At 62.6% G+C, this 112,540-nt stretch carries 109 protein-coding genes, 2 tRNA genes and 1 riboswitch (2 of these 112 running past the window's edge); of the genes, 49 read left to right on the top strand and 62 right to left on the bottom strand.

Features of this window, described 5'->3' with window-relative positions; all coding sequences use genetic code 11:
• From JHX88_RS09770 to JHX88_RS09755, 4 genes are all read right to left on the bottom strand, one after another.
• Positions 1-464, bottom strand: partial view of an ABC transporter ATP-binding protein gene (locus JHX88_RS09770; protein WP_076524287.1) — the 5' end (the start) only. Its footprint begins 541 nt before the window's first position; 464 of the gene's 1,005 nt are visible here — the first part of the coding sequence; its start codon is at positions 462-464; its stop codon lies off the left edge, out of view.
• An 11-nt stretch (positions 465-475) separates the two neighbouring features.
• Positions 476-1,366 (bottom strand): ABC transporter permease, encoded by an 891-nt coding sequence (locus JHX88_RS09765; RefSeq protein WP_076524289.1) that lies wholly within the window; start codon positions 1,364-1,366, stop codon positions 476-478.
• 1 nt (position 1,367) lies between these two features.
• Positions 1,368-2,285 carry an ABC transporter permease gene (locus JHX88_RS09760; protein WP_076524291.1) on the bottom strand — a complete coding sequence of 306 codons (918 nt, stop codon included), beginning with the start codon at positions 2,283-2,285 and terminating at the stop codon, positions 1,368-1,370.
• Positions 2,286-2,385: 100 nt separating this feature from the next.
• The gene (locus JHX88_RS09755; RefSeq protein WP_272848263.1) at positions 2,386-3,891 is read right to left on the bottom strand and encodes an ABC transporter substrate-binding protein; all 1,506 of its coding nucleotides are present in this window, start codon (positions 3,889-3,891) and stop codon (positions 2,386-2,388) included.
• Positions 3,892-4,031: 140 nt separating this feature from the next.
• Between JHX88_RS09755 and JHX88_RS09750 the strand changes: the two genes are divergently transcribed.
• Positions 4,032-4,817 carry an IclR family transcriptional regulator gene (locus JHX88_RS09750; RefSeq protein WP_076524295.1) on the top strand — a complete coding sequence of 262 codons (786 nt, stop codon included), beginning with the start codon at positions 4,032-4,034 and terminating at the stop codon, positions 4,815-4,817.
• A 43-nt stretch (positions 4,818-4,860) separates the two neighbouring features.
• Here JHX88_RS09750 and JHX88_RS09745 read toward each other — a convergent pair whose 3' ends face one another.
• The 3 genes from JHX88_RS09745 to JHX88_RS09735 are packed head-to-tail and all read right to left on the bottom strand — an operon-like array spanning position 4,861 to position 7,102.
• Positions 4,861-5,499, bottom strand: a complete 639-nt coding sequence (locus JHX88_RS09745) for a uracil-DNA glycosylase (protein WP_076524297.1) — start codon at positions 5,497-5,499, stop codon at positions 4,861-4,863.
• Entirely contained in the window at positions 5,496-6,515 is a 1,020-nt protein-coding gene (trpD, locus tag JHX88_RS09740) for an anthranilate phosphoribosyltransferase (RefSeq protein WP_076524299.1), read from the bottom strand. The genes JHX88_RS09745 and trpD overlap by 4 nt, the downstream gene beginning before the upstream one ends.
• Positions 6,512-7,102 carry an anthranilate synthase component II gene (locus tag JHX88_RS09735; RefSeq protein WP_076524301.1) on the bottom strand — a complete coding sequence of 197 codons (591 nt, stop codon included), beginning with the start codon at positions 7,100-7,102 and terminating at the stop codon, positions 6,512-6,514. Before JHX88_RS09735 ends, trpD begins: the two co-directional genes overlap by 4 nt.
• Positions 7,103-7,206: 104 nt before the next feature.
• Here JHX88_RS09735 and JHX88_RS09730 point away from each other — a divergent pair, with 104 nt between their 5' ends.
• From JHX88_RS09730 to trpE, 4 genes are all read left to right on the top strand, one after another.
• Positions 7,207-8,184 (top strand): hypothetical protein, encoded by a 978-nt coding sequence (locus JHX88_RS09730; protein WP_076524303.1) that lies wholly within the window; start codon positions 7,207-7,209, stop codon positions 8,182-8,184.
• A gap of 1 nt (position 8,185) precedes the next feature.
• On the top strand, positions 8,186-9,361 hold the full coding sequence (locus JHX88_RS09725) for an aminotransferase (protein WP_076524305.1): 1,176 nt from the start codon (positions 8,186-8,188) through the stop codon (positions 9,359-9,361).
• Positions 9,362-9,426: 65 nt separating this feature from the next.
• On the top strand, positions 9,427-11,388 hold the full coding sequence (locus JHX88_RS09720; RefSeq protein WP_076524307.1) for a peptidylprolyl isomerase: 1,962 nt from the start codon (positions 9,427-9,429) through the stop codon (positions 11,386-11,388).
• Entirely contained in the window at positions 11,388-12,893 is a 1,506-nt protein-coding gene (gene trpE / locus JHX88_RS09715; protein ID WP_076524309.1) for an anthranilate synthase component I, read from the top strand. Before JHX88_RS09720 ends, trpE begins: the two co-directional genes overlap by 1 nt.
• Positions 12,894-12,972: 79 nt before the next feature.
• On the opposite strand, the gene JHX88_RS09710 is transcribed toward trpE, so the two are convergent.
• The 8 genes from JHX88_RS09710 to JHX88_RS09675 all read right to left on the bottom strand — a co-directional run bounded on the left by JHX88_RS09710 (position 12,973) and on the right by JHX88_RS09675 (position 20,197).
• Complete coding sequence (locus JHX88_RS09710; RefSeq protein ID WP_076524311.1) at positions 12,973-13,680, bottom strand: PRC-barrel domain-containing protein; 708 nt, start codon at positions 13,678-13,680, stop codon at positions 12,973-12,975.
• 296 nt (positions 13,681-13,976) lie between these two features.
• Positions 13,977-14,462 (bottom strand): xanthine phosphoribosyltransferase, encoded by a 486-nt coding sequence (gene gpt, locus JHX88_RS09705; protein WP_076524313.1) that lies wholly within the window; start codon positions 14,460-14,462, stop codon positions 13,977-13,979.
• 128 nt (positions 14,463-14,590) lie between these two features.
• Positions 14,591-15,625, bottom strand: a complete 1,035-nt coding sequence (locus JHX88_RS09700) for an AbrB family transcriptional regulator (RefSeq protein WP_076524314.1) — start codon at positions 15,623-15,625, stop codon at positions 14,591-14,593.
• A complete protein-coding gene (locus JHX88_RS09695) occupies positions 15,612-15,911 on the bottom strand; it encodes a DUF4387 family protein (RefSeq protein WP_076524315.1) in 300 nt (99 codons plus the stop codon). The genes JHX88_RS09700 and JHX88_RS09695 overlap by 14 nt, the downstream gene beginning before the upstream one ends.
• Positions 15,908-17,269 (bottom strand): acyclic terpene utilization AtuA family protein, encoded by a 1,362-nt coding sequence (locus JHX88_RS09690; RefSeq protein WP_076524317.1) that lies wholly within the window; start codon positions 17,267-17,269, stop codon positions 15,908-15,910. The genes JHX88_RS09695 and JHX88_RS09690 overlap by 4 nt, the downstream gene beginning before the upstream one ends.
• A 1-nt stretch (position 17,270) precedes the next feature.
• Positions 17,271-18,794 carry a tripartite tricarboxylate transporter permease gene (locus tag JHX88_RS09685; protein ID WP_076524319.1) on the bottom strand — a complete coding sequence of 508 codons (1,524 nt, stop codon included), beginning with the start codon at positions 18,792-18,794 and terminating at the stop codon, positions 17,271-17,273.
• A gap of 3 nt (positions 18,795-18,797) precedes the next feature.
• On the bottom strand, positions 18,798-19,241 hold the full coding sequence (locus tag JHX88_RS09680) for a tripartite tricarboxylate transporter TctB family protein (RefSeq protein ID WP_076524321.1): 444 nt from the start codon (positions 19,239-19,241) through the stop codon (positions 18,798-18,800).
• Positions 19,238-20,197, bottom strand: a complete 960-nt coding sequence (locus JHX88_RS09675) for a Bug family tripartite tricarboxylate transporter substrate binding protein (protein WP_076524323.1) — start codon at positions 20,195-20,197, stop codon at positions 19,238-19,240. Before JHX88_RS09675 ends, JHX88_RS09680 begins: the two co-directional genes overlap by 4 nt.
• 112 nt (positions 20,198-20,309) lie before the next feature.
• Here JHX88_RS09675 and JHX88_RS09670 point away from each other — a divergent pair, with 112 nt between their 5' ends.
• The 5 genes from JHX88_RS09670 (at position 20,310) to JHX88_RS09650 (ending at position 25,385) form a co-directional block, all read left to right on the top strand.
• Entirely contained in the window at positions 20,310-20,978 is a 669-nt protein-coding gene (locus JHX88_RS09670) for a response regulator transcription factor (RefSeq protein WP_076524325.1), read from the top strand.
• Positions 20,975-22,381 carry a sensor histidine kinase gene (locus JHX88_RS09665; protein ID WP_076524327.1) on the top strand — a complete coding sequence of 469 codons (1,407 nt, stop codon included), beginning with the start codon at positions 20,975-20,977 and terminating at the stop codon, positions 22,379-22,381. Before JHX88_RS09670 ends, JHX88_RS09665 begins: the two co-directional genes overlap by 4 nt.
• Positions 22,333-23,370: an ABC transporter substrate-binding protein gene (locus tag JHX88_RS09660; protein ID WP_076524329.1), complete on the top strand. Its 1,038-nt coding sequence runs from the start codon at positions 22,333-22,335 to the stop codon at positions 23,368-23,370. The genes JHX88_RS09665 and JHX88_RS09660 overlap by 49 nt, the downstream gene beginning before the upstream one ends.
• A 100-nt stretch (positions 23,371-23,470) precedes the next feature.
• Positions 23,471-23,601, top strand: a riboswitch (FMN riboswitch).
• 76 nt (positions 23,602-23,677) lie between these two features.
• Positions 23,678-24,154, top strand: coding sequence for a 6,7-dimethyl-8-ribityllumazine synthase (locus JHX88_RS09655; RefSeq protein ID WP_076524331.1), 477 nt, complete (start codon positions 23,678-23,680; stop codon positions 24,152-24,154).
• A gap of 58 nt (positions 24,155-24,212) precedes the next feature.
• Positions 24,213-25,385: an iron-containing alcohol dehydrogenase gene (locus JHX88_RS09650; RefSeq protein ID WP_272848235.1), complete on the top strand. Its 1,173-nt coding sequence runs from the start codon at positions 24,213-24,215 to the stop codon at positions 25,383-25,385.
• A 31-nt stretch (positions 25,386-25,416) separates the two neighbouring features.
• On the opposite strand, the gene JHX88_RS09645 is transcribed toward JHX88_RS09650, so the two are convergent.
• The 7 genes from JHX88_RS09645 to metZ form a co-directional block, all read right to left on the bottom strand.
• Positions 25,417-25,863 (bottom strand): RcnB family protein, encoded by a 447-nt coding sequence (locus JHX88_RS09645; protein WP_272848234.1) that lies wholly within the window; start codon positions 25,861-25,863, stop codon positions 25,417-25,419.
• Between the two features lie 111 nt (positions 25,864-25,974).
• Complete coding sequence (locus JHX88_RS09640) at positions 25,975-26,283, bottom strand: hypothetical protein (RefSeq protein WP_076524336.1); 309 nt, start codon at positions 26,281-26,283, stop codon at positions 25,975-25,977.
• A gap of 109 nt (positions 26,284-26,392) precedes the next feature.
• Positions 26,393-27,262 (bottom strand): 3-hydroxyisobutyrate dehydrogenase, encoded by an 870-nt coding sequence (mmsB, locus tag JHX88_RS09635; RefSeq protein ID WP_076524339.1) that lies wholly within the window; start codon positions 27,260-27,262, stop codon positions 26,393-26,395.
• A complete protein-coding gene (locus JHX88_RS09630) occupies positions 27,259-28,266 on the bottom strand; it encodes an enoyl-CoA hydratase/isomerase family protein (RefSeq protein WP_076524341.1) in 1,008 nt (335 codons plus the stop codon). The genes mmsB and JHX88_RS09630 overlap by 4 nt, the downstream gene beginning before the upstream one ends.
• 4 nt (positions 28,267-28,270) lie before the next feature.
• Positions 28,271-29,416, bottom strand: coding sequence for an acyl-CoA dehydrogenase family protein (locus tag JHX88_RS09625; RefSeq protein ID WP_076524343.1), 1,146 nt, complete (start codon positions 29,414-29,416; stop codon positions 28,271-28,273).
• A gap of 165 nt (positions 29,417-29,581) precedes the next feature.
• Entirely contained in the window at positions 29,582-30,544 is a 963-nt protein-coding gene (gene folE2 / locus JHX88_RS09620; protein ID WP_076524345.1) for a GTP cyclohydrolase FolE2, read from the bottom strand.
• Positions 30,545-30,660: 116 nt separating this feature from the next.
• A complete protein-coding gene (metZ, locus tag JHX88_RS09615; RefSeq protein WP_076524347.1) occupies positions 30,661-31,848 on the bottom strand; it encodes an O-succinylhomoserine sulfhydrylase in 1,188 nt (395 codons plus the stop codon).
• Positions 31,849-32,098: 250 nt separating this feature from the next.
• Between metZ and JHX88_RS09610 the strand changes: the two genes are divergently transcribed.
• Entirely contained in the window at positions 32,099-32,338 is a 240-nt protein-coding gene (locus JHX88_RS09610; RefSeq protein WP_076524349.1) for a hypothetical protein, read from the top strand.
• Between the two features lie 47 nt (positions 32,339-32,385).
• Here JHX88_RS09610 and JHX88_RS09605 read toward each other — a convergent pair whose 3' ends face one another.
• The 5 genes from JHX88_RS09605 to JHX88_RS09585 form a co-directional block, all read right to left on the bottom strand.
• A complete protein-coding gene (locus JHX88_RS09605) occupies positions 32,386-32,856 on the bottom strand; it encodes a CinA family protein (protein WP_076524351.1) in 471 nt (156 codons plus the stop codon).
• Positions 32,853-33,344 (bottom strand): phosphatidylglycerophosphatase A family protein, encoded by a 492-nt coding sequence (locus JHX88_RS09600; RefSeq protein ID WP_076524353.1) that lies wholly within the window; start codon positions 33,342-33,344, stop codon positions 32,853-32,855. The genes JHX88_RS09605 and JHX88_RS09600 overlap by 4 nt, the downstream gene beginning before the upstream one ends.
• A 3-nt stretch (positions 33,345-33,347) precedes the next feature.
• The gene (locus JHX88_RS09595) at positions 33,348-34,493 is read right to left on the bottom strand and encodes a bifunctional 2-C-methyl-D-erythritol 4-phosphate cytidylyltransferase/2-C-methyl-D-erythritol 2,4-cyclodiphosphate synthase (RefSeq protein WP_076524355.1); all 1,146 of its coding nucleotides are present in this window, start codon (positions 34,491-34,493) and stop codon (positions 33,348-33,350) included.
• Positions 34,490-36,670: a phosphoribosylformylglycinamidine synthase subunit PurL gene (gene purL, locus JHX88_RS09590; RefSeq protein ID WP_076524357.1), complete on the bottom strand. Its 2,181-nt coding sequence runs from the start codon at positions 36,668-36,670 to the stop codon at positions 34,490-34,492. The genes JHX88_RS09595 and purL overlap by 4 nt, the downstream gene beginning before the upstream one ends.
• Positions 36,671-37,111: 441 nt before the next feature.
• Entirely contained in the window at positions 37,112-38,017 is a 906-nt protein-coding gene (locus JHX88_RS09585) for a LysR family transcriptional regulator (RefSeq protein WP_076524359.1), read from the bottom strand.
• 161 nt (positions 38,018-38,178) lie between these two features.
• Between JHX88_RS09585 and JHX88_RS09580 the strand changes: the two genes are divergently transcribed.
• The 8 genes from JHX88_RS09580 (at position 38,179) to JHX88_RS09545 (ending at position 47,549) form a co-directional block, all read left to right on the top strand.
• A complete protein-coding gene (locus JHX88_RS09580; protein ID WP_076524361.1) occupies positions 38,179-41,568 on the top strand; it encodes an indolepyruvate ferredoxin oxidoreductase family protein in 3,390 nt (1,129 codons plus the stop codon).
• 108 nt (positions 41,569-41,676) lie between these two features.
• Entirely contained in the window at positions 41,677-42,489 is an 813-nt protein-coding gene (locus JHX88_RS09575) for a glutamate racemase (RefSeq protein WP_076524363.1), read from the top strand.
• 18 nt (positions 42,490-42,507) lie between these two features.
• Positions 42,508-42,957, top strand: coding sequence for a cytochrome c maturation protein CcmE (gene ccmE, locus JHX88_RS09570; RefSeq protein ID WP_076524555.1), 450 nt, complete (start codon positions 42,508-42,510; stop codon positions 42,955-42,957).
• 119 nt (positions 42,958-43,076) lie between these two features.
• Positions 43,077-43,688 (top strand): holin-associated N-acetylmuramidase, encoded by a 612-nt coding sequence (locus tag JHX88_RS09565; protein ID WP_076524365.1) that lies wholly within the window; start codon positions 43,077-43,079, stop codon positions 43,686-43,688.
• Positions 43,679-44,200 carry a holin family protein gene (locus tag JHX88_RS09560; protein WP_076524367.1) on the top strand — a complete coding sequence of 174 codons (522 nt, stop codon included), beginning with the start codon at positions 43,679-43,681 and terminating at the stop codon, positions 44,198-44,200. Before JHX88_RS09565 ends, JHX88_RS09560 begins: the two co-directional genes overlap by 10 nt.
• Before the next feature lie 92 nt (positions 44,201-44,292).
• Complete coding sequence (locus JHX88_RS09555) at positions 44,293-46,257, top strand: heme lyase CcmF/NrfE family subunit (RefSeq protein WP_076524369.1); 1,965 nt, start codon at positions 44,293-44,295, stop codon at positions 46,255-46,257.
• Entirely contained in the window at positions 46,254-46,712 is a 459-nt protein-coding gene (locus JHX88_RS09550) for a cytochrome c-type biogenesis protein (RefSeq protein ID WP_076524371.1), read from the top strand. Before JHX88_RS09555 ends, JHX88_RS09550 begins: the two co-directional genes overlap by 4 nt.
• 66 nt (positions 46,713-46,778) lie before the next feature.
• Positions 46,779-47,549: an enoyl-CoA hydratase-related protein gene (locus JHX88_RS09545; protein ID WP_076524373.1), complete on the top strand. Its 771-nt coding sequence runs from the start codon at positions 46,779-46,781 to the stop codon at positions 47,547-47,549.
• 156 nt (positions 47,550-47,705) lie between these two features.
• On the opposite strand, the gene JHX88_RS09540 is transcribed toward JHX88_RS09545, so the two are convergent.
• Both JHX88_RS09540 and JHX88_RS09535 read right to left on the bottom strand, forming a co-directional pair.
• Entirely contained in the window at positions 47,706-48,401 is a 696-nt protein-coding gene (locus tag JHX88_RS09540; protein WP_076524375.1) for an NUDIX hydrolase, read from the bottom strand.
• Complete coding sequence (locus tag JHX88_RS09535) at positions 48,398-48,811, bottom strand: DUF983 domain-containing protein (protein WP_076524377.1); 414 nt, start codon at positions 48,809-48,811, stop codon at positions 48,398-48,400. The genes JHX88_RS09540 and JHX88_RS09535 overlap by 4 nt, the downstream gene beginning before the upstream one ends.
• Positions 48,812-49,021: 210 nt before the next feature.
• Between JHX88_RS09535 and JHX88_RS09530 the strand changes: the two genes are divergently transcribed.
• The 5 genes from JHX88_RS09530 (at position 49,022) to dacB (ending at position 53,129) form a co-directional block, all read left to right on the top strand.
• A complete protein-coding gene (locus JHX88_RS09530; RefSeq protein WP_076524379.1) occupies positions 49,022-49,312 on the top strand; it encodes a DUF3572 domain-containing protein in 291 nt (96 codons plus the stop codon).
• 78 nt (positions 49,313-49,390) lie between these two features.
• Entirely contained in the window at positions 49,391-49,951 is a 561-nt protein-coding gene (locus JHX88_RS09525; protein WP_076524381.1) for a heme NO-binding domain-containing protein, read from the top strand.
• Positions 49,948-51,015 carry a GGDEF domain-containing protein gene (locus tag JHX88_RS09520; protein ID WP_076524383.1) on the top strand — a complete coding sequence of 356 codons (1,068 nt, stop codon included), beginning with the start codon at positions 49,948-49,950 and terminating at the stop codon, positions 51,013-51,015. The genes JHX88_RS09525 and JHX88_RS09520 overlap by 4 nt, the downstream gene beginning before the upstream one ends.
• 72 nt (positions 51,016-51,087) lie before the next feature.
• Positions 51,088-51,711, top strand: a complete 624-nt coding sequence (locus tag JHX88_RS09515) for a nicotinate-nucleotide adenylyltransferase (protein ID WP_076524385.1) — start codon at positions 51,088-51,090, stop codon at positions 51,709-51,711.
• Positions 51,708-53,129 (top strand): D-alanyl-D-alanine carboxypeptidase/D-alanyl-D-alanine endopeptidase, encoded by a 1,422-nt coding sequence (gene dacB / locus JHX88_RS09510; protein ID WP_272848233.1) that lies wholly within the window; start codon positions 51,708-51,710, stop codon positions 53,127-53,129. The genes JHX88_RS09515 and dacB overlap by 4 nt, the downstream gene beginning before the upstream one ends.
• A 207-nt stretch (positions 53,130-53,336) precedes the next feature.
• Here dacB and JHX88_RS09505 read toward each other — a convergent pair whose 3' ends face one another.
• Both JHX88_RS09505 and JHX88_RS09500 read right to left on the bottom strand, forming a co-directional pair.
• Entirely contained in the window at positions 53,337-54,518 is a 1,182-nt protein-coding gene (locus tag JHX88_RS09505) for a vWA domain-containing protein (protein WP_076524387.1), read from the bottom strand.
• On the bottom strand, positions 54,518-54,682 hold the full coding sequence (locus JHX88_RS09500; protein ID WP_176011414.1) for a hypothetical protein: 165 nt from the start codon (positions 54,680-54,682) through the stop codon (positions 54,518-54,520). The genes JHX88_RS09505 and JHX88_RS09500 overlap by 1 nt, the downstream gene beginning before the upstream one ends.
• 108 nt (positions 54,683-54,790) lie before the next feature.
• Here JHX88_RS09500 and putA point away from each other — a divergent pair, with 108 nt between their 5' ends.
• Together putA and JHX88_RS09490 are read left to right on the top strand one after the other, a co-directional pair.
• Positions 54,791-58,234, top strand: coding sequence for a bifunctional proline dehydrogenase/L-glutamate gamma-semialdehyde dehydrogenase PutA (gene putA / locus JHX88_RS09495; protein WP_076524389.1), 3,444 nt, complete (start codon positions 54,791-54,793; stop codon positions 58,232-58,234).
• Positions 58,235-58,357: 123 nt separating this feature from the next.
• A complete protein-coding gene (locus JHX88_RS09490; protein ID WP_076524391.1) occupies positions 58,358-59,974 on the top strand; it encodes a GMC family oxidoreductase in 1,617 nt (538 codons plus the stop codon).
• A 273-nt stretch (positions 59,975-60,247) separates the two neighbouring features.
• On the opposite strand, the gene JHX88_RS09485 is transcribed toward JHX88_RS09490, so the two are convergent.
• Entirely contained in the window at positions 60,248-61,561 is a 1,314-nt protein-coding gene (locus tag JHX88_RS09485; RefSeq protein ID WP_076524560.1) for a GH1 family beta-glucosidase, read from the bottom strand.
• Between the two features lie 134 nt (positions 61,562-61,695).
• Here JHX88_RS09485 and JHX88_RS09480 point away from each other — a divergent pair, with 134 nt between their 5' ends.
• Together JHX88_RS09480 and JHX88_RS09475 are read left to right on the top strand one after the other, a co-directional pair.
• A complete protein-coding gene (locus tag JHX88_RS09480; RefSeq protein WP_076524393.1) occupies positions 61,696-62,868 on the top strand; it encodes an E22 family MetX-like putative esterase in 1,173 nt (390 codons plus the stop codon).
• A gap of 76 nt (positions 62,869-62,944) precedes the next feature.
• Complete coding sequence (locus JHX88_RS09475) at positions 62,945-63,304, top strand: YigZ family protein (protein WP_076524395.1); 360 nt, start codon at positions 62,945-62,947, stop codon at positions 63,302-63,304.
• Here JHX88_RS09475 and JHX88_RS09470 read toward each other — a convergent pair.
• The 3 genes from JHX88_RS09470 to JHX88_RS09460 all read right to left on the bottom strand — a co-directional run bounded on the left by JHX88_RS09470 (position 63,301) and on the right by JHX88_RS09460 (position 65,537).
• Positions 63,301-63,858 (bottom strand): thioredoxin family protein, encoded by a 558-nt coding sequence (locus tag JHX88_RS09470; RefSeq protein WP_076524397.1) that lies wholly within the window; start codon positions 63,856-63,858, stop codon positions 63,301-63,303. The two genes, JHX88_RS09475 and JHX88_RS09470, sit on opposite strands and share 4 nt — an antisense overlap.
• An 11-nt stretch (positions 63,859-63,869) precedes the next feature.
• On the bottom strand, positions 63,870-64,607 hold the full coding sequence (locus JHX88_RS09465; protein ID WP_076524399.1) for a cytochrome c biogenesis CcdA family protein: 738 nt from the start codon (positions 64,605-64,607) through the stop codon (positions 63,870-63,872).
• 255 nt (positions 64,608-64,862) lie between these two features.
• On the bottom strand, positions 64,863-65,537 hold the full coding sequence (locus JHX88_RS09460) for a DUF2270 domain-containing protein (RefSeq protein ID WP_076524401.1): 675 nt from the start codon (positions 65,535-65,537) through the stop codon (positions 64,863-64,865).
• Positions 65,538-65,751: 214 nt separating this feature from the next.
• Between JHX88_RS09460 and JHX88_RS09455 the strand changes: the two genes are divergently transcribed.
• Complete coding sequence (locus tag JHX88_RS09455) at positions 65,752-66,510, top strand: SDR family oxidoreductase (RefSeq protein WP_076524403.1); 759 nt, start codon at positions 65,752-65,754, stop codon at positions 66,508-66,510.
• Between the two features lie 43 nt (positions 66,511-66,553).
• On the opposite strand, the gene JHX88_RS09450 is transcribed toward JHX88_RS09455, so the two are convergent.
• Complete coding sequence (locus tag JHX88_RS09450; RefSeq protein WP_076524405.1) at positions 66,554-67,126, bottom strand: thymidine kinase; 573 nt, start codon at positions 67,124-67,126, stop codon at positions 66,554-66,556.
• A 178-nt stretch (positions 67,127-67,304) separates the two neighbouring features.
• Between JHX88_RS09450 and JHX88_RS09445 the strand changes: the two genes are divergently transcribed.
• Positions 67,305-68,501 (top strand): multidrug effflux MFS transporter, encoded by a 1,197-nt coding sequence (locus JHX88_RS09445; RefSeq protein WP_076524407.1) that lies wholly within the window; start codon positions 67,305-67,307, stop codon positions 68,499-68,501.
• 191 nt (positions 68,502-68,692) lie between these two features.
• Here the strand turns inward: JHX88_RS09445 and gndA are convergent, their stop codons facing one another.
• The 3 genes from gndA to JHX88_RS09430 are packed head-to-tail and all read right to left on the bottom strand — an operon-like array spanning position 68,693 to position 71,524.
• Positions 68,693-70,087 carry an NADP-dependent phosphogluconate dehydrogenase gene (gndA, locus tag JHX88_RS09440; protein ID WP_076524563.1) on the bottom strand — a complete coding sequence of 465 codons (1,395 nt, stop codon included), beginning with the start codon at positions 70,085-70,087 and terminating at the stop codon, positions 68,693-68,695.
• 56 nt (positions 70,088-70,143) lie between these two features.
• Positions 70,144-70,788, bottom strand: coding sequence for a GntR family transcriptional regulator (locus JHX88_RS09435; protein ID WP_076524409.1), 645 nt, complete (start codon positions 70,786-70,788; stop codon positions 70,144-70,146).
• A 31-nt stretch (positions 70,789-70,819) separates the two neighbouring features.
• Entirely contained in the window at positions 70,820-71,524 is a 705-nt protein-coding gene (locus tag JHX88_RS09430) for a M48 family metallopeptidase (RefSeq protein WP_076524411.1), read from the bottom strand.
• A gap of 86 nt (positions 71,525-71,610) precedes the next feature.
• Between JHX88_RS09430 and JHX88_RS09425 the strand changes: the two genes are divergently transcribed.
• The 3 genes from JHX88_RS09425 (at position 71,611) to JHX88_RS09415 (ending at position 72,664) form a co-directional block, all read left to right on the top strand.
• Positions 71,611-71,931, top strand: a complete 321-nt coding sequence (locus tag JHX88_RS09425; protein ID WP_076524413.1) for a TIGR02300 family protein — start codon at positions 71,611-71,613, stop codon at positions 71,929-71,931.
• 68 nt (positions 71,932-71,999) lie between these two features.
• Positions 72,000-72,392 carry a DoxX family protein gene (locus JHX88_RS09420; protein ID WP_076524415.1) on the top strand — a complete coding sequence of 131 codons (393 nt, stop codon included), beginning with the start codon at positions 72,000-72,002 and terminating at the stop codon, positions 72,390-72,392.
• Positions 72,393-72,588: 196 nt separating this feature from the next.
• Positions 72,589-72,664: transfer RNA gene (locus JHX88_RS09415), tRNA-Ala, on the top strand.
• A 70-nt stretch (positions 72,665-72,734) separates the two neighbouring features.
• Here the strand turns inward: JHX88_RS09415 and JHX88_RS09410 are convergent.
• The 5 genes from JHX88_RS09410 to JHX88_RS09390 form a co-directional block, all read right to left on the bottom strand.
• On the bottom strand, positions 72,735-74,240 hold the full coding sequence (locus JHX88_RS09410) for a SpoVR family protein (protein WP_076524417.1): 1,506 nt from the start codon (positions 74,238-74,240) through the stop codon (positions 72,735-72,737).
• Entirely contained in the window at positions 74,233-75,549 is a 1,317-nt protein-coding gene (locus tag JHX88_RS09405) for a YeaH/YhbH family protein (protein WP_076524419.1), read from the bottom strand. Before JHX88_RS09405 ends, JHX88_RS09410 begins: the two co-directional genes overlap by 8 nt.
• An 11-nt stretch (positions 75,550-75,560) precedes the next feature.
• The gene (locus JHX88_RS09400) at positions 75,561-77,495 is read right to left on the bottom strand and encodes a PrkA family serine protein kinase (protein ID WP_076524421.1); all 1,935 of its coding nucleotides are present in this window, start codon (positions 77,493-77,495) and stop codon (positions 75,561-75,563) included.
• Between the two features lie 447 nt (positions 77,496-77,942).
• Entirely contained in the window at positions 77,943-78,257 is a 315-nt protein-coding gene (locus JHX88_RS09395; protein WP_076524423.1) for a hypothetical protein, read from the bottom strand.
• A 351-nt stretch (positions 78,258-78,608) separates the two neighbouring features.
• Positions 78,609-78,685, bottom strand: a tRNA-Ile gene (locus tag JHX88_RS09390).
• Between the two features lie 107 nt (positions 78,686-78,792).
• Here JHX88_RS09390 and purM point away from each other — a divergent pair.
• Together purM and purN are read left to right on the top strand one after the other, a co-directional pair.
• The gene (purM, locus tag JHX88_RS09385) at positions 78,793-79,833 is read left to right on the top strand and encodes a phosphoribosylformylglycinamidine cyclo-ligase (protein WP_076524565.1); all 1,041 of its coding nucleotides are present in this window, start codon (positions 78,793-78,795) and stop codon (positions 79,831-79,833) included.
• Positions 79,830-80,417: a phosphoribosylglycinamide formyltransferase gene (gene purN / locus JHX88_RS09380; protein WP_076524425.1), complete on the top strand. Its 588-nt coding sequence runs from the start codon at positions 79,830-79,832 to the stop codon at positions 80,415-80,417. The genes purM and purN overlap by 4 nt, the downstream gene beginning before the upstream one ends.
• Before the next feature lie 215 nt (positions 80,418-80,632).
• Here purN and JHX88_RS09375 read toward each other — a convergent pair whose 3' ends face one another.
• Positions 80,633-80,980: a GFA family protein gene (locus JHX88_RS09375; RefSeq protein WP_076524567.1), complete on the bottom strand. Its 348-nt coding sequence runs from the start codon at positions 80,978-80,980 to the stop codon at positions 80,633-80,635.
• Between the two features lie 83 nt (positions 80,981-81,063).
• Positions 81,064-81,666, bottom strand: coding sequence for a thiamine phosphate synthase (locus JHX88_RS09370; protein ID WP_076524427.1), 603 nt, complete (start codon positions 81,664-81,666; stop codon positions 81,064-81,066).
• A gap of 233 nt (positions 81,667-81,899) precedes the next feature.
• Between JHX88_RS09370 and JHX88_RS09365 the strand changes: the two genes are divergently transcribed.
• From JHX88_RS09365 to JHX88_RS09355, 3 genes are read left to right on the top strand one after another with little or no spacing between them, the layout of a single operon-like run.
• Positions 81,900-82,628 carry an RNA methyltransferase gene (locus JHX88_RS09365; RefSeq protein WP_076524569.1) on the top strand — a complete coding sequence of 243 codons (729 nt, stop codon included), beginning with the start codon at positions 81,900-81,902 and terminating at the stop codon, positions 82,626-82,628.
• A 40-nt stretch (positions 82,629-82,668) separates the two neighbouring features.
• Entirely contained in the window at positions 82,669-83,814 is a 1,146-nt protein-coding gene (gene ctaA / locus JHX88_RS09360) for a heme A synthase (protein WP_076524429.1), read from the top strand.
• Complete coding sequence (locus JHX88_RS09355; protein ID WP_076524432.1) at positions 83,811-85,283, top strand: carboxypeptidase M32; 1,473 nt, start codon at positions 83,811-83,813, stop codon at positions 85,281-85,283. The genes ctaA and JHX88_RS09355 overlap by 4 nt, the downstream gene beginning before the upstream one ends.
• 116 nt (positions 85,284-85,399) lie before the next feature.
• Here the strand turns inward: JHX88_RS09355 and JHX88_RS09350 are convergent, their stop codons facing one another.
• The 8 genes from JHX88_RS09350 to JHX88_RS09315 form a co-directional block, all read right to left on the bottom strand.
• Complete coding sequence (locus JHX88_RS09350) at positions 85,400-87,409, bottom strand: calcium-binding protein (protein WP_076524434.1); 2,010 nt, start codon at positions 87,407-87,409, stop codon at positions 85,400-85,402.
• A gap of 229 nt (positions 87,410-87,638) precedes the next feature.
• Positions 87,639-88,478: an alpha/beta fold hydrolase gene (locus tag JHX88_RS09345; RefSeq protein WP_076524436.1), complete on the bottom strand. Its 840-nt coding sequence runs from the start codon at positions 88,476-88,478 to the stop codon at positions 87,639-87,641.
• The gene (locus JHX88_RS09340; RefSeq protein WP_076524438.1) at positions 88,478-89,125 is read right to left on the bottom strand and encodes a haloacid dehalogenase type II; all 648 of its coding nucleotides are present in this window, start codon (positions 89,123-89,125) and stop codon (positions 88,478-88,480) included. Before JHX88_RS09340 ends, JHX88_RS09345 begins: the two co-directional genes overlap by 1 nt.
• Positions 89,122-89,910, bottom strand: coding sequence for an enoyl-ACP reductase FabI (locus tag JHX88_RS09335; protein WP_076524440.1), 789 nt, complete (start codon positions 89,908-89,910; stop codon positions 89,122-89,124). The genes JHX88_RS09340 and JHX88_RS09335 overlap by 4 nt, the downstream gene beginning before the upstream one ends.
• Before the next feature lie 28 nt (positions 89,911-89,938).
• Positions 89,939-91,168, bottom strand: coding sequence for a beta-ketoacyl-ACP synthase I (gene fabB, locus JHX88_RS09330; RefSeq protein ID WP_076524442.1), 1,230 nt, complete (start codon positions 91,166-91,168; stop codon positions 89,939-89,941).
• A gap of 22 nt (positions 91,169-91,190) precedes the next feature.
• A complete protein-coding gene (fabA, locus tag JHX88_RS09325) occupies positions 91,191-91,700 on the bottom strand; it encodes a bifunctional 3-hydroxydecanoyl-ACP dehydratase/trans-2-decenoyl-ACP isomerase (RefSeq protein ID WP_076524444.1) in 510 nt (169 codons plus the stop codon).
• 142 nt (positions 91,701-91,842) lie between these two features.
• Positions 91,843-92,715 carry a glycosyltransferase family 2 protein gene (locus tag JHX88_RS09320; RefSeq protein WP_076524446.1) on the bottom strand — a complete coding sequence of 291 codons (873 nt, stop codon included), beginning with the start codon at positions 92,713-92,715 and terminating at the stop codon, positions 91,843-91,845.
• Positions 92,716-92,727: 12 nt separating this feature from the next.
• Complete coding sequence (locus JHX88_RS09315; protein WP_141225785.1) at positions 92,728-93,462, bottom strand: hypothetical protein; 735 nt, start codon at positions 93,460-93,462, stop codon at positions 92,728-92,730.
• Positions 93,463-93,736: 274 nt separating this feature from the next.
• Here JHX88_RS09315 and infC point away from each other — a divergent pair, with 274 nt between their 5' ends.
• The 3 genes from infC to JHX88_RS09300 all read left to right on the top strand — a co-directional run bounded on the left by infC (position 93,737) and on the right by JHX88_RS09300 (position 95,794).
• The gene (gene infC, locus JHX88_RS09310; RefSeq protein WP_272848231.1) at positions 93,737-94,207 is read left to right on the top strand and encodes a translation initiation factor IF-3; all 471 of its coding nucleotides are present in this window, start codon (positions 93,737-93,739) and stop codon (positions 94,205-94,207) included.
• A 73-nt stretch (positions 94,208-94,280) separates the two neighbouring features.
• Positions 94,281-94,751, top strand: a complete 471-nt coding sequence (dut, locus tag JHX88_RS09305; RefSeq protein ID WP_076524450.1) for a dUTP diphosphatase — start codon at positions 94,281-94,283, stop codon at positions 94,749-94,751.
• On the top strand, positions 94,751-95,794 hold the full coding sequence (locus tag JHX88_RS09300; protein ID WP_076524452.1) for a HesA/MoeB/ThiF family protein: 1,044 nt from the start codon (positions 94,751-94,753) through the stop codon (positions 95,792-95,794). The genes dut and JHX88_RS09300 overlap by 1 nt, the downstream gene beginning before the upstream one ends.
• Here JHX88_RS09300 and JHX88_RS09295 read toward each other — a convergent pair.
• Both JHX88_RS09295 and JHX88_RS09290 read right to left on the bottom strand, forming a co-directional pair.
• Entirely contained in the window at positions 95,785-96,135 is a 351-nt protein-coding gene (locus JHX88_RS09295) for an antibiotic biosynthesis monooxygenase family protein (RefSeq protein WP_076524454.1), read from the bottom strand. The two genes, JHX88_RS09300 and JHX88_RS09295, sit on opposite strands and share 10 nt — an antisense overlap.
• On the bottom strand, positions 96,132-96,455 hold the full coding sequence (locus JHX88_RS09290) for an NIPSNAP family protein (protein WP_076524456.1): 324 nt from the start codon (positions 96,453-96,455) through the stop codon (positions 96,132-96,134). Before JHX88_RS09290 ends, JHX88_RS09295 begins: the two co-directional genes overlap by 4 nt.
• A 78-nt stretch (positions 96,456-96,533) precedes the next feature.
• Between JHX88_RS09290 and JHX88_RS09285 the strand changes: the two genes are divergently transcribed.
• Genes JHX88_RS09285 through JHX88_RS09275 form a run of 3 tightly spaced genes read left to right on the top strand, consistent with a single transcriptional unit; the run spans position 96,534 to position 99,663 of the window.
• Entirely contained in the window at positions 96,534-97,238 is a 705-nt protein-coding gene (locus JHX88_RS09285) for an ArsR/SmtB family transcription factor (RefSeq protein ID WP_076524458.1), read from the top strand.
• Positions 97,239-97,265: 27 nt separating this feature from the next.
• Positions 97,266-99,290, top strand: a complete 2,025-nt coding sequence (locus JHX88_RS09280; protein ID WP_076524460.1) for a M3 family metallopeptidase — start codon at positions 97,266-97,268, stop codon at positions 99,288-99,290.
• 22 nt (positions 99,291-99,312) lie between these two features.
• The gene (locus tag JHX88_RS09275; protein WP_076524462.1) at positions 99,313-99,663 is read left to right on the top strand and encodes a hypothetical protein; all 351 of its coding nucleotides are present in this window, start codon (positions 99,313-99,315) and stop codon (positions 99,661-99,663) included.
• 340 nt (positions 99,664-100,003) lie between these two features.
• On the opposite strand, the gene sigJ is transcribed toward JHX88_RS09275, so the two are convergent.
• The 3 genes from sigJ to JHX88_RS09260 all read right to left on the bottom strand — a co-directional run bounded on the left by sigJ (position 100,004) and on the right by JHX88_RS09260 (position 102,060).
• Positions 100,004-100,897, bottom strand: a complete 894-nt coding sequence (gene sigJ, locus JHX88_RS09270) for an RNA polymerase sigma factor SigJ (protein ID WP_076524464.1) — start codon at positions 100,895-100,897, stop codon at positions 100,004-100,006.
• Positions 100,887-101,351, bottom strand: a complete 465-nt coding sequence (locus JHX88_RS09265; protein ID WP_272848230.1) for a carboxymuconolactone decarboxylase family protein — start codon at positions 101,349-101,351, stop codon at positions 100,887-100,889. Before JHX88_RS09265 ends, sigJ begins: the two co-directional genes overlap by 11 nt.
• A 91-nt stretch (positions 101,352-101,442) precedes the next feature.
• A complete protein-coding gene (locus JHX88_RS09260) occupies positions 101,443-102,060 on the bottom strand; it encodes an SH3 domain-containing protein (protein WP_419182364.1) in 618 nt (205 codons plus the stop codon).
• 204 nt (positions 102,061-102,264) lie between these two features.
• Between JHX88_RS09260 and JHX88_RS09255 the strand changes: the two genes are divergently transcribed.
• The 3 genes from JHX88_RS09255 to JHX88_RS09245 all read left to right on the top strand — a co-directional run bounded on the left by JHX88_RS09255 (position 102,265) and on the right by JHX88_RS09245 (position 106,102).
• Entirely contained in the window at positions 102,265-103,272 is a 1,008-nt protein-coding gene (locus JHX88_RS09255; protein WP_076524465.1) for a 2-hydroxyacid dehydrogenase, read from the top strand.
• 21 nt (positions 103,273-103,293) lie between these two features.
• Positions 103,294-104,478 carry an MFS transporter gene (locus JHX88_RS09250; protein WP_076524467.1) on the top strand — a complete coding sequence of 395 codons (1,185 nt, stop codon included), beginning with the start codon at positions 103,294-103,296 and terminating at the stop codon, positions 104,476-104,478.
• 436 nt (positions 104,479-104,914) lie between these two features.
• Positions 104,915-106,102 (top strand): Hint domain-containing protein, encoded by a 1,188-nt coding sequence (locus JHX88_RS09245; protein ID WP_272848229.1) that lies wholly within the window; start codon positions 104,915-104,917, stop codon positions 106,100-106,102.
• Between the two features lie 118 nt (positions 106,103-106,220).
• Here the strand turns inward: JHX88_RS09245 and panB are convergent, their stop codons facing one another.
• Together panB and panC are read right to left on the bottom strand one after the other, a co-directional pair.
• Entirely contained in the window at positions 106,221-107,030 is an 810-nt protein-coding gene (gene panB / locus JHX88_RS09240) for a 3-methyl-2-oxobutanoate hydroxymethyltransferase (RefSeq protein WP_076524469.1), read from the bottom strand.
• 10 nt (positions 107,031-107,040) lie between these two features.
• Positions 107,041-107,898 (bottom strand): pantoate--beta-alanine ligase, encoded by an 858-nt coding sequence (gene panC, locus JHX88_RS09235; RefSeq protein ID WP_076524471.1) that lies wholly within the window; start codon positions 107,896-107,898, stop codon positions 107,041-107,043.
• Between the two features lie 174 nt (positions 107,899-108,072).
• On the opposite strand from panC, the gene JHX88_RS09230 reads away from it, so the two are divergent.
• Positions 108,073-110,574, top strand: a complete 2,502-nt coding sequence (locus JHX88_RS09230) for a GcvT family protein (RefSeq protein WP_076524473.1) — start codon at positions 108,073-108,075, stop codon at positions 110,572-110,574.
• 91 nt (positions 110,575-110,665) lie between these two features.
• Here JHX88_RS09230 and JHX88_RS09225 read toward each other — a convergent pair whose 3' ends face one another.
• Complete coding sequence (locus JHX88_RS09225; protein WP_076524475.1) at positions 110,666-111,277, bottom strand: TetR/AcrR family transcriptional regulator; 612 nt, start codon at positions 111,275-111,277, stop codon at positions 110,666-110,668.
• Between the two features lie 119 nt (positions 111,278-111,396).
• On the opposite strand from JHX88_RS09225, the gene JHX88_RS09220 reads away from it, so the two are divergent.
• On the top strand, positions 111,397-112,540 hold the 5' portion of the coding sequence (locus JHX88_RS09220; protein WP_272848228.1) for an efflux RND transporter periplasmic adaptor subunit. Its footprint extends 53 nt past the window's final position; the window shows 1,144 of its 1,197 coding nt (coding positions 1-1,144); it begins with the start codon at positions 111,397-111,399; its stop codon lies off the right edge, out of view.

Below are 112,540 nucleotides of genomic sequence, written 5' to 3'. Positions count from 1 at the left end.
TGCGGGAACTGCGACAGGCGGCTTTCGGCGGCGGTGATGCCGACCTTTTCCAGCAGCTCGACCGCGCGGGCACGGGCCTGCGCGCGGCTGACCTTGCGATGCAGCAGCAGCGTTTCGGCCAGTTGGTCGCCGATGGTATAGGCCGGGTTGAGCGAGGTCATCGGCTCCTGGAAGATCATCGACATCCGCGCGCCCCGCAGATGCCGCAACTGCTTGCGCGAGGCTTTCAGAAGATCGGTGCCGTCGAAATCCATCCGGGTGGCGCTGCGCTGGATCTTGGTGCCCAGAAGGCTCATCAATGCCAGCGAGGTCAGCGATTTGCCCGAGCCGGATTCCCCCACGATGCACAGCGTCTCGCCACGGTTCAGATCGAAATCGATCCCCCGGACGGCGTGCAGCATGCCGCCCGCGGTCGGGATTTCCAGCGTCAGGCCGCGGACGGATAGGATGGGGTCTTCGGTCATGTCTCGTCCCCTCAATTGCGGTTCTCGGGCGCGGTCACGTCGCGCAGCCCGTCGCCCATCAGGTTGATTGCCAGCACCAGCACGAAGAGCACCGCACCGGGGATCAGCACCAGCCATGGCTCGAACAGCATCATGTTCTTGCCCTCGGACACCATCAGCCCCCAGCTTGGGTTCGGCGGCTGCACCCCGAGGCCGAGGAAGGATAGCGCCGCTTCCAGCAGGATCGCATGGGCCATTTCAAGCGTGACGACGACGATCAGGTTGTTGAAAATGTTAGGCAGGATCTCGGAGAGCAGGATGCGCGGGGTCGAGCAGCCGATCGCGCGGGCGGCGGCAACGAATTCACGGCCTCGGATTTGCAGCGTCGAGGCGCGCATGACCACGGCAAAGCGGTCCCAGAGCAACAGGCCCAGAACCCCGATCACCACGTTCAGCGACCCGCCAAGGATCGCGACCACGGCCAAGGCGACCAGCACCACCGGCATCGCCAGCCGGACATTGATGAGGAATGTCACGACCGCATCGACACGCCCGCCGAAATATCCTGCGGCGACACCGAGCGCCGTGCCGATCAGGCCCGAGATCAGCGCCGCGACCGCCCCGATCAGCAGCGAGATGCGCGCGCCATAGATCAGCCGGGACAGGTAGTCGCGGCCCAGATGGTCGGTGCCGAGCGGATGGTCCCATGTTCCATCCATGAAGACCGGGCGCAGCATCCGGTCGCCGAGGCTTTGGGCATAGGGATCATGCGGTGCCAGGACCGGGGCAAAGATCGCGACCAGAACCAGAAGCACCAGGAAGACCGCGCCGATCATGAACCCCTGGTGACCGAACATGCGCTTGCGCAATTGCTGGCCGGGCGTGGGACCGGTGATCTCTGCGGCATCGGGAAGAGCTGTCATCTCAGCTGCTCCTCATACGGGGATCCAGCCATGCGTTCAGCACATCGGCCAGAAAGGTGAAGACGATATAGAAGAGGGCGAAGACGAGGATCAGCGCCTGCACGGTGGGCAGATCGTTGCGGCCGATTGATTCCCACGCAAGGTAACCCGCGCCATGCAGAGCGAAGATCGACTCGACCACGATGGAACCGCCCAGCATGAAGCCCATCTGCACCGCCGCCAATGAGACGACCGGGATGATCGCGTTGCGCAGCGCATGCTTGAACAGCACCCGGCCTTCGGGCGCGCCCTTGGCGCGGGCGGTGCGGATATAGTCGGCGGAAAGCACTTCGAGCATCCCGGCGCGCGTCAGTCGCATGATCGCAGGCATGGCGTAATAGCCAAGCACCACGGTCGGCATGATGAAATGCTGCCAACTGGACGCGCCCGAGGCGGGCAGCCAGCCAAGCTGGATGGCAAAGATCACGATCAGGATCAGTCCGAACCAGAAGCTGGGCATTGCCTGACCGGCGACCGACAGGAACAGGGCGATCCGGTCGATCAGCGAATTGGGGCGGATCGCCGCGATCACGCCCAGGGGCACGGCGGTGAACAGCGCGAACAGGATGCCGCAGACCCCGAGGGTCATCGTGACCGACAGCCGCTCGGCGATCAGGTCGGCGACGGGCAGCTTGAAGTAATAGCTTTGCCCGAAATCGAAGCGCAGCGCGTTCCACAGCCAGTCGGCATATTGCACGAGCATCGGCCGGTCGAAGCCATAGAGTTCGCGGATCGACTGGATATCCTCGGCATTGGCGCTTTCGCCCGCGATGGCGATTGCCGGATCACCCGCGAGGAACAGCAGGCTGAAGCTGATGAAGGAAACGGTGAGCGCGACGAGAAGCGCCAGGCCCAATCGCTTGAGGATGAAGCGAAGCATCTGAATTCACATCCTTGCTTGCATGACCCGGCATATCGAGCCGGGTTTGGGATGGCCGGTTGTCCGGCCATCCTGCGGCGGGCGTAGGGGCGTGGCCGGATCAGTTCCAGGCCGCGGTATGGAAGCGCAGAACCTCGTCCGGGGTGGGGGTATAGGCGACCTCTTTCGTGAACACGTAATTGGTGTTGTAGGAAAAGAGCGGCGCCCAATAGGCCTGATCCGCGATGCGTTGCAGCGCGATACCGTAATGCTCGATGCGGGTCTCGGGATCGATGGAACTGTCGGCGATGTCCAGTTCGGCCAGCACCTCGTCGTCGCGGGCATCGTCCAGTTCGCCATGCTTGAAGAACTGGCTGACCATGGCCGAGGCGTCGTTGATCGAGAACGAGCCCCATGTCTGGAACGAGATCGGCACCTCGCCCTTCATGTTCAGATCGCGCAGCGCCGAATATTGCAGCATCTTGAAATCGGTCTCGATGCCGACGGCGTTCAGATAGCTGGCGATGGCCTCGGCATATTCGCGGTCGCGATAGGCATAGAACTCGGTGGTGAAGCCATCGGGATAACCGGCTTCGGCCAGCAACTCCTTGGCTTTTTCGGGATCGTATTCATATTCGGTGACATCCTGAACACAGCCGAACTGGCTGGGGAAGCAGGCGGTGTGGATCGGTGTCGACTTGCCCTTCAGCAGTTCGTTCACGATGGTCTCACGGTCGATCGCATGGTTCACGGCCTGCCGGACTTCCAGCTTGGTGAACGGGTTCTCCGGGTCGGATCGTCCGGCTGCATCCATCGCCAGGTAACCCACCCGCATCGTGCTTTCATTCGCGACGGTGAACTGCCCCATCTCGGCCATCCGTTCGGCCTGATCCGAGGGAACCTGCCAGATCAGGTCCAACTGGCCGCTGAAGATCTCGGCCATCTGGGTGTTCACGTCCGGGATTGTCCGGACGTCGATCTTGGCGATGGCGGGCTGGCCTTTTGGCCCGTCGAAATAGTCCTCGTTCCGTTCCAGCACGAAATGCTTGCCCGGTTCCACGCTGACAGCCTTGTAGGGCCCGGTGCCGACCGGCTCCAGCCCCATGCCGCTTGGCCCAACCTCTTCGTAATAATCGGAAGGATACATCGAGACCGGTCCGGACAGGTATTCGATGGCGGCGGGGAAGGGCTCCTTCGTGACGATGCGGACGGTGTAGTCATCCACCTTCTCGGCATGATCCATCCAGTTGACATTGCGCTGTGTCACTACGCCATTCGCCTCGTCCGCGACGAAATTCACCGTGTAGACCACGTCATCGGCGGTGAAATCGCTGCCATCGTGGAACTTCACGCCTTCGCGCAGCTTCAGTTCCAGCGTGGTGTCATCGACCCATTCCCATTCGGTCGCCAGGTTACCCTTGTACTCACCGGTCGCCGGATCGGAGTAAAGCAATCCGTCCCAGATCGCGCGCTGCAGCACCACGCCCTCGCGGGCCGAGTTGAAATAGCTGTCGACGCTTTCGAGTTCCTTGGTGAAGGCGACGCGCAGCGTGTCGCTTGCCTTGTCGGCATAGGCGGCGCCTGCGGCCATAAGGGCGATTGCGGCCGTGCCGCTGCGCAACATCATTTGTACCATTGTCAGACTCTCCCGTGATGTGATTGTTGTTGTTTGCTGTATCGCATAGTGATACGCTAAATCTTATTATGATTAAGTAAGCAGACTTGTTGCCCACAGGTCAAGTATTTTGCTCGAGGGTGGAGGGATTGATGACCGATAGCGGCGAAACCAAGCGCGATACGCTGTTCGTGGGAGCACTCGCCAAGGGCTTGCGCGTGTTGCGGGCATTCGATGAAAGCAAGCCCGAGATGAGCCTGGGTGAACTGGCGCGGCGCACGGGCATGGACAAGAGCACGATTCAGCGTCTCGCCAATACGTTGCATCACGAGGGTTACCTGGACAAGGACCCCAATACCCGGCGCCTGCGTCCCTCGCATGCCTGGCTGGAGCTGGCCTATTGCTATTACTGGTCGGATCCGCTGGTCGGCATGGCGGTGCCGAAGCTGATCGAGTTGTCCCGGCAATTGGGCGAGACGATCAACCTCGCCGAGATTTCGGGCGATCATATCATCTATGTCTCGCGCCTGCCGTGCAAACGCACCTATTTCGCGGCCACGATCATCGGGCGGCGGCTGCCGGCGCTGTCCACTTCGGTTGGCCGTGCGATCCTGTCGACCTGGCCCGAGGCCGAGCGCGAAGCCGCCATCGAGACATGGCCATTGAAGGTATTTACCCCACGGACGGTCATGGATCGCGATGAAATCCGCCAGAGTATCAACGAGACGACTGCAAACGGGTTCTCGGTGACACGCGATCAGATGCTGTTGAACGAAGTCGCCATCGCAGCACCGATCCTGGGACCGGATGGGCGTGCGTTGGCGGGGGTGCAATGTTCCGTCTCGGCCTATACCTGGGATGACGAGCGGCTGCACTCCGAGATTCTGCCGGGACTTCTGGACACGGCGAATTCGATATCACCGGCGCTGCGGCCCTGAGGGTGTTTTTGTGGTTCGTGGAAGTTTCCGCGAGGAACCGCCGTCAGTTCATCCAGTGAATCGGGGAATATCCCTGCGTGGTCAGCCAGTCGTTGATCCGGCTGAAGGGTCGGCTACCGAAGAAACCCCGCCGGGCGGAAAGCGGCGAGGGATGGGCCGTGGCGATCATCAGATCCTGCGGCCGGGGCAGCCCGGCGGCGGCTTTCTGCGCATGTCCGCCCCAAAGCAGGAAAGCAAGCGGACCGTGCCGCTGCGCCTCTGCGATGGCCTGCCCGGCAAGCTTGTGCCAGCCCCATCTGGCATGGGCGCCTGCGGACCCGGCGGGAACCGATAGCGAGGTGTTCAGCAACAACACGCCCTGACGCGCCCAATGCGACAGGTCGCCATTTTCGGGGGCGGCGCCGATATCCTCGCGCATTTCGGCATAGATGTTGCGCAGCGAGCGGGGCAGGGGGATGTCGGGCTCGACCGAGAATGCCAACCCGTTGGCATGGCCCGGTGTCGGGTAGGGATCTTGCCCAAGGATCACGACCCGCAGCTTTTCGGGGGGCACGGCTTCCAATGCTGCGAAGACCCGGTCCGGACCGGGCAGCCAGTCATGTATGTTCAGCAGCCGGTCGCGAATCGCGGGCCAGTCATTGGCGAAGAAGGGCAGATGGGCCCAGGTCTCGGGCGGTGTCACGCTTCGGGCGGGCCGGTGACTTCGGCCAGCCGGGTCAACCGGGCCTTGGCATCGCCGCGATCGATGGCTTCGGCGGCGAGTGCTGCCCCTTCGCGCAGATCGGCGGCCTTTCCCGCGATCAGCAAGGATGCCGCGGCATTCAGCAGGACCGCATCACGATAGGCCCCTGTCTCGCCATCCAGAAGTGCGCGAAAGGCCTTGGCGTTATATGCGGGCTCTCCTCCGACAATGGCGTCGAAGGGGTGGCGGGACAGGCCCGCATCCTCGGGCGTGACGGTGAATTCGCTGACCTCGCCATCCTTGAGCGCGGCGACATGGGTTTCGCCCGCGATGCTGATTTCATCAGTGCCGTCGCTGCCATGGACCAGCCATGCCGCGTCGGAGCCAAGGTCGCGCAGCACCTCGGCCATCGGGCGGAGCCACTGGCTGCTGAATGCGCCGGTCAACTGGCGGCGCACCGAGGCCGGGTTGGTCAGCGGCCCCAGCAGGTTGAAGACGGTGCGGGTGCCCAGTTCGGCGCGGGGCGGGCCGACATGGCGCATGGCGGGATGATGCATCGGCGCCATCATGAAGCAGATGCCAGCCCGGTCCAGCGCCTGCTGTGCCATGGCCGGACCGCCCATGACATTGATCCCCATCTGGGTCAGCGCATCCGCCGCGCCGGATTTCGAGGATAGGTTGCGATTGCCATGCTTGGCGACCGGCACACCCGCACCGGCGACGACGAAAGCCGTTGCGGTCGAGATGTTCAGCGTGCCCTTGCCGTCCCCGCCGGTGCCAACGATATCCATCGCGCCCTCGGGGGCCTGCACGCGGTTCATCCGCGCCCGCATCGCCCGTGCTGCGGCGGCGATCTCGTCCACGGTTTCGCCGCGCACGCGCAGTGCCATCAGCAACCCGCCAATCTGTGCCGGGGTGGCAGCGCCGTCGAACAGGGCGGAAAAGGCCGATTCAGCCTCGGGGCCGGTCAGGGGGCGAGTGGCGGCAATGCCGATCAGCGGGCGGATATCGGTCATGCGGCCTGTTCTCCCGGGTGACAGCGGGCAAGGAAATTGCGGATCATCTCGTGCCCATGCTCGGATGCGATGGACTCGGGATGGAATTGCACGCCTTCGACAGGCAAATCGGCGTGGATCAATCCCATGATCGTCCCGTCATCCGAAGTGGCAGTGACGCGTAGGCAATTCGGCAGGCTGTCGGGCTCGACCGTCAGCGAGTGATAGCGCGTCGCCTTCAGTGGCGAGGGCAGGTCAGTGAAGACGCCGCTGCCGTCATGGCGGATCGTATCGACCTTGCCGTGCAGGATGCGGCCCGCGCGGACGACTTTGCCACCGAATGCCTCGCCGATGGCCTGATGGCCCAGGCAGACGCCGAACAGCGGAAGTTCGCTTTCCGCTGCCGCCCGGATCAGATCGATGCAGATCCCCGCCTGCGCCGGATCGCATGGGCCCGGAGAGATCACGATGCCGTCAGGTTTCATCGCCAGCGCCTCTTCCACAGAGAGCGCATCATTGCGCCTTACGACCACCTCGGCCCCCGCTTCCCCTAGGTAATGCACGAGGTTCCAGGTGAAGCTGTCATAATTGTCGATCAGAAGGATCATTGTCTTGCCTTGGTTCCGGGGCGGTTTCCCCCCGCATACGGGTTCGCTATAGATGGGGCAAAGCGCGCCGGGGGGTCAAGCCCGGCCAAGGGAAGAAGAGGCGGATGGCACGTGGTTTCTGGAAAGGTTTGCTGCATGGCGCGGGAATCAGCGCGGTAGGGCTGGCGGCCTTGTCATTGCTGACACCGCTGCCAGAGCAGGACGTGCCCCCCGCGCCGGGGGCCGATGCAAGTGCCGGGAACGCGGCTGAAACGGTCGAATCAGCGCCAAAGGAGGCGGCAATCGCTGCCGATCCCGAAGTGGTGGCTGTGAAACCCGCCTCGACGGTATCCGGTGCCGATGTGGGGACACGACCGGCTACGGACGGTTCGGCGGAATCGGACGACGGGGCCGAGCCCGACACGGCTTCTCGTGGAACCGAATCCGAATCTCCGACCGAGTCCCCGGAGATCGGGACGACGGACATTGTGGTCGAACCTGTGACCGAGGAAGAAGCTGATCGACCGCAGGCAGCGGCGATCGACTTGCCCGTCGGGTCGGAATTCGGGCGCGGTGGCGACATGCTGCCGGCATTGCCCACGCCGCTGACTCCCAATTCGCAATTCGGGCAATCCGAGCCTCCTGCGGTCAGCGCCCCCGCGGCCGAGCCTGCACCTGTCGGAGCCACGGCCGTGAACCTGCCGCCCGAAACCGCAATGCCCGGCAGCGACCTGTCGCAGACCGAGGCGCCCGAGGCTGACGACGGTCGTGCACTCGAGAGGCCTTCTGCGCAATCTGCCCCAGCGTCGATCGAGATGCCTGGAAAGATCCGTGCGAGCGATCAGGACAGCCTGCCTGAATCCTCATCGGCCGAGGCGATTGACTCGCAAACGCCGGCTGAGGGAACAGAGATGGCTGAAGAAACGGATGCGGCCGGACAGGAGGAGGCCGGACAGGACGGGACGGAATCCCTCGCTTCAACCGCGGATCCAGACGCATCGGAAAGCGATCAGGACAGCGCGGCACCTGTTTTGCCGTCTCCGTCGCTCGATCTGTCCACACCGCCGGATCTGTCCGATCTGCGCAGATTGCAACGGAATTAGAATGCATCCGGTCAACCCGAATATCACCAGAACATTCGCACCACCCGTGATGGAGGCCCGGCGCTGGCTGCAAGGCGTCGATTTTCCACCTGACCGACCATTGATCAATGTCAGCCAGGCCGCCCCTGTCGAGCCTCCGCCCGATGGGTTGCGCCGCGCGATTGCCGAGGCGGCACTGGAGCGGCCGGAGGCACATCTTTACGGGCCCGTTCTGGGCAATACCGAATTGCGCGAGGCCGTCGCGGCAGAATTTTCGGGCGCATATGGCGGAGCCGTCAGGCCCGAACAGGTGGCGATCACGCAGGGTTGCAACCAGGCGTTCTGTGCAGCGATCAGCACACTGGCCGGGGCGGGAGACGAAATCATCCTGCCTACGCCCTGGTATTTCAATCACAAGATGTGGCTGGACATGCAGGGCGTCGTGACGCGGCCATTGGTTTGCGAAGAGGATATGCTGCCCGACCCCGACAGGGCCGCGAAGCTGATCACGCCGCGCAGCCGTGCCATCGTGCTGGTGACACCGAACAACCCGTCGGGCGCGGAATATCCGGCGGAGCTGGTCGCCGCCTTCTTCGAGCTGGCGCAGCGGCATGGGCTGGCCTTGATCCTCGACGAGACATATCGCGATTTCGACAGCAGGACTGGTCCCCCGCATGACTTGCTGACCCGGCCCGATTGGGACGAGACGGTGATCCAGCTTTACTCCTTTTCCAAGGCATACCGGCTGACAGGGCACCGGGTGGGCGCGATGATCGCGTCGCAGGCGCGCATGGCCGAGATCGAGAAATTTCTCGACACCGTGGCGATCTCTACCTCGCAACTGGGGCAGATCGGTGCGTTGTGGGGAATGCGGAACTTGCGCGGATGGCTTGCAGGGGAGCGGGACGAGATCCTTGCGCGCCGTGCCGCAAGCGTCGAGGCGATCTCGGGACTGCCCGCCTGGCGCTTGAAAAGCGCCGGGGCCTATTTCGCATGGATCGAACATCCTTTCGACATTTCTTCGGCCGATCTGGCTCCGCGCATGGTGGCCGAGATCGGTGTTCTGGCATTGCCGGGAACGATGTTCGTGCCGGGAACGGATTCGTCCGGTGCCCGGCATCTGCGCATCGCCTTTGCCAATGTGAACCGCGTCGGAATTGCCGAACTGGCCGAAAGGCTTGACAACTTCGTCGCCTGAAGGCTTGCCGCCGACCCGCACGCGTCCTAAAGACGGCCTGACACGACCGAGAGGAAAGCTGCGGCATGACGAACCTGCGCACCAAAGGAAAATCGACCATCGTCTGGATATTGATGGGTCTTCTGATCCTGGGGTTGGGCGGTTTTGGCGTGACCAGTTTCTCGGGAGGCTCGAGCGAGATCGGATCGGTTGGCGCGACCAAGGTCACGGCAGAGGATTATACCCGCGCGCTGCGTTCGGAACTGAGCGCTTATTCGCAGCAGGCGGGGCAGCAATTCACCATGGCACAGGCGCAATCGATAGGATTGCCTCGGGCGATTCAGGGTCAGCTTTTCACAGCCGCCGCTCTGGAAGAGGAAACTCGCCGTCTCGGCATCTCTGTCGGCGATCAGCGGGTTGCCGAGAGCATCTCGACCGCGCCGGCATTTCAGGGACCGAATGGAAGTTTCGACCGCAGCGCCTATTCCCAGATCCTGCGCCGCGAAGGCCTGTCCGAAGCCGAGTTCGAACAACAGGTTCGCGTGGACGAGGCGCGGGTGCTACTGCAACGCGCAGTCAGCGGCGGAGTCGTCGCGCCGGAATCCATGATCGATCAGACCGCGAAATGGTTGCTGGAACAGCGCGATTTCAGTTGGCACGAAGTGGGAGAGGGCCATCTGACCTCACCGATTTCAGAACCGGACGAAGAAACGCTGGAGGCTTGGCACAAGGCGAATACCGATCGTTTCACTGCGCCGGAAAAGCGCAAGCTGAGCTATGTCTGGCTGACGCCCAATATGCATTCGGACGAGGTGGACCTGGACGAGGCCGCCCTTCGCGATGTCTATGAAGCGCGGATCGAGCACTTTCGTCAGCCCGAACGGCGCATGGTCAGCACATTGGTCTATCCGTCGATGGAGGACGCGCAATCCGCCAGGGATCGGCTCGATGCGGGTGAAGTGGCATTCGATGCGCTGGTGGCCGAACGCGGCCTGACGATGGAGGACGTTGATCAAGGCGAAGTTACCAGGGAAGATCTGGGGCAGGCGGGGGATACGGTCTTCGGGCTGGATGCTCCGGGGGTTGTCGGACCGGTCGAGACCGATCTTGGCCCGGCGCTGATATCGATGAACGCGATTCTCGAGCCCATCGATATTTCCTTCGAAGAGGCACGCGAGGATCTGCGCGCCGAAGCCGCCCTGGATCGCGCGGCACGGGCAATCGAAGACCGGATGGGGGAATACGAGGATCTTCTGGCCAGTGGCGCGACGCTGGAAGAAGTTTCGGAAGAGACCCCGATGGAATTCGGAACCCTCGCCTGGTCATCGGATATGAAACCGGAAGAGGGCAGCATCGCGGGATACCCGGCTTTCCGGGAACTTGCAGACGAAGTCGGCGAGGGCGATTTCCCGCAGATCGGGCGGCTGAATGACGGCGGCATCTTCGCGCTGCGCCTGGATGAGGTGGTGCCGCCGACGCTTATCCCCTTTGACGAGATCCGCGATGAGGTTGCCGAAGACTGGCGCGCCGCGGAAATTCATCGCCTCCTGCTGGCCCGTGCCGAGGAAGAGCGGCTGCAGGAGATCTCTTCCACGACCCCCGATCCGGATGCCGGAAACGGGGAAGATGGTGAGGAAACGGTGGCGGAATCGCCATCCGACTCGCAGGAAAGCGAGGTTGACGAGGAAACCGCGGCCGTCAATGTCGCGCCGGACCTTGGCTGGACCGCAGAGACCGGGTTGACCCGTGACGGCTGGATCGATGGCTTGCCGGCCGAACTCATTACTCAGGCTTTCGAGATCGAAGAAACGGGCGATATCGAGATCGTCGATACAGATGATCGCGTATTCCTGGTACGCCTTGATACGATCGAGGAAGCCGATCTCGACAGCGAGGATGCCAAGGAGGTGCAAGACCGTATCCGGCAGCGTATGTCGCAGTCGTTGCAGGCTGATATCTTTGAATATTACGCCCGTGCCGCGCAACGAAAGGCCGGGGTGAAGATCAATCAATCCGCCATCGACGCGATCAACGCTCAGGTACAGTGATGGAACTGTCCCCCGATTTCACGGAATTCGAGGCGGGCTGGGCCAAGGGACATAATCAGCTTGTCACCATTCGGCTGGCCGCCGATCTGGACACTCCCGTCAGCCTGATGCTGAAGCTGGCCGAGGCTGCGCCGATGAGCTTCATGCTGGAATCTGTGACCGGGGGCGAGATCCGCGGCCGCTATTCCATTGTCGGCATGAAACCCGACCTGATCTGGGAATGCCGCGACGGACAGGCCCGGATCAATCGTCATGCGCGGTTCTCGAACGATTTCCTGGCGGATGAGCGTCCGGCACTGGACAGCCTGCGCGCCCTGATCGCCGAAAGCCGGATCGAGCAAATGCCCGACGGTGTTCCTCCGGTTGCGGCGGGGCTGTTCGGCTATCTGGGCTACGACATGATCCGGCTGGTCGAGCATTTGCCGGATGTGAATCCCGATCCGCTGGACGTGCCCGACGCCATGCTGATGCGGCCCTCGGTCGTGGCCGTGCTGGACGGGGTGAAGGGCGAGGTGACGCTTTGCGCCCCGGCATGGCATGTGTCGGGCGAGAATGCCCGCGCCGCCTATGCCCGCGCAGCCGAGCGGGTGATGGATGCGTTGCGCTCGTTGGATCGCCAGCCATCCGAGCCGCGGGCCTTGGGGCGTGACGCGGCCATAGGCGAGCCGGTTTCGAATTTTGCCAAGCCGGATTACCTCGCCGCGGTCGAGCGGGCCAAGGAATATATCCGCGCGGGGGATATCTTTCAGGTGGTGCCGTCACAGCGTTGGCGGATGGATTTCCCGCTGCCACCCTTCGCGCTCTATCGCAGTTTGCGGCGCACCAACCCCTCGCCATTCATGTTCTATCTGAACATGGGCGGGTTTCAGATCATTGGTGCCAGTCCCGAGATCCTGGTGCGGCTGCGCGATGGCGAGGTGACGATTCGTCCGATCGCCGGCACCCGGCCGCGTGGCGGTGACGAGGCCGAGGACCGGGCGCTGGAGGCCGATCTGCTAGGCGATCAGAAGGAACTTGCCGAGCATTTGATGCTGCTGGACCTGGGGCGCAACGATGTGGGGCGGGTGGCGAAGACCGGCACCGTGCGCCCGACCGAGCAATTCGTGATCGAACGCTACAGCCATGTCATGCATATCGTCTCGAATGTTGTCGGAGAATTACGTGACGGGGAGGATGCGCTATCCGCCCTGTTGGCCGGGCTGCCCGCTGGAACGGTTTCGGGCGCACCGAAGGTTCGCGCGATGGAAATCATCGACGAATTGGAACCCGAAAAGCGTGGTGTCTATGGCGGAGCGGTCGGCTATTTCGCCGCCAATGGCGAGATGGATATGTGCATCGCCCTTCGGACCGGGCTGGTCAAGGATGGGGCGTTGTATATCCAGTCTGGAGGCGGGGTGGTCTATGACAGCGATCCCGAAGCGGAATTTCAGGAAACCGTGAACAAAAGCCGTGCATTGCAACGTGCGGCCGAAAGTGCAGCTCGTTTCGTGCGTGGTAACGGCTGAGCCCCGAAAAGGGGGACGTAATCTTCTGGGAAGTAAGGAAAAGGCGGCCCCGCGGGGCCGCCTTGATGTCATCTGCTCATCAGTTGCTGGCCGGCTCTTCGCCTTCCATGGCCTCGCCTTCAGCAGGGGCAGCATCGTCAGCCGGTGCCATTGCGTCATCGGCGGGTGCGGCAGCGTCGTCAGCCGGTGCCATTGCGTCATCCGCAGGTGCGGCAGCATCGTCAGCCGGTGCCATCGCGTCATCCGCAGGTGCCATCGCATCATCCGTTGCAGCACCCGGAGCCTCGGCACGTTCACGGAACACATATGCCGGGGCGACATCGGCTTCTTCCTTGGTCAGATCGCTCGTGATCTCTTGCGCATCGGCGTTGACCGTCAACTGCTCCCAGGGAACGGCGATCTGCTTTTCGCCAATGCCAAGGAAACCGCCGACACCGATCACAGCAGCAATCATGCTACCGGATTCTCCATCCAGGATCAGGTCGTTGATGCTGCCGATCGAGGTGCCGTCAGGCGCAGTTACTGTCGCATCGGTGACCCAGTCCAGACGAAGCTCGTTCGCGGCCTGCTCTTGCGCGACCTTGCCGCTTTCCGCGACCTCGGCTTTCAGCGCTTCCTCTGCGGCTGCGGCTGCTTCGGCCTCTGCCGCGGCAGCATCGGCTGCCGGATCGGTTTGAGCCTCCGCTGCCGGGTCCATTGCAGGTTCCTCGGTGGTCGTCTCCTGCGCGAAGGCAGGTGCCAAGGCAAAGGGCAGCACAATAGCAGTCGTCATAAAAAGCTTACGCATCACATGTCTCCTTTTTACCAGTTGCGTTGCGCCGGTGAACTCGTTCGACGCATTGCAATGAGACAATGAGTTGCGCGGTCATTCGGTTCCCCTGCTGCGGAAATCTGAGCATGATTTTGCCGCTTTTCATTGCGCAGCAGGAAGGAATCACCGTTGGGGCGCGGGTTTATTTATTTGAAACAACCGATTGCATGTTTTCCTGGTCGCGGCGGCAGAGTGCCGGTCGCCCAATATGCAAACGATAGCCATTCCTGAACGTGACTGTGTCAGTAATTTTGAGGAACTTCGGGAGCGCCTCAATCCTCGCCGCGATATGGCTGCACATATTGCAACGCCATGTCCCAGGGAAAGAAGATCCAGGTGTCCTGGCTGACCTCGGTCACATAGCTCTGGACCATCGGCTTGCCTTTCGGCTTGGCGTATACCGTGGCAAAATGCGCCTTGGGGTACATTTCGCGGATCAGTTCCAGCGTGCGGCCGGAATCGACCAGATCGTCGACGACAAGGATTCCATCGCCATCGCCCATCAACTCTGCATCCGGACGTTTCAGGACTTCCAGTCCGCCCTGTTCTTGTTTGCGGTAGGACTTGATGCTGATCGTGTCGATGGTGCGAATATCCAGTTCCCGCGCGACGATCATCGCCGGAACCAGTCCGCCGCGCGTTACCGCGACGACCGCGCGCCAATCGGTTCCGTCCAGCCGCCATGCCAGGGCGCGGGCATCGCGATGCAATTGGTCCCAGCTTACGTGGAAACCCTTTTCGTGGGGCAGGCGGTCCATTGTCACTCTCCTTGCATATCGCGGAATCCTGTCGGCGCTCATCAGTGGCCTGTTTCATGCCGTATAATATCTTTGCCGCAGGAAAGGCAAAGACATCTGCTCGGCAAATGTGAAGGGAGCGCCCGGAACTAGCGTCGAGAGCGACTCATGATCCTGGCGACGACGGGGGCCAGCATGATCACGATGATGATCCGCAACAGGTGGTGGCTGACGACATAGGCCAGGTCGGCGCCAGCGATGATGGCGATCACGACCATCTCTGCCTGACCGCCGGGCAGAAAGGCCAGGACGGCATCCAGCGCCGGGGCAAGTTGCAGATGCACGATGATCTCGAAGAAGATCAGGCTGATGAATGCGAGTATGATCGCGTGAAACAGCCCCGCCGACACGTCGATACGCAATTCCCGCCCGGTGATACCGACATATTTCACGCCAACCGTGATGCCGATGAAGAATTGCGCCGCCTGCAGGATCTCGGCCGGGGGGCGATGCTGGATGATGCCGGAGAGCGACAGGATCGCGGTCAGGATCATCGGACCGAGGATCGAGGCGCCGAACAGCCCGAGCCTTTCCGCGATCTTCCAGCCGAAGAAGCCCGAGGCGATCATCAGCAGGATCTCGGCAGGGGCGGTGGAGCTGATCGGCGCGCCGGGCGGTTGCGACAGGTCCACGCCCCAATAGGCATGCATGATCATGGGCGCGAAGGTAACGAGGGCGAGGACCCGCGTGGCATGGATCAGGGACAGCGCACGAACATCGCCTCCCGCCTCTTCACCAAAGACCAGCATGTCCTGCAGCCCGCCGGGCATAGCCGCATACCACGCTGTCGGGTGATCGAAACCGAAGACCCGGCGGAACATCGGATAACCGATCAACGCGATGATCGCGATGAACAGCGGCACGAAGGCCAGCGAGGCGGCGAAGCCCGGCAGCTGACCCAGGACCTGGGGGGTAATCGAGGCGCCCACCGCGACGCCCAGGAAGGTCCGCATGAAGACGGCGAAACTGCCCGCTCCCATCAGGGGCGCACCAGCTAGCGCCGCGATCAGGCAGGCCAGCATGGGACCCAGAAGCATGGGCAGGGGCAGGCCGAAGAGCAGGAAGATTCCTGCGCCAATGGCGGCGAGTGTAAAGGTCAGGATACGGCGTTTAGTCGAACTCATATTCTTCCAGCAACGCGGCATATTGGGCGCCGTGCATGTCGCGATCGGCGGCGGAACCTTGCACCACCGGACGCGGAATGCTGAACTTGACGACCCGCAGGTCCTCGATGTCGAAGCGTTTCAGCAGTTGCTCGGGCACCTGATACAATTCTGCGACCGTGCGGGTGGGCAGGTTGTAGCGGACCTGCCGAAAGATCTCGGGCGTGTCGCAGAAGATGTCGATGGTGACCCAGAACGGGCCGGCATTCTTGGAACGCAGTTTCAGGACGAGATCGCCAAGCCTCATGCCGGAACCTCCGCGCCGATCTGGCTGAGTTCGATCCGGAACGCCTCCATCGGGTCTTTCAGCCGCATGACATGGTTCAGCGCGAACTCATACAATGGGCCCCGGTCGGTCGTCGCGGGGGAATAGGGGAATGCGAAGGTCGGCAATTCCTCGCTATCGGTCAGCGGGTAATGCAACACGAAGGGATTGATCAGCTTGCCGATCTCGGCGGCGATGGGTTGAGAGGTCGCTGTGATGATGCCCAGCACCCCGATCTCGACCGGATCGCCGGCACGGTTCTCGAGCTGTCCAAGCGCCCCGTTCACCCCGATCAGCCGGAATTCGAGGCCGTAATCGCCTTGCGTCAGCCCCATCCGGCTCTCGATCTCGCCGGTCAGGTAGGTGGTCAGCCGCTCGACCCATGCCTGGGCGTTTTTCACGTAATGGGCGTCACGCAGGATGGCGAGGATCGTGGTCTGATATCCGGCGATGCGCGCGCCCTCCAGCTTGACCGTATAGGGGCCGGGCACCCATTCCGAGCCCTCCACCCGCACGCGGCGATGGTCCAGCGCGGTATAGCGCGCGCTCGTCACGTTCAGATACCCGCCCGGTTCATAAAGTTGGAACGGATCGGAATTCTCGTAGAGCATATGGGCCGAGACCGAATGCGGGGTACAGGCGGCATTCTCGGCCATGGGTTCGACCGTGAAACCATCCGTGTCGAAATCCACCATGATCACGCCAGAGGTCGGGTTGGTCGAGCACAACGCCCCGCATTCGGCGATCTTGGCGCCGTGCCAAGCACCCCCGGCGGCATCCCCGCGCGAGAGCGGCAGGGCGGCAATGGTCGCGGTATCGGTGGTGCGGCCCGCGATGACGATATCGGCGCCGGTGGCGAGCGCGGCCTGTATCTGCTCGGCCCCGGCCAGGGCGACGATATTGGTCAGGTCGTCCAGCCGGATCTCGGGGGCCGGGGTGAGCGGGGTGACATCCCCGGCCTCAAGCGCCCGGGCGATCCGCCCTGCCGGCTGGCCGGAATAAAGCCGTGCGATTTTCAGGCTTTGCCCCAACTCTTCGGCCAGTTCGGTGGTGATGTCGTGCATCCAGTCCACCGTGCTGTCGGTGCCGCAGGTGCCTGCGGTGCCGATGACCAGCGGCACGCCGGCCTCGGCGCGGGCCTGCATCAGGATGCGCCATTCGGATTTGGTCGCGGCGCGGGAATATTTCGACTGCCCGGCGCCAAGACTGAAGGGCCCACTATCCGTGGACCCTCCGTCGATGCAGATGATGTCGGGCTTCATGGCCACCCCGCGTGTCAGCGCCTTGCGGTCGAAGCCGAGACCAAGAACGCCCGAAGGCACCAGAACGCGAGTCGGCATGTCAGTCTCCTACCTTGGGTTCGGTTTCCGGCAGCGGCGGCTTCTTCAGGAATTGCCGCAGGAAGATCGGCGCAATGAAGCCGAGAACCGCCGCGATCCACAGCCCGACTGCGATAGGCGAGCTGAACAGGAAGGTCCAGTCCCCGTCCGACAGCACCATGGCGCGGCGCAGGTTGTCCTCCATCGCGTTGCCCAGCAGGATGCCGAGGATCACCGGAACCGTCGGGATTTCAAGCTTGCGCATGATATAGCCCAACACCCCGAAACCAACCATCATCAGCATGTCGAAGCTGGAACCGGTCAGCGAGTAGATGCCCACGAAGGCGACCATGGTCACGCCCGGCAGCAGGATCCATGCCGGGACCGACAGGATATGCACGAAGACCTTGACCATCGGTACGTTCATCAAGAGCAGCACGATATTGGCGATCAGCAGCGCCGCGATCAGCGACCAGACGACCTCGGGCCGTTCGGTGAACAGCAGCGGCCCCGGCGTGATGTTGAGCGTCAGCAGCAGCGCCAGCAGCACTGCGGTCGTGCCCGATCCCGGCACACCAAGCGTCAGCATCGGCACCAGCGCACCACCGGCGGCAGAGTTGTTGCCAGCCTCCGGCGCGGCGACACCGCGGGGATCGCCCTTGCCGAATTGTGACTTGTCGCGCGCTGCGGATTTCTCGGCCGTATAGGCGAGGAATGAACCCAGTGACGCACCCGCTCCCGGCAGCACCCCGGCGATGAAGCCGATCCCGGTGCCGCGCATCATCGCGCCCGAGGTCTGTTTCAGCATCCGCCATGGCACGAGGATCTTTCCCAGCTTCACGCCGATGGCGCTGTTCTTGCCGTGGGTCTCGATGAAGAAGAACACTTCGGCGACGGCGAACAGCCCGACGATGGCGACAAGGAAATCCACCCCGTCCTGGAGATGCAATTCACCAAAGGTAAAGCGCGGCATGCCGGTGGTCTTGTCCAGCCCGATCATGGCAATGCCAAGACCGATTGCGGCAGCCATCGCAGCCTTGGCCTGGTTGTTCGATCCGATCCCGCCAAGCGTACAGAAGGCCAGCATGTAAAGCGCGAAATATTCCGCCGGGCCGAACTTGAAGGCGACGCGGGCCAGGTAGGGGGCAAAGATCATCAGCCCGATCGTGGCGACGAATGCACCAACGAAAGAGGCCACGCCCGATACGACCAGCGCCTCGCCGGCCTTGCCCTGCTTGGCCATGGGATAGCCGTCCAGCGTCGTCATCATCGCCGGTTCGTCGCCGGGAATGTTCAGCAGGATGGAGCTGATCCGCCCGCCATACATCGCCCCGTAATAGACCGAGGTCAGCAGCACGAGGGCCGGGATCGCATCCAGACCCATCGAGAACGAGATCGGGATCAGCAGTGCCACGCCGTTTGCCGGACCAAGCCCGGGCAGGGCGCCGATGATCGTGCCGACGAAACAGCCGATCACCGCCAAGAGCAGCGTGTAGGGAGAGGCGGCGATGGAAAAGCCCATCGCGAGATTGTTCAGAATATCCATGGTTCAGAACCCCCAGCCTGCGGGTAGGCCCCTGAGCCCCAGGCCAAGTATGACCCGGAAGAGCACGAAGAGCCCAATGCCCAGCCCGATGCCGGAAATCGCAGCGCGCATGGGGCGGCCGCCGATCTGCCAGCTCAGGATACCTGCGACGATCACCGTTGGCAGGATGAAACCCAATGGCTTGATTGCAAAAGCGTATCCGATCAACGCGGCAAAGGCGATGCCCAGTTGCAGCAACATCGGTCCGGCGGGCCATTCAGCGTCGGGATCGGGGCGCAGGATCATGCTCACCGAGCACAGGATGATCACCCCCGCGACCATGTAGGGAAAGACGCGCGGCCCGACCGGGTCGGACATGAAGCTGGTCCCGATACGACTGGCGGTGAGGATATACCCCAACGCCAGCACGATCATGACCGCTCCGAAGATACGGTCGCCACGGATCATTGCAGCAACCCGATATCTTTCGAGATCTTCTGGATCTGGGCGATATTGTCAGCCACGAAGGTCTCGAATTCATCGCCATAGATGCTGTAGGGCGCAAGGCCGTTCTCGGTCATGACCTTCTGCCATTCCTCGCTTTCGCCGACCTGCTTCAGCGCATCGACCCATTTCTGGTAGTCCTCGTCGCTGATATCCTTGGGCACATAGACGCCGCGCCAGTTCATTGCGACGATATCGATGCCCTGCTCCTTGGCGGTCGGCACGTCCTCGAAACCTTCCACCCGCTCTTCCGACAGCACTGCGATGGGCCGCACATCGCCGGACTTGATGAAGCCGGTGATTTCCGACAGATCGCCGGTCATCGCCTGCGCGAAACCGCCCACGGTCTGGGTGATGGCATCCGCGCCGCCATCGACACCGATATACTTGACCTTGCGGATATCCGTGAAGCCGGCCTTGTCCAGCGTCATCAGGACTTTCAGGTGATCGAAACCGCCCACGGCCGAACCGCCCGCGAAGGCCACGGAAGAGGGATCGGCCTTGATCGCCTCGACCAGGTCGGTCAGGCTTTCATATTCGCTGTCGGCTGCCACCACGATCACGCCGGGATCGCCACCGATGGTGCCGACCCAACGGACCTGGTCGGGCGTTGCGCCGCCAAAGGCGTTCTGGGCGAGGCGCGTGGTGGTCGCAGATGACGCTGCGATGAAGACATCCGGATCGTTATTGCGTTCATTCACGACCTGCGAATAGGCCACGCCTCCGCCGGCACCGGCAAGGTTGGTGACCTGCACCAGGTCAGGCACGACACCCAGTTCGGTCATGATCCGGCCGATCTGACGGCAGGTGAAATCCCATCCACCGCCCGGATTGGCGGGGGCAATGCATTCCTCGGCGGCCGCAGGCACAGCGATACTCGTCAAAATTGCGGCAGCGGCCGCACGGGTCCAGTTCTTCATGATATCCTCCCATAGGATTTGGTTCCCCCGCGACGGATCGCGGGATTGCGATAACTACAATTTGATGAAAAGCTGACATGAACCTGTCACGTGCTGCCTTAAAGTTGAGCGAATGCGATTTCTGTTGGTTGAAGACAGTGATGAACTGGCGGCTGCCGTGGTCTCGCGGCTGGCGATGGATGGGCATGGCGTCGACCGGGCAGCAAGTTTGTCCGAGGCCGGGGAGTTTCTAAAATCAGCCCCTTATGATCTGATATTGCTAGATATTTCTCTTCCTGATGGCGACGGACGAGATTTTCTTCGGCGTGAGAGGATGGCCCGGCACGATACCCCTGTCATCATGATGACGGCCAGTGCTTCGGTCAGCGATCGCGTGAACACGCTGGATCAGGGTGCGGATGATTATATCACCAAGCCCTTCGATTTTGCCGAACTTCAGGCCCGTTGCCGGGCGGTTTTGCGTCGCCGCCATGCCGGGGTTGCAGATAGTCGACAGCATTACGCGGGTTTTGTCTTCGATGCGCTGGCCGCCACGCTGAGCATCGGCGAGGAGGTGCGGGAACTGCGCGCACGGGAATTGCGGCTGCTTGAAATCCTGCTCTCGCGCCCCGGTCAGACCTATTCCAAGGCGCATCTGATCGATCGCCTGTTCTCCTTTGACGAAGAAGTCAGCGATAACGCCATCGAGGTTTATATTGCCCGCCTGCGTCGCAAGCTGGAGGGGTCCGGCGCAAGGCTGGAAACGCTTCGGGGTGTCGGCTACCGGCTGATACCGGAATGAGGCCCGGCGCGGCACGACCGGCCCGTTTTTCCTTGCGCAGGCGGCTGATCTGGCAATTCGTCGCCCTGTCCGCGTTACTTGTCCTTGCGCTGTTCTTCGCGGTTCGATTCGCGGCAGAGCGCGCCTCCCGTGCCAGTCAGGACGCTGTTCTGGGCGCGGCCGTCATCTCGATCGGAGACGGGTTGCGTCCGGTGGATGAAGGGCTGGAGCTCGATCTGCCCTATGCGACATTCTCGATGCTGGGCGCGATGGGGGACGAGCGGGTATTCTACAGCCTGTCCACGGAGGAACGGCTGATTACCGGTTACGGCAATCTGCCCCCGGCTCCCGAGGTGCCCGGCGATCTGTCCCCGGTGTTCTGGGATGCGGATTATCGCGGCAACCGGTTGCGCCTGGCCGCGATCTCGCGCCGCGTTCTGGTGGATACGAGGATCGAAGAGATCACCGTGGTGCTGGGTCAGACCCGCTATGGCCAGGCGGCCATTGCGCGCGAGACTGCCCGCAGCTCGGCATGGATAGGGCTGGGGTTTTTCGTCCTGGCCCTGCCGCTCGCGCTCTGGGCGGCGCGGGCGGTGATCCGGCCCGTCGATCGTCTGGCGAAGGCGGTCGCGCGGCGTGGCCCGCATGATCTGCGTCCGGTCAGGCATCCGACTCCGCAGGAATTGCTGCCGCTGGTCGGTGCCCTGAACGGCTTCATTGCCCGGCTGCGCGGCACGCTCGCGCTGGCCGAAACCTTCATCTTCGAGGCTGCTCATCGCATCCGGACGCCGCTTTCACTGGTCCGCACCGAGGCCGAGATCGCGCTGGCGGAAACTTCGGACGAGGCGACCCGACAACGGCTGCGCCGGATGGTCCGCGCGATCGGGGAAAGCAGCCGTTCGGCCAACCAGATCCTCGATCATGCGACGGTGCTTTATCGCAGCGACCAGTTCTCTGCCGCGCCCGTCGATTTCGCGGCTCTGTCTGCGGCTGTATTGCAATCCGTCCGGCCCATCGCCGAGATGCGCGAGATCGACATGCGCGCAGAGGGGCTGGATGCAGCCTGCCAGGTTTCGGGGGACGAACGGATGATCGAGGTTGCGCTGCGCAATATCCTCGACAACGCGCTGAAATATTCGCGGGACGAGGGTGAGGTGCTGGTCCGCCTGACCCGCCGCGACGGCATGGCCGAATTGACGGTGTTGGACGAGGGCAGGGGGCTCGGTCCCGGAGATGACGATCTGACCGCCCGTTTCCGCCGGGGCAGCAATGTCGGCGATGTTGTCGGCTCGGGCCTCGGCCTGACCATCGTGAACGAAGTCGCGGCCGCGCATGGTGGCCGCTTCACCCTGAAATCCCGAGCAGAGAGGGGCACATGCGCGATCCTGTTCTTGCCGCTATCCGAGCCGCCTTCCTCTTCCTGACGCTGGCGGCATCCGCCGCCGCATACGAGGTCGAGGAAGAGCGTTATTTCGGCCCCGAAGGCGGGCGCGAGATCTCTGTGCTGTCGACGACCGATCTGGACTCCATCGCTCCGGTGCTCGAAGACTACATCGCCAGCCATCCGAACCAGCGGATTCGGTATGAGCAGGCCGCCAGTGTCGAGGTGTTTCGCGCCATTCATGAAGAGCGCGTGCCTTTCGACCTTGTCATGTCCTCGGCCATGGATCTGCAGATGAAGCTGGCCAATGACGGGTTCGCCGCTTCGATCTCGCCTGAAACCGGGGCCTTGCCAAGCTGGGCGCGCTGGCGGGATCAGCTTTATGGCGTGGGGCTTGAGCCGGTCGTGACATTGGCGTCGCGGCAGGGGCTGGGCGATCTGCCGGTGCCGCGGACGCGCCGCGATCTGATTGCGATGCTTCGCGAACATCCCGAGCGGTTCGACGGACGTATCGCCAGCTACGATCCCCAGGAATCCGGTGTGGGCTATTTCCTGATCTCGCAGGACAGCCGCCAATCCGAAGGCTTCTGGCGCCTTGCCGAGGTCATGGGACGCCTGAATGCGCGTCTTTTCTGCTGTTCCGGCGAGATGATCGACGAATTGCGCGCGGGCCGCGTCGCCATCGCCTACAATGTCGTGGCCAGCTACGCGGCGCGGTTCGCACCCGAAGATCCCGATATCGTCCGGGTCGCGCTCGAGGATTATACGCTGGCCATCGTTCGTTCGGCATTGGTGCCCACGAACGCGCCCAATTCCCAGGATGCGACCGATCTTTTGTCCTACCTGCTGTCGGAACCGGCACAGCGCAAGATCGCGGCCAGTGCCAATGTCGCCCTGATCCCCGAAACCGGACCGAAACCGTCGATCCATCTGCGGCCGATCAGGCTGGATACAGGACTGCTGGTCTATGACGACCAGCTGCGCAGGGCCGGCCTTCTGGCGGAATGGAATGCGGCGATGGTGCAGCCGTGACCTCGTGAGGCGGTTTGCTGGACAAATTTCATCCGACTTTTGTCCGAGACGCGACCGTCGCAATATCTCTTGGCGAGGCCGATATGTCGTGCTATGCGATTCCCGTTCTCAGGGCGGGGTGCAATTCCCCACCGGCGGTGATAGCCCGCGAGCGCCTTCCTTTCGGGAAGGGTCAGCAGATCCGGTGAAATTCCGGGGCCGACGGTATAGTCCGGATGGAAGAGAACCGTGGCCGATCCCCTTCCCATGGGCTGGTCATGGCTCATGCTCTGGGACCTGACGCAATTGAACGGAAGGTTCCTAAACGATGACCAAGACAACCACTCCCCGTATCGCATTCATCAAGGCCCGCTGGCACGCCGATATCGTCGACCGCGCCCATGAGGGGTTCACCGACGAGGCGGGCCGGATCATCCCCGGTGCGCAGATCGACGCCTATGACGTCCCCGGCGCCTTCGAGATGCCACTGCTGGCCAAGAAACTGGCCAAGACCGGCAAATATGACGCTGTGGTCGCGGCGGCTTTCGTCGTCGATGGCGGCATTTATCGCCATGACTTCGTGGCGGATGCGGTCGTGGCCGGGCTGATGAATGTCGGGCTGGAAACCGAGGTGCCCTGCTTCTCGGTCTCGCTGACGCCGCATAATTACCAGGAGGTCGAGGTCTTGACCGCCTTCTTCCGCGAGCATTTCGTCAAGAAGGGCCGCGAGGCTGCCGAAGCGGTGCGGCAGGTCCTGGCGCTGGATGCGCAACTGGCCGCCGAGGATCGCGCAGCGGTCGCCTGACCGCGGCAGGGCCTACACTGGCCGCCCGTGATCGGGTATCTGTGTCGGGACGCAGCCAATGACAGGGACCCGCACAATGCCCACCCCATTCGCCTTTGCGACCGCGACCGAAATCCTGTTCGGTCGCGGTCAGGCTGCCGAGGCTCCGGCCCGGATCACGGGTTTGGGTCAGCGGGTGCTGCTGGTTCATGGCAGCAATCCCGCGCGCAGCGAATGGCTGAGACGCGGTCTGGCGGCATCTGGCTGCAAGGTCGCGGATTATCCTGTTGGTGCCGAACCCGACATGATGATGATCGAAGCCGGTGTCGACAAGGCCCGCGAGGTGGGTGCACAGGCCATAGTCGCGATTGGCGGTGGCGCGGTGATCGATGCCGGTAAGGCCATCGCCGCACTGGTGCCCGCGACGAGGCCCATGCTCGATCATCTGGAGGTCGTGGGGCAGGGCTTGTCGCTGGATCTCGACCCGCTGCCTTTCGTGGCCATGCCTACTACTGCGGGCACCGGTGCCGAGGTGACGCGCAATGCGGTGATCGGCGTGCCCGAGCATCGTCGCAAGGTCAGCCTGCGCGACGCAAGGATGCTGCCACGGCTGGCGATCGTCGATCCGGCGCTGACCGATGGCTGCCCACGCGCCGTCACGCTCTCTTCGGGACTGGACGCGATCACGCAGGTGATCGAGCCCTATGTCTGTACCCGCGCCAATCCCATGACCGACGCGCTTTGCCGCGATGCTATTCCGCGCGGGTTGGCGGCGCTTCGCCGCTTGATGGAGGCAGAAGATGCGCGGGCCCGCGACGAGATGGCTTGGGTCAGTCTTTGCGGTGGATTGGCCCTGGCCAATGCGGGGCTTGGGGCGGTGCATGGGCTGGCCGGACCTCTCGGAGGGCTGACCGGGGCCGCGCATGGGGCCATTTGCGGAATATTGCTGCCGCATGTCCTGATAGCGAACCGGGCTGCCGTGACGGATCAAAACCTTGCCGCGCGGCTGGACGAGGTCGGTGCGTGGATTGGTTACGCCTTCGACCTTCCGGCCGAAGGGCTCGGGCAATCGGCGAGTGCCTTGGCCGACTGGTCGCGCGCCAACGAATTGTCATCGCTGACAGGGCTGGGCGTGGATGCACAGGCGCAGGAGGCGGCGGCTAGGGCCGCGGCAAGCTCTTCGTCAATGAAGGCCAATCCGGCGGCGTTATCTGTAGCATCCCTCGAGGAAGTCATGAGGGCTGCGGGCTGAGAACTCCGCACAAGAAGATCATCCGTCAGGATCAGTCGAGAATGGCGTCCACCAGGCGCAGGATCGACAGGATCTTGCCGCTATCCTCGTTCACGCGCACCAATTGCCCATCCACGATGGCATAGCGATTGCCGTCGGGCGGCATGCTGAGACCGTAGCGGCCCGGGCGGGTCACGACATGCACGTCATTCCAATTGATGATGTCACCGACGCCAAGATGGATGCCATGCTTTTTCGCTTGTCCCGGAGGTACGCAGGCCGGGCTTTTCTTGGCGAGGCCGGGAGGGCAGTTTCCTGCCACGATGATCCGGCGTTCGGCATTGTCACGTTTCACGATGACATGCTGCTTACCCTTGTCGACCGACCGGCTGGCCTTGTTGGCCTTGGCATGGGCGGGCGGCTCCGCAAAAGCGGAAATGGGTGATATCGCCAGCAACAGACCCGCTGTTGCCGCGACCAGTCGGTGCTGTGGTTTCACGTCAGGCTCCTTTGATGCTTTTGCCTGCTCAACTGCCCTCGGGGGACATGGTTCCGTCACGGTTGTGCGATCAGATGAATTTCTACCGGGCAGGGTTGCGGCAGTGATGAGTCAGTCCAGGATCTCGGTCTGGCTGCGCAGGATCGAGAGGACCTGTCCGGTTTTAGGATCGATCCGGATCAGCTTGCCGTGCGCGACCGCATATTTGCTGTTGGCCGGTTCGGGGCCGAGACCGTAAAGTCCGGGCTTGGTGACGATGTGGATCTGGTCGGGAGGAAGCGTATCGCCGACATCGAAGTTTACCGTTTCCGCGTCCGCCGCCGCCGCAGTGAACGAATGCTGCAGGAAAGTTGCGTCGACGACACCGACCGTCAGGACAGCCGCGGTAACAATGGTTACAAGAATGCGAACATAACCCATCTGGAATATAAGTCCTTGGCTTCTACTTGCTACGTGACTTGTTCAGATAGGTAACTTCTCACGGCTTGACAGGTTCCATAGCTGCGGTTGTCGGGGTACTGCGCCAGTTTCAGCCATTCATTTTCACGAACCTGGGCAGCATCGCCGAGAAATCGCGGCCACGCCCGTCCTCCTGCTCTACGAATTGCTCGTAGAGTTGCGCCGCCATGCTGCCCATCGGTGTCTGGGCGCCGGTGGACTGCGCCGCGGCCTGCGCGAGATTGAGATCCTTCAGCATCAGTTCGGCCGCGAAACCGGGCCTGTAGTCATTGTCAGCGGGTGATTGCGGGCCGATTCCAGGGGCGGGGCAATAGGCATTCATCGACCAGCTATAGCCCGAGCTGGTCGAGACGACGTCGAACATCTTCTGCCGGTCCAGCCCAAGCTTGTCGGCCAACGCAAAGGCCTCACAAGTGACGATCATGGTCGCGCCGAGGATCATGTTGTTGCAGATCTTGGCGGCTTGGCCGGAACCCGCCTCGCCGCAATGGACGGCCTTCTGTCCCATGATATCGAAGAGCGGCGAGACCGTGGCAAAGGCCGCGCCACTGCCGCCGACCATGAAGGTCAAGGTGCCGTTCTGTGCGCCGCCGATCCCGCCTGAGACCGGCGCGTCCAACGCCCCCAGTCCCGCAGCGCTGGCTTGCGAGGCGACCACGCGGGCAGAGTCCACATCCACGGTCGAGCAATCGCAGAACACCGCACCTCGTTTCATCGCCGGGATGACCTGTTGCGAGACCATTTTCAGGATCGGGCCGTTGGGCAGCATGGTGATGACGACATCTGCATCGCGGGCGGCCTCTGCCGCGCTGCTGGCGGTGGTGATCCCCGCGGGAACGGGCGCGGCGGTGTCGAATCCCGTGACCTCATGTCCGGCCTCGGCCAGATTGGCGGCCATTGGAGCGCCCATGTTTCCCAAGCCGATGAAACCGATTTTCATGCCTTTTCCTTCCAACGCAATTCGTTCTCGCCCAGGGGCGACAGCAGTTTCTGCACATGTGTTTCCGACGGATCAGCCGACCATTGCGGCTTGCGGTCCTTGTCGATGATCTGGGCACGCACACCTTCCAGGAAATCGCTGTGCTTGGTTGCCCGCCAGGTGAAGCGGTATTCGCGGCTGAGCGATTCCTGCATCCGCCGGTCGCCTCGCGCCGCCCGGACCATCGCCAGCCCCGCGGCCATCGACAGGGGCGAGTTGCGACGGATGGGTTTCAGGGCCTCTTCGTCACCGTTCTTTTCCAGTGCCGCGATGATATCAGATACATTCCTTTCGCCAAAGGCCGAAAGGTCGCGCGCGGCCAGCGAAACTGGCGGAGGGTCTATCCCGGTGATCCGGGTCGCATCGCCGGTTTCCTCGAGCAGCGAGATCAGGCCGGGCCATTCCGCTTCGGGGAGGTAGCTGTCGGCAAAGCCCGCATGAATGGCATCCCCCGCCGCAATCCGCCCGCAGGTCAGCGCCAGGTATTCGCCGATCCGGCCCGAAGCGCGACCGAGAAGCCAGGTTCCGCCCACGTCGGGAATCAGGCCAATCCCGGCTTCCGGCATGGAGATCTGGGTCGTATCCCCGACAATCCGGTGCCCCGCATGGCCGGCCACCCCGACGCCGCCGCCCATGACGAAGCCCTGCATGAAGGCCACGATCGGCTTGGGATAATCCGCGATCGCGGCATTCATCCGGTATTCGTCCCGGAAGAAGTCGCGCCCGGCCTGGTGATCGCCCCGCAACCCGGCGTGGTAGACCGCCGCGACATCGCCACCCGCGCAGAAGGCCTTTTCGCCCTCGGCATCGATGATCACCAGCGCGACCTGCGGATAGTCGCGCCACTCATTCAGGGCGGCATGCAGATCCAGCGCCATCTGATGGGTCAGCGCGTTCAGCGCCTTGGGCCGGTTGAAGGTGATGCGGCCCGCCTGGCCGGATTTGCGGATATTCAGGTCGCTCAAAGATTTACCCCCGTTCAGCCAGCATGGTACGGCCTATGATCAGCCGCATGATCTCGTTGGTGCCTTCCAGGATCTGGTGCACGCGCAGATCGCGGACGATCTTTTCGATACCGTAATCGGCCAGATAACCATAGCCGCCATGCAGTTGCAGGCATTGGTTTGCAACCTCGAAGGCGCGGTCGGTGACATGCAGCTTGGCCATTGCGCAGAACTTGGTCGCATCCGGCGCGCCATTGTCAAGTTTCCACGCCGCCTGACGCAGGAAAATCCGCGATGATTGCAGGGCGGTTTCCATCTCGGCCAGCCGGAATTGCAATGCCTGGAATTGATCGAGCGATTTGCCGAAGGCCTTTCTTTCGCCCATATAAGCTAGGGTCGCATCCAGCGCGGCCTGTGCGCCGCCTAAGGCTCCCGCCGAGATGTTCAGCCGCCCGCCATCCAGCCCGGCCATGGCATAGGCAAAACCCTTGCCCTCTTCGCCCAACAGATTGTCATGAGGGACCACGCAATCGTCGAATTGCACCTGTGCCGTGGGCTGTGCGCGCCAGCCCATCTTGTCCTCCAGCGATCCGAAGGACAGACCCTTTGCACCGTCTTCGACGATCACCGTGCTGATACCTTTCGGCCCGTCATCGCCGGTGCGGACCATGGTGATATAGGCATCCGAATAGGTGCCGCCCGAGATGAAGGCCTTGGTTCCGTTCAGGCGATAACCCTCGTTGGTTCGCTCGGCCCTGGTCCGCAACGCGGCGGCGTCAGATCCGCTGCCGGGCTCGGTCAGGCAATAGCTGTACACCTTTTCCATGCTGCACAGTTCTGGCAGCCAGCGTGCCTTGGTGTCGTCGCTGCCGAATTTGTCGATCATGCCGCCACACATATTATGGATCGACAGGAAAGAGCCCACGGCTGGACAGGCCATCGCCAGTGCCTCGAATACCAGCGTCGCGTCGAGCCGCGAAAGCCCCGAGCCGCCATATTCCTCGCTGACATAGAGACCGCCAAAGCCAAGCTGGGCAATTTCGGACCACAAATCCTTGGGGATCGTGCCTGCAACTTCCCATTCACGGGCATGAGGGGCAATGCGGGTCTGGCCAAAATCGCGGGCCATGTCGAATATGGCCTGTTGTTCCTCGCTCAGCGCGAAATCCATAAGCTGTCTCCCCTCAGCCGTGACGAATTGACGGTTCGTTTAATATCCGAATCTTGCGAGAGTGTTGCAAGATTTGCAGCATGGGAATCCGGCAAAACGGCCCTGCGAAAATGCAAAGCAAAGCCGGCTGACGGGCCCCGCCGGTATGATGTGCCGGGTGGGGTTTTACGCCCGCAGCCCCGCGAAGGTCATCGGATCGAGCGAGGATTGCGCGAAGGTCGGACCATCGACAAGCAGGCTGACCGCGTCATGCGAATGCAGCGATTCCTGGTGACTGGCGATGATGCGGAAATCGCCGATCCGGGGCTCGGCCTGCAATTCCTTGGCGAAGGCCCGCACCGCATCCTCGACAAAGATCGGGTTCGCGGCATTCAGTTCGGCGAAAGCCTGTTCATCCTCGCGCTTGACCATGACCTGTGTTTCCGTCGGCACGGCGCGGCGGCACAGGTCGACGATATCCTCGAACCAGATTTTCTCGGGTCCGTTCATCACCAGCGAGATCCGCGCGATCGAGCGTTGTGAATGCGGCGTCGCCAGGCGCCCTCGCGCCTCGCGCGCATGTTCCGACAGTTCCAGCGAGCATGGGCAGGTCGACGAGTAGACATAGTCGAAATGCATGACCCGCAGCCGCTGGCCCTGATGTTCGATCACCTCTTGCGAGATGTCGTAATATTGCCAGCCAGACAGGCCGGAGCGCAGCGAGTCCACCCGGATGGGATAAGAGAAACACATCTGGATCCGCGCATCGAATGCCTCGAGGTCGGCCTTGTAGTCGTCCAGCGCGGCTTCCAGAACCTTGACGCTGAAAAGATGATCGGCATGACCATAGAACGAGCGCATGATCCGACTCATGTTGATGCCCTTGCGATCTGCTTCCAGGCTGACCGTGCCGGTAACACTGGTTTCCAGCGCGATCTCTCCGCCATCGCGGGTCTGATAGCGGATCGGCAGCCGGAAATTCGAGATGCCGACATGCTGAATGGGCGCGCGGGCGCCGACGATCAGGCTGGCCGGGCCGTTCTGCAGATCGGGCAGACTGGCCTTGTAGGCATCATCGACGCGGAACTCGGCGTCGTAATCACGGCTGAGCGCCGGATAGGCCGGAACCATGGGGCGGGCTTCGGTCATGCGGTCATCCTCCTTGGGATTGCGCCCGTCTATATGGGCACAATCCGCACCATTCTAAAGAGCCGGTTAACGTAAATCACCCCCGAAAACCGACCAATTCCGGTGTTTTTACGGAATCAGTTGCCGAATGCCTGCCGCAAATCCCCGATCAGGTCCTGCGCATCCTCCAGCCCCACCGAAAGGCGGAGCAGGCCCGGTGTGATGCCAAGCCGCGCCTTGTCCTCGTCGGATAGGCGCTGATGCGTGGTCGTCGCGGGATGGGTCACGATGGATTTCGCGTCGCCCAGATTGTTGGAGATCTTGACGATCTGCAGCCGGTCCAGAGCGGTGAAAGCGGCATCCTTGCCGCCCTCGATCTCCATCGCGATCATGGTGCCGCCCGATCCCATCTGTTGCATGGCAAGGTCATGCTGCGGATGTTCGGGCAGGCCGGGATAGATGACCTGTTTCAGCCGGGGATGGCCATGCATCGCCTTCGCGATCGTCGCGGCGCTATCGGCCTGCGCCCGCACCCGCAAATCCATCGTTGTCAGCCCGTTCAGCATGATCCAGCTATGGAACGGGCTGATCGCACCGCCGGTATGTTTCAGATAGGGCTCCAGCGTGCCGCGGATATAGTCGCGCGTGCCACAGACCACGCCGGCCAGCGCCCGCCCGCCGCCATCGATATGCTTGGTGGCGGAGTAAACGATGATATCGGCGCCCAGTTCGACGGCACGGGAAAAGACCGGGGTGGCGAAGACGTTATCCGCCACGACGAGTGCGCCCACTGCATGGGCCAGATCGGAAACGGCCTTCATGTCGATCACTTCCAGCCCGGGATTCGAGACCGACTCGAAAAACACCGCCTTGGTGCCCGGATGGATCGCGGATTTCCACTGATCCAGATCGGTGCCGTCCACATAGGAAACCTCGACCCCGAATTTTGCCAGCAGGTCCAGGACATAGAGGCAGGAACCGAACAGCGCCCGTGCCGCAACCACGTGATCCCCCGGCGCGCAAAGCGAAAACAGCGCGCCGTTCACCGCCGCCATGCCGCTGGCAGTCGCAAAGGCGTCCTCGGTGCCTTCCAGCGCGGCCATGCGGTCCTCGAACATGCGGCTGGTGGGGTTGCCGTAGCGGGCATAGATGAATTCGTCCGGGCCGCTTTCGACAAAACGGGCCTCGGCCTGCGCGGCGCTGTCATAGACGAAGCCCTGCGTCAGGTAGATCGCTTCGGCCATTTCGCCATATTGGCTGCGGCGGGTTCCGTGATGGACGGCCTGAGTGCGGGGATGAAGCCCCTTGGCTGACGTGACGCTCATATCGTGCTTGCCTCTTGCTGGTTCCAGCGGATTAGTCCGGCAGGGGTGTCATTGCAAGTCCGGTACAACTGACCGGGTATTTCCCGATGGGCACCAACCAAGCATCCAGGCTCCGTTCCGGTTGTGATCATTCGAGTTTTAGATAGTTTTGGGGCCTCTAACGCTTGATAATCAAACAGGTTTATTTGTATACATATTTTCGTGCATGTGGCGATGATCGTCATTGTAAAAATTGAAATGGAGCAAGGTAATGATCAAACTCGCCACTTATTCCGCTATTTTCGGACTAACCGCCTCTTCAGCACTGGCAGGAGGATATGTTGCCCCTGTCATCGACGTCGAGCCCGTGATTGTGGAGGAACAACCAGCGTCGTCGAATACTGGTCTCGTCGTTCCTTCTCTGCTCCTGTTGGGGGTGGTTGCTGCGATCGCGTCGGACGATGACGATACTTCCGGCGTCAACATCGGGCCAGCCGTGGATGATTCCTGAGCCCGTCTTTCCGTAGGCGCGTTCTGGAAAGCTGAGCCGGGCAGTCGTTACTGCTCGAGCTCTGCCAGCAGCAGTCGCAGCGCATGATCCACGGTGGCCGCGCGAACCTGTCCCCGGCCAATGGCGCCGAATTCGACGGTTTCGGTGGTGACACCGAAGGCATTGGCGATGGCAAAGCAGACCCGGCCCTCGGGCTTGTGCTCCGACCCGCCTGGACCCGCGATGCCGGTAACGGCGACGGTGAGGGTGGCGTCAGAATGGGTCAGCGCGCCCGAGGCCATCTCGACCGCGACAGCTTCGCTGACCGCGCCATGGGTTGCCAGCGTTGTGGGGCGTACGCCTAGCATCTGCTGCTTGGCGGCGTTGGAATATGTGACGAAGCCACGATCCACCACATCGGAAGAACCGGGCACTTCGGTCAGTGCTCCGACGATCAGGCCGCCTGTGCAGCTTTCCGCGGTGGCAATGACGACGTTGCGGGCGCGGGCGGCCTCCAGGACGTCGGCGGCGAGGCTCATAGAAGCACCAGATGCGCGATTGCGGCGGCGATCAGCGTGGCGATACCGGCGAACAGCCCTGCCCAGAGATCGTCTGTCATCACGCCCTTCACGCCGCCCTCGCGGTCAGCGCGTCCGATCAGCCAGGGTTTCCAGATGTCGAAGAGACGGAAGAAGGCGAAGGCGGCCAGCCAGCCGGGATAGGGAAAGGTGCTGGAAGGTATTTGTGCAAAGAAGAAGGCCGCCGAGGGGAAACAAAGGGCGAGCCACTGGCCCGCCACCTCGTCGATGACGATTTCGCTGCGGTCGGGATCGCTCATGCCAGCGGTATAGCGGCGAACGGCCCAGAAGCCCGCGACCGTGACAGCAATGGTGGCGATGGCGAGCAGGGGAAAATGGCCGACGCGATGCAAGAGCACGCCCAAGGCGACGGCGACGGCAGAGCCCCATGTGCCAGGGGCGGGGCGAAGAAGCCCCGTGCCGAACCAGGTGCAGAGAAGTCTTTCCATGATCTATCCCTTGATAAGGCTGGCCGTTGCGATTGCCGCGATGCCCTCGCCGCGCCCGGTAAAGCCGAGCCGTTCCGAGGTGGTGGCCTTGACGCTGATGCGGTCTGCTTCGGCCTGCAAGATCTCGGACAGCCGGGCTTGCATGGCGCTTGCATGGGGGCCGATTTTCGGTGCCTCGCAGATCAGGGTCACATCGCCATTGGCCAGGCGAAAGCCCTTCGCACGCGCCAGGTCGATGGCGTGGCGCAGGAAGATATCGCTGGCCGCGCCCTTCCATTGCGGATCGGAGGGCGGAAAATGGCGGCCGATATCGCCCTCGGCCAGCGCGCCATAGATGGCGTCGGTCAGGGCGTGCATGCCGACATCGGCGTCGGAATGACCGACCAGCCCGGCCTCATGCGGGATTCGCACGCCGCAGAGCCAGACGTGATCACCCGGCCCAAAGGCATGCACGTCGAAACCATTACCCAAACGGATATCCACCGCGCCCCCCAACAGCTTCTCGGCGCGGGTGAAATCTCCCGGCCATGTGATCTTCAGGTTGTCTTCGCTGCCTTCGGTAATGGCAACGGGGTGACCCATCTTCAAGGCCAGGGCCACGTCGTCGGTCGCGCCCTCGGGATGGGCGCGATGGGCGGCAAGTATCTCGGGCAGGCGGAACCCCTGCGGGGTCTGGGCGCGATAAAGCCCGTCGCGCGGAGTGATGTCCGAGACATGTCCGGCCTCGCCGCGCCAGAGCGTGTCAGACACGGGCAGACCGGGGGCGGCGGCGATGGCGCCACCTTCCAGCGCATCGATGACCCCCTGGATGACCGGTGCGGGCGTCAGGGGGCGGGCGCCGTCATGGATCAGGACATGACTAGCCTGACCTTCCAGTGCCGTCAGCCCGGCCAGAACGCTGGCCGAGCGGGTTTCGCCGCCGGTGACGATGGTGACCGGGCCTGAGAATTGGGCAATGGCCGCCCCCATATCGTCCTCGTGAACCACAAGAACGACCCGCTCGAACCCGGCGAAGGCATCCAGTGCACGGGCCAGCACCGGGCGGCTGCCGAGATCGCACCATTGTTTCGGCTGCGTGCCCCCAGCACGGACACCGCGCCCGGCAGCAAGGACGATGGCGGCATGGCCTGCGGGCGCGCGCACTCTCATGCGTGGTCGGGCATGTCGCCCTTGATGGCGCTGGCAAAGGCGCTGCGATACAGTTCCGACAGATCGGAGAGCAGTGCCCGGTCATCGCCCAGGGTGACGTGATCCCCGCCAAAGCGCCCCACGGTCGCGACAGGCACCCCGGCGGATTTCGCGGCGTCGAGCAGGGGTTCCACGGCATCGAGCGGGCATGCGATCAGGTAGCGGGCCTGATCCTCGCCGAAAAGTTGGGCGATATCGGCGCTGTCGAGCGTCAGACCAGTCCCCGCGGCCTCGGCCATCTCGAACGCAGCCAGAGCCAGACCGCCGTCGGAAAGATCGCTTGCGGCGCTTAGATGTTTGCGATTGGCGCGCAGGAATTCGCCATGCTTCCGCTCGGCCTTCAGATCGACATGCGGGGCGTCGCCTGCCTCTATGCCGAAAGCCTCATGGGCCAGCGCGGATTGGCCCAGATGTCCCGCTGTCTCGCCGATGACCAGTGCCAGATCGCCTTCGGAGGGCTGACCCGCGATCAGGTCATCGATATCCGAGATCAGGCCGACGCCGCCGATGGTGGGGGTGGGCAGGATGCCCTTGCCATCGGTCTCGTTATACAGAGAGACATTGCCCGAGACGATGGGGAAATCCAGCGCCGCGCAAGCCTCTCCGATGCCCTTGATGGCGCCGACGAGCTGGCCCATGATCTCGGGCTTTTCGGGATTGCCGAAATTGAGATTGTCGGTGGTGGCCAGAGGCTGCGCACCGGTCGCGCACAGGTTCCGGTAAGCCTCGGCCACGGCCTGCTTGCCGCCCTCGTATGGATTGGCGCGGACATAGCGCGGGGTGACGTCGCTGGTGAATGCCAGCGCCTTGCGGGTGCCGTGAACGCGCACCACGCCTGCGCCAAGACCGGGGCGGCGGATCGTGTCGGCGCCGACCTGCGTATCATACTGCTCCCATACCCATGCCTTATGGGCATAATTGGGACTGCCGATCAGGGCTTTCAGCGCGGAAACCGGAGTAATCGCGGGCAGGGCTGGGGCAGGACCCGCTGCCGGGGTTTCGACCCATGGGCGATCATATTCCGGCGCGCTGGAGGACAGTTTCGACAGCGGCAGATCGGCCTTTATGTCATTGCCATGCAGGACCAGGAAGCGGTCCTCGGGGATGGTCTCGCCGACGATGGCGAAATCCAGGTCCCATTTCTCGAAGATCGCCCGCGCTTCTGCCTCTTTCTCGGGCTTGAGCACCATGAGCATGCGTTCCTGGCTTTCGGACAGCATCATCTCATAGGCGGTCATACTTGTTTCGCGCTGTGGCACCTCGTCGAGGATCAGCTTGATGCCGAGCCCGCCCTTGTCGCCCATCTCGACGGCCGAGCAGGTCAGACCGGCGGCGCCCATGTCCTGAATGGAAATCACGCTGCCGGACGCCATCAGCTCGAGGCAGGCTTCCAGCAGGCATTTCTCGGTAAAGGGATCGCCAACCTGAACGGTGGGGCGCTTTTCCTCGATCGTGTCGTCGAATTCGGCACTGGCCATGGTTGCGCCGCCGACTCCGTCGCGCCCGGTTTTCGCCCCCAGGTAGACGACCGGCATGCCGACGCCCGAAGCGGCCGAGTAGAAGATCTTGTCGGTATCGGCCAGTCCGGCGGCAAAGGCGTTCACGAGGCAGTTGCCGTCATAGGAGGCGTGGAACCGCACCTCGCCGCCGACATTGGGTACACCGAAGCAGTTGCCGTATGAACCGATCCCCTCGACCACGCCCTTGACCAGATGCGGGGTTTTGGGATGTTCGGGACGGCCGAATGACAGTGAATCCATCGCGGCGATGGGGCGCGCGCCCATGGTGAATACGTCGCGCAGGATGCCGCCAACGCCGGTCGCGGCGCCCTGATGAGGCTCGATGTAAGAGGGGTGGTTGTGACTCTCCATCTTGAAGACCACGGCCTGACCGTCGCCGATATCCACGATGCCCGCGTTTTCGCCGGGGCCGCAGATGACCTGCGGGCCTTCGGTCGGCAGGGTGCGCAGCCATTTCTTCGACGATTTGTAGGAACAATGTTCGTTCCACATCGCAGAGAAAATGCCCATCTCGGTGAATGTCGGTTCGCGTCCGATAATCTGCAGGATGCGGTCATATTCGTCGGGCTTCAGCCCGTGCGCGGCGATCAATTCCGGGGTGATCGTCGGTTCCTGCATGATTGGCCCTTCCTGCCCGTGCGTTCACGCGCCTTTTATGGCGAGTTGCGCCGCATGGAAAGGGTGCTGCGGCCGTCTTACCGGGATGCGGATAAAAAAAAGCCGGGCACGAAGCCCGGCCTAAGTCCAACAGGGAGGTAGAAGGTGATGAGCTATTACGCAAACCATCGCCTTCGAAGACCGATTTATGTGCAGATAGTGCGCCGTTCAAGAGAAATCATGCTGCGCACGCAGCATAGCGGACATGCAGTGACCGAATGGCTACATGAGAAAGTCGTATATTTCCTGAGAAAAACGCATACTCGGCGTGTTTCTGCCGATGGCGTGAAGTGCCTTGAGCCCCGCCCTTCCTGATTTTGGCAAGGGTGATGACGCGCCGGGAATTTTCATTTTGGCGCATTTTCGATCAGGGAGGCGATGATCCGCCTTTCCGGGCATGTCTTACCGAGTTGCGCCTTCGCTTTGCATGCGACGATAGGCCTGGATCTCTTCTAGGACGAAATCGCGAAAGGCCGCGACGCGACGGGTCTGGCGAAGTTCCTCGGGATAGGCGAGGAAAACCGGAACCTCGGCCGAATCGATATCGGGCAGCACCCGCACCAGTTCCGGGTGATCCGCCGTCAGGTAATCGGGCAGCACCCCGATCCCGACATTGGCCAGCACGCCTTGCAAGACGCCGAAATAATTGTTCACCGTCAGGGTCGAGGTGATCTCCTGCGCCATGATATCCTGGATCAGGCGGGCGCCCGCGGCGACCTGCGGCTGATCGATCTTCTGGCAGATGAGCCGATGGCTGGTCAGGTCTTCCATGCTTTCCGGAATGCCCGCATGGTCCAGATAGGTCTGCGTCGCGTAAAGCCTCATGCGAATATTCAGAAGGCGGCGGCGGATCAGGTCGGATTGGCTGGGTTCCTTCATGCGGATGGCGACATCCGCTTCGCGCATGGGCAGGTCGAGGACGCGCTCCTCCAGCATCAGGTCGATCTTGAGATCGGGAAACTTCTCGTAGAGCTTGACCAGCCGCGGGGCCAGCCACAACGTGCCGAAGCCGACCGTGGTCGTGACCTTCAACTCGCCCAGAACATGCTCGGCACTGTCGCGCATCCGCGCCGAGGCGCTGTCCAGCTTGCGGGCCATCGAAGAGGTGGCGTCGAACAGAAGTTCTCCCTGTTCGGTGAGAATCAGGCCGCGGGCATGGCGGTGGAACAGGGTGGTCCCCAGTGCCTCCTCGAGCGCGCGGATTTGGCGGCTGACGGCGGATTGCGACAGATGCAGCGTATCGCCAGCATGCGTCAGGCTGCCCGCATCGGCAACCGCGTGAAATATTCTTAACTTGTCCCAGTCCATCGCTGTTACAATCCTGCCTTGGCAGCCATGCGTTTTTTGCAAATCTGCCAATCACCTGCCTGTCCGCGCGCTTTACGTCAAGCAGGGAAATTACCCTTTATCGGTCAGCTATTCTGACCTATAATGCCCTTGAAGCCTTCGGGCATTGGAGGAGACGCAGGATGAGCAAGCAAGAATTCTCGCTAGCCGACCGCTTTGATCTGTCGAAATCGCACGTATTGTTGAACGGCACGCAGGCACTGGTCCGGCTGATGCTTATGCAGGCAGCACGTGACAAAGCCGCAGCTCTGAATACGGCAGGTTACGTGACCGGCTATCGCGGCAGCCCTTTGGGCGGCGTCGACCTGCAGATGATGCGTGAGGGCAAGCGGCTGACCGAGTCCGGTGTTCTCTTTCAGCCCGGCCTCAACGAGGATCTCGCTGCGACGGCGATCTGGGGCAGCCAGCAGGCGGAACTGCGCGGCGAGGGCAAATATGACGGCGTCTATGCCCTTTGGTATGGCAAGGGGCCGGGGGTGGACCGGACCGGCGACGTGATGCGCCATGCCAATATGGCGGGCTCGTCGAAACATGGCGGCGTCGTAATGGCGATGGGTGACGATCACACCGGCGAAAGCTCGACCGTGCTGCATCAGTCGGATTGGGCCATGATCGACGCCTATATCCCGGTGCTGTCCCCGGCGGGCGTTCAGGAAATCCTGGATTATGGCCTTTATGGCTTTGCGCTGTCTCGCTTTGCCGGGGTCTGGACCGGCCTCAAGACCATGAAGGACACGGTCGAGGCGACGGCGGTGGTCGATGGCGATCCGCATCGGCTGAAATTCGTGACTCCCGATTTCGACATGCCCGAGGGCGGGTTGAATATCCGGCTTGGCGACACCCCGGTGCTGCAAGAGGCGCGGATGATCGATCACAAGCGGTGGGCGGCAGAGGCGTTCAGCCGTGCCAATCGCATCGATCGCAAGGTCTGGGGCAAGCCGGGCGCCAAGATCGGTTTCGTCGCGGCGGGCAAGAACTGGCTGGACCTGGTTCATGCGCTGTCGCTTCTGGGCATCGACGAAGCCGAGGCAGAGCGGTTGGGACTGACCACTTACAAGGTCGGGCAGACCTGGCCTTTGGACATGAAGTCCATGCAGGAATGGTCTGAAAATCTTGAACTTATCGTCTGTGTTGAAGAAAAGCGCAAGCTGATTGAGGTGCAGTTGAAAGAGGCGATTTTCGACAATCGCCACGGACGCCGGATCCATGGCTGGAAGCATGACCGGACCGGTGAGGAGCTGTTTCCGACTCGCTATGCACTGGACCCGGTGATGATCGCGCAGAAGATCGGCGGCATCCTGATCGAGGAGGGCCGCGGCACCGAGCATATCAAGGCCGGGCTGGAACGTCTGACCGAGGTTCTGCGAAACGACAACGCGCCCGAGATCGCCACGCGCACGCCGTGGTATTGCTCGGGTTGCCCGCATAACACCTCGACGCGACTGCCCGAGGGAAGCCGCGCCTATGCCGGGATCGGCTGCCATTACATGGTGCAGTGGATGGGCCGCGAGACCGAAGGGTTCACCCATATGGGCGGCGAGGGGGTGAACTGGGTCGGAGAGGCTCCATTCAGTAAGAGACCTCATGTCTTTCAAAACCTTGGCGACGGAACCTATAACCATTCCGGAGTTCTGGCGATCCGGGCGGCCTTGGCGGCCGGCACCAATATCACCTACAAGATCCTCTATAACGACGCCGTGGCGATGACGGGTGGTCAGCCCAACGAGGGGGATCTGACCGCGCCGCAGATCGCCCGTGAGCTGGAGGCGATGGGCGTCGATCCGGTGATCGTTGTCTATGACGAGAAGGAGGATGTCGAACGCAAGGAATTCCCCTCGGGGCTGCGTTTCGAGGAGCGCGCCGAGATGATGAATGTGCAGCGCGAACTGGAGACGGCAGAGGGCGTCAGCGCCATCCTCTATATCCAGACCTGCGCCGCCGAGAAACGCCGCCGCCGCAAGAAGGGGACTTTCCCCGATCCCGATCGGCGCATTTGGATCAATCCCGAGGTCTGTGAAGGCTGCGGCGATTGCGGGGTGCAGTCGAATTGCGTCTCGGTGGTGCCGTTGGACACGGAACTGGGCCGCAAGCGCCAGATCGACCAGTCGAGCTGCAACAAGGACTACTCCTGCGTGAACGGCTTCTGCCCCAGCTTCGTCTCGGTCCGGGGCGGCAAGCTGCGCAAGCCGAAGGCCGAGGCGTTCGAACTGCCAGACCTGCCCATGCCCGCGCTTCCCGAAATAGACGGCACGCATAATGTCGTGATCACCGGTGTCGGCGGCACCGGGGTCGTGACCATCGGCGCGGTACTGGCGCAGGCGGCGCATGTCGATGGCAAGGGTGCGGGCATGATGGAAATGGCAGGGCTGGCGCAAAAGGGCGGCGCCGTGCATATCCATCTGCGCTTGGCCAAGCGGCCCGAGGATATCAGCGCCATCCGCGTGGCGGTGGGCGAGGCCGATTGCATCGTCGGCGGCGATCTTGTGGTGACCGCGGGTGCCAAGACGATTGGCTTGATGACCAATGGCCGGACCGGTGCCGTCGTCAACGATCACGAGATCATCACCGGCGATTTCACGCGATTCAGGGATTTCCAGGTGCCTTCGGACCGGCTGAAACTGTCGTTAGAGGCCCGGTTGGGCGAGAAATCGGCCTTTTTCGACGCGAATGAGCTGGCGCTGAGACTGTTGGGGGATTCGATCTATTCCAACATGTTGGTGCTCGGGGCCTGCTGGCAGCGCGGTCTGTTGCCGCTGAGTTTCGAGGCGATCATGGAGGCGATCCGCCTGAACGGCACCAAGGTCGAGGAAAACCAGCGCGCCTTCCAGATCGGGCGTTGGGCCGTCACCTTCCCGGATCAGGCGAAGAAGCCTGCGGAAGTCACTGAACTTCCTGTCGATCCGGTCGAGTACCGTGCCGCCCACCTGGTCGATTACCAAGGCAAGGGGCTGTCGAGGAAATTCCGCAAGCTGGTCGATTCCGCGCCCGCTCCGCTTCGGGAATCCGTTGCAAGAGGTTATTACAAGCTCTTGTCATATAAGGATGAATACGAGGTGGCGCGGCTACATCTGAGCACCGCCGAGCAAATTGCCGAGACATGGGAAGGCGATGTGAGGCTGTCCTTCCATCTCGCTCCCCCGATGCTGCCGGGCACGGATGCGGAAGGCCGACCCAAAAAGCGCGAATTCGGACCATGGATGCTGAAGGCGTTCAAGCTGCTGGCGGCGATGAAATTCCTGCGCGGCACCCCGTTCGATCCTTTCGGCTACATGGCCGAGCGGCGTCGGGAACGTGCCCTGATCCGCGAATATGAAGCCGATATGCGCGAGGTTCTGGACAAGGTGACCGACGCGACAATGCCCATCGCGATTGAATTGGCGGAACTGCCGCTGACTATACGCGGATATGGCCTGATCAAGGACAAGGCGGCCGATGAGGCGGCGCCGCGTCGCAAGGAATTGCTGGCGCAGTTCCGTTCGGGCGGCGCTCCGATCCGCGAGGCGGCGGAATGATATCCGCGCCGTAACGAGGCGTTGGAATCCCGGCCTCAAACATTTGTGTCATTTCCAAATCCCGCGCGGCAGCCTAGAACGGCATCGCGCGGGTGAGGGAGCAATGACATGGCGGTCGGAATTTTCGATTCGGGATTGGGCGGGCTGACGATCCATCGGGCCATCGCCGAAAGGCTGCCCGATCTGCCGCTCGTCTACCTGGGCGACAACGCCAACGCTCCCTACGGGGTTCGCGATGCCGACGACATTTTCGATCTGACCTGCGCGAGCGTCGAAAGGCTATGGCAGGAGGGGTGCGATCTGGTGATCCTTGCCTGCAATACCGCCAGCGCCGCCGCCCTGCGCCGGATGCAAGAGACCTGGTTGCCGGAAAACAAGCGTGTCCTCGGGGTTTTCGTGCCGATGATCGAGGCGCTTACCGAGCGTGGATGGGGCGACAATTCGCCGCCGCGCGAGGTGGTGGTCAAGCAGGTGGCGTTGTTCGCTACTCCGACCACCGTTGCCAGCCGTGCTTTTCAGCGGGAACTGGCGTTCCGGGCCGTGGGTGTGGATGTCGAGGCGCAGCCATGCGGGGGCGTCGTCGATGCGATCGAGCAGGGAGACGAGATCCTGGCCGAAGCGCTGGTGACCAGCCATGTCGAGGCCCTGCTGCGCCGGATGCCGCAACCCGAGGCGGCAATCCTCGGCTGTACCCATTATCCGCTGGTCGAGGCCGTTTTCCAGCGTGCCCTTGGTTCGCAGGTGACGGTTTACAGCCAGCCGGGATTGGTGGCGGAAAGCCTGGCGGATTACCTTGAGCGCAGACCTGAATTCCTGGGCGAGGGCACGCAGTCGCGTTTCCTGACGACGGGCGATCCGGTCCGGGTCTCGGGTAAGGCGGTGCAATTCCTGCGCCGTCCGATCCGTTTCGAAGCAGCATGAGGAGGCAGGATGGCCGGCTTGAAATCACTGAAGAAACGCCGTCGCATCCAGGTCCTTCTGGGGGCCGCCGTGGCATTGGTGATCGCGGTCGGGTTGATCGGCTATGGCTTTCGGGATGGCATCAACCTGTATCGTTCTCCCACGCAGGTCAGTGAAAATGCCCCTGCGCCGGAAGAGTACTTTCAGCTTGGCGGGCTGGTGAAGGAGGGTTCCATCGTGAATGGCGACGGGGTTTCCTTCGATTTCGTCATCACCGATGGCGCGGTCGAGATCCCGGTGAGCTACATTGGCAACGACCCCCGCCCCGATCTGTTCAAGGAGGGGCAGGGTACCATTGCCAAGGGTCACTACCGCGATGGCCGCTTCGAGGCCCGTGACCTGCTGGCGAAGCATGACGAGACCTATATGCCGCGTGAAGTGGTCGATACACTTAAGGAAAGCGGCGTGTATAAAGAGCCGGAAAGCTGATCTCCGAAGCTGACAAAGCACGAATTTTGCAACGCACGCCTGGTTAAGGCGAGATTAACCGGCACGCGGCACTCTTGGCCCGTCCGCTGATTCCGGCGGCGTGGTCAGGAGGGGATGCAATGGCAAGCGTTGACGAGATAGCGCGCGAAATCGTTGCCCGCGAGGGCGGATATGTGAATGACCCGGACGATCCGGGCGGGGCGACGAAACACGGCGTTACCATCGGCACGATTCGGTCCCTGGGGCTGGATCTGGACCGCAACGGCAAGATCGATCCTGCCGATGTAAAGGCTCTGACGCCCGAACAGGCCGAGCGGATCTTCATCGAGCATTACTTTGACAAACCGCGATTGTCGGAGCTGCCGCAGGCGATACAGGCCAGCGTTTTCGACATGTATGTGAATGCCGGGGCCAACGCAGTGAAGATCCTGCAGCGGTTGTTGTCCCGGATGGGATTTCCCGCTGTCGCCGATGGGATGATCGGAACGCGAACTATCGCTGCTGCGCGTGCCGCCGCCAATGCCGCGCCGGATCACCTGGCCGATGCCTATGGCATTGCCCGGCGCAATTATTATTACGCGCTTGCAGATCGGCGCCCGGCTAGCCGCAAATATGCCCGCAACCGCTCGGGCGGAAAAGGCGGCTGGATCACGCGGGCCGAGCAATTCATCGCGCCCCGCTATCACCTGACAGAAACCGAGCATCGTGAAAGGATCGCGAAATGGGCCTGATCGACCGCCTTGTCGGAGGCGCTCCGACGGTGACCGCAATCGGAGCTGCCGCACGTGGTGTGACAGAGGTTTTCGTCCAGAACGCGACCCGTCGCATGGAACTGGACGAAGAGGCTTATGGGCATGCGATCAATCAGATGGAGCAAGAGTTCCGGATCGCCCCTTCAGGCCGGTTCGATCGTTTCATCAACGGGTTGAACCGGCTTCCTCGACCAGCCTTGGCATTGGGGACGATGGGGCTGTTCGTCTATGCCATGGTCGAGCCCGAGGGGTTCGGATTGCGGATGGAGGGTTTGCAGCAGGTGCCCGAGCCGCTTTGGTGGTTGCTTGGTGCGATTGTCGGTTTCTATTTCGGGGCGCGCGAGGCGCATTACTTCCGCCATCGTGTCTGGCCCGTGCGCAAATCTGCCGCCGCACCCGCCGCGCAAGATGAAGCGGCCCCGGTCCCGCCCGAGGACGATTTTGCCGATAACGCGGCCTTGCGGGACTGGGCGGCGAGCCTGCGCGGATAGGTCACACGGAAAACTGACAGGTAAAGACGAAGGGGGGACTTTCCCCCCCTTTTTCATACCCCTATGCTGCGCTCATACGGAGGACCGCCCGCATGATCGCAGAATTCGGCCATTTCGCCCTGATCCTCGCCTTTGCCGTGGCGTTGTATCAGATGATCGTGCCGATGATCGGTGCGGCAAAGGGATGGCAGGGATGGATGGACAGCGCCCGCCCCGCGGCCATGGCGCAATTCCTGCTGACAGGTCTGTCATTCGCCGCGCTGACCGTGGCTTTCGTCACTTCGGATTTCTCGCTCAAGCTGGTCTATGAGAATTCCCATACCGCCAAGCCGATGCTTTACAAGATCAGCGGTGTCTGGGGAAACCACGAAGGCTCGATGCTGCTTTGGGTGCTGATCCTGGCGCTGTTCGGCGCGGCGGCGGCGGCTTTCGGGGGCAACCTGCCGCCGAGCCTCAGGGCGCGGGTGCTGGCGGTGCAGGCCTCTATCGGGGCGGCCTTCTACGCCTTCATCATCTTCACCTCGAACCCGTTCCTGCGTCTCGCGAATCCGCCGTTCGACGGGCGTGACCTGAACCCGCTTCTGCAGGATCCGGGCTTGGCCTTTCATCCGCCCTTCCTTTACCTGGGCTATGTCGGGCTTTCCATGGCCTTCAGCTTTGCCGTCGCCGCGCTGATCGAGGGGCGGGTGGATGCGACATGGGCGCGATGGGTGCGGCCCTGGACGCTGGCGGCCTGGATGTTCCTGACCATCGGCATCGCGCTTGGATCCTGGTGGGCCTATTACGAGCTTGGCTGGGGCGGGTTCTGGTTCTGGGACCCGGTGGAGAATGCCAGCTTCATGCCATGGCTGCTGGCTGCCGCCCTGCTGCATTCGGCCATCGTCGTCGAAAAGCGCGAGGCGCTGAAAAGCTGGACCATTCTGCTGGCAATCATGGCTTTCGGTTTCTCGATGATCGGCACCTTCATCGTGCGCTCGGGCGTAATCACCTCTGTCCACAGCTTTGCCAGCGACCCGGCGCGTGGGGTTTTCATCCTCGCCATTCTTGCCGTCTTCACCGGCGGGGCCCTGACGCTTTACGCCGCTCGGGCGGGGCAGATGACGGCGAAGGGGGTCTTTGCTCCCGTCTCGCGAGAAGGGGCATTGGTGCTCAACAACGTGCTGCTGGCGGTGTCGGCCTTCGTGGTCTTCATCGGCACCATGTGGCCGCTTTTCGCCGAGATGATGTGGGACCGCAAATTGTCGGTGGGCGCACCCTTCTTCAACAAGGCCTTCACGCCATTCATGCTGGTGCTGGCCGTTGCGCTGCCCCTCGGGGCGATCATGCCATGGAAGCGCGCTGTCCCTTCGCGGGCGATACGGCCCTTGCGCGGAGCGCTGATCTTCGCCGCCGCCGTCATGCTGCTGGTTTTCGCGGTCTCGACCGGGCGTTCTGCCATCGCGATCATCGGGGCAGGGCTTGGCGCCTGGCTGATCGGCAGCTCGGTCGCCGAGCTCATCCACCGCACAGGGAAATCCGGCCTGTCGCGCCTGTTGCGCCTGCCGCGCGCGGATTGGGGCAAGGCGGTGGCGCATTCAGGCCTTGGCGTAACCTTCATCGGGGTGGCCCTGCTGACCGCCTGGCAGACCGAGGATATCCGCGTCGCACAGATTGACGAGCCATTCGAGGTGGCGGGTTACCAGATCACCTTGAAGGCGGTGGATGAGGTCGAGGGGCCGAACTATCTTTCGACCATGGCGACGCTCGATGTGGCCAGGAACGGACGACAAGTCGCCACGCTGCGCCCCGAGAAACGCGTCTACCCGGTGCAGGCCATGCCCACGACCGAGGCGGCAATCGACAATGGCATCTTCCGCGACATCTACCTGGTGATCGGGGATGCGCAGAAGGACGGGGGCTGGGCGGTGCGCTCTTACGTGAAGCCATTCGCCAACTGGATCTGGGCCGGCGCGATCCTGATGGCGCTTGGCGGAATGATCAGCCTGTCGGATCGCCGCTATCGCGTGGCGGCCGGAGCCAGGAAACGCGGCCCCATGGCAGCGGTTCCCGCGGAATGAAACGCTTGTCCCTGATCCTCGTGCTGCTGATGGCGCTTTTGTCGCCCGCGCTGGCCGTTCAGCCCGACGAGGTGCTGGAGGATCCGGCATTGGAGGCACGGGCCCGCGAGATATCGCAAAAGCTGCGCTGCCCTATCTGTCAGGGCGAGAACATCGATGAATCGAATGCCGCCATCAGCCGTGACCTGCGGCTCTATGTCCGCGAACGGCTGGTGGCAGGTGATAACAATGCCGAAGTGATCGACGCGGTGGTGGATCGTTTCGGGGAATTCGTGCTGTTCGAACCGCGTGCCCGTGGTGGCAACCTGATCCTCTGGCTGGCCGGGCCGGTGATGGCGCTATTGGGGCTGCTGATTGCATGGGTCTTTATCCGCGGACGATCGGGGGCCGCGCCCCCGACGACAACGCTCAGCGAGACAGAGAAATCCCGGCTGGACGAGATCATGCGCGAGTGACGCAGGGTTGCGCTTTCCCCCCGCGCCAATTTCGCCATCATGGCTGCGAGGAACAAGGGGGATATCATGGATTTCGAAACCATTCAGTTCGGCGTCAGGGACGGCATCGCGACGCTGATTCTCGATCGGCCCGACAAGATGAACGCGCTGAACAGCCGGATGCGGGCAGAGATCACGCATGCCCTGACCTCGCTGCCGAAGGAAGTGCGCTGCGTGGTGTTGACCGGATCTGGCCGGGCCTTCTGTTCGGGACAGGACCTGACCGACGCGAATGCGGCCCGCGATCTCGAGGCGACCTTGCGCGATGAATATGAACCGATGCTGCATGCCGTCCGCAACTGCCCGGTGCCGGTTATCGCGGCGGTGAACGGCACGGCAGCCGGGGCCGGGGCCAACCTGGCGCTGGTCGCGGATGTGGTGATCGCGGCGGAAAGCGCGGATTTCATCCAGGCCTTCACTCGAATCGGCCTGGTGCCCGATGCGGGCGGGACCTGGGCCATTCCGCGGGCCGTCGGTGCGGCACGGGCCATGGGCATGATGCTTTTCGCCGACGCCATCCCGGCGCGTCAGGCAGCCGATTGGGGCCTGATCTGGGAAGCATTGCCCGATGGCGAATTTGCCGAAACCGTCGCCGCGCGTGCCCGCCAACTGGCGCAGGGACCGACCTCCGCCTATCGCGCGGTGCGCCAGGCGGTAGCGGAATCCTTCGACAATGACCTGGAAGAGCAACTGAAACTCGAGGCGAAGCTGCAGGGGCAGGCCGGACGCAGCAGCGATTTCCGCGAGGGCGTGACGGCCTTCCTGGAAAAACGCAAACCACGCTTTACCGGAAGTTGAAGAACGCACGGGGACGCGTCGGGCGCCATGCAGACCGGACGGGCTCCTTCTTCTTCATGAAAATATCCTGCGGGGGGTCTTGGGGGGCGCAAAGCCCCCCAGCTGTCGCGGGACGCAAAAGTCTTCCACGCGTTGGACCGGCAGAGGGTTCAGGATCTACACGATTTGCGCGAAACGGGGCGCGCTGCCGCGATTGTCAAAGAACGGCACGGTATCGGGTAGCGGCAGCGGATCGTGATGGGTGACGGAGCCAGTCAGTTCTGCGATCTCGGCCAGCACGACTTCGGTGATAAAAGGTAGGTCCAGAGCCCGCGCCTCTGGCAGCGGCACCCAATGCAGATGTGACAGCTCATCGCAGGCGCGGCCGAAATCATCGGGATCTCCGCTGATCACATCCGCATCTACCACGAAGAAACGGGCGTCGAAACGGCGCGGGCGGCCCGGTGGGGTGATGGCCCGAAAGACATAATGCAGTTTTGACGCATCGGGGCTGAGCCCGGTCTCGGCATAGCCCGGCCAATTGCTGGCGGGGCCCTGCGATGCGCCAATCAACAGGCCGGTTTCCTCGGCCAGTTCGCGAAGTGCGGCGGCGGCGATGGCATGGGGATCGGGGGGCGGGCCCTCACGCGGCTCCTCCAGCAGCCGGCGCCGGTTCATCTCGCTGAGCGGTCGGGCGAGAGGAGCTAGGGCATCCGCAGGATCCACCGCCCCGCCCGGAAAGACATATTTCGACGGCATGAAGACCGCCTTGACCCCGCGCATGCCCATCAGGACCGAACTGCCCCCGGCATGACGCCTGAGCAGGACGATCGTCGCGGCATCGCGGATCGGTGGGCTCTCCTGGACCGTCATGACGTAGCCGTTTCGGAGGCGGAGCCAAAGCCATGCATCCGCCGTGCCCATTGAAGCCCGACCATGCCACCCTTGATCCGCGGCAGCAGCAGCAGTGACAGAACCACAGCGCCGATCCCGAAGGTGAGGATCATCGTCATCGCCGAGGGCCGCCACGCCATGTAACAGGCCAGCAGCAGTGGCGCGCCCAGATGCGACACCAGCAGGATCGTCAGATAGGCCGGACCGTCATCCGCGCGCTGGTGATGCAGCGCCTCGTCGCAATTCGGACAATGATCGGCGACCTTGAGATAGGAGCTGAACAATCGTCCCTCTCCGCAGGCGGGGCAGCGTCCGCGCAGGCCGCGCAACATCGCTTCGCGCGTGGGGCGTTCGATTTCACCGGGGCCGGTCGTGTCGATCTGGGTCATTCCGTCCTCTCCATTCGCAATCCGCCTTGCCGATGGGCCGGGTTCCTTGCATGACCCGTTAGGGCCGAATTCGGGACATTGCGGTCATGCGGCAATTGGCCAAAGCCTTGTCCCGTGCCGGTAACATAATGACTTGACGCCCGTGGGGCCAGAGTTTGCGGTATGGCTGCGTGACTTTGCCGCGGACCATACACGTTCAGGAGGTGAGAAATGAGTTATTCGGCAATAGCCGCGCAAGAGCTCGCGGTCAGGGCATTGATCCATATCGCCGATCATCCGGAACTTGCTTCGGCGCTTCTGGCCAGCAGCGGGCTTAAGCCCGAAGCGCTGAGACAGGCGGCGCAGGAACCGGATTTCTGCATGCATGTCCTGGATTTCCTGCTCGAAGATGACCGCCGCGTACTGGAATTCGCAAAATCGATGTCGATTCGCCCCGAAGAGGTCCTGTCTGCACGCATAGCGCTTGGCGGTCCCGGCAGCTTCGGATGGGAGCCGGATTGAACTCCGACGCTCTGGAATTTTCCGGATTTCCACTTCCTTTACGATTCCGCGTTATGGATCGTTCATCCGGAGGTGAGCATGCATTGGCTGGTCCGAAAATTCATCGAGTCGTTTCTGCGGGAAACCTATAGTGACGCGCTTTGGCATCGCGTTTGCCGATCCTCAGGAGTGGCTTCGTATCGCAGTTCCATTGATGATCTGAACAGCCAGGATTTGATCGCGATGGCGGCGCAGATGCTGGGCAAGCCCAAGGACGATTTGCTCGAGGATCTCGGGGCATGGAGCGCCCGGCAGGAACGAATACGGCGTTTGTTGCGCTTCTCGGGACGAAATTTCCACGATTTTCTGCTGAATCTCGAAATGCTGGGCGACCGGGTACGCATGATTGCACCGGATTTTCTCATGCCTCGGATACGAGTGACCGAAGATGGTATCGATTGCCTTCGGGTGGATTTCCCTTCGGACGGGCATGAATGGGCATGTGCCATGGCGGGCCTGATCCGCTGCATGGCGGATGATTACGGTGCCTTGGGTGTGATCGGGATCGAGGAAAACAGCGTGACGGTACAGATATCGGATGGTTTCTTCACGTCCGGTCGCAGCTTCCTGCTTGGTGAGAACGAGGAACCGGCACGATGAATGACAATGAAAGGAATGTCGTTGTCCCGAAACCTGTTCTGCTGAGCGCGGAGGATCTCGCGGCGCTCCTGCCTCAACATCTGCTCGTGGATGCGAAGGGGAGGTTATTCGGTGCCGGACCAACTGCCCGAAAAATTCTATCCGAGAATGCGCGGTTTCTGCATGATGCCTTTGTGATCACCCGACCGGCCAAACCCGTTCCCCTTGAAGAGCTTCTGACGGATTCGGCACTGCACAATGAACGGATCGAGCTACGGATGACCGGAAATGAAGAGGTCAAATTGCGCGGTCATGTGGTACGCTTGGCGGATGGTACGTTCCTGTTGAACATGGGTTTCGGGATGACCCTGCCGGAGGCGGTCAGAAAACTGCAACTGACTGACGGCGATTTTGCGGCATCCAGTCATGCCATGGAGTTGCTGTTCCTGCATGAAGCCAACCGGGAGTTTATGCGGGAACTGTCACTTTTCAATGTTCGGCTTAACGATGCGCGTCGCGAGGCTGAAAGCCGCTCCTATACTGACCCTTTGACCGGTCTGCAGAACCGCCGCGGCCTGGAGCAGGCGCTGGAATTGGCGATCGATGCCACACGCGGCAAAGAGGAAGCCCGAAGCGGGGGTGGTTTCGCCGTCGCACAGGTGGATCTTGATCACTTCAAGGAAGTGAACGATCTGTATGGCCATGCTGCGGGTGACGAGGTGTTGCGCCACGTTGCGCGGGTGCTCGAGAATGCCACCCGGGATGGCGATGTTGCCGCCCGGATCGGGGGCGATGAATTCGTCATGGTCCTGCGTGGCGCAACCAATCACAAATCGCTGCGCAAATTGGGACAGCGCATCATCAGCGAGATCAAACTGCCTGTCGAATGCGGTCACAATCGCTGCCAGGTTTCCGCAAGTATCGGGATCGCCATTTCGACCAGTTACGATCACCCGACCGCCGAGCAGCTTCTGGCCGATTCCGATTCGGCGCTCTACAGTTCCAAGAGGGATGGGCGCGGGAGAGTGTCGATCCTGACCGCGCCACAGAACCAGCTCACGTCCTCGCTGCCTGCTTCCCTGTAGCGGGCTGTTGCCCGTGTTTCAAATATGCGTTCCCGCGTTGGCATGGCGTGATCGATCCGCTAAGTCAGGGCGATGACGGTGAAAACTCCCATTGCGCGGCCGGGGATGCGCATCGGCCTTCTGGGCGGATCCTTCGATCCCGCCCATGAGGGGCATGCGCATATCACCGAATTTGCCCTGCGCCGTTTCGGGCTTGATCGGGTCTGGTGGCTGGTCAGCCCCGGCAATCCGCTGAAAGAGCATGGTCCAGCCCCGCTTGCCGAACGTATCGCGGCGGCGCGGCGCGTCATGCGCCATCCACGGGTCGAGATCACCGATATCGAGGCGCAGCTTGCCACCCGCATGACCGCCGACACCATCGCCGAGCTTCAGCGGCATTGTCCGGCTGTGCAATTCGTCTGGTTGATGGGCTCGGATAACCTGGTGCAGTTCGATCGGTGGGAACGTTGGTCCGAGATTGCGGCGCGGGTGCCTATCGGCGTATTGGCGCGGCCGGGAACGCGCCTGGCAGCCCGGCAATCTCGCGCGGCGCAGATCATGCGGGCAGGGCGTCTGCCCGAAGCCTATGCAAGCCTGTTGCCGATGATGAAGCCGCCCGCATGGGTGCTGCTGAACCTGCCGATGTCGCCGCTCTCCTCGACGATGATCCGAAACGGGGGCGACATGCGGGCAGATGAAGAGGGGACAGCGAAGTGAGCCTGATTTCCAGACGAGCGATCCTGACCGGTGCGCTTGCCGCCGGATGGGCCGGGCGAGGCGCTGTCGCCCAGGGAATGGCGACGGGGCTTGCACAGCGGCCACCGGCCAAGCCGGTGCCGGGAAGCGCATCGCTGATCGCCCGCGCCGCCCTGCCGGGGCAGGTCTGCTATGCGCTGTTCGATCCGGAAGGGGGCGCGATGCTGGAAGACGGGGCGGGTTGGACGCCCCTTGCGCCCGCCAGCACGCTCAAGATGGTGACGGCGCTTTATGCACTGGACCGGTTGGGACCGTCGCATCGGTTCCGCACGCGTGTCATGCGGGCGGGCGACATGCTGGTGCTGGTGGGGGCCGGGGACCCGGTACTGTCCAGCGATGATCTGGCGGATCTGGCGGCGAAGCTGGCGGATACGGGGCAGGAACAGCCCAAACGCTTCGCCGTATGGGGCGGTGCGCTGCCGCGGATCGAGGAAATAGCACCGCCGCAAGCCGATCACCTCGCCTATAACCCGGCGCTGTCCGGCATGATCCTGAATTTCAACCGGGTGTATCTGGGCTGGCGGCGTGGGGATGGCGGCTACCAAATGTCGCTGGAGGCGCGGGCGGCCAGGAATTCCCCGCGTGCCTATACGATCGCGGCCCATCCCGGCGCACAACAGGATCTGTTCAGCTACCGTTTCGACGAGGGGCGCGAGGTCTGGACGGTTTCGCGCAGTGCGATGGGCCGGGCGGGTAGCCGCTGGCTGCCGGTTCGTCAGCCCGAGCTTTATGCCGGGGACGTGTTCCAGACGCTGTGCCGCGCCAAGGGGCTGGTCCTGCCGGCGCCCGAGGTGATCGACAGCCTGCCCGCGGCCGAGGAACTGGTCAGCCATGAAAGCCCGCCGCTCAGCAAGATCGTCGAGGATATGCTCTATTACTCGACCAATCTCACCGCCGAGGTTATCGGCCTTCATGCCAGCGACGCGCCGGACCTGAAGGCCTCTGCCACGAGAATGCAAGAATGGGTCGCGGATCAAGGATTGCCCGATGGCTTCAGCTTTGCCGATCATTCCGGCCTGTCCGCCGAGAGCCGGGTAACCGCGGCGGCGATGGTCCGGTTGCTGGCGGGGCCGGGGTTGAAGACTGGATTGCCCGACCTGCTCAAGCACGATCCGTTGGCCGAGGTGCTGGACGCGGACACCCCCCGCCGGGCCGAGGTCTTCGCCAAGACCGGAACGCTGAATTTCGTGTCGAACCTGGCCGGTTACGCCGCCGCGCCTTCGGGGCGGAGGCTGGCATTCGCGACGTTGTGCATGGATGGTCCGCGTCACGCCGCAAGCCAGGGGCAGGACTTGCCCGCAGGTGTCCGCAGCTGGACCCGGCGCGCGAAGAGGCTGCAGCATGACCTGATCGAGAGCTGGGTGGCGCGGTTCGGCTAGAGCAATTTGCGCTTTATCGACCCGCTTCTTCTTCATGCAAATATCCCGGGGTCGCCGGGAGGTCGCGCCACTGGTTCGAGAGATCCGCCGGCGACGGGGCAGCACCCCCGGCCATCGCGGGACGCAATTCGGAACTGAGCCTGATTAACCGCAAACTGCTCCAGGTGCTGTGGAATTGCCCGATTCCGGGCGATTCCTGACGAAGACTTATCCCAGAACCCGCATCGCCTGCGTCAACCCTTCCAGTGTCAGCGGCATCATCCGGTTCTCGAATATCTGCCGGATCATGGTGATGGATTGCGTATAGCGCCAATGCGCCTCGGGCACCGGGTTCAGCCAGATATGGTCGGGCCATGTCTCGCAGGCACGGCGCAGCCAGATTTCGCCCGGCTCCTCGTTCCAATGTTCATTGGCCCCGCCGGGTACGGCGACCTCGTAGGGGGACATCGAGGCGTCGCCGACAAAGATACATTTGTAATCGCGCCCGAAGCGATTCAGGATATCCCATGTCGGTGTCTGCTCGGTCCAGCGGCGGCGATTATCCTTCCAGACACCCTCATAGAGGCAGTTATGGAAGTAGAAATGCTCCATATGCTTGAACTCGGCGCGGGCGGCCGAGAACAACTCGTCCACCAGCCTCGTATGGTCGTCCATGCTGCCGCCTACGTCGAGGAACAGCAGCACCTTGACGGCATTGTGCCGTTCAGGCCGGGTCTTCACGTCGATATAGCCGTGATCAGCGGTGGCGCGGATGGTCGCAGGCAGGTCCAGTTCCTCGTTCGCGCCATGCCGCGCCCATTGCCGCAGCCGTTTCAGCGCGACCTTGATATTGCGGGTGCCCAGTTCCATGCTGTCGTCGAAATCGCGGAACTCGCGCTTGTCCCAGACCTTGACGGCGCGGCGGTGGCGGCTCTCGTGTTGGCCGATGCGCACGCCTTCGGGATTGTAGCCATAGGCGCCGAAAGGCGAGGTGCCTGCCGTGCCGACCCATTTGTTGCCGCCCTGGTGGCGGGAATCCTGCTCGGCCAGACGCTCGCGCAGCTTCTTCATCAGTTCTTCGAAACTGCCGCTGCCCTCGATCTGCGCCCGTTCTTCTTCGCTCAACAGTTTCTCGGCCAGTTTTTCCAGCCATTCCTTCGGGATTGTCTGCTCATGGACCAGCGCCTCGACAGGCACATGTTCCAGCCCGGCGAAGGCTTCGCCAAAGGCGCGGTCGAAACGGTCGATATGGCGCTCGTCCTTGACCAGTGCGGCGCGGGCGAAATGATAGAAACCATCGACCGACCAGCCGGTGACGCCAGCCTGCATGCCTCCCATCAGATCGAGCCATTCGCGCAGGGAGACGGGCACACCATGCCTGCGCAGCTGATCGAGGAAGGGAATGAACATCACATCATCCGGTCGATGATGACAGTGGCGAAGAGGCCGATCACCGCGAAGGCCAGCGCGAAGGCGGCTGCATATTGGGCGCGATCACGGCGATTCCCGCCAAGTGCGAGGGCGCGGCGCCAGCCCAGAAGGGCGCCGATGACAATGGCGGCGATGACAATCATGATGGCCTCGGTTGATCTTTTGCGTCAGCAGATAGACCTTGCTTCAACCTCGTGCAACCGCTTGCCGATTCGAGCAAGCGTGATGTCATGCCATCGGGAGAGAGACCAATGAGCCAGCTTGACGATATCCGCCAGTCGATCCGCGACCTGCATCTGGGCAGCGAAGAGGCCCTGATAGGCGAGCTGGTGCAATCCCATGCCCCCGATCAGGAGGCACGCGACAGCATCGCCACCGGCGCCGCCGATCTGGTCCGGGCGATCCGCTCTGACAGCAAGCCGGGGCTGATGGAAGTGTTCCTGGCCGAATACGGTCTGTCCACCGAGGAGGGCGTGGCGCTGATGTGCCTTGCCGAGGCCCTGCTGCGCGTTCCCGATGCCGAGACAATGGACGAACTGATCGAGGACAAGATCGCGCCCTCGGAATGGGGTCAGCATATGGGTAAATCGTCCTCGTCGCTGGTCAATGCCTCGACATGGGCTCTGATGCTGACCGGCAAGGTTCTGCGCGACGAGCCGCATCCGGGGATCGCGGGCCATCTGCGCAACGCCATCCGCCGCTTGGGCGAGCCGGTGATCCGCACCGCCGTTCACCGCGCCATGCGCGAGATGGGGCAGCAATTCGTGCTGGGCGAAACCGTCAAGGAGGCGATCAAGCGTGGGCGCGAGCGGGTTGGCGAGGGATATAGCTACAGCTATGACATGCTGGGCGAGGCGGCGCGGACCGAGGCCGATGCCCGCGCCTATCAGGCGGCCTATGAAGGTGCCATCCGGCAACTGGCGGGCGAGGCGAAAGCCGGGGATATTCGCGACAATCCTGGCATCTCGATCAAGTTGTCGGCCCTGCATCCGCGCTATGAGGAACCGCAGCGCGACCGGGTCATGGCCGAGTTGGTGCCGATCGTGCTGCGCCTTTGCCGGCAGGCGAAAGAGGCGCGGATGGGGCTGAATATCGATGCCGAGGAAGCCGATCGGCTGGAGATATCCATGGATGTCATCCAGGCCGTGCTGTCCGATCCCTCGCTGGCCGGTTGGGACGGGTTCGGCGTCGTGGTGCAGGCCTATGGCAAGCGCGCGGCCGCGATGATCGACTGGCTTGAGGCGCTGGCCGAAAGCCTCGACCGCCGGATCATGGTGCGGCTGGTCAAGGGGGCTTATTGGGATACCGAGATCAAGCGCTACCAGGTCGAAGGGCTGGCGGATTTCCCGGTCTGGACGCATAAATCGGCCACCGATGTCGCCTGGATCTGTTATGCGCGGAAACTGCTTGCCAGCCCGCGCATCTATCCGCAATTCGCCACCCATAACGCTCATTCGGTCGCCGCGATCCTGCATCTGGCGGGCGAGGACAGGGATTTCGAGTTCCAGCGTCTGCATGGCATGGGCGAGTCGCTGCACGAGATCGTCAAGGAGCAGAACAATACCCGCTGCCGCATCTATGCTCCGGTCGGTGCGCATGAGGATCTGCTGGCCTATCTGGTCCGCCGCCTGTTGGAGAACGGCGCGAATTCAAGTTTCGTCAACCGGATCGTGGACGAGGATATCACCCCCGAGGATGTCGCCCCCGATCCCTTTGCCGAGTGGCAGGCGGTGGCGGGCAAGCCCGCGCCCGGCGTTACCCGACCGGTCGAGCTGTTCGCTCCCGACCGGGTCAATTCGAAGGGCTTCGATTTGCGCGATCCATTGGAACTCGCGGAGATCGAGGCCGAGCGCACACGCTGGCTCGAGCATCGTTGGACGGGCGGCCCCTTGCTGGCGGCGGCGGGGGACGAGAGCGGGCGTCACGTGGAAGAGATCGTGAACCCTGCCCATGGCAATGATCGGGTGGGCAAGGTGGCATGGTGCTCTGAAGCGGATGTTGCGGCTGCCCTGTCGGCGGCGCAGATCTGGGATGCCCCGCCCGAGGAACGCGCCAGGGTCCTGTGTCGCGCCGCCGATCTCTACGAGGAGCATTATGGCGAACTGTTCGCGCTGATCTCGCGCGAGGCGGGTAAATCGCTGCCCGACGCTGTGGCTGAATTGCGCGAGGCGGTGGATTTCCTGCGCTATTACGCGGGTTTCGCGACCGGGGACGCTCCGCGCGGTGTGTTCACCTGCATCTCGCCGTGGAATTTTCCGCTGGCGATCTTCACCGGCCAGATCGGCGCGGCGCTGGCGGCGGGCAATGCGGTGCTGGCCAAGCCCGCCGAGACCACCAGCCTGATCGCATGGCGGGCAACGCAATTGCTGCATGAAGCCGGGGTGCCCGCGACTGCGCTGCAGCTTTTGCCGGGCGAGGGACGAAGCGTCGGCACAGCGCTGTGCAGCGATGCGCGTGTCTCGGGCGTGTGCTTTACCGGATCGCTGCCCACGGCGCAGGCGATCAACCGTGCAATGGCCGCGAATCTTTCGCCCGACGCGCCGCTGATTGCCGAAACCGGCGGTCTGAACGCGATGATCGTGGATTCCACCGCGCTGCCGGAACAGGCCGTGCGCGACATCCTTGCCAGTTCGTTCCAGTCTGCGGGGCAGCGGTGCTCGGCCCTGCGGGTGCTGTATGTGCAGCGCGATGTCGAGAAGAAGATGCTCGACATGCTGCATGGCGCGATGGACGAGCTGCATATCGGCGATCCATGGTATCTGGACAGCGATGTCGGCCCGGTCATCACCGCCACCGCCAAGAAGGGGATCGAGGACCATATTGCCAAGGCGCGCAGCGACGGGCGTATCCTGCACCGGCTCAAGACGCCGGGGCGTGGGCATTACGTGGCGCCGGTCACGATCAAGGTCAGTGGGATCGAGGATGTCGAGCGCGAGATCTTCGGCCCGGTGCTGCATGTCGCCAGCTTCGAGGCCGGCGAGTTGGACCAGGTGATCGAGACGATAAATGCTTCGGGCTACGGGCTGACCTTTGGGCTGCATACGCGGATCGACGACCGGGTGCAGCATATCGACAGCCTCGTGAATGTCGGCAATCTCTATGTGAACCGCAACCAGATCGGCGCCATCGTCGGCAGCCAGCCATTCGGTGGCGAGGGTTTGTCAGGGACCGGGCCGAAGGCCGGCGGGCCGCATTACGTCCCGCGCTTCCGGGCAGCGAAGGTGAACCGGATGCCCGCATCCGAGGGACCAGAGGCCGATCCGGCGGCACTGCAGAAAACGCTGGATGCCGCGCGAACCGATAGCGCGATCCCGCGTGAAACCCTGTTGCTGCCCGGCCCGACGGGGGAATCGAACCGCCTGACCACCCATGCCCGTGGCACGGTGCTGTGCCTTGGCCCGGACAGCGCCGGGCAGGCGGCCATCGCCCAGGCGAAAGGCTGCGCCACCGTCGAGGTGCCGGGAAGCCTGCCCGCCGACGCCCTTGGAACGCTGTCGGGCATGGCGCTTGTGGCCTATGACGGTCCCGAGGATCAGGCGCGGCTATACCGCCAGGCATTGGCGGCGCGCGAGGGGGCGATCATTCCGCTGGTGACCTCGATGGAGTTGCCTGCCTATGCGGTGCTGGAGCGGCATCTGTGCATCGACACGACGGCTTCGGGGGGTAATGCCTCGTTGCTGGCGGCGGCGGAATAAGGGGATTGCATTCCGCGATGGCCGGGGGCCAGCCCCCGGACCCCCGGGATATTTACATGAAGAAGAAGGAGCGGACCTCAGTCCTCGACGGAGGGGCAAAGACGCTTGATAGGTAGAGGGCAAATGCAGGATTTCGGGGAGTATGATTTCATCATCGTGGGCGCGGGCTCGGGGGGGTGCGTGCTGGCCAACCGTCTTTCCGCCGATCCGCGCAATCGTGTCCTGCTGCTGGAGGCGGGGGGCAGCGACAACCGTTTCTGGGTGCATGTACCGGTTGGCTATCTCTATGCCATGGGTGACCCGACGCTCGACTGGTGTTATAGCACCGAGGCCGAGCCGGGATTGAATGGCCGCCGCCTGAACTATCCGCGCGGCAAGGTGCTGGGCGGCTGTTCCTCCATCAATGGCATGATCTACATGCGTGGGCAGGCGGGAGACTACGACCGTTGGCGGCAGGCGGGCAATCCGGGTTGGGGCTGGGACGATGTGCTGCCCTATTTCCGACGTTCCGAGCATCATTACGGATCGGCCGACGAGTTCCACAATGACAGCGGCGAATTGCGGGTCGAGCGGCAGCGGTTGAGCTGGCCGATCCTCGACGCCGTGGCCGAGGCCGCGCAGGAGCTGGGGCTGCCGATCCGCGACGATTTCAATAGCGGCGACAATGAGGGGGTCGGATATTTCCCCGTGACCCAACATGGCGGGATAAGGTGGAATTCGCGCAAGGCCTTTCTGGACCCTGCGAAATCCCGCCCGAACCTGCGGATCGAGACCCATGCACAGGTCGAGCGCCTGACGCTGGAGGGCGGCCGCGCCACCGGTGTCGTGTTTACGCAAAAGGGCCGCCGGATGCATGCGAAGGCGCGGGGCGAGGTGATCCTTGCGGCGGGGGCGATCAACTCTCCGGCGATCCTGGAGCTAAGCGGGATCGGGCAGGGCGAACGGCTCTCGGCCCTGGGCATCGATACCGTTCTGGACCTGGCGGGGGTGGGAGAGAACCTGCAGGATCATCTGCAACTTCGCACCGTGTTCAGGATCAGCGGCGCGCAGACCCTGAACGACCGGGCGCGGTCGATCTGGGGCAAGGCAGGGATCGCGCTGGAATATGCATTGCGGCGGTCTGGGCCGATGGCGATGGCGCCCAGTCAACTGGGGATCTTCGCGAGATCTTCGGATGCGTTCGAGACGGCGAATATCGAGTATCACGTGCAGCCGCTGTCGCTGGAGAAATTCGGCGACCCCTTGCACGATTTCCCCGGCCTGACCGTTTCGGTCTGCAACCTGCGCCCGGAAAGCCGGGGGCACAGCCATATCTCGGCATCCGATCCCATGGCTAGCCCCGCCATCGCTCCGTGCTATTTATCGACGGAAGCGGATCGGCAGGCGGCGATCGACAGCCTGCGTCACGCGCGGCGACTGATGGAAACGCGGCGGATGGCGGAATTCCGGCCCGAGGAAGTCAAGCCCGGCGCGCATCTGCAAAGCGATGCCGAGCTGGCACAGGCCGCGGGCGAAGTGGGGACGACGATCTTTCACCCGGTCGGCACCACGAAAATGGGAAATGATCCGATGGCCGTCGTGAATCCGGAGTTGCGGCTGCGCGGGATCGGCGGGTTGCGTATCGCGGATGCCGGGATCATGCCGGTGATTCCCTCGGGGAACACGCATGCACCGGTGACGATGATCGCGGAAAAGGCCGCCGACATGATTCTTGCCGGCGGGTTTGTGCATTCGCGCTGATGGCGCCGGTTACATGACCTGCGCTGACAGGGGCTCCCTGCTTTCGAGATGCCGCTGAACGATCTGGCGAACCGGCTTGCCCTTGAGAAGCCTGCGTCCCGCAAGATCACAACGACAACAACACCAGAGAACAAACTTGCGGGGACACGATTATCGAAAATAGTCAATTGTCTATTGGTTGGCTGTCAGGGAGCCGCTTACTGCCACTTAACTATTGACATTAAACTATTTTAACCTGATTCGCGACTGCCCTGCGTGAACATTGCATATAAATCATCCGTGCAGCATCCGCCGAAATGCGTGCCAGCTTTTCTTGGGCCTGCGTTGCATGGTCCGGTAGTCGACATGGACCAATCCGAACCTGGGGCCGTAGCCAAAGGCCCATTCGTAATTGTCGAGCAGCGACCAGTAAAAGAAACCGCGCAGATTGACGCCCTGATCCAGTGCCGATCTAGCCGCCCGCAGGTGGTCGCCGATAAAGGCCACACGCCTTGCATCCTCGGTGACATCTTCGGGCGCTTCGAGTGCCATGCCGTTCTCGGTCACCAGGATCGGCAGGTCGCCGGTATGGTCGCGGGCCAGTCGAACCAGGAATTCGGTCAGCCCCTCGGGGCGGATTTCCCAGCCCATCTGGGTCTTGGGCAGAGGTCCGTCCTCTGCCCGATCATTGGGCCATGATCCGGGCAAATGACCGTGCAGCTTGCGGGTGTAGTAATTCACACCCAGCCAATCGAGCGGCGCGGCGATACGTTCCATATCGTGTTGCCAACCTTCGGGCAGATGCGGCCCGATCCCCTCAAGCGCGGCCTCGGGATAGCCTTGCCCCATCAGCGCCCGGATGAACCACTGGTTATAGATCGCATCCTGCCGCGCCGCGGATGCCGCTGCCTCAAGGCTGTCATCTGCGGGATGCGAGGTCTCGAAATTCAGCACGATGCCAAGATTCGATGCGCCTTCGGCCCGCAAGGCGTCGATTGCGGTGCCATGCGCCTGCAGAACGTGATGCATGGCACGGCTGGCGGCGCGAATGTCGCGCAGACCGGGAGCGTGATGGCCAAGGAAATGCGACAGCCACGCGATGCACCAGGGCTCGTTCAGGGTTGCGGTGCTGGTCAGCCGGTCGCCGAGGCGGCCCTGTACCGTGGTCGCGTAATCGGCGAACAGTGCAGCGATGTCGCGATTGCGCCAGCCGCCCTGATCGGCAAGTGCCGCGGGCAGGTCCCAGTGATACAGGGTCAGGAAGGGCTGCAACCCGCGCTCCAGCATCCCGTCGACAAGGCGGTCGTAGAAATCCAGCCCCTCGGGATTCAGCGTCCGGCCATCGGGCATGACCCGCGACCAAGAGGTCGAGAAGCGATAGGCGTCAAACCCCGCATCGCGCATCAGGTCGAGATCGGTTTCCCACAGGTGATAGTGATCGCAGGCCCGCGCTCCGCTGCTGTCATCGGCGATATTGCCCGGAGTGGCGGCGAATGTGTCCCAATGCGACGGTCCCGCACCGCCGAAACCCGATCCTTCGATCTGGTAAGCGGCGGTCGCCGCGCCGAAAACGAAACCGTCGGGGAATTCGGAACGGGAGGGTAGCATGTCGGGCTCCTTCAGTGCTGTTGGCGCAAACATAGGGCAAGACCGGCAGGTCTGGCCACCCGTTTCCGTGCCGGGGGCGCTGGACTTTCCGGCCCTCGCGATGTTCCCTGAACGCGGAATGAGGGAGGACAAGGATGCGCTTGACGATATTGATCGCCGTGATGCTGGCTGGACCGGCCGCGGGTTATGAGCCTTTGGTCGAGAAACAGGAATTTACCCTGGAGAATTTCACTACGCGCGGCGGGGAGGTCATCCCCGAGATGCGCCTCGGCTACGAGACCTATGGCGAGTTGAACGAGGCCGGGGACAACGCGATCCTGATCCCGCATTATTTCAGCGGCAACAGCCATGCGGCGGGGAAATACAGCGAGGACGATGCCGCGCCCGGTTACTGGGATTCGATCATCGGCTCGGGCAAGCCGATCGACACGGACAGGTATTTCGTCGTCTCGGTCGATACGCCGGTCAATCTGGGCGCACGTGATCCCAATGTCATCACTACCGGTCCCGCGACGATCCATCCCGAGACCGGAGAGCCCTGGGGCATGGATTTCCCGATCCTGACCATTGGCGATTTCGTCGATACGCAGCTAGGCCTGATGGAACAGTTGGGGATCGAGAAATGGCACGCCGTCATGGGCGCCTCGATGGGCGGGCTGCAGAGCTATGAATGGGCGGCGCGCTATCCCGACCGGCTGGAGCGGGTGATCCCGGTGATCTCGTCGGGCTGGGCGGATGCCGATCTGATCGCGTGGCTGGATGTCTGGGGCTCGCCGATCCGGCTGGATCCGAACTGGAACGGCGGAGATTACTATGACAGCGCGGCTCCGGAGGCGGGATTGGCGCAGGCGCTCAAGATCGTGACGCTGCACGCGAATTCGGCGGAATGGACCAATGGCGCATTCGGGCGGGACTGGGCCGAGGAGGGGGCCGATCCGGGGGAGGATTGGGCGAATGAATACAAGGTCGTGGATGTCCTGAACGGGGCAGGCGCGGCGCGGGCATCGGTGTCGGATGCCAACCATTTCCTGTATCTCGTGCGCGCCAACCAGCTATTCGTGGCGGGGCATCCCGAGGGTAGCCTGTATCAGGGATTGCTGGATATCGACGTGCCGGTGATGCTGATCCATACCGACGAGGACCTGGTCTTTCCCGGAAACGCGGTGCGCGAGACCGGCGCGATCATCAGGTCGGACGGCACGCCCGTGGAGTTCGTCGAACTGGAGGGCACGCGGGGGCATCTGGATGGGGTGCTGGGAATAGCGCAGGCTGGCGAGCGGATAAGGGCGTTCCTGGAAGCGGAATAAGGGAAGGGGGCTCTGCCCCCGCCCAGCCCGTCCGGGCTGGACTCCCCCGGGATATTTCCATGAAGAAGAAGGGTTTATGCAGGTTTTCGACAAGATCATCTCGGATCGTGGGTCGCGTTATGCCGTTTCGGGCGGGGCGGCGAGGAACCGGGACGAGGTCGCGGCATTCATTGCGGAACTGAAGCGGAACAAGCGCTTTGCCAAGGCGACGCATAACAGCTGGGCGGCGATCCTGAATGGGGAGCCGGTCAAGGATGATGACGGCGAGTCCGGGGCGGGTGCGCTGATGCTCCAGATGCTGGAGCGCGCCGGGTTGCAGGATCACGTGGTCGTGGTGACGCGCTGGTATGGCGGCAAGCATCTGGGCGGCGACCGGTTTCGCCATGTGGCCGATGCGATGCGCCATTACCTGCGCGAGACGGGCCTGGGGGATTAATTCGGCGCGGCGGTTTTTTCCTGGACATATTTCTGGAAATTCTCGCCGGATTCATAGCCGTGATCGCGGACCCATTCCAGGAGCGCCGTAGTCGTCCCCTTGCCGAAGGCGCCCGGCATGGTCGCGACAGAGGCCTGCGCGGCGGTGAGGCCTTCCCCGACCTCTTCGGGCAGGAAGATCATGGTCGGGGTGAACATCGCGCTCCAACGGTTCACCATCTCTTTCTCGGGCAGTTCGGTGCCGTCGAAATCGGTGACGGGAATGTCACCAAACATGTTGATCTGGATGACGAAATAATTGTCGGTGATCAGTTGTGCGATGGCCGGATCCGAGAACACCTCTTCATGCATCTTGGTGCAATAGATGCAGCCGCGCTGTTCGATCAGGATCAGCAGGCGCTTGCCCTCAGCGTTCGCCTCGGCCAGATCCTCGCGCAGGTCCATGAAGGTTTCGCGGATCCATGGCTCGTCATAGAGCCCGTCATCTCCGAGCGTGACCGCATGGGCGGGCAGGGCGAGGGCCAGTGTCAGCAGGGTGGCGCGAAGAAAGCTCATGTCATCCTCCCTCAGATGAGTGTCGCGGACCAGTCGAAATGCCTGATCATCCAGGCGGCGATCAGGTTTACCGTATTCGTCGCGATCAGGATCGCGAAGAGGATCAGCATGACCCCCATCAGTTTCTCGATATATCCCAGGTATTTACGGTTTCGGTTCGCCCATGCGAGGAAGGGCTTGGCGAAACCTGCCGCCAGAACGAAGGGCAGCGTCATGCCGAGACCGAAGACCAGCAGCAGCGTGCCGCCGCGCCACAGATCGCCGCTGCCCGAGGCGACCAGCAGGATCGCGGTCAGGGCCGGGCCGACGCAGGGGGTCCAGCCGAAGCCGAAGGCGAGGCCCATGACATAGGCTCCGGCGATGCCGGCGGGCTTGGCCGGGCCTTCGAGCCTTGCCTCGCGATAGAGGAAAGGGATGCGGATGACGCCGAGGAAATGCAGGCCGAACACGGCAAGTATCGCGGCGGAAACATAGCTAAGTGGTTGTCTCCATTGTGCGAATAACTGCCCAAGCGCGGTAGCACCCAATCCCAGAAGCACGAAGATCGTGGTGACGCCAAGCGCGAATGCGATTGACGAGACGACCAGTCGCATTGTGGCTCCGGCGGCGATCTTGCCGTCGCCGCGCAGCTCGGACATCGAGATCCCGGCCATGTAGGACAGGTAGAACGGGACCATGGGCAGGATACAGGGCGACAGGAAGGACAGGATGCCCGCCAGTGCCGCGCCCCAATAGCCGATCTCCAGCATAAGTCTGCCCTTTATATGGTGATTGTCCGAAATGCCTGTCTCGTGACAATCAAGAATACGAATATGTGCTTATGTCAATCGCCGGGAAGGCCGGATGCAACATCAGCGTGCGTTGCATTTGTCACCATGCGCAACACGGATGCGATTTACCCAGCAAATGCTGGGATTCCGGCCGCACAACCCGTGCACCGGGCGTACACAGCCTGTACACAGGACGTACACAGGCAGCCTGCGTTGCGCGGTTTTCCGAAAGCCTCAGCCCATGCCGAGCGGGTCGCTGCGTTGCCTGGCGCGTTCGGCATCGCTTCGTGCGCTCCACAAGGCGATAAGTCCCCAGCTTGTGCAGTAGACTGCGCCAAAGCTCAGCACCAGCACGCCGGGAATGGGGCCGATCGTGGCACGCGACAGCAGCTCTGCCGTTGATTGCAGCGGTTCGGGGTGAACCACCAGCTTGCCGATATAGGCTATGGTCTGGATCAGCAGGATCCAGAAATAATTGCGCCGGATGCGCCGCCCGATCGCTGTCCACATGCTGACATGATAGGCGGGGCGGCGGTAATCCTCGGCCAACCGGTCCTGCCAGCGCTCTTCCATGTGCAGATCGCCCTCGGTCAGCATCGGGACCATGAAATGCAGCTCGATCCAGCGGCAGCGCGCCCGCCAGACATTGAAATAGCGATAGCGCCGCGCCTCGAGCATCAGGAAGAACACGATCAGGATGCCGACCAGTACCAGGGGCAGGGGCGAGGCCTGCGGCGAGGAATAGGCAATCGACAGGGCGACGCCCAAGGTCACCACCGACCAGTTGGTCGTGGTGTCCAGCCGCGTTCGCCACAAGGTCGAGCGATAGATCTCGCCCCGATAGAGATGGGCGATCACCCCCATTTCGGCTGAATCGAGTCCTTCGCGCGGCTTGAAATCGTCAATCATCACACTCTCCCTGCCTAACAGATTGGCAGCATGGGAAGATTTCGGCAAGGGGCCGGACTTTGCCGAGATCTTCGGAAAAAGGCCGTCGGGGCCTGTCGCCGCGTCTTTATCAGCCCTCCACGAACAAATGAATGTCGCGCCCGTTTCACGCGCCCTGCGGTCCGGCGGGTTCGGTATCGATGACCCGTGAATATGACTCAATGGAGAAGAGAACATGGAACTGAAGGGTAAATCCATCATCATAACGGGCGCCAGCAGCGGGATCGGCGCGGCGGCGGCGCTCTTGTTCGCGAGAGAGGGGGCGAATGTCGTCCTTGGCGCCCGCAGATCGGCCGAGTTGAAGGCTCTGGCGCAGACCATCAACCAGGGCAGTGGCCGGGCGGTTTTCCTGCCGGGCGATGTGAGGGACGAAACCTATGCCTCGGAACTGGTCGAGTTTGCGGTCTCCGAGTTCGGCCGGCTTGACGGCGCGTTCAACAATGCCGGGATCGTTGGCGAGATGGTGTCGGTGCCCGAGATGGAGCTGGCCAACTGGAACGACGTGATGGCGACCGATCTGACAAGCGCCTTCCTGTCCGCGAAGGCCCAAATCCCGGCGCTGAGGCGGAATGGCGGCGGCACGATCGTCTATACCTCGTCATTCGTGGGATTCAGCAATGGAGGATTGCCGGGCATGACGGCCTATGCGGCTGCGAAAGCCGGGCTGATCGGCCTGACGCAATCGATGGCGTCGGAATTCGCGGGTGAGGGGATTCGGATCAATGCGCTGTTGCCGGGCGGTACCGTCACGCCGTCGGGGGGCGAGGGCAATCCGGAGGTCCTGGATTTCGTCTCGAACCTGCACCCGATGAAGCGGATGGCGAGCGCGACAGAGATCGCGCAGGGTGCCCTTTTCCTGCTGTCGGAGCGGTCCTCCTTCATGACCGGCAGCGCGATGGTGGTCGATGGCGGCATGTCCGTGCGGCTGAGCTGAGGCTGTGGCCGGGTTCCGGCGCGATCAGCGGGGCGTGCGGATGTCAGCGCCCTACCGCCTCGCGCCAATGGCGGCGGCAAAGCGAGACATAGGTCTCGTTGCCGCCGACCTGCACCTGCGCGCCCTCGGTGATGGCGCGGCCCTCGGCATTGCGGCGGATCACCATGGTCGCTTTCCTGCCGCAATGGCAGATGGTTCGGACCTCGCGCATGTCATCGGCCAGCGCCAGCAGGGCGGCAGAACCGGGGAACAGCTCTCCCTGGAAATCGACACGCAGGCCGTAGCACATGACGGGAATTTTCAGGTCGTCTGCCACGCGAGCCAATTGCCAGACCTGTTCGCGTGTCAGGAATTGCGCTTCGTCGATGAAGACGCAGGCAGAGCTTTTGCCATGTTCCTCGATGAGCGCGAAGAGGTCGCTTCGGCTGTCGAAGGTCAGCGCCTCATCGGCGATACCGATCCGGCTGGCGATGCGGCCTTCGCCCGCCCTATCGTCAAGCGCGGCGGTCAGGAGCAGCGTCTGCATTCCCCGCTCGCGATAGTTGTAGGAAGCTTGCAGCAAAAGCGTACTCTTGCCGGCATTCATGGTCGAGTAATGGAAATACAGCTTGGCCATGGCGGTAGCAGATAGCGCCAGCTGCGACCGTCGGCAAGGTGGCGGAGTTCCGCAATTTGCCGTTCCACGGGGTTGCCAAATTCGTGAACCGGTGGCAAATACGATTAACGGCGGCGGCGAAATCCATGGCGCGATTCTGTGCGCCGTCCTTTCATATCTACATCATAGGTTTATTACGATGCGTGACCCAATGTTCCGCATGGCCCTTGTCTTGGGGCTATTATCCGCCGTCGGTCCCTTCGCGATCGACATGTATTTACCCGCAATGCCGCAGGTGGCCGCCGATCTGAATACGACCGAGGCTGGCGCGGCTTTGACGCTGACCTCTTACTTCATCGCCTTCGGGCTCGCGCAGATGATTTATGGCCCGATGGCCGACGCGATCGGGCGCAAGAAGCCAATGGCCCTGGGCGTGGTGATCTTCCTGGTCGCGACCGTCGCGGCGGCGCTGGCGCCGACGATTGGCTGGCTGATCCTTGCACGGGCGGTACAGGGCTTCGGAGCGGCGACGCTGATGGTGGTGCCGCGCGCGGTGATCCGCGACGTCGCCACCGGCCCGGCCGCGGCCAAGATGATGGCGGCGATCATGATCGTCATCTCGATCTCGCCCATGCTGGCGCCGCTGACCGGTTCGCTGGTCATGGCCTGGGGCGGCTGGCGCGAGATCTTCGGAGTGCTCGGGGCGGCGGCGCTGCTGAGCCTGTTCCTGATCCTCGTTGTCTTGCCCGAGACCTCGGATCCGCTGCATCGTCAGCCGGTCCGTTTGGGGCAGATGATGGCAGGGGCACGGCGGCTTCTGACCGACAAGCGTTTCATGGGGCTGACCATGATCGGCGGTTTCGGCATGGCCAGCTTCTTCGTCTTCCTGTCCACGGCGAGCTTCGTCTACAAGCATCAATACGGGCTGAGCCCGACTGGATTCTCCATCGCCTTCGCGATCAATGCCATCGGCTTCTTCAGCGCCTCGCAATTCGCGGGACGACTGGCGGAGCAATTCGGGATGGAGCGGGTCATCTCGCTGGCGATCACCGGGTTCACCGGGCTGACTCTGCTGGTGACGGCGCTGGTCTGGTCGGGTGCGGATGCGCTGCCGCTGGTGGTGGCAGGGCTGCTGGTGGCGAATGCCTGCCTTGGGCTGGTCATCCCGACCACGATGGTCATGGCGCTGGATCCGCATCCCGATATCGCCGGGCTGGCCTCGTCGCTTGGCGGCACGATCCAGATGCTGACCGGCGGCTTGATGATCGCGCTTACCGGACCGTTCATGGATAACACTTCCGCGACGATGGTTGCCGGGATCGCGCTTTGCGCCTTGCTGGCATGGTGTGCCGCGGCAGCCTCGCTGCCCCGGTTACGCCTTCGACGCATGGTCTGAGCCCAAACGACGACAGCCCGGCCGCGGCACAAATCGCGGCCGGGCCCAAAGCTGCCGTCACCTGCTCAGGGCCCCTACAATTTCTTCTTCATGAAATTCTTCTTCATGAAAATATCCCACGGGGGGCCGGGGGTGTGAAACCCCCGGCCATCGCGGGACGCAAGCCGGTCATCCCGGATCGCGCCTCTCTGCTATGCCCCCCAGGGTCCATGCGGATCGTCGCGCCCATCAACGCGTTCGAAGCCATGCGCGCCAAAGAAATCACGCTGCGCCTGGATCATGTTCGCGGTGCCGCGAGCGGTGCGCATCATGTCGAACCAGGTCAGGCCCTGCGCCAGCGCAGGCAGGGGGTGCCCCTTGGCCAGTCCCTCGGCCACGACCCGGCGCAGGGCGGGCAGGGCCTCTTCGATGCGCGAGGCAAAGCCGGGTGCCATGATCAGGTTGCGGCCGGGGTTCTCGGTCAGCGCCTCGGCCATGTCGTTCAGCATGGTCGAGCGAATGATGCAGCCTGCGCGCCAGACGCGGGCGATATCGGGCAGGGGCAGGGACCAGCCGAATGTCCCGGAGGCCGCCGAGATCATGGCGAAGCCCTGCGCATAGCACAGGATCTTGCCCGCGATCAGGGCGCGTTCCAGCAGATCCTCGTCAAGGTCGCAGGGCTGCGGGGCGGGGCCGAAACGATCCTCGGCCGCCTTGCGCTCTTCCAGCTGGGCCGAGACGTTGCGCGCCATTACCGCCGCCTCGATCACCGGGATGGGGGCGGCCAGGTGCTGCGCCTCGATGGCAGTCCAGCGCCCGGTGCCCTTTTGCCCGGCACGGTCGAGGATCATATCGAGCATCGGTTCGCCGGAATGCGGGTCCGAGGCATGCGCAACCTTGCCCGAGATCTCGACCAGGTAGGATTGCAGAGGGCCATCGTTCCAACCCTCGAAGATCCCGGCGATGCGGTCGGCGGGCAGGCCCAAGCCGTCGCGCATCAGGCCATAGATCTCGGCGATCATCTGCATGTCGGCATATTCGATGCCGTTATGGACGGCCTTGACGAAATGCCCGGCTCCGGCTTCGCCCATCCGGGTGGCGCAGGGGGTGCCGTCCTCGGCCTTGGCGGCGATGGCGGTCAGGATCGGGGCGATGCGGTCCCAGTCCTGCTGCGCGCCGCCGCCCATGATCGAGGGGCCGTGCCGCGCGCCATCCTCGCCACCCGACACGCCCATGCCCAGAAAGCGCATCGGCAGGCCGGCCTCGGCACGGCGATTGGTGTCGTGGAAATTCGCGTTGCCGGCATCGATCACCAGGTCCTGCGGGTCGAGCAACGGCGCGAGCGCCTCGATCTGCTGATCCACCGGTTTGCCCGCAGGCACCATCAGGATGATCGCGCGGGGCGGTTTGATCGCGGCAACCAGTTCCTTGAGGCTTTCCGTCGGGATCACGCGTGGGGCGAGTTCACCCGCCCCGGCGTGGAAATCGCGCGTCACCTGCGCGGTGCGGTTATGGACCGCGATGGGAAATCCCTTTTCCGCGATATTCAGCGCCAGCGCCGATCCCATGGTTCCAAGCCCGATCAGCCCGATAGCCGCCTCTGCCATGATGTTTTCGCCTTTCATCGTGATGTCTGTTTTCCCCGGCGGTCTTGCCCGCTTGCTTACCCCGCCGTCAGGTGCCGCAATCCATGGGTCACATCGGCGCGGATGGCAAGGCGCAGGGCGGGTTCATCCCCGGCGCGCAACGCGGCCAGGATCATCCGGTGATGGCGAGGCGGCTCGTTGCGGCGGACGCGGCCATAAAGCTGCCGCATCGTCGGACCGAGTTGCAGCCAGATCGTTTCCAGCATGGCCAGCATCAGAGGCGCCTGCGCCCGCAGGTAAAGCATCCGGTGAAAATCCAGGTTACAGCGGATATAGCCGATTGCGTCGTGACGCTCGACCGCGTCCCCGATCTGCGCATTCATCATGGCCAGCCGGTCGATCAGCGCGAAATGGGCACGGGGCAGGGCGCGGGCGGCCAGTTCCGGCTCGAGCAGGGCGCGCATTGCGGCCAGTTCCTCGATACGCTCATCCGACAGTTCCGGCGTCGAGATCCGGCCCGAGCCGGAGAGCGTCAGCGCCCCTTCGGCCACCAGCCGCCGCACCGCCTCGCGCGCGGGGGTCATCGACATGTGATATTCCTGGGCCAGCCCGCGCAGGGTCATGGCATGGCCCGGCGGCAGCTCTCCCAGCATGATGCGGCTGCGCAGGCTGCGGTAAAGCCGCTCATGCGCGGCGGGATCGACGGGGCGGGAAGAATTCATGGCGGTTATGTGATCACAAGCGTCAGCGCCGTCAATCGCGGAATCGCCATGCCAGCAACTGATTGCCATTCTGGCGCAACCAGTCACGATATGGCTTGTGACCGGGCATCAATGTTTCGACCTGCGCCCAGAAGCGCGGCGAATGATCCATATGGGCCAGATGCGCGACCTCGTGGGCGGCGACGTAGTCCAGCACCTCGGGCGGTGCCATCGCCAGCCGCCAGGAGAACATCAGGCGCCCGTCCGATGAACAGCTTCCCCAACGCGATCTGGTGTCGCGCAGCGCAATGGTACGGTATTCGCGCCCCAGGACCGTGGCGAAAGCGTCACAGGCGGCACGAAGGCGCTGCAGCGCCAGATGCTTCAGAAATGCCTGTATGACGGGTGCTGCGGGCCGCCTCTCGGGGATCAGCAGGGCCGCGCCCTCGATGCGGGCATTGCGGATCGGGAAGGGGGTGACCTGCAGCGGGCGCCCCTCGACGGGAAGCAGCGTTCCGACGTCGACCTTTTGCGCCACGATCTGACGCGACGTCGCCCGGCGCAGCCATTCGGCCTGTGCCTCGGCAAAGGCGCGGCCCTCGCTCAGGCTGATGCGGGGCGGCAGGGTCAGCACCGGATCCCCGCCCGTCCGGGGCACACGCAGTGTCATCCGCCGCGCCCGCGCCGAGCGGCGCAGCGCGATCCGGAAACCGCTGGAGGTCGTGATGGTCTCGGTCACCGCTTTTGCCTCATTCATGCGGTCAGGAAGAAAGCCTTTGACACCCCCCGGACCTTGTGGCAGGGGATCGCGAAATTCCCTAATCGCGGCGGAAGGAGAATACCATGCCCAAAGAGGAATGGGGCACGAAACGTCTGTGCCCGCATTGTGCGACCCGGTTCTATGACCTGACCAACGATCCGATGACCTGCCCGGCCTGCGGCAGCGAAATGACTGTGGAAAGCCTGAGCGAAGGGCGCACCAAGTCGCTTGTCAGCGAAAAGACATCTTCGCGTGAGCAGAAAACCGATCTGGTCGACGACAGCGAGGAACTGGATAGCGAGAGCGGGGAACTGGATGATGACCTGCTCGAAGACGACGACGATGACGGAGATGTGTCCCTGGACGACATCGCCGACGTCGCCGACGACAAGGACGAAGAATAACCCCGACCCGGAGACCGGTATCGCTTGGGCTCCGGGGCGCTTTCATCGAATGCAAGGAGAACGCGACGATGTCTCTCAAATTCCTTTCGCGCTATTCGCCCTATATGCTCAGCCTGCTGCGTATCGTCTCGGCACTGATCTTCATGGCGCATGGCACGCAGAAGATCCTCGGCTTCCCTGCCAGCGACATGAACCCGGGGGTGATGTCCTTGCCCTGGATCGCCGGGATCATGGAACTGGTCGGCGGGGCGCTGCTGATCCTGGGCCTGTTCACCCGCCCGGTGGCGTTCCTGCTGTCGGGGCTGATGGCCTTCGCCTATTGGATGGTTCATGCGCCACAGAACCTGTTCCCGGCGCTGAATGGCGGTGATGCAGCGATACTTTACTGCTTCATCTTCCTCTACCTGTTCTTTGCCGGACCCGGCCCGATCAGCCTTGACGCCAAGGCCGGCCGGACCTGAAATCATCTATCCGGAACGAGTTGTTGAGCGGGGCCATTCGGCCCCGTTTTTCATATGGCGCACGAGTTCGGACAGCTTCCTTCTCAGACCGGAAAAATCATCCGGTGACCGCGAATTTTCCGCTTGCACCCCGGCCTGCAGCCCCCTATACGACGCCCCACGCAAGATGATCGAGACATGTTGCGAGACCTCCGGTGGGGCCATAGCTCAGTTGGTAGAGCGCTTGAATGGCATTCAAGAGGTCAGGGGTTCGACTCCCCTTGGCTCCACCAAATTCATCGATGAAACGGTTTCGAAGGAAATGCCCGCTTGGGCGTCAGGTGGAGTATCCGCCTGCTGATTCTATTCGGAGGAAGACACCGAGGTCTCGGTCAGCTTCACCTCATAGCCCCACAGGCGCTTGCAATGCTCCAAGGTGGCCTTGGCATCATCGTCATCAAGCGGCATGTCTGCGACCTTGCGATGTTGGAGATGCAGCACCCGGTCCCCGAGAAGATCGACATCGACGACCTGTATGATCGGTTGTGACAGGGACAGATCGCCGATCCGTTCCAAGGTGTCCCGGACGGTCTGATAGCCGGACTCGTCGTGAATGCCTGAAACCGTGTACCAGTTGTTCCTGGCATCGTCGGTCAGCGCGAACATGCGGAAATCGCGGATGACCTTGGGGCTAAGGAATTGCTGGACGAAGCTTTCGTCGCGGTAACCCTCCCACGCCTGCTTGAGCACATTCCTCCAGTCGCGGGAGCCGGCAATGTCGGGAAACCAGCGGTGATCCTCCTCGGTCGGTTCCAGGCAGATCCTCTGAATGTCGCGCATCATCGCGAAGCCGATCGCATATGGGTTGAGGCCGCCATAGCGCGGATCGTCAAAGACCGGTTGGGTTAATACATTCGTATGATTGTGCAGGATCTCCAGCATCGCGCCATCGGTGATGCGGCCCGTCTCATGCAGCTTGTTGAGGATATGGTAGTGAACGAAACAGGCGCAGCCCTCGTTCATGATCTTGGTCTGCTGCTGAGGATAGAAATACTGGCCTATATTGCGGACGATGCGCAGGATTTCCCGTTCCCACGGCTTCAGCGCCGGACTGTAGCATTCGATGAAATACAGGATGTTCTCTTCGGGCAGGTGCATCTTCGACTTGTATTCTTCCACCTCCTCCGTCTTGTTCTTCGACTTGTCGCCCCGATCCAGCGTTGACCAGAGGTAATAGACGGCGCGCTCCGCTTCCTCGCTGCGCTTGCGTTCACGCTCTTTCTCGGCACGCATCGACGGTGTGGGAGGGCGCCGGTGGCGAAACACGCTCGCAGGCATGAGCGCATGGGCGGCATCGAGCAATTGCTCGACTTCGGCTGGCCCATGCCGTTCCTCGCAGTTCTGGATAAAGTCGCGGGCATAGTCGAGGTAATCGAGGATGCCCTCGGCATCGGTCCATTGCCGGAACAGGTGGTTGTTCTTGAAGAAATGGTTATGCCCGCAGGCCGCATGGGCGATCACCAGCGCTTGCAGGGGCATGGTGTTGTCCTCCATGCAATAGCTGACGCAGGGGCTGGAATTGATGACGATCTCGTAGGCGAGCCCCCGCATGCCCTTGCGATACTGGCGCTCGTGAAAGATGAACTGCTTGCCGAAGGACCAGTGGTGATACATCAGCGGCATGCCGACCGAGGAATAGGCGTCAAGCATCTGCTCGGAAGAGATGATCTCGATCTGGTTGGGATAGAGGTCGAGGCCGAGGTCATCCCGCGCGATGCCCTCGATCACGTCATAGGTTCGCCATAGCGTGTCGAAATCCCAATCGCTGCCGTCGAACAGCAGGTCACCGCTTTTTGCCGCCTCAGCCATCCGATGTCTCCGTCGCGGTCGAGAAGAGTTCCCGGAACACCGGGTAAATATCCGATCGTTTGGCGACCCGTTTCAGCGCGAAGTTCGGCCAGCTCGCCGCGACCTCCAGATAGGAGCGCCAGAGTTCGGTGCCGTTGTCGTTATTGGTCAGGATCAGCGCCTCGTCCTTGCCGATGATCTCGACATAGGCGAAATACTGGCAAAGCTTCATCAAGCCGCTATTCAGGATCTCGATGCATTTGGCCGAGTCGCCGGAATAGTTCTCGCCATCCGATGCCTGCGCGGCATAGATGTTCCAGTCTGACGGCGCATACCGCTCCCGGATGATCCGCTTCATCTCGGTCAGGGCGGTACTGACCACGGTGCCACCGCTTTCGCGGGAATGAAAAAAGGTCTCTTCGTCGACCTCATGCGCCTGATGCGTGTGGCGGATGAAGACCAGATCGACCTTGTCGTAGCGGCGTTTCAGGAACAGGTGCAGAAGCGTGAAGAACCGCTTGGCGAGATCCTTCTCGCGCTCGCCCATCGAGGCGGATACATCCATCAGGCAGAACATGACCGCGTTCGCCGTTGGTTCCGGCTGTTTCTCGTAAAAGCGATAGCGGACATCCAGCGGGTCGAGGAAGGGGATGCGTTTCTGCCGGTGCACAAGTGCGTCGATCCGCGCCCGCAGCCGTTCCAGCCTTGCCCAGCCCGTCTTGTCATCGGGATCGAGCCGCATTTCCAGGTCGCGCATCTCTTCCCGCAACTCGTCCACATGTTCATTCTTCGGGCGTCTCAGGGCTATCCGGCGGCCGATGGAGTTGCGCATGGTTCGCTGGACACTGAGATTGGCGGGCGCCCCGCTGACTGACAGCCCCGAGCGCCGTGGCTTCGTTGCCTCGCTTCTTTTCATGTTGCGCTTGATCAGGTCCGGGAGTTCCAGATCCTCGAAGAAGAGATCGAGGAACTCGTCGCGCGACAGGACGAACAGGAAATTGTCCTCGCCATCGCCTTCGGGCGCGCCGTCGCGGCCCGCGCCCGCACCGCCCGGTGGCTTGTCGATGCGGTCGCCCTTCCGGTAGGCCCTGTTGCCAGGCAGCACATGTTCGCGAAATCCGCCTTCGCGTGCGATGTGAAAGCTCGGCTCCTGGATGTCGCTGCCGGGGACGGTGACATTTTCGCCGCGATCGACATCGGCGATGCCGCGCTTCTGCACCGAGGCATCGACCGCCTTCTTGACCGCCCCGCGGACACGCCGGATAAAGCGCCGCCTGTTGGCGAGGCTGCGGTCCTTGGGGTTGAGCCGCCTGTCTATGAACTGTGCCATGCCCGCGCCGCCTATCCGGCTTTCCGGACCCGCATGTACCATTCGACCAGCCGCCGGACCTGGCTTTGGGTATAGCCGCGATCGGTCATGCGCTCGACGAATTCCGCGTGCTTGGCATCGGTCTCCCGGTCACGCTTGGCCCCGAAGCTGATGACCGGCAGCAGGTCCTCGACATTCGAGAACATGCGCTTCTCGATCACCCGGCGAAGCTTGGCATATTTGTGCCAGTCGGGATTCTTGCCCTCGTTCTCGGCCCGGGCGCGCAGCACGAACTTGACTACCTCGTTGCGGAAATCCTTGGGATTGGCGATGCCCGCCGGTTTCTCGATCTTCTCAAGCTCCTGCTCCAGCACTTCGCGATCATACATCTGGCCGGTATCGGGATCCTTGTAGTCCTGATCCTCGATCCAGGCATCGGCATAGGCGATATAGCGGTCGAACAGGTTCTGACCGTAATCCGAATAGGATTCGAGATAGGCCTTCTGGATCTCCTCGCCGATGAACTCGGCATAGCGTGAAGTCAGCTCTGTCTTGATGAATTCGAGATAGCGGCCCTGGGTTTCCTCCGGGAACTGCTCGCGCAGGATGGTCTGTTCAAGCACATACATCAAATGAACCGGATCCGCCGCGATCTCGGTATTGTCGTGATTGAACGTCTCTGACAGCACCTTGAAGGCGAAACGGGTCGAGATTCCGGTCATGCCCTCATCCACACCGGCCTTGTCACGGTATTCCTGGATGGACTTGGCCTTGGGATCGGTGTCCTTGAGATTCTCGCCATCATAGACCCGAAGCTTGGAATAGAGCGTCGAGTTCTCGTGTTCGCGCAGGCGGGTCAAAACGCTGAACCGCGCCATGATCGGCAGGGTTTCGGGTGCGCATGAAGCGTCCTTGAGGCTGCTGCTGGCGATCAGCTTGTCATAGATCTGCGCCTCTTCGGTGGCGCGCAGGCAATAGGGCACCTTTACCACGGTGATGCGGTCCAGGAAGGCCTCGTTATTGCGGTTCGACTTGAATTGCTGCCACTCGGCTTCGTTGGAATGGGCCAGCACGATGCCGTGATAGGGGAATGCCCCGATATTCTCGGTCCCCATGTAGCTGCCGTCCTGCGTCGCGGTCAGTAGCGGATGCAGCACCTTGATCGGCGCCTTGAACATCTCGACAAACTCCAAGAGCCCCTGCGTCGTCCGGTTCAGCCCGCCGGAATAATCATAGGCGTCCGGGTCGTTCTGGCTCAGATGTTCGAGTTGGCGGATATCCAGCTTGCCGGTCAGCGCCGAAACGTCCTGGTTGTTCTCGTCTCCGGGTTCCGTCTTGGCGACGCATATCTGCCGCAGCATCGAGGGGCGCAGCTTGGCGACGGTGAATTTCGAGATATCCCCGTCCAGTTCCTCGAGGCGCTTCACGCCCCAGGGGGAGAGGGGATAATTCAACAAGGGCTTGGGGATGTTGTACTTGTCTTCCAGCAGATCGCCGAAGCGTTCAGGATCAAACAGCCCGAGCGGAGATTCGAATAGCGGGCTAAGCTGATCTCCGGCCTTGAGAACATAGATCGGCTCTTGTTCCATCTGGCGCTTGAGGATTTCGGCCATGGTGGATTTGCCGCCGCCGACCGGGCCAAGCAGGTAGAGGATCTGCTTTCGCTCTTCCAGGCCCTGGCTGGCATGCTGGAAGAAGCCGACGATCCGTTCGATCGTATCCTCGACGCCGTGCATTTCGGAAAATGCCGGGTAGCGCTTGATGGTGCGGTTCAGGAAAACACGCCCCAAACGCTGTTCCTGGCTGGTATCGACAAGTTCGGGTTTCCCGATGGCCGAAATCATCCGTTCGGCTGCTGTGGCGCGCAGACTCGGATCTTCGCGACATCCAAGCAGATAGTCCTGCAGGGACATTTCCTCGACCTTCAGTCGGTCGTAAGCTTCTGAGAAACGGTTGAAAACCTCCATTTTCTTCACACCATTCGTTAAGGGACAGAATCAGCGGCAATTCAGGCCTCATAATAGAAATGGTAACGCAAAGACCGAGATTCCACTCATATTTTAATACTTCTGCGTCACGATCCTGTGCCGCCCGATCACTGATGAAAGGGACGATCAACCATCGGAAATCGGCTCATGCATCGAATATGGCGTGTTGAAGTTGACCAGCGAAGCGAGAGACAGGCTCTTGCCGCAGCGGATATGAGTTTCACCAAGACCAGATATCCACTTTGGCGGTTTTCATGACTAAACATAGGGAGCATGCCGTTCCAAGGCGAGATGGGCAGGTTTTCGCAATAACTCCCGATTCAGTCGTTTCATCGAGCCCGCCTCATGCGGGCTATTTCAAGTCCGTTCAGCGCGGTTTTACCAATTCGAGTGTTTTCGGGAGCACGATCCGTACGGAATCGGAAATTACGCTTGCTGGATTTCCAAGGCTTCACAGCCTTTTCGTTCGATACAGATCAGCAGATTGAGCTGATCTCCTATATACTTGATGTGCAGCCTGTTTATTCGATCCATGAGGAAACCGAATGTTGCCAAATTCATCAGGATCATGATGCTGTGGTCGTAGGACATGTTGGCTACGCTGAACCAGAATAGTAGCGCGATGAAAGCCAAGACAATGATATTGGTCCACAATCTCTGCATGCGTTTTTTATCCCGCTCGAGTTCGAGACGCGTAATTGCGAACTTGAAATCGACAGCGAAGAGCGGTGGACCATGCATGTGACGAGCAACTCCATAGGTATGTCAGGATAGATGGATTTACTCACTACGCGAAATTTCGCTTATCTATCCTGACATAACTCAAAAGACAATCTTGGATGGATTGAATTGTCAGAATGAGGCCGACTCCAAAGCAACATACCTGTTAGATGAATACTGACCGATGCGACTATCCAAGCGTCGAAGAAGTTGGCTGATTTGCTCGGAGGATAGAAGTGCCTACGCCATGGAGCAGTTGCTTCTTGATGGATTGCTGAAATTGAACGGCGAAGCAGTATAAGGTGCCCACTGGTGTTCCGCCTAGGGAAAGGATTTTGTAAAATATTGATATTGTATGGAAATAACATTTGCTGGTAGGCCCGGAGGGACTCGAACCCCCAACCAAGGCGTTATGAGCGCCCTGCTCTAACCAATTGAGCTACAGGCCCCTGCAGCGGCATCTGACTAGTCGCAGCTTGGGAGTTGGTCAAGCATTCTCGTTGCTCCCATGTCCGGGTTGGGCTATCGGGGGCGCGACATAGAGCCGGGGGTCGCCATGACAAAGAACGGGATCAGCTATCGTGACGCGGGCGTCGATATCGACGCGGGAAATGCGCTGGTGGAACGGATAAAACCTGCCGCGGCCGCGACCTCACGATCAGGCGTCATGGATGCGCTTGGTGGTTTCGGGGCGCTGTTCGATCCGAAGGCGGCGGGATATGACGATCCGGTGCTGGTTGCCGCGACCGATGGGGTCGGAACCAAGCTGAGGATTGCCATCGATACCGGCCATCTGGACGGTATCGGCCAGGACCTGGTGGCGATGTGCGTCAATGATCTTGTGTGTCAAGGTGCCGAGCCTCTGTTTTTTCTTGACTATTTCGCAACGGGGAAGCTCTCGGTGGATGAGGGTGCCCGGGTTGTCGAAGGTATCGCGCGAGGCTGCAAAGAGGCGGGCTGTGCACTGATCGGCGGTGAAACGGCCGAGATGCCCGGCATGTATCACGACGGCGATTTCGACCTGGCCGGTTTCTCTGTAGGTGCGATGCAGCGTGGCACGGCCTTGCCCGCGAATGTGACTGAGGGCGATGTATTGCTGGGGCTGGGCTCGGATGGCGTGCATTCCAACGGCTATTCGCTGGTGCGCAAGGTGGCGGAACGGGCCGGGCTGAACTGGGAGGATGCCGCGCCTTTCGCCGATGGAACCCTTGGGCAGGCGCTGCTGGTGCCGACCCGGCTTTATGTGCGCCCGGCACTGGCGGCGATCAGGGCCGGCGGGGTACATGCCCTGGCGCATGTCACCGGCGGCGGCGTGACCGAGAACCTGCCGCGGGTTCTGCCAAAAGGGATGGGCGCTGAAATCGATCTGGATTCATGGCCCTTGCCGCCTGTTTTCAAATGGTTGGCCGAGGCCGGTGGCATCGGTCAGGACGAGATGCTGAAAACCTTCAACAGCGGAATCGGGCTGATCCTCGCCGTGGCCGAGGACCGGGCAGAGGCGTTGGCCGATCTGCTGACAGAAGCAGGAGAACGCGTGCACCCCATTGGGAAAATCGTTTCTGGTGAAGGTGTTACTTATAGCGGGACGCTTGCGTGAAACGAGTAGCGATCCTGATTTCGGGCGGCGGTTCCAACATGCTGCGGCTGATCGAGGACATGACCGGGGATCATCCGGCGCGGCCTGTCCTGGTGGCCTCGAATGATCCGGATGCGGCCGGGTTGCAAAAGGCCGCGGCGAAAGGGATCGCCACCGCCGCCGTGAACCACCGCGACTTCCCAAAGGATCGGGCAGGGTTCGAGGCCGCGCTGTTGGAGCCGTTGCTGGCCGCAAGACCCGACATCATCTGCCTGGCGGGTTTCATGCGGATCCTGACGCCGGAATTCGTGACCCGGTTCTCGGGACGGATGCTGAATATCCATCCATCTCTTTTGCCCAAATATCAGGGACTTGATACCCATGCCCGCGCCATCGCGGCGGGCGATGCCGAGGCCGGGGCGACCGTTCACGAGGTGACGCCGGAACTGGATTCCGGGCCGATCCTCGGGCAGGTGCGGGTGCCGGTGCGGCCGGAAGATACGCCTCAGGCACTGGCCGACCGGGTGCTAAAGCAAGAACATCGCCTGTACCCGGCTGTGCTGCGCCGCTTTGCCGCTGGTGACAGGACCCCGCTGATGCTGTGAGACGGATGCAACGTCTGCGCGCGTTGCACGGCTGGCGATTCGCAACATCCAAATGCGTTTGACCCGGCAAATGCGGGGTTTTGGCCTGCACAAGCCGTACACCGGGGGTGCACAATCTGTACACAGGCAGCGTGCGTTGCGGCGGAATTCACGACAGATTGTCGCAGTTCACGCCGATCCGCGGGCGGTTCAGCGGATATCCCGGTTCCGGATCGCTAGAAAGACGCCCCGTCCACGGCCATGCGCTTGATCTGGTCGAGATCGGCTTCGGCGACACAGCGAATGTTGATCGCCCGTACTGGCTGGCCGTCCTGTTCGCCCTCGGCAAAGGGCTGCGTGCCGCAATCCGCGCAGAAGCGATGCTCGATCACATGGGCGTTGAAGCGATAGCTCGACAGTTTCCCGGCACCGCTGACAAGTGTGAATTTCTCGGCCGGGACAAATGTCAGAAGAAATCCCTTGCGGCGACAATGCGAGCAATTGCACTCCATGACTTCCGAGGGCAGGTCGCCCTCGACCGAGAATTCGACCGCTCCGCAATGACAGGATCCGTGATAGGCCATTTTCTCCTCCAATTCCGAATCAGTGTAGCAATGCTGTGGCTGGTCGCAAGGGAATGCGCGGAGGGTGCCGCGCCAGGCCGCGATCAGCCCCACATTGCGGAAAGCGCCGCGACCGGATCGTCCTCGCTCCAGATCTCGGGGCCGATGGCGACGAAATCGCAGACGGCCGAGATTTCCTGGATCAACTCGCGCGAGAGGGCGCCTTCGGCCACGACCGGGATCTCGATCACCTCGGACCACCATTGGAACAAATCGAACGGAGCACGGTCACCGCGACCCAATGCGGTTTCGCCGACTGGACCAAAGCTGACATAATCCGCCCCGGCCTCGCCAGCGGCCATGCCGTCATGGCGGGAGGAACCGGAATACACGCCGACAATGGCGTCCGGGCCCAGTTCCTTGCGGGCATAGCGTACGCTGCGCGCGCCATCGGTCAGGTGCACCCCGTCCAGCCCGTGCCGCTGCGCCAATTGCAGATGGTCGTCGATGACCACTGCCACGTCGCGGGCATGGGCAATCTCGCGCGCCAGATCGGCGAGCCGGCCCAGCTCGTCCTCGTCCGTGCCGCCGCGAATTCGCAGGCAGGCGACGGGAAAACGGTCCATCACCTCGGTCAACAGGGGGCCAAGCGCCGAAGCTTGCGCGCCGGCGGGGGTTGTCAAATAAAGCTGCGGTGCCTCGATCATGACTTATTCTTTCACATTCCAACCGGGTGACTGCAAGCGATTAACGGCATTGCCATCTCCTCGCTCCCTGCTTCTTCTTCATGTAAATATCCCGGGGGTCCGGGGGCAGAGCCCCCGGCCATCGCGGGACGCGGACCGTCTCGTGAAATTTCGACCTATCAGATCCGGACCGCTTCGCATTGCCGCAGATAGCGCAGCTTGCCCGCCGCCGCCAGACGGACTATTGCGCAGGCATGCAAAATGACCGCCAACCTGTCATCATCCTCGTGCGCCCGCAGATGGGCGAGAATATCGGCGCCGCCGCCCGTGCCATGCTGAATTTCGGCCTGACCGAGATGCGGCTGGTCGCGCCGCGCGACGGATGGCCCAATCCGAAGGCGGTGGCGATGGCCTCGGGCGCGGCGGGCCGGGTGCTGGACCATGCGCGGATCTATCCGACATTGGCCGAGGCGATGGAGGGCGTGAAATTCGCCTTCGCCACCACCGCGCGGGGGCGGGAACTGTCCAAGCCCGTCCATAGCCCGCAATCCGCGATGGAGGTGGCGCGCAGTCATCAGGGTCGCGTGGCGATCATCTTCGGTCCCGAGCGGGCGGGGCTGGAAAATGACGATGTCGCCCGCGCCAATGCCATTGTGACGGTGCCGGTGAATCCCGATTTCCCTTCGCTCAACCTGGCGCAGGCGGTGCTGTTGATGGGTTACGAATGGGGCCGCGTCGAGCTGCCGCCCGAGCCCGCACCGCATGGCCGCCGCCCGGTGGGCGAACAACTGGCGGACCGCGTCGAGATCGAGCGGCTCGGCGATCGTTACGAGGAAAAGCTGACCGAGGCGGGTTTCTTCTTTCCCGAATCGAAGGCCGCCAATATGCGGCTGAACCTGCGCAACATGTGGTCGCGGCTGGTGCTGACCCGGGGCGATGTCCGCATCCTGCACGGGATGCTGCGGCAATTGACCCGCCGCTAGGCCCGACCTACTGTCCGCCCGACCCTGAGAGGAGCAAGCGATGGCCAAGCGCCCTGTTTTCGAGGAAGTCTCGGATGACACCGCCAGCCGCCCCATGGCCCGGACCGGCCTGATTGATGCCGCCCCAAGGGGTGCGCGCAAGGCCATCCGGCTATGGCTGGTGGTCCTTTTCGTCCTGGTGGCCGCGATGATCGCCCTTGGGGGAGCGACGCGGTTGACCGGATCGGGCCTGTCGATCACCGAATGGGCGCCGGTGACGGGGGCGCTGCCACCGGGATCGGAAGCGGATTGGCAAGCGGAATTCGAGGCTTACAAGCAAATCCCGCAATTTACCGAGGTCAATCCGGACATGGATCTGGCGGGCTTCAAGAAGATCTATTGGTGGGAATGGTCGCACAGGTTGCTGGGGCGGCTGGTCGGGCTGATCTGGGCCGCGGGATTCGTGGCATTCCTTGCGACCCGGCGCATCCCGGTGGGCTGGACGCCCCGGCTGCTGACGCTTGGCGCGCTTGGCGGGTTGCAGGGCGCGATCGGCTGGTGGATGGTCAGCTCGGGCCTGGTCGAGGGGATGACCCGCGTGGCCTCTTACCGGCTGGCGATCCATCTGGGGCTGGCCTTCCTGATCCTTGGCCTGATCGCGTGGTATGTCACGCTGCTGTCACGGACCGAGGCGGATCTGCTGCGCTCGCGAAGGGCGGGCGAGGCCAAGCTGTTTTCCAAGTCCACCGGGCTGATGCATCTGGCCTTCCTGCAGATCCTTCTGGGCGCGCTGGTCGCAGGGATCGATGCGGGGCGGCAATATACCGGCTGGCCGACCATGGGAGGCGAGTGGATTCCCGAGGCAATCTGGGACCCGGCGCTTGGCTGGCGGAACCTTTTCGAGAACCCGGCACTGGTGCAGTTCATCCATCGCATGGCAGGCTATCTGTTGGCGATATTCGCGGTGGTGGTCTGGCTGCGTGCCCGCCGGTCTCCGCATCCGGTGACGCGGGGGGCTTTCACGGTCATGATCGTCATGGTCGCCATGCAGGTGGGGCTGGGGATCATGAATGTGCTTCATGCCTCGCCCTTGCCGCTTGCGCTCACCCATCAGCTTGCGGCGGTGGCCTTGTTCACGCTGATCATCCGCGCCCGCCACCACGCCCGTTATCCATATGAAACCTCGGTCAGGGAGACCAGAAAATGAGTGCCATGGACGATCTTCTCGCATTCCAGCGGCAGACCGAGGCGCTATCCTCTGTCGCCGAGCGGTTGGGCTGGGACCAGGAAACGGTGATGCCGCGCGGCGCAACCGAACAGCGTTCCGAGGAAATGGCGGCGATGGAGGAGGTGCTGCATGAGCGCCGCACCGATCCGCGCATCGGCGAATGGCTGGCCGCGGCCGAACCCTCGACCGAGGCCGAGACGCGCATCGTCGAGCTGATCAACCGCGACTTCACCCGCGCTTGCCGGGTGCCCTCCCGCCTCGCCAGCGAGATTGCCAGGACCACCTCGCTGGCGCAGGGGATCTGGGCCGAGGCCCGCGCCAACGAGGCGCCGGAGGATTACCTGCCGGTGCTGGACAAGGTGCTGTCGCTGAAGCGCGAAGAGGCGGCGGCGCTGGCCGATGGTGGCGATCTTTACGATGCGCTTCTGGATGACTACGAGCCCGAGACGACGGGGGCAGAGATCGCCACGCTGTTCGACGCCATGCGCCCACGCCTTGTCGCCTTGCGCGAGGATGTGCTGGGGGCAGAGCGTCAGCCGCAGCAGCTGGACGGGCATTTCCCGCAGGAGACCCAGCTTCGGCTGGCCCGTGTCTGCGCCGCCGGTTTCGGCTATGATTGGACGAGGGGGCGTCTCGACCTGGCCGTGCACCCGTTCAGCAGCGGACGCTGGCAGGACAGCCGCATCACCACGCGGGTGGTCGAGACCGATCCGTTCAACTGTCTCTATTCGACCATTCACGAGGTCGGCCATTCCAGCTATGAGCAGGGGATCGACGACGATTACGCCTTCACGCCTCTGGGGCGCGGCGTGTCGATGGGCGTTCATGAAAGCCAGAGCCGTATCTATGAGAACCAGATGGGCAGGGGCCGCGCCTTTACCGGGTGGCTGTTCAACCGTATGTCGGATGCCTTTGACGGGCTGAACATCGGCGATGCGGATGCCTTCTATGCGACGGTGAACCGGGTCGCGCCGGGCTATATCCGCACCGAGGCCGACGAGGTGCAATATAACCTGCACATCATGCTGCGCTTCGATCTGGAGCGCGAGCTGATCTCTGGGCGGCTTGAAACCGAGGATCTGGTCGAGGCATGGAATGCGCGTTTCCTCAAGGATTTCGGGGTTGCGGTGGACCGGCCCTCCAACGGCCTTCTGCAGGATGTGCATTGGTCCGTGGGCCTGTTCGGCTATTTCCCAACCTATGCATTGGGCAATGTCTATGCGGGATGCCTGAATACGGCGCTGCGCAAGGCAGTGCCCGATCTTGACGAGTCTCTTGCACGGGGTGACGCATCGCCGGGAGTGGAATGGCTGCGCGAGAACTTGCAGCGTCATGGTGGATTGATGCCGCCACGCCGCTTGATCGAAGAGGCAACCGGCGCTGCGATCGGCCCGGAGCCACTGCTGGATTACCTGGAAGAGAAATTCGGGCGGATCTACGGCTTGTAACCGCTGGATCCGGATTTTTCATGAAAAATAAGGGCAGGGCCGTTCCCATGCTTCATCGTGAAGGGGAGTGGCAGCGCTGCCATCTACCGGGGGGCGCATCGGCGCGATACGAGGGCTCAGTTCCTGATCTGTAGCCGGCATGCGCCGGCCTGTGTCAGGTCGGCGCGCGTCAACCCTCCTGCTTCGGGCAAGAGGATCTTTGCTCCGTCCCATGACAGTTCGGTACCTTCGCCATCTGCGATGATCCGGAGCCCTATCCTGCAGGGTTTCGTGCCGGAGATCATCGACAGATCCAGTTTGTCCTCTCCCCGGGTGAAATCCCGGATCGTGACCTGTCCGCGCATGTCGGGCAGGAAACGGTCGGAACCGTCGCCCCCGACAAGCAGATCCTCGCCATCATAGGATGCGATCAGGACATCCGCGCCGGGACCGCCTTCCAGGGTGCCACTGCCTTCCAGGTGGTCGTCACCCGGGCCGCCGACCAGATGGTTGCGGCCTTCCGGGTCGATAAGCACATCATTGCCATCGCCGCCATCCAGCCTGTCATCGCCGCGATCCCCGAAGAGCCAGTCATCGCCTGTCCCGCCATCCAGCACATCATTCCCGGAACCGCCATAGAGCATGTCGATGCCGTCATGCCCGCTCACTGAATCATCGCCGTCGAGCGCATAGATCAGCCCATGTGGATTGTTGACGCCGTCAACCAGGTTGTCGGTGACGGCATCGGCTTGCGGATCGACGCTGATTTCATCTGCGTTGCCGCTGCCCCAATGTTCGTCAGTTTTGGACGGGTCGGTCTCATCGCGGATCCAGCCCCAATGCGCGAAGGCGGCGGATTCGATCTCGACTTGCCAGCCATCTTGGGCGCCGTGCCATTGCAAGAGATCGCTGTTCCGCGCCGTGGGCGGCCACCATGTCCAGCCGATCCCCTGATCCGCGAACCAGGGCAGTTTGCGGGCCATGTTGAAGCTGGTGCGGGCGCGCTTCCCGGGTGTTGCCGGGTCCAGCGATCCGGCCTTGGTGTAGAGTTGCGATTCGGTGACGACGATATCGTCACCGGGCTGATCGAGCGTTCCGATGCGGTGGCAGATTTGCTTTTCGAAGGTTTCGCCGCTGCTTTGCGGGAAGCCTGGCATGACCCAACCCGGATACATATGCGCCGACCAGACAAGCCGATCGCCGGCAGCCTGCCGGATCGCCTGATGATCGAGATCGGCGAATTGCGCCGAGGCGCGCATCCCGCCAATGAACAAGCGCTTGTCGCCCCAATCTAAGGAACCGATCAGATCGGCGATGTGCCTGCTATAGAGTGCGGCTTCCTCGGGCTTGTTCCCATAGGCCATGGGCTCGTTGATCAATTCCCAACCAGCCACCGCCCCGAGGATACGCTCATTTTCGGGCTCGCGGAACCATTGCAGCATGGTTTCCCAGTCATCGCGGACATCGTTTATCTTCCAGTCACCGTCCGGGTCATCCAGCGCATCGACCGGTCCCAGCTGCGCGCGCGGGACGACTTCCTTACCGGAGGTGCCGCCTTCGACGAAGCCACCTGCCAGCTCGCCATCGGAATTCTGGATGATGAGACGATAGCCACGGGCGGCGGCCTCATTGGCAAAACGTGCCCAGTTCTCGGCCCGCTTTTCATTCGTCACGGTCGCGGCGTTGAAATCCAGCCGGATGACGTTCACCTCGGGGAAGCTGCCCTGCAACGCATCGAGCATCCGGGGAACGCTGCCGCCATGCTGCAACGTGACGCCACCGGGCGTGCGCCAGCCCACCATCCGGTCGAAGCCCATGGGTTTCTTTTTCTTGCGGGGAGCATCCAGCAAGATCAGCTTGCCGGATTCGTCACGCTCGGCCTCGCCGGTTTCGGGGTCGACCAGCACCGCGACACGCTTGCCCTCGCGCAATTCGGACAGGAGGTCGCGATCCGCGGGATTCAGAAGATATCGCGTCTTGCCGTTGATATTGGTGAAGACCGCGCCACGCATATCGTCGGGAATCCCGGTTCCGTCACGCGTGACGACCTTTTCGGGTTCCGTGACCACGGACTCGTAATTGGTGGCGTAGGAAACAACATTCCAATTCGCCATCTGCGAATGAAACTGGAGATCGGGACAATCCATCTGCACCGCCTTGATCGGCGCCCGTCGGGATGATCGCTCATGTCATCTCTACGGGCAGGTCACTAAAACTGTAGAAGAAATAATGGTCTTCTAAGAACTCGTAGCCCGATGCGACCGGGCATGAACGGAATCCTCATGAACACCGAGGCGAACCAATCCTGGCAAGAACCAGAGCCATTACCCATTCTTACAAAACACTCATTTACGGAAGCCATATGCCATGCGGATCCTAGCGTCTAGGGTCCCTGTGCAACATGCTGAACCAGTCGGCCAAGACCCGCACAGACACGGATTCGTCCAACCATGGCACATGGGCTCGGCCCGGTACTTCGCCGAAAACGAGATCCGGACGACGGCGTTTCATCTCTTTTGCAGCCGTTGAAGAGAGCAGGTCGGAATTCGCACCGCGAATCAATGCGACGGGAAGGCCTGCCGTCGCATCCCAGAGTGGCCAGAGATCCGGGGATTGGCCTTCGAATGCAGCAAGGAATGCCATGCGAAGTGCCGCGTCATACTTGATCCGCAACCCCTCGGGTGTTTCCTCATAATGTCTCTGCGCATCGGCGAGCCATCGGCCTTCGGGCACATCGGTAAATCCGGGCGTTGCCGCTGGCAGGCGTTCGGCCAGCGCCGCATGGGTTTTCGCTGACGGGTTGCGGCCCACATAGTCGAAGATCCGCTCCAGCCCCGCGCGCTCTATCTCGGGGCCGACATCGTTGAGGCAGAGGCCAAGCAACCGATCATGGGCGGTCGCAGCCAGCAGCAGCCCGATCAGCCCGCCGCGAGAAGTCCCGAGGACCGCCGTCTTACCGATTCCCAGGTGATCCAGCAGGGCCAACGCGTCCTTGCCTTCCTGCGGCACGGTATAGGTTTCGGCCCCGGTCCAGTCGGACTGGCCGCGACCGCGATAATCCATTCGGATCAGCCGGGCATTCGGCAGATGCGGTGCGACATAGTCGAAATCGGCCATGTTGCGGGTCAGCCCGGCGAGGCAGAGGATGGGCAGCCCTTCTCCCTCATCGCGATAGGCGAGGCGCGCGCCGTCTGGTGCGGTGAAGAATGCGGTCATCAAAGTTCCCCGAGATCGGACAGGATGCGACCGGGCCGGCAGGGCAGGCGATCGACCGGCAATCCTGCGCGATTGGCCCAGACAGTCGAGAAGCCGAAGCGGGTGGCGCCATAGACGTCCCAGCCATTCGACGAGACGAAGGTAATGTCGCCCGGCCCGCAGGCGAAATGATCGGTGACAATTCGATAGGCCTCGGTCGAAGGTTTGAAACGTCCGGCCGATTCAATCGAAAGCAGGGCGTCCAGCCGCTCCTCCAGTCCGGCAGAGGCTGTCGCATCGGCCAGCATCCGGGGGCTGCCATTCGAGAAGATCGCGGTTTGCGCGCCATCCGCGCGCAACCTGTCAAGGACCTGCGGCACTTCGGGATAGGCGGGTAATTGGCGATAAAGCTCCAGCAGACGGGCGGATTGATCCATTGTCGCCCCGTGACGCTCGGCGGCCCAGTCCAATGCTTCGGCCGTGACCTGCCAGAAATCGGCGTGATCGCCGGTTATGGCTCGCATCCATGAGTATTCAAGCTGCTTGCGCCGCCAGTCAGCCGATAGCGCGGCCCAAATATCCGCCAATGACGGATCGTCATTCGCCGCCTGACGGGCCGCGCCATCCACGTCGAACAGCGTCCCGTAGGCGTCGAAGACCCAGATCATATATTTTCGCTCTGCGGCATGCCGAGAACGTGGTAGCCACCGTCGACCTTTACTATCTCGCCGGTGGTGCAGGCGCCCCAATCCGAGATCAGCCAAACGGCAGTGCCCCCGATCGCCTCCAGCGTGGCATTGGCGCGCAGCGGCGCGTTCGCCTCGGTATGACGGAAGGTCTTGCGCGCACCGCCAATTGCCGCCCCGGCAAGCGTCTTCATCGGGCCGGGAGAAATGGCATTCACGCGAATCCCGTCCCTGCCCAGATCATTGGCGAGGTAGCGAACGCTCGATTCCAGTGCGGCCTTGGCCACGCCCATGACATTGTAGAACGGTGTCACCCGGTTCGAGCCTTCATAGGTCATGGTCAGGATCGTCGATCCCGGTGCCATCATCGGCTTGGCGCGGCGGGCGACTTCGATCAGCGAGTAGCAGGAAATATCCAGCGAGTGCTTGAAATTCTTGCGGCTGGTATCGACGAATCGCCCGGTCAACTCATCCTTGTTAGAATAGGCGATTGCATGGATCAGGAAATCCAGCTGGCCCCATCGATTGGCGAGGCTGGAAAACGCTGCTTCCAGGCTGTCATCATCGGTCACATCGACATCCAGCAGGAAATCCGATCCCACCGATTCCGCCAAGGGCGCGACACGCTTGCCGAAAGCCTCGCCCTGATAGCTGAATGCCAACTCGGCCCCTTCGGCCGCCACGGCGCGGGCAATACCCCAAGCGATGGAGCGCTCGTTGGCGACCCCCATCACAAGCCCTCGCTTGCCCTTAAGAAGATCGCCCATATTTCATCCTCAATTTTTGTTTCTTCTTTTATTCCAAGAATTTGGACATCAGCAGCGAGGCATTCGTGCCGCCGAATCCAAAGCTGTTCGATAGAACCGAATCCAGACCGGCATTGTCCACCCGGCTCGTCGCAATTTCGCTTGGCTGGATCTCGGGATCAAGTGTCTGGACATTCGCCGATGCCGCGATGAAGTCATTTTGCAGCATCAGCAGGCAATAGACAGCCTCATGCACGCCGGTCGCACCAAGGCTGTGACCGGTCAGCGACTTGGTCGAACTGACCGGCGGGGTGCTGCCTTCCCCGAACAGGCGGCGCAATGCCCTGATTTCACCCACATCGCCCACCGGGGTCGAGGTGCCATGAGCGTTTACGTAAGAGACCTTGCGCCCTTCGGGCAGGGTCTCGACCGCCAGCCGCATGGACCGCTCACCACCTTCGCCGGACGGGGCGACCATGTCGTAACCATCCGAGGTGGCGCCATAGCCGGTGACCTCGGCATAGATCTTCGCGCCGCGGGCCTTGGCGTGTTCCAGTTCCTCCAGCACGAGGACTCCGCCGCCGCCCGCGATCACGAAACCGTCGCGGGTCTCGTCATAGGGGCGCGAGGCGGTCTCGGGCGTGTCATTATACTTGGACGACATCGCCCCCATGGCGTCGAACAGGCATGAGAGCGTCCAGTCGAGTTCCTCGCCGCCGCCCGCGAAGACGATATCCTGCTTGCCCATCTGGATCTGTTCGACCCCGTTGCCGATGCAATGCGCGCTGGTCGAGCAGGCCGAGGTGATCGAGTAGTTCACGCCCTTGATCTTGAACGGCGTCGCAAGGCAGGCCGAGTTGGTCGAGGACATGCAGCGGGTCACCATGAACGGCCCCATCCGCTTGGGGCTGCCCTTTTCGATGACGATCCGGTGGGCATCGAAGAAATTCGAGGTCGAAGGCCCGCCCGAGCCCATGATCAACCCGGTGCGCGGGTTGGAAACGTCGTTTTCCTCGAGCCCGCTATCGGCGATGGCCTGTTCCATCGCGATGAAGTTATAGGCCGCGCCGGGTCCCATGAAGCGCAGGTTGCGCTTGTCGATATGCTCGGTCAGGTCGATCTGCGGCATGCCATGGACCTGGCTGCGAAAGCCATGCTCGGCATATTCCGGCGCGAAGACGATGCCCGAGCGCCCGGCGCGCAGGCTTTCGGTGACCTCGTCGGCATTATTGCCGATGGGAGAAACGATACCGAGCCCGGTGATAACGACGCGTCGCATGGGGGCCTCCTTGAGTATTGGGTTAACTGGCCGACAGGGCGACCTTCATGTCCTTGACCTGATAGATCACGTCGCCATCCGCCTCGACGCGGCCATCCGCCACGCCCATGGTCAGGCGACGTGTCTGCACCGCCTTGGTGAAATCGACGAAATAGCGCAGCATCTTGCGGTCGGGGCGGACCATGCCGGTCAGCTTGACCTCGCCCACGCCGAGCGCATAGCCGCGCCCCTGCCAGCCGCGCCAGCCAAGATTGAAGCCGGTCAGCTGCCACAGCCCATCGAGGCCAAGGCAGCCGGGCATGATCGGGTTGCCGGGGAAATGGCAGGGGAAGAACCACAGGTCGGGATGGATATCGAACTCGGCGACAATATGGCCCTTGCCATGTTCGCCAGCATCTTCCGACACCTCGGTGATGCGGTCCATCATCAGCATCGGCGGTTCCGGCAATTGGGCGTTACCGGGCCCGAACAGCTCGCCCCGCGCGCAGGCAAGCAGCTCGTCGCGGTCAAAGCTCGTTTGCGTCATCGCCATTCAGTCCTGCCTTCCCTGTCATGCGTGGTCCTGTCGACCGCTCGGTGTTCAAGTTGACGTTTCATCTATCATTCGCAGCGAAGCCCGTGCAAGCGCAAGGCCTTGTGTGGATTATTGCAGATTTAGGCAGAGCTTCGACCGATCAGAACCACTGGCCGGGCTCCATAAGGCCAAAATCCATCAATTGCTGTGCTTTCCAGTCGAAGGGAAGCGAGTTGCGCCAGACGAAACTGCCGATACTGTCGCGCGATCCGGGATTGGTCATCAGTGCCTTGGCGACACGGAAAGAACCGATCGCGGCTGTCAGGTTGTTGTGCCATGGGCAGGAATAGGTATTGTATTCCGCGATGTTGAAACTGTGATCCGCGCCGATCCGCAGGTCCCTGGCGGCCCGGAAAAGCGAGATCCGGTCGATCCGCCGCCGGTCCTTGGGCAGATGTTCCTCGAAGCGCCAGCGCAGACCGCCGAAGAAATCCAGTTGTCGTTCTATCGGATGATCATGGCGGTCGGTCCGCGCCAATGCGTAATAGCCAGTGCGATCGAACATGGTTGCTTCCAGATCGACCGCGTTCGGGCAGCGATCCAGGTCGGGAGCGTAGAGATCGACGACATAGGTCAGCATCGCCGAGCGACGCTCTTCGACATGGAAGGTCAGCATTTCGCCGATGCCGCGTGTCTCGGAAAAGGGGAAGAAAAGAAACTCGGCGTTGAAACAGTAATAGAGCCAGGTTCCCTCGGGCACCGCGTCATTGATCGCATTGACGGCGTCGACATGCGCGCCGGGGCGACGGGTCTGCCAATGAACGTTGGTCATGCGGGCAGAGCCGCTTTCCGGCAGGGCGACCGGTTCGGGAGACAGGACCAGGATATGCCGGAAACCCAGTTTCAGATGATGCTGCAATGTTTCGGCCACTGCGACATCGTCTTCGATCAGGATAATCGCCAATGGCCCCTTGGCGAGGGTTTTCGGCTTGCTGCGCAGATAATCATGAAGATTTGGAAACTCGGATACCATTGTAATACTTGCTTATTTCATCACGGATTTAACTTGATCCAGGGCGGCCCGCAGCAAGTCGGGATTGCTGCTGGCACTTTCGATCAGGCGCTTCAGAGTTGCTTTCTGCGCGTCGGAAATCGACGCGGATTCGATCAGTTCATTGACCTTCTCCGCGTCGAAGCCGTCAGGGGTCAGGGCCGCCTCGATCCCGGTTGCCGCAGAGGCGGCATCGGCAGCCTCATCGGTGGCGGTTGCGGCTTCCTCGGCAGCGCTTGCGGCGGCATCGGCAGAGTCCTCGACGGCGGCGGGAGCATCCTGATTGCTTGCATTCGCCGCGGCATCGGCGGCGCGATCGGCCGCGTCCAGCGCAGCTTCGGCTGCGGCCTCGGCCTCTTGGGCGGCTGCATCCGCGGCCGTGATATCGGTTTCTTCGGACGCCTGCACCGCCTCTGCCGCAGCGTCGGCGGCGACGGCAGCGGCATCCGCGGCAGCATCCGCCGCTTCATTGGCCGCGTCTGTCGTATCCTCCGCATCGGATTCGGTGGGCTGCTCTGCAGAGGTTTCCTCGGCAACCTCTTCTGCGGCTTCCGCCGTGTCCCCGGCAGTCTCCTCGGCGATGTCGGCCGCATTCTCCGGAGATGTCTCTGGCGCGGTTTCGACCGTTTCGGAATCGGTGTTTCCGGTTACGGCTGCCTGTTGCTGATACCACCACCACGCAATGGCAGCAGCGGCAAGAATCAGGATCGGAAGTAGTAACTTGCGCATGATTTGTCCTTCGGCTCGGGCCCGGTCGTCCCGTCTATTGCACAGGCCGCGCGTCGCGAAAAGACACCAACCATCCCTCCATTGCGACAAAAGCGCGACAAAAGCGGTGTTTTGCGCGACTCGTACGGGTGAATTCGGTTGAATCGCCGCCGCGCTGCGCTTATTTTCCGTCCATTCACGCCATGGTTATAAAAGGAGCAATACCATAGCCCGCAGACCGCATAACGCACCGCCCACCCGTGACACAGGTCCCCGCGTCAATGAACGCATCCGTGTGGCCGAAATTCGCCTGATCGGCGCAGATGGAGAGAATGTCGGCGTCGTGTCGCCCTCGGTCGGGTTGCAGATGGCTCAGGAAGCCGGGCTCGATCTGGTCGAGATCTCGCCGAACGCCACTCCTCCGGTCTGCAAGGTCATGGACCTTGGCAAGTTCAAGTATGAACAGCAGAAACGCGAGGCCGAGGCACGCAAGAAGCAGAAGGTCATCGAAGTCAAGGAGGTCAAGTTCCGTCCGGGGACCGATACGCATGACTATGACGTCAAGATGCGCAATGTCATGAGATTCCTCGAATCGGGTGACAAGGTCAAGATCACGCTGCGCTTCCGTGGCCGCGAGATGGCGCACCAGAATCTGGGGCTGGAACTGCTGAACCGCGTCAGGGACGATGTCGACGAGATCGGAAAGATCGACTCCATGCCCAAGATGGAAGGTCGACAGATGGTCATGATGATCTCGCCGCGCTGATCGGGGCACGAGTGATCGCGAAATTCGGGCCGCGCAGGCATCGCCGCGCGGCCTTTGCTTTGAGGGGGACAAGATGACCGACGCGCCGAAAATCAGGATCAAGCGGCTGGAAGGTGCGGATCCTGCGCTGGCATTGCCATCTTACGAAACCGCTGGTGCCGCGGGGGCGGATTTGCGTGCGAATTTCCCCGAAGCCGAGCGGGGCGGGGTAGAGCTGATTCCAGGTCAGAGGGCGTTGATCCCGACCGGGCTGACCCTCGAAATCCCGGCGGGATGGGAGGTGCAGGTCAGGCCCCGCTCGGGGCTGGCGCTGAAGCATGGGTTGTCGCTGGTCAATGCGCCGGGCACCATCGATAGCGACTATCGCGGCCCGCTCGGCGTGATTCTGATCAATCTGGGCGAGGCATCCCATCATGTGAGGCATGGCGACCGGATCGCCCAGATCGTCGTCGCGCCCGCGCCGCAAGCCGAATTCGTCGAGGTCGAGGATATCGCCGCGACGGCCCGAGGCTCCGGCGGGTTCGGATCGACCGGAGCGAGCTGATGCTGGGGCTGTCGCTGATTGCTGGGTTGACTGCTCTGGCCCTGGTGTTTCGGCTTCCGGGACGGATCGCATTGCTGATGGCCGGTGGGGCGTGGCTGGCCATCGTTCTGCTGCTTGGATTGGCGCCAGAGAGCGGGATGGCCCAGAGCATCGGCGGGACCTTGAACGGATGGCTGTTCGGTGGAGGGCTTGCCGCGCTGGTTCTTGCCTATCGCGTGGGCTTGCGGCGCCTGCGTGCGCTTGCTCCCGAAGCCGATACCGGAATCTCCCCTGCAGATGATGGCCAGATGTCGGATGCGGAACTTGACCGCTATGCCCGGCACCTTGTGCTGCGCGAGATCGGCGGCCCCGGCCAGATGCGGCTGCGCGATGCCCGGGTGCTCGTGGTCGGGGCAGGGGGGCTGGGTGCCCCGATCTGCCTTTACCTCGCCGCGGCAGGCGTTGGTCGCATCACGCTGGCCGATGACGATACGGTCAGCCTGTCGAACCTGCAGCGGCAGGTAATCTTCCGAAGCGGCCAGCGTGGCGAGATGAAGGCAGATGCCGCCGCCGGGAACATGGCCGAATTGAACCCGCATATCGAGGTGACACCCCTGCATCGCCGCATCACCGGGGCCGATGCCGATCTTGTCGCCCGGCACGACTTGGTCATTGACGGCACCGATAGCTTCGCTTCGCGTGACGAGGTGAACCGTGCCTGCGTGACGGCGGGCGTCCCGCTGATCGCCGGGGCGATCGCTCAATGGGAGGGACAGGTGACGCTATATCACCCCGCCCAAGGCGGGCCTTGCATGGCCTGCCTGTTCCCCGAAGCTCCCGCGCCGGGCCTGGCCCCCGCCTGCGCCGAGGCGGGGGTTGTCGGCGCGTTACCCGGTGTGGTCGGCAGCATCATGGCGTTGGAGGCGATAAAGCATCTGACCGGCGCGGGCGAAGGGCTGCGTGGGCGGATGCTGATCTTCGACGGTCTCTATGGCGAAACCCGGATGATCTCGATCACGCAGCGCGAAGATTGTCCGGTTTGCCGGGGGCATCGTCACGCCTGATGGGTCTCGCGGCTGTCCGTGGGGGCCTCCTCGCGCCGCTCCATGCCGTAATCGCGGATCACATGGGCCACGCGCAGCCGGTAATCGGCAAAGACCCCGCCGCGCCCCTGCCGCTGCGCCTCGCGATGCTGGCTGAGATTGCGCCACTGCTGCACGGCCTCTTCGTCGCGAAAGAAGGACAGCGACAGGATGCGGTCGGGGTCGTTCAGGCTCTGGAACCGTTCGATCGAGATGAAGCCGTCGATCTGCTCCAGCAGTGGACGTAAAGAGGCTGCGATGGCCATGTAATTCTCGCGGGCCTTGGCGCCTGCGGGTTGAACTTCGAAAATCACGGCGATCATGCGGCATCTCCATGCGGGGCCGAGGCCAGTTTCAGGAATGTGCGGTCCTCGCGGCGGATAAAACCCTCGCTGCGCGCGAAATCGTAATTGCGCTGGCCGAGCGGATCGGCCGACAGCCGGGCGCGATAGCTTTCGTATTCTGCGAGGTTGGGGATATTGTAAATGCCATAGGCCAGCGTGGCCGAGCCCTCATGCGGGGCGAAATACCCGATTAGATCGGCACCGCAGCGCGGAATCGCCTGACCCCAGTTGCGGGCGTATTCGGCGAACATCTCGGGGCGTGTCGGGTCGATCTCGTATCGGATGATGCAGGTCAGCATGCCGTTATCCTTTCGTGACAGGTGATGCGAACAAGTTAGCATCTTGGCGCACGGAAATGCTTCGACTATGATCGAACTATGAAAGATGGTCCCGACATCGCCCGAATCGCCGCGCTGATCGGCGATCCCGCCCGCGCCAATATGCTGGTCGCGCTGCTCAGCGGGCGCGCATTGACCGCCACCGAACTGGCGCATGAGGCCGGCGTGACCCAACAGACCGCCAGCACCCATCTGGCGCGGCTGACCGAAGGGGGACTCTTGCGGCAGGAAAAACAGGGGCGGCACAAATATCTGGCGCTGGCCAGCGACGATGTCGGGCATCTGCTGGAAACGCTGATGGGCGTTGCCGCCGGGGCTGGCCATCTGCGCAGCCGCATCGGTCCGCGCGACGCGGCGCTGCGCAAGGCGCGGATCTGTTATCGCCACCTGGCGGGCGAGATGGGGACGCAGCTTTACGACAGCCTGCAAGCGCGCGGACTTCTCGATTGCGAGGATGGTCCCCGGCTGACATCTGCCGGGCAGGGCTTCATGCGCGATTTCGGGATCGACCTCGACGGTCTGCGGCAAGGGCGTGCGCCACTATGCCGCGACTGCCTGGACTGGAGCGAGCGGCGCAAGCATCTGGCGGGCAGCCTCGGCCGCGCCTTGCTGAGCCGGATCGAGGTTCTGGGATGGGCACGCTTGCGCCCGAACAGCCGGATCGTGGAATTCTCGCGCGATGGCGAGCGTGCCTTTGCGACGTGTTTCCCGACGGCTCTGGAAACCACCTCTGGCTCGGACTAGGCTGCGCCACGCAGACAGGAGACCCGCATGAACCCGGAACTGACCCGCTGGACCGGCCCCGAGGGGCTGCCCCGTTTCGACCTGATTTCCGACGAGGATTTCGCGCCCGCATTCGAGGCCGAACTGACTGGTGCCGAGGCGGCTATGGAAAAGATCGCGGCCAATCCCGAGCCCGCGAGTTTCGCCAACACGGTTGCTGCGCTGGAGACCGCCGAAGAAGGACTGAGCCGCGTGCTGGCCATCTTCTACACGCTGGCAGGCGTGGATTCGAACCCGGAGCGCGAGGCATTGCAGCGCGATTTTGCGCCGAAATTGGCGGCGTATAACAGCAGGACCAGCATGGATCCGCGGCTTTATGCGCGGGTCAAGACGGTGGCGAAACAGGCGGAAACGCTCGCGCCCGAGGATCGGCGGATCACCGAACTGGCATTGCGCGACCTGACCCGGGCCGGGGCCGGGCTGGAGGGCGCGGCACGCGAACGGATGGCCGAAATTCGCGCGCGCATGGCGGTGTTGACCACGCAATTCGCGCAAAATGTGCTGGCCGATGAACGTGACTATGTCCTGCCGATTGCCGATGATCGCCTGGAGGGACTGCCCGACTGGCTGATCCGCGCGATGCGGGCGGCTGCGAAAGAGCGCGACCTGCCCGGGCAGATCGTGACGCTGAACCGTTCTCTGATCGTGCCATTCCTGGAACATGCGCAGGATCGAGCGCTGCGTGAACTGGCGTTCAAGGCATGGGCCGCGCGGGGGTCGGGGCAGGGCGCCGGCGGCGAGGCAACCGACAACCTGCCCATCGTCACCGAGATCCTGGCATTGCGGCACGAGTTGGCCGGCTTGCTGGGTTACGAGGATTTTGCCGCCTACAAGCTGGAACCCGAGATGGCGGGCAATGCCGGGCGGGTCGAGACCTTGCTGGGGCAGGTCTGGAAGGCGGCCCGCAAACGCGTCGCGGAAGACGAGGCGGAATTGTCGAGGCTGGCGCGGGAGGATGGCGTGAATACCGCCTTGGAGCCATGGGACTGGCGGCTCTATGCCGAGCGGTTGAGACGCATGCGTCACGACGTCGACCCGGCCGAGGTCAAGCCCTACCTGACGCTGGACGTGATGCTGGGCGCGGTGTTCGATGTGGCGCATCGCTTGTATCGGTTGGAGTTCCAGACAATCGAGGCGCCGCTCTGGTCGCCGGATGTAAAGGCATGGCGGGTGACGCGGAACGGCAAATTGATGGCGATCTTCCTGGGCGATTACTTTGCCCGGCCCGGCAAGCGTTCTGGCGCGTGGTGCTCGGCGCTGCAGGACCAGCACAAGATCGGCGAGGGGCAGCGGCCCATCGTGGTGAATGTGTGCAATTTCACCGCCCCGGATGCGCCGGGCGAGCCTGCCTTCCTGTCATGGGATGACGCCCTGACGCTGTTTCATGAATTCGGCCATGCGACCCATCAAATCCTGTCGGACGTGCATTGGCCCTCGATTTCCGGCACCTCGGTGGCGCAGGATTTCGTCGAACTGCCCAGCCAGTTATATGAACATTGGCTGGAACAGCCGCAGGTGCTGGATGCCCATGCGCGGCATTTCCGGACCAGAGAGCCGATGCCCGCCGATCTGCGCGACCGGGTCGTGGCCGCGGGCAAGGCGGATGCCGGTTTCGCAACGGTGGAATACCTGGAAAGCGCGCTGGTCGATCTGGCTTTCCACCGTGGCGATCCGCCCGCCGATCCGATGGCGCGACAGCGCGAGATCCTGGCCGGGCTGGAGGCCCCGCGAGCGATCCCGATGCGCCATGCCACTCCGCATTTCGCGCATATCTTCTCGGGCAATAGTTATGCCAGCGGATATTACAGTTACATGTGGTCGGAAGTTATGGATGCCGACGCATTTGCGGCCTTCGAGGAGGCGGGCGAAATTTTCGATCCGGGCGTGGCGCGGCGGCTGGAGGAAAATATCCTGTCGCGTGGCGGCTCTGCGCCTGCCGAGAAATTGTGGCTCGCCTTCAGGGAACGCATGCCGGGGGTTGATGCGTTGCTGAAAGGGCGTGACCTTGTCTAGAGATTTTCGGGGAGGGCGGAATATGCTGACGCGTGGGATGATGGTTCTGGGAGTGGTTCTGCTGGCCGGATGTGTCGAAGAAAGCGAACCAGTCGCAGAAATTTCTAGCGGGATTTATGATTTGAATCCCGATGGTTGCGGTGAAGAGCTTTCCTTGACCCGGCTGACCGTTTCTGGTGACAACTTCCGCTTTTACGAGTCCGCTTGCAGGATGGAACCTGTCGGGCCGGGGCCGGATGGCCTGCAGGCGCGGCTGATCTGCACCGGCGAAGGCGAAAGTTTCGAGCGCCGGGTGAACCTGCGCGCCGATGGCGATTTTCTGGATATGATGGAAGACGGTGAGAGGCGGCGTTACCACCGCTGTCCGGTGTAGCACTCGGGCCGCCACAGCAGCGTGCGTTGCATTCGGCACGGCGCGCAACACCGGATCGATTTCAGCCAGCAAATGCTGGGAAACTGCCTGCACTATGTGTGCACGGCGCGTGCACAGGCTGTACACAACCTGTACACAGCCAGCGTGCGCTGCTAAATTTTTTTGCCGCCTGAGGATGCGTCTCCGGCAGGTTGTCGCGCCTGCGTGTCGCCCGGTGAAACCCTCGGGATGGATATTTGGATGAAGAAGAAGCGGCTTTTTTGAGGCCGGTTGGTGGGGCCGGGTCACGCTGCTTGCCCAGGTCACCTGTTGCGGGTGAATTGTGCGCGGCGGCGGCGGATCAGCATATTGCCGGGTTGCCTTGCAGATGGCGGAGCTTGTCGGGGTTGCGGGTGATCCAGACGGCGGCGATCCGGCCATCCCTGATGTCGAGCGCGGTGGTCTGGACGACATCGCCGAGCTCGACCGAGACGACACCCGGCGAACCGTTGATGCGGCGCAAAGGCGGGAAGGGCTGGGACCGGACCAGTCCCTTGCGAGCGATGCCGACAAAGAACCGCGCGGCCCGGTCCTTTCCCTTGAGCACGTTCATGGCGGCGGGCACCTTGCCGCCGCCATCCGTGTGAATCTCGACCTCTTCGGTAAACAGATCCAGCAATGCCTGCATGTCGCCTCCCCGGCTGGCCTGCCAGAAAGCCTTGGTGATCTGTTGCGCATCCTGGGTCGGGATCTGCGCCGGCATCTCGGCCCCGGCGATGCGACGCCGGGCGCGTGATACCAGTTGCCGGCAGTTTTCGGGCGAGCGGCCGACAACCGTGGCGATCTCGTCGAAGGAGAAATCGAAGGCATCGCGCAGGATGAAACCGGCGCGCATCTCGGGCGTGAGCTTGTCGAGTGTCAGGATCAGCGCGATCGAGACATCCTCGGTCACGATCCAGTCCTGCTCGGCATCGGGGGCCTCGTCCTGCAGCCATGGTTCGGGCAGCCATGCGCCGATATAAGTTTCGCGGCGCCGATGTGCCGATTTCAGGAAATCGAGGCAGAGCCGCGTCACGATTGTTCCCAACCATTTGCCGGGGCTCTCGATCCTGTCGGGGCGTTGCCGCGACCAGATGATCCATGCCTGTTGCAGGATGTCTTCACTTTCGGTCACCGATCCGGTCATGCGATAGGCGAGCCCCGCCAGTCGGCGGCGCTCTGCCTGGAATATGGCCAGGTTCGGGTCAGTGCTCATCGGCCTCGTCCCGGATCGGATGGGCCGATCTGAACCCGACGGCAAAGCGGTTCCAGGCATTGATCGTGGTGATGATCAGGGTCAGTTCCGTGCATTCGCGTTCGCTGAAAGCGGCGGCCAGCGCCTGATAATCGGCATCGGGCGCGCCGGTCGCCTCGATCCGGGTCAGTGCATCGCACCAGCCAAGCGCCGCCCGTTCCCGCGCATCGAAGGCCGGGCTTTCGCGCCATGCGGCCAGAACATCAAGCTGCTGCTGTGTGATTCCGGCCTCGCGGGCATCGGGTGCATGCATGTCGAGGCAATAGGCGCAGCTATTGATCTGTGACGCACGCATCTTCATCAGCGTGCGCAGCCGGGTCGGGATCGAAAGCTCCCTGGTCGAGTTTTCAAGGGCGACCAGCGGTTTCATCGCATCGGGGGCGGCCTTGAAATATTCCATGCGTGTCGTGGTCATCTCGTCTTCCTCATGTTTGGTTTACATGAAGAAGACGAGGCAGGCCCGCGCTTTGTGACAGATCCGGTTTGAAAATCCGTCTGGCTTCGGCTTACTCGCGGATTTCGTCGGGATCCACGCCCCAGATCGACGGCTTGGGGACCCAGCCCCGCTCGCCTCCGCCGGAGATCTGGCACCAGTCGGGATTGCATTCGTTCAGGCGCACGATTGCACCGGATTCCGCCCGTGCGACAACATCGGAATCGGCATTGGGGCGGGTGCGCAGCTCGGCCATGTCCTCGGTGACGATGGCGGTGCGGACGCCCGACAAGAGCGCGTAATGCACCCAGCCACCCGCGCCGTCCTTGTCCTCGACCCGGCGCCAATGGCCGAATTCGGCGACCACGCGCAATGGCATCCCGGCATGGCGGAAGACCCAATCGATGCGATGCGAGAGGCTGGGACCGCGGCGTGCATTGCCCTCGCTGCCCTTGAGGCTGACATAGCGGGGAATCGGCAGGTTGGTGACCGGACCGCGCTGCTGGGCCGAATTGCGGCTGATCTGCGCATCCGCCGAGAGGCTGTTCTGGACCAATATGACATTGGGGTCCTGCATGTGATTGCCGCCGCCTTGCCCGGCACTTCCCCCGAAGGTCATCTGGCCTGTCACCAATGCTGCCAGCGTCAGACCGATTACTGCGCCATTCCTGAAAACCGCCCGCTTCGTCATCCGTTTTCCGTTCCTGCCTGACCGACTGCCCGGCCTTCATGATTATGGGCCGATAATCCCGTGTCGCCGCCCGTATTCGGCGGCTGGCGGCGGGGCCCGGCCTTTCAGGGGTCTTGTGCCTGCCCCTCAACGCGGGCAGTTTGCCAAAAGCCGCACCGCATTGGAAGTGCGCCACCGACACGGTTTCGAGAAAGTGAGGCAATCATGCACCCAACCAGCCCGACCTCGGCTCGCCCGAAACTGCGGGTCACCGTTTCCCGCCGCCTGCCGGAACCCATCGAGACCCGGATGAAGGAGCTTTTCGATGTCGTCCTGCGCGAGGATGACCGCAAGATGAGCCGGGAGGAACTGGTCGCCGCGATGAAGAACAGCGATGTGCTGGTGCCGACGGTCACCGACCAGATCGACGCCAGTATGCTGGCGCAGGCCGGAGAGCGTCTGAAGCTGATCGCGAATTACGGCGCCGGGGTGGACCATATCGATGTCATGTCGGCCCGGCAGCGTGGGGTGCTGGTATCGAACACGCCCGGTGTCGTGACCGAAGACACCGCCGATATGACCATGGCGCTGATCCTTGCCGTGACCCGCCGCATTCCCGAAGGCCTGGCCGAGATGCAGGCAGGACGTTGGGGCGGATGGGCGCCGACCGCGCATCTGGGCGGGCGCGTCGGCGGTCGGCGGCTTGGTATCCTTGGCATGGGCAGGATCGGGCAGGCGGTGGCGCGGCGGGCCAATGTCTTCGGGATGCAGGTGCACTACCACAACCGCAAGCGCCTGCGCCCCGAAATCGAAGAGGAATTGCAGGCGACCTATTGGGAAAGCCTGGACCAGATGCTGGCGCGGATGGATATCGTCAGCGTGAACGCACCACACACGCCCTCGACCTTCCATCTGATGAACGCCCGGCGGCTGAAGCTGATGAAGCCGACCGCCGTCGTCGTGAATACCTCGCGCGGGGAGGTGATCGACGAGAACGCCCTGACCCGGATGCTGCGCGCCGGAGAGATCGCCGGGGCGGGGCTGGACGTGTTCGAACATGGGCACGAGATCAATCCGCGTCTGCGCGAACTGTCCAACGTGGTCCTGCTGCCGCATATGGGCTCGGCCACGGTCGAGGGGCGCAACGAGATGGGCGAGAAGGTCATCATCAATGTCAAGACATATGCCGATGGGCATCGGCCGCCCGACCTGGTCGTGCCGAGCATGTTGTAGGCGGCGGGACGGAGGCAGCAGATGATCGACCGCGATGACCGGCCCGCCGGTTCGGCCCGTATGGCCGTATCGGCATTGTTCTTCGCCAATGGGCTGATGATCGGCAGTTGGGCGCCCAAGCTGCCGGCACTGATGGCACGGCTTGGGATCAGCGAGGGCACCGCGGGAATGGTGGTGCTGATGCTGGGGCTTGGGTCGCTGCTGGTGATGCCGGTTTTCGGTGCGATGACGGCGCGGCATGGATCGGCGCGGGCCGTGCGGATCTCGGCGCTTCTGGCGCTACCGATTCTGTTGCTGATGTCACTGGCTCCAAACCTGCTGCTGGTGGCGGCTACGGTCCTGCTTTTCGGCGGTTTCCTGGGCGGCATGGATGTGGCGATGAATGCCAATGCAGTCGCGGTCGAGCGTGCGCGCCGCCGGGCGATCATGTCCTCTTGCCACGGGTTTTGGAGTCTTGGCGGCGTGGTCGGAGCAGGGCTGGGGGGCATGGCGCTGTCCAGCCTGGGAGAGCTGGGCCACGCACTGCTTGCAACGCTGATTTTCGGTGCCGTGCTAGGCTTTGCGCTGCCGAGGATGCTGCGCGACGCACCAGATGCGCGCGAGGCCAAGGCGCCGCTGAGACTGCCGCGCTCGCCGCTGCCCTATATCATCGGTTTCATGGCGCTGTGCTGCATGGTGCCCGAGGGCGCCATCCTCGATTGGGCGGCGGTCTATCTGCAACGCGAGATGGGGGCGTCGCTTTCGCTGGCGGGCTGGGGCTTTGCAGCCTGCGCGGCGACCATGGCGGTGATGCGTTTCCTGGGCGATATCTTGCGGCAAAAACTAGGCGCGGTCAGCATGTTACGGATCAGTGCTGTGGTGGCTATCGCGGGCCTTGGCATCGCCGGTATGGCCTCGGGGCCGGTAATGGCGATCATCGGATTCGGTTTCGCGGGTCTGGGCATCGCCAACCTCGTGCCAATCGCCTTTTCCGCAGCCGGAAACCTGCCCCTGCTGGCACCGGGGGTCGGGCTCGCGGTGGTGACGATGATGGGTTATTCCGGCATCCTGCTGGCTCCGGGAAGCATCGGGTTCCTGGCCGAGAAAATGAGCTTTTCCAGCATTTATCTTGGCCTCGCCGGGCTGCTGATCGTGCCCTTGCTGCTGTCGCCGCTGGCACGGACGGCAGAATTCAACGACGAAGAAGAGGTCGCCTCGGCGGCTTGAGGGCCGGCGCGTGCAACGGGGCCGTGCGTTGCATCGGTGACATCGCGCAACGCGGAAGCGGCCTGACACGGAAAATGCCGGGTTTCGGGCCGCACAGCGCGTACACCGGATGTGCACAGCCTGTACACAGGGCGTACACAGCCTGCGCAGGTTGCGTGGATGACGCCACGTCAAATCCTGCTTTTCCGTAAAGAGACGGTTTCGCGGGGGTTAACGGCAATAGGCCGGATGAACCTCCACAAGCGATCCCTTCAGGACATCTGCCCTCATGCCGGATGAGGGCCGGAATGCGTTTTTCGGCTCGAAGTGAGGAATCATCCTCGCAACTGTTCCGTATTCCGAACAGGTCGGGGGAAGAAAATGCTGTGCCCGACTGGAAAACAGTTGCGACATGTTGTCCATGCGCGGGATCAATCTGGTTAATAGGTTAACAATCATGCCATCTTTTTATACCATCGACAAATATTCCATTTACACCAATATGATCTGGGATCCCGCTCTGGAAGCTGGCGGCCAGGTGCGGGGGGTGACATTCGGTGTTCAGGGTCTTGCCCAGGGCGATCACGAGGCATTCATTGCCCGTCAGTTTGGAGATCGCGATGATCAATATCCTGCAAGTGTGATCAACAACTACGATAACGAAGCCTCTCGTTATCATCTGAATGGCACAGACAGTGGTGCACTTTCGGACGTCTTGGGCTTGAGCAGCCCGGCTTTCGGGGATCAATCCGGTCGTCTTGACAAGATCTACAATGTCGACAAGTTCACCGTCACGCTGGAAGACGGGACGGTCCTGTCACAGGACGATCTTCCGGCCGGCCTGCAAATCAGAACCCTGGATAACGGGAATGTCTGGGTGGACGTTCCGGACACCTGGCTGGACGCGGGCGGAGATATGCGGATTGCCAGCATCCGCATCGCGCCGGACGCGGCACTGACAAGCGCACCGTTTTCGGAATGGCTTCTCTATGACGGGATTCCCGATAACGACCCCGAACCGGTCGTCTGTTTCACCATCGGTACGCTGATCGAGACCGATCAGGGCAACAAGCCGGTCGAGGAATTGGCGGTCGGCGACCTGATCTGCACCATGGATGACGGTTACCAGCCGATTCGCTGGATCGGCTCGACCAGGCGGGATGCCGTGGATCTTTTCCATGAGCCGAAATTACGTCCAGTTCGTATCCGGGTAGGCGCGTTGGGGAACGGGCTGCCGAAGCGGGACCTGATGGTCAGTCGGCAGCACCGGGTCCTAGTCAAGTCGAAGATCGCCCAGCGGATGTTCGGAGCCGAGGAAATCCTGGTCCCGGCCAACAAGCTGATCGGGCTGCCCGGAATCGGTATCGCGGATGACATCGACGATGTGACCTATTTCCACATTCTCTTCGACAGGCATCAGGTGATCTTTTCCGAGGACGCGCCGACCGAAAGCCTGTTCACTGGGCCGGAGGCGCTGAAAAGCGTCCCGCGCGAGGCGCGGAAGGAGATCGAGACGCTGTTTCCCGAAATCACCGATCCGGATTTCACGACTGAACCGGCGCGGGTGATTCCGGGAAAGGGCATGGAAATCAAAAAGCTGATCGCGCAGCACCAGAAGCATGACATGCCGCTTCTGAACGGCTGACCGGAACCGCCATCGCCTTGATCTCTCCGGGCGATGGCGTCCCGTCCGGCCCCGCGCTCCCCGTTTTGGGGTCGGACGGAATTTGCCGCAAGCCAGACGTAAATGCCCGGCAGGTTTCCTACCTGTAAACCTGTCCGTCCCCCGGAAAGCTGCCGTCGCGGACGGCTCTCGCATAGGCGGCGATGGCCTCCTCGCTCTGGGGACCGAGATCGCCGAATTTGCGCACGAAACGCGGCACGCGCCCGGACAGGCCCAGCATGTCGTCCAGCACGAGGATCTGCCCGTCGCAGCGTTTCGAGGCACCGATGCCGATGGTCGGCACCGGGACGGCTTCGGTGATGCGGTCGGCAAGCGCCTCCATCACGCCCTCGACGACGATGCTGAAGGCGCCGGCCTCGGCCACGGCCTGTGCATCGGCGATATGGGCGGGCCAGTCGGATTCGTCGCGGCCCTGGGTCTTGAAGCCGCCCATCGTGTTGGTCGCCTGCGGGGTCAGGCCGACATGGCCCATGACCGGGATGCCGCGCTCGGTCAGGAAGCGGATGGTCTCGGCCATGCGGGCGCCACCCTCGAGCTTGACGGCGCCGGCGCCGGTCTCGGCCATGATCCGGGCGGCGTTGCGGAATGCCTGTTCGGGGCTTTCCTCGTAGCTGCCGAAGGGCATGTCGATCACCACCAGCGCCCGCTGGCTGCCGCGCATGACGGCCTGTCCATGCATGATCATCATCTCGAGCGTGACGCCGATGGTCGAGGACAGGCCATGCACCACCATACCGAGACTGTCGCCGACAAGGATCACCTCGGCATGCCTATCGACCATGGCGGCCATCGGCGCGGTATAGGCGGTCAGCGAGACGATGGGCGTGCCGCCCTTGCGAATGGCGATTTCGGGCGTGGTGATACGCTTGATCGGGGCTTGTGCGGACATGCGGGCCTCTTCAGGGATGCGCGACGCGTTGGTCGATCAGCAGCACATCGCCGAAGCGGACGGCCAGCAGGATCACCACGGGGCGGTCGATACGGTTGATCCGCGACAGGTCGGAAGCGTCACGGATATCGATAGAGCGCGTCTCGCCGCGCGGCTCATTGTTCAGAACGCCGCGGATCTCGCGGCGCAGCGCGGTGAGGGTAACGCCGTCCGCCACCATTTCCTGCGCGCGGTCGAGGGCGCGGTTCAGCACCGGGGCGGCTGCCCTGTCCTGCGGGGTCAGGCGGAGATTGCGCGAGGACATGGCGAGCCCGTCCGCCTCGCGCACCGTGGGCACGGGGATGATCTGGACCGGCATGTCCAGATCGCCGACCATCTGCCGGATGATGGTGAGCTGTTGGTAATCCTTTTCACCGAAACTCGCGGCATCGCAGCGGGTGATGTTGAACAGCTTGGTCACCACCGTGGTCACGCCGCGGAAATGTCCGGGGCGCAGCCGCCCGATCAGCATCCGCGACAAGCCCGTGGCTTCGACGATGGTCTGTGTGCCGGGGGGATAGATATCCTCGACCGTGGGCAGGAAGACCGCGTCGACACCCGCCTGCCGCAACAGCGCCAGGTCGTTTTCCTCGTCGCGGGGATATTTGTCGAGATCCTCGTTCGGGCCGAATTGCGTCGGATTCACGAAGATCGAGGTCACCAGCCGCCCGCCGCCCTGTGCCTTCAGCCAGTCGCGCGCGCGGGCGACCAATGTCATGTGGCCGTCATGCAGCGCCCCCATGGTGGGCACCAGCGCGATGCGCTGCCCCTCGGCCCGCCACGCATCCGCGCATTCGCGCATGGCCTGCTTGCTGCGGCAAATCTGCATTCTGCTTGTCCTCCTCCCGCGGGATGGGGCTCAAACTAGCCTTCGGACCGCGTTCAGTGCAAGCGCTGCGATGCAGCATGTCGTTTTTTGCTGCCAATGGTCGGGCCAATGGGACCGTTCGGAATTTGCTCTGGCACTAACGGGGAACATTCGGGGCCAGAGGAGTCGCTAGCCATGAAGTCGCATGTGAAGGTTCTAGTCGTCGGGGGCGGCGCGGTCGGTTGCGGGATCGCCCTGCATCTGGCCCGCGCCGGGTGGGAGACGCTGCTGGTCGAGCGTGACGAGCTGACATCGGGCTCGACATGGCACGCAGCCGGGCTGCTGCCATTGTTCAACATGGGATATGCGACCAGCCATATCCATGATTATTCGGTCAAGCTGTATGCCGGGCTGGAAGCCGAGACGGGGCTGAATGCCGGGTTCACCCGTTGCGGCAACCTGCGCATGGCGCAGACGCAGGAGCGGATGGATGAATATATGCTCTATTCCTCGACCGCCGAAACGGTGGGGATCGAGCATGAGTTCCTGACCCCCGCCCAGATCAAGGAACGCTGGCCTCTGGTCCGGACCGAGGATCTGAAGGGCGCGATCTTCCATCCCACCGATGGCTATATCAACCCCGCCGATGTGACCCAGGCCATGGCCAAGGGCGCGCGGATGGCAGGCTGTTCCATCGAGCGCAAGATCCAGGTGAACGGTTATCAGTGGACCGGTTCCGAATGGATCGTCACCTGCGAGAAGATGGGCGAGAAGGGCGGCAACCTGGTTCCCACCGGGGAACTGTTCGAGATTCGGGCCGAGCATGTGGTGACGGCGACCGGCAACCATGCGCAGCGCACCGCGCGTCTGCTTGGGGTGCGGATTCCGGCGATCCCAGTCGAGCATCAGTTCATCGTCACCGAAAAGGATCCGGCGCTGATCAAGTGGCGCGAGGACGGCAATCCCGAGCATCCGGTGCTGCGCGATGCCGATGCCAAATGGTATGTGCGCGAGGAACGCGGCGGCTGGATCATGGGGCCATATGAGCGGAACGCTCCGGCGCGCTTCCTTTACGACGTGCCTGAAACCTTCCGCGCCGACCTGTTCCCGCTGGATCTTGACCGGATCGAAGAGGAATACATGGCGATGATCCATCGGATTCCGACCTCTGAAGAGGTGGGGCTGAAGGACGATTTCAACGGTCCGATCTGCTATACGCCGGATGGCAACCCGCTGGTCGGTCCGGTGCCGGGGCTGCGCAACATGTGGCTGGCCGAAGGCTTCAGCTTTGGCATCACGGCGGCGGGCGGCACCGGCCATTACCTGGCGCAGATGATGACCGAGGGCGAGGCCGAGATCGACATGGCATCGCTGGACCCGCGCCGCTTCGGCCGCTGGATGACCACGGAATATGCCGCGCGCAAGAACGAAGAGGCCTATGACCACGTCTATATCCTGCACCACCCCGACGAAGAGCGTCCGGCCTGTCGCCCCTTGCGCTGTGCTCCGTCCTATGACCGGCTGAAGGCGCGAGGCGCGCAGTTCGGCTGCGTGAACGGTTGGGAACGGCCGAATTATTTCGGCCCGGTGGATGCGCCGGACAATTTCGACCATGATGCGCGCAGCTTCCGCCGGGGCGGCTGGTGGCAATATGCCAAATCCGAGGCCGAGGCGGTCCGGAACGCGGCGGGCCTGATCGACGCGACGGCATTCGCCAAGCATATGGTGACCGGGCCGGGGGCGACTGCCTTTCTTGATTGGCTGACCACCAACAAGCTGCCCAAGGTCGGACGCATCAACCTGACCTATGCGCTGACCGAGACGGGGACCACGCGCACCGAATACACGATCGTGCGGCGCGCCGAGAATGACTATTACCTTGTCTCGGCGGGCGCATGGGCGGATTACGATCAGGACAACCTGCTGAAATCGGCCGAGGACTTCATGGCCGCGGGCGGCGAATTCGTCCATACTCAGGACGTGACCTCGCAATGGGGCGTGTTCGCTATCGCCGGGCCTGCTTCGCGCGATGTGCTGGCCAGGTTGATTCGCGATGCAACGCCGGAAACCGCCTTGTCGAACAAGCGTTTCCCGTGGCTTTCCTCGAAGCGGATCGAACTGGACATGGTGCCGGTTCAGGCTATCCGGGTCGCCTATACCGGCGAATTGGGATGGGAGCTGCATCACCCGATCGAGATGCAGAACCGCCTGTTCGACCGGTTGATGGAGGCGGGAGAGCCCTTGGGGCTGAAGCTGGTCGGCATGCGCGCGCAGAACTGGCTACGGCAAGAGAAATCCTATCGCGCCTTTGGCAACGAACTGGGCCGCGACGCGACTCCGCTTGAAGCCGGGCTGGACCGGTTTGTCGATCTGTCCAAGGATTTCAAGGGCAAAGCGGCGATGGAGGCTGCGGGCATCCGATCCAAATGCGTCACGCTGCTGATCGACGGGCCAGAGGATGCCGATCCCTGGGGGCGCGAGGCGCTGTTCGCGGATGGCGAAAAGGTCGGACGACTGACCTCGGGCGGCTATTCCGTGGCGTTCGGCAAGCAGATCGGCATGGGCTATGTCCGCCCCGATCTGGCCGAGCCGGGCACCCGGCTGAAGGTCCGCATGTTCCGCGAATTCTGGGATGCCGAGGTGGCCGAGGACAGCCCCTATGATCCGCAGAACGCCCGTATCCGGGTGGATGGATAACACCGGGGCAGGGCGGTCGCGTCGTTTCGCGGCTGCCCTGCCCATTCCTCAATGATCCGGAATGGACGGCCTGACGCGTTTCGGATATGCGTCAGCGGCTTGGCGTTTCATTGCCGTTCCCAATGAGTTTCCCCACATTTTCGATATGCTGCCGGGCGAGTCCGGTGATTTCGGCCTCGCTCATATCATCGGATTGCGACCAGCTACGGATGGCGTGGCCCAATGCATGTGAAACAAGCTCTGCCAGCAGTTCCGCCTCTGGCCGCGCCGCCTCGCCCAAGCGGGATGTGACAAGGCTGACGATCTGACCGGCGAGATTTCGAAGCGAGGCCTGAAAGATCGGGACCAGTTCGGGAGACCGTTCCAGCAAGGTGCTGATTAGCCTGATCGTCTCGCGGCTTAGATGACCATCGTCAAGATGGCGGCTGAGGACCTCAAACAGGTCATCCATGAGCGGCCCTGAGGCCTGTTCAAACCAGTCGATGATCTCGGGGTCGATTTCCGGGCGCCTGCCGACCAGCGCGGCCTCCTTGTTCGCATAATAGTTGAAGAAGGTGCGCAGGCTGACCCCGGCCTCTGCCGCGATCATCTCGGTCGTTACCGCCTCGAACCCCTCGCGCAACGCAAGCCGCAGTGTGGCCGATTGGATCTCGTGCCCGGTTTGCAGGCGGCGGCGATCACGAAGCGTTGAGGAAGCGGGCATCGGCTGGCATTTCCATGATTTCACTTAAAGCAATCATTGCACACCATGCAAATTTATGCAAGGAGCCCGATTAATCAAGCTCCGCATCGCGGCGGGCTGCTCTTTATCCGGGATGACCAATGATGCCTGATATTCGTCACACGATCCGCCTTGCGGCCGTCGCGCTGCTGGCATTCGCTTCCGCAGCCTCCGCGCAGGAAGGCGCGCCGCCCAAGCAGGTCGGTGTGGTCGAGATCACTTCGCAGCCGGTGCCTCGGGTCGTGACCTTGCCGGGGCGGGCGGTATCGGGGGCCGAGGCGGCAATCCGGCCTCGTGTCGGGGGAATCATCATCGAGATCCTCTACGATGCGGGCCGCCCGCTGGAGCAAGGCGATCCGATGTTTCGCATCGACGCGACCACATACGAGGCCAATCTGAGCAGTGCCGAGGCGGATGTGGCCTCTGCAAGAGCGTCTGTGACCGAGGCGGAATCGGCCTATGAGCGGACCGAGCGGCTGCAGGGGTCGGGAACCACGCTGGCGCAGGTCGAGGCCTCGCGGGCGACGCTGGAACAGGCCCGGGCCTCGCTGCAATCGGCGCAGGCTGCTTTGAGTCTGGCGCAGGCAGAGCTTGATTGGACCACGGTGACCAGCCCCATCGCCGGTATGGCCAGCGTGGCCGGGGTGTCGGTGGGCGATCTGGTGACGGCCGGGCAGGCCGAGGCAATGGCCACTGTGACGCGGCTGGACCCGATCGAGGTGGACATGTACGAGCCCTCGGCCCGGATGCTGTCGGTCATCAGCGACATCACCGAGGGACGCTTGCAAATGAACGAAAAGCTGCGCGCGACGCTGACACTGGAGACCGGTCAGACCTACGAGGCGACCGGCGAGTTGGTGGCGCCGGGTTTCAGCGTATCGACCTCGACCGGAGCGGTGGATACACGGTTTCGTTTCGACAATCCGCGCAACCTGCTGCTGCCGGGGATGTTCGTCCGCGGGCAGGTGGAACTGGGCACGGTCCGGGCATTCCTGGTATCGCAATCGGCAACGACGCGCGACCGCACCGGCAAGCTGACCGCATGGGTGATCGAGGATGGCAAGGCCATGCGCCGCGAATTGACCGATGATGGCACATGGCAGTATCACTGGATCGTCACCGACGGTCTGGAAGAGGGCGACCTGCTGGCGGTGGACGGGCTGACCGGCCTCAGCGAAGGCATGGAAGTCGCCACGGTTCCCGTCACTTTCGACGAAAACGGCGTAGTGCGCGAGGTCGAGGCCC

The organism is Paracoccus saliphilus (assembly GCF_028553805.1).
GTDB lineage: Bacteria > Pseudomonadota > Alphaproteobacteria > Rhodobacterales > Rhodobacteraceae > Paracoccus > Paracoccus saliphilus.
This window is presented reverse-complemented; position numbering and strand designations above follow the sequence as displayed.

Excerpts from the sequence above, each read along its gene's own strand:
- JHX88_RS09765 (WP_076524289.1), bottom strand. The coding sequence starts at position 1,366 with ATGACAGCTCTTCCCGATGCCGCAGAGATCACCGGTCCCACGCCCGGC.
- JHX88_RS09760 (WP_076524291.1), bottom strand. The coding sequence starts at position 2,285 with ATGCTTCGCTTCATCCTCAAGCGATTGGGCCTGGCGCTTCTCGTCGCG.
- JHX88_RS09755 (WP_272848263.1), bottom strand. The coding sequence starts at position 3,891 with ATGATGTTGCGCAGCGGCACGGCCGCAATCGCCCTTATGGCCGCAGGC.
- JHX88_RS09750 (WP_076524295.1), top strand. The coding sequence starts at position 4,032 with ATGACCGATAGCGGCGAAACCAAGCGCGATACGCTGTTCGTGGGAGCA.
- trpD (WP_076524299.1), bottom strand. The coding sequence starts at position 6,515 with ATGACCGATATCCGCCCGCTGATCGGCATTGCCGCCACTCGCCCCCTG.
- JHX88_RS09735 (WP_076524301.1), bottom strand. The coding sequence starts at position 7,102 with ATGATCCTTCTGATCGACAATTATGACAGCTTCACCTGGAACCTCGTG.
- JHX88_RS09730 (WP_076524303.1), top strand. The coding sequence starts at position 7,207 with ATGGCACGTGGTTTCTGGAAAGGTTTGCTGCATGGCGCGGGAATCAGC.
- JHX88_RS09725 (WP_076524305.1), top strand. The coding sequence starts at position 8,186 with ATGCATCCGGTCAACCCGAATATCACCAGAACATTCGCACCACCCGTG.
- JHX88_RS09720 (WP_076524307.1), top strand. The coding sequence starts at position 9,427 with ATGACGAACCTGCGCACCAAAGGAAAATCGACCATCGTCTGGATATTG.
- trpE (WP_076524309.1), top strand. The coding sequence starts at position 11,388 with ATGGAACTGTCCCCCGATTTCACGGAATTCGAGGCGGGCTGGGCCAAG.
- JHX88_RS09710 (WP_076524311.1), bottom strand. The coding sequence starts at position 13,680 with ATGCGTAAGCTTTTTATGACGACTGCTATTGTGCTGCCCTTTGCCTTG.
- gpt (WP_076524313.1), bottom strand. The coding sequence starts at position 14,462 with ATGGACCGCCTGCCCCACGAAAAGGGTTTCCACGTAAGCTGGGACCAA.
- JHX88_RS09700 (WP_076524314.1), bottom strand. The coding sequence starts at position 15,625 with ATGAGTTCGACTAAACGCCGTATCCTGACCTTTACACTCGCCGCCATT.
- JHX88_RS09695 (WP_076524315.1), bottom strand. The coding sequence starts at position 15,911 with ATGAGGCTTGGCGATCTCGTCCTGAAACTGCGTTCCAAGAATGCCGGC.
- JHX88_RS09690 (WP_076524317.1), bottom strand. The coding sequence starts at position 17,269 with ATGCCGACTCGCGTTCTGGTGCCTTCGGGCGTTCTTGGTCTCGGCTTC.
- JHX88_RS09685 (WP_076524319.1), bottom strand. The coding sequence starts at position 18,794 with ATGGATATTCTGAACAATCTCGCGATGGGCTTTTCCATCGCCGCCTCT.
- JHX88_RS09680 (WP_076524321.1), bottom strand. The coding sequence starts at position 19,241 with ATGATCCGTGGCGACCGTATCTTCGGAGCGGTCATGATCGTGCTGGCG.
- JHX88_RS09675 (WP_076524323.1), bottom strand. The coding sequence starts at position 20,197 with ATGAAGAACTGGACCCGTGCGGCCGCTGCCGCAATTTTGACGAGTATC.
- JHX88_RS09670 (WP_076524325.1), top strand. The coding sequence starts at position 20,310 with ATGCGATTTCTGTTGGTTGAAGACAGTGATGAACTGGCGGCTGCCGTG.
- JHX88_RS09665 (WP_076524327.1), top strand. The coding sequence starts at position 20,975 with ATGAGGCCCGGCGCGGCACGACCGGCCCGTTTTTCCTTGCGCAGGCGG.
- JHX88_RS09660 (WP_076524329.1), top strand. The coding sequence starts at position 22,333 with ATGCGCGATCCTGTTCTTGCCGCTATCCGAGCCGCCTTCCTCTTCCTG.
- JHX88_RS09655 (WP_076524331.1), top strand. The coding sequence starts at position 23,678 with ATGACCAAGACAACCACTCCCCGTATCGCATTCATCAAGGCCCGCTGG.
- JHX88_RS09650 (WP_272848235.1), top strand. The coding sequence starts at position 24,213 with ATGACAGGGACCCGCACAATGCCCACCCCATTCGCCTTTGCGACCGCG.
- JHX88_RS09640 (WP_076524336.1), bottom strand. The coding sequence starts at position 26,283 with ATGGGTTATGTTCGCATTCTTGTAACCATTGTTACCGCGGCTGTCCTG.
- mmsB (WP_076524339.1), bottom strand. The coding sequence starts at position 27,262 with ATGAAAATCGGTTTCATCGGCTTGGGAAACATGGGCGCTCCAATGGCC.
- JHX88_RS09625 (WP_076524343.1), bottom strand. The coding sequence starts at position 29,416 with ATGGATTTCGCGCTGAGCGAGGAACAACAGGCCATATTCGACATGGCC.
- folE2 (WP_076524345.1), bottom strand. The coding sequence starts at position 30,544 with ATGACCGAAGCCCGCCCCATGGTTCCGGCCTATCCGGCGCTCAGCCGT.
- metZ (WP_076524347.1), bottom strand. The coding sequence starts at position 31,848 with ATGAGCGTCACGTCAGCCAAGGGGCTTCATCCCCGCACTCAGGCCGTC.
- JHX88_RS09610 (WP_076524349.1), top strand. The coding sequence starts at position 32,099 with ATGATCAAACTCGCCACTTATTCCGCTATTTTCGGACTAACCGCCTCT.
- JHX88_RS09605 (WP_076524351.1), bottom strand. The coding sequence starts at position 32,856 with ATGAGCCTCGCCGCCGACGTCCTGGAGGCCGCCCGCGCCCGCAACGTC.
- JHX88_RS09600 (WP_076524353.1), bottom strand. The coding sequence starts at position 33,344 with ATGGAAAGACTTCTCTGCACCTGGTTCGGCACGGGGCTTCTTCGCCCC.
- JHX88_RS09595 (WP_076524355.1), bottom strand. The coding sequence starts at position 34,493 with ATGAGAGTGCGCGCGCCCGCAGGCCATGCCGCCATCGTCCTTGCTGCC.
- purL (WP_076524357.1), bottom strand. The coding sequence starts at position 36,670 with ATGCAGGAACCGACGATCACCCCGGAATTGATCGCCGCGCACGGGCTG.
- JHX88_RS09585 (WP_076524359.1), bottom strand. The coding sequence starts at position 38,017 with ATGGACTGGGACAAGTTAAGAATATTTCACGCGGTTGCCGATGCGGGC.
- JHX88_RS09580 (WP_076524361.1), top strand. The coding sequence starts at position 38,179 with ATGAGCAAGCAAGAATTCTCGCTAGCCGACCGCTTTGATCTGTCGAAA.
- JHX88_RS09575 (WP_076524363.1), top strand. The coding sequence starts at position 41,677 with ATGGCGGTCGGAATTTTCGATTCGGGATTGGGCGGGCTGACGATCCAT.
- JHX88_RS09565 (WP_076524365.1), top strand. The coding sequence starts at position 43,077 with ATGGCAAGCGTTGACGAGATAGCGCGCGAAATCGTTGCCCGCGAGGGC.
- JHX88_RS09560 (WP_076524367.1), top strand. The coding sequence starts at position 43,679 with ATGGGCCTGATCGACCGCCTTGTCGGAGGCGCTCCGACGGTGACCGCA.
- JHX88_RS09555 (WP_076524369.1), top strand. The coding sequence starts at position 44,293 with ATGATCGCAGAATTCGGCCATTTCGCCCTGATCCTCGCCTTTGCCGTG.
- JHX88_RS09550 (WP_076524371.1), top strand. The coding sequence starts at position 46,254 with ATGAAACGCTTGTCCCTGATCCTCGTGCTGCTGATGGCGCTTTTGTCG.
- JHX88_RS09545 (WP_076524373.1), top strand. The coding sequence starts at position 46,779 with ATGGATTTCGAAACCATTCAGTTCGGCGTCAGGGACGGCATCGCGACG.
- JHX88_RS09540 (WP_076524375.1), bottom strand. The coding sequence starts at position 48,401 with ATGACGGTCCAGGAGAGCCCACCGATCCGCGATGCCGCGACGATCGTC.
- JHX88_RS09535 (WP_076524377.1), bottom strand. The coding sequence starts at position 48,811 with ATGACCCAGATCGACACGACCGGCCCCGGTGAAATCGAACGCCCCACG.
- JHX88_RS09530 (WP_076524379.1), top strand. The coding sequence starts at position 49,022 with ATGAGTTATTCGGCAATAGCCGCGCAAGAGCTCGCGGTCAGGGCATTG.
- JHX88_RS09525 (WP_076524381.1), top strand. The coding sequence starts at position 49,391 with ATGCATTGGCTGGTCCGAAAATTCATCGAGTCGTTTCTGCGGGAAACC.
- JHX88_RS09520 (WP_076524383.1), top strand. The coding sequence starts at position 49,948 with ATGAATGACAATGAAAGGAATGTCGTTGTCCCGAAACCTGTTCTGCTG.
- JHX88_RS09515 (WP_076524385.1), top strand. The coding sequence starts at position 51,088 with ATGACGGTGAAAACTCCCATTGCGCGGCCGGGGATGCGCATCGGCCTT.
- JHX88_RS09505 (WP_076524387.1), bottom strand. The coding sequence starts at position 54,518 with ATGTTCATTCCCTTCCTCGATCAGCTGCGCAGGCATGGTGTGCCCGTC.
- JHX88_RS09500 (WP_176011414.1), bottom strand. The coding sequence starts at position 54,682 with ATGATTGTCATCGCCGCCATTGTCATCGGCGCCCTTCTGGGCTGGCGC.
- putA (WP_076524389.1), top strand. The coding sequence starts at position 54,791 with ATGAGCCAGCTTGACGATATCCGCCAGTCGATCCGCGACCTGCATCTG.
- JHX88_RS09490 (WP_076524391.1), top strand. The coding sequence starts at position 58,358 with ATGCAGGATTTCGGGGAGTATGATTTCATCATCGTGGGCGCGGGCTCG.
- JHX88_RS09485 (WP_076524560.1), bottom strand. The coding sequence starts at position 61,561 with ATGCTACCCTCCCGTTCCGAATTCCCCGACGGTTTCGTTTTCGGCGCG.
- JHX88_RS09480 (WP_076524393.1), top strand. The coding sequence starts at position 61,696 with ATGCGCTTGACGATATTGATCGCCGTGATGCTGGCTGGACCGGCCGCG.
- JHX88_RS09475 (WP_076524395.1), top strand. The coding sequence starts at position 62,945 with ATGCAGGTTTTCGACAAGATCATCTCGGATCGTGGGTCGCGTTATGCC.
- JHX88_RS09470 (WP_076524397.1), bottom strand. The coding sequence starts at position 63,858 with ATGAGCTTTCTTCGCGCCACCCTGCTGACACTGGCCCTCGCCCTGCCC.
- JHX88_RS09465 (WP_076524399.1), bottom strand. The coding sequence starts at position 64,607 with ATGCTGGAGATCGGCTATTGGGGCGCGGCACTGGCGGGCATCCTGTCC.
- JHX88_RS09460 (WP_076524401.1), bottom strand. The coding sequence starts at position 65,537 with ATGATTGACGATTTCAAGCCGCGCGAAGGACTCGATTCAGCCGAAATG.
- JHX88_RS09455 (WP_076524403.1), top strand. The coding sequence starts at position 65,752 with ATGGAACTGAAGGGTAAATCCATCATCATAACGGGCGCCAGCAGCGGG.
- JHX88_RS09450 (WP_076524405.1), bottom strand. The coding sequence starts at position 67,126 with ATGGCCAAGCTGTATTTCCATTACTCGACCATGAATGCCGGCAAGAGT.
- JHX88_RS09445 (WP_076524407.1), top strand. The coding sequence starts at position 67,305 with ATGCGTGACCCAATGTTCCGCATGGCCCTTGTCTTGGGGCTATTATCC.
- gndA (WP_076524563.1), bottom strand. The coding sequence starts at position 70,087 with ATGGCAGAGGCGGCTATCGGGCTGATCGGGCTTGGAACCATGGGATCG.
- JHX88_RS09435 (WP_076524409.1), bottom strand. The coding sequence starts at position 70,788 with ATGAATTCTTCCCGCCCCGTCGATCCCGCCGCGCATGAGCGGCTTTAC.
- JHX88_RS09430 (WP_076524411.1), bottom strand. The coding sequence starts at position 71,524 with ATGAATGAGGCAAAAGCGGTGACCGAGACCATCACGACCTCCAGCGGT.
- JHX88_RS09425 (WP_076524413.1), top strand. The coding sequence starts at position 71,611 with ATGCCCAAAGAGGAATGGGGCACGAAACGTCTGTGCCCGCATTGTGCG.
- JHX88_RS09420 (WP_076524415.1), top strand. The coding sequence starts at position 72,000 with ATGTCTCTCAAATTCCTTTCGCGCTATTCGCCCTATATGCTCAGCCTG.
- JHX88_RS09410 (WP_076524417.1), bottom strand. The coding sequence starts at position 74,240 with ATGGCTGAGGCGGCAAAAAGCGGTGACCTGCTGTTCGACGGCAGCGAT.
- JHX88_RS09405 (WP_076524419.1), bottom strand. The coding sequence starts at position 75,549 with ATGGCACAGTTCATAGACAGGCGGCTCAACCCCAAGGACCGCAGCCTC.
- JHX88_RS09400 (WP_076524421.1), bottom strand. The coding sequence starts at position 77,495 with ATGGAGGTTTTCAACCGTTTCTCAGAAGCTTACGACCGACTGAAGGTC.
- JHX88_RS09395 (WP_076524423.1), bottom strand. The coding sequence starts at position 78,257 with ATGCATGGTCCACCGCTCTTCGCTGTCGATTTCAAGTTCGCAATTACG.
- purM (WP_076524565.1), top strand. The coding sequence starts at position 78,793 with ATGACAAAGAACGGGATCAGCTATCGTGACGCGGGCGTCGATATCGAC.
- JHX88_RS09375 (WP_076524567.1), bottom strand. The coding sequence starts at position 80,980 with ATGGCCTATCACGGATCCTGTCATTGCGGAGCGGTCGAATTCTCGGTC.
- JHX88_RS09370 (WP_076524427.1), bottom strand. The coding sequence starts at position 81,666 with ATGATCGAGGCACCGCAGCTTTATTTGACAACCCCCGCCGGCGCGCAA.
- JHX88_RS09365 (WP_076524569.1), top strand. The coding sequence starts at position 81,900 with ATGCAAAATGACCGCCAACCTGTCATCATCCTCGTGCGCCCGCAGATG.
- ctaA (WP_076524429.1), top strand. The coding sequence starts at position 82,669 with ATGGCCAAGCGCCCTGTTTTCGAGGAAGTCTCGGATGACACCGCCAGC.
- JHX88_RS09355 (WP_076524432.1), top strand. The coding sequence starts at position 83,811 with ATGAGTGCCATGGACGATCTTCTCGCATTCCAGCGGCAGACCGAGGCG.
- JHX88_RS09350 (WP_076524434.1), bottom strand. The coding sequence starts at position 87,409 with ATGGATTGTCCCGATCTCCAGTTTCATTCGCAGATGGCGAATTGGAAT.
- JHX88_RS09345 (WP_076524436.1), bottom strand. The coding sequence starts at position 88,478 with ATGACCGCATTCTTCACCGCACCAGACGGCGCGCGCCTCGCCTATCGC.
- JHX88_RS09340 (WP_076524438.1), bottom strand. The coding sequence starts at position 89,125 with ATGATCTGGGTCTTCGACGCCTACGGGACGCTGTTCGACGTGGATGGC.
- JHX88_RS09335 (WP_076524440.1), bottom strand. The coding sequence starts at position 89,910 with ATGGGCGATCTTCTTAAGGGCAAGCGAGGGCTTGTGATGGGGGTCGCC.
- fabB (WP_076524442.1), bottom strand. The coding sequence starts at position 91,168 with ATGCGACGCGTCGTTATCACCGGGCTCGGTATCGTTTCTCCCATCGGC.
- fabA (WP_076524444.1), bottom strand. The coding sequence starts at position 91,700 with ATGGCGATGACGCAAACGAGCTTTGACCGCGACGAGCTGCTTGCCTGC.
- JHX88_RS09320 (WP_076524446.1), bottom strand. The coding sequence starts at position 92,715 with ATGGTATCCGAGTTTCCAAATCTTCATGATTATCTGCGCAGCAAGCCG.
- JHX88_RS09315 (WP_141225785.1), bottom strand. The coding sequence starts at position 93,462 with ATGCGCAAGTTACTACTTCCGATCCTGATTCTTGCCGCTGCTGCCATT.
- dut (WP_076524450.1), top strand. The coding sequence starts at position 94,281 with ATGACCGACGCGCCGAAAATCAGGATCAAGCGGCTGGAAGGTGCGGAT.
- JHX88_RS09300 (WP_076524452.1), top strand. The coding sequence starts at position 94,751 with ATGCTGGGGCTGTCGCTGATTGCTGGGTTGACTGCTCTGGCCCTGGTG.
- JHX88_RS09295 (WP_076524454.1), bottom strand. The coding sequence starts at position 96,135 with ATGATCGCCGTGATTTTCGAAGTTCAACCCGCAGGCGCCAAGGCCCGC.
- JHX88_RS09290 (WP_076524456.1), bottom strand. The coding sequence starts at position 96,455 with ATGCTGACCTGCATCATCCGATACGAGATCGACCCGACACGCCCCGAG.
- JHX88_RS09285 (WP_076524458.1), top strand. The coding sequence starts at position 96,534 with ATGAAAGATGGTCCCGACATCGCCCGAATCGCCGCGCTGATCGGCGAT.
- JHX88_RS09280 (WP_076524460.1), top strand. The coding sequence starts at position 97,266 with ATGAACCCGGAACTGACCCGCTGGACCGGCCCCGAGGGGCTGCCCCGT.
- JHX88_RS09275 (WP_076524462.1), top strand. The coding sequence starts at position 99,313 with ATGCTGACGCGTGGGATGATGGTTCTGGGAGTGGTTCTGCTGGCCGGA.
- sigJ (WP_076524464.1), bottom strand. The coding sequence starts at position 100,897 with ATGAGCACTGACCCGAACCTGGCCATATTCCAGGCAGAGCGCCGCCGA.
- JHX88_RS09265 (WP_272848230.1), bottom strand. The coding sequence starts at position 101,351 with ATGACCACGACACGCATGGAATATTTCAAGGCCGCCCCCGATGCGATG.
- JHX88_RS09260 (WP_419182364.1), bottom strand. The coding sequence starts at position 102,060 with ATGACGAAGCGGGCGGTTTTCAGGAATGGCGCAGTAATCGGTCTGACG.
- JHX88_RS09255 (WP_076524465.1), top strand. The coding sequence starts at position 102,265 with ATGCACCCAACCAGCCCGACCTCGGCTCGCCCGAAACTGCGGGTCACC.
- JHX88_RS09250 (WP_076524467.1), top strand. The coding sequence starts at position 103,294 with ATGATCGACCGCGATGACCGGCCCGCCGGTTCGGCCCGTATGGCCGTA.
- JHX88_RS09245 (WP_272848229.1), top strand. The coding sequence starts at position 104,915 with ATGCCATCTTTTTATACCATCGACAAATATTCCATTTACACCAATATG.
- panB (WP_076524469.1), bottom strand. The coding sequence starts at position 107,030 with ATGTCCGCACAAGCCCCGATCAAGCGTATCACCACGCCCGAAATCGCC.
- panC (WP_076524471.1), bottom strand. The coding sequence starts at position 107,898 with ATGCAGATTTGCCGCAGCAAGCAGGCCATGCGCGAATGCGCGGATGCG.
- JHX88_RS09230 (WP_076524473.1), top strand. The coding sequence starts at position 108,073 with ATGAAGTCGCATGTGAAGGTTCTAGTCGTCGGGGGCGGCGCGGTCGGT.
- JHX88_RS09225 (WP_076524475.1), bottom strand. The coding sequence starts at position 111,277 with ATGCCCGCTTCCTCAACGCTTCGTGATCGCCGCCGCCTGCAAACCGGG.